Origin of the sequence: Enterobacter sp. R-25, assembly GCF_049913205.1 — a bacterium.
Classification (GTDB): Bacteria; Pseudomonadota; Gammaproteobacteria; order Enterobacterales; family Enterobacteriaceae; genus Enterobacter; species Enterobacter ludwigii.
The window spans coordinates 1,437,495-1,552,837 of sequence record NZ_CP183982.1 but is presented as its reverse complement, the minus strand read 5'-3'; the positions used below and the strand labels follow the sequence as shown (position 1 = coordinate 1,552,837).

At 56.0% G+C, this 115,343-nt stretch carries 105 protein-coding genes and 1 pseudogene (1 of these 106 only partly in view); 46 read left to right on the top strand and 60 right to left on the bottom strand.

Features of this window, described 5'->3' with window-relative positions; all coding sequences use genetic code 11:
* From cydC to infA, 3 genes are all read left to right on the top strand, one after another.
* On the top strand, positions 1 to 1,645 hold the 3' portion of the coding sequence (gene cydC / locus ACN9MQ_RS07355; RefSeq protein ID WP_426021281.1) for a heme ABC transporter ATP-binding protein/permease CydC. The gene continues 77 nt to the left of window position 1, outside the view; only the last 1,645 of its 1,722 coding nucleotides appear in the window; its start codon lies off the left edge, out of view; its stop codon occupies positions 1,643 to 1,645.
* Between the two features lie 46 nt (positions 1,646 to 1,691).
* Positions 1,692 to 2,396, top strand: a complete 705-nt coding sequence (aat, locus tag ACN9MQ_RS07350; RefSeq protein WP_426021282.1) for a leucyl/phenylalanyl-tRNA--protein transferase — start codon at positions 1,692 to 1,694, stop codon at positions 2,394 to 2,396.
* 284 nt (positions 2,397 to 2,680) lie between these two features.
* Positions 2,681 to 2,899, top strand: a complete 219-nt coding sequence (gene infA, locus ACN9MQ_RS07345; RefSeq protein ID WP_002211347.1) for a translation initiation factor IF-1 — start codon at positions 2,681 to 2,683, stop codon at positions 2,897 to 2,899.
* A 70-nt stretch (positions 2,900 to 2,969) separates the two neighbouring features.
* On the opposite strand, the gene ACN9MQ_RS07340 is transcribed toward infA, so the two are convergent.
* The 3 genes from ACN9MQ_RS07340 to clpS all read right to left on the bottom strand — a co-directional run bounded on the left by ACN9MQ_RS07340 (position 2,970) and on the right by clpS (position 6,417).
* Positions 2,970 to 3,416, bottom strand: a complete 447-nt coding sequence (locus ACN9MQ_RS07340) for a hypothetical protein (protein WP_426021283.1) — start codon at positions 3,414 to 3,416, stop codon at positions 2,970 to 2,972.
* 372 nt (positions 3,417 to 3,788) lie between these two features.
* Positions 3,789 to 6,068, bottom strand: a complete 2,280-nt coding sequence (gene clpA / locus ACN9MQ_RS07335) for an ATP-dependent Clp protease ATP-binding subunit ClpA (RefSeq protein ID WP_020884836.1) — start codon at positions 6,066 to 6,068, stop codon at positions 3,789 to 3,791.
* Between the two features lie 28 nt (positions 6,069 to 6,096).
* A complete protein-coding gene (gene clpS / locus ACN9MQ_RS07330; RefSeq protein WP_006174393.1) occupies positions 6,097 to 6,417 on the bottom strand; it encodes an ATP-dependent Clp protease adapter ClpS in 321 nt (106 codons plus the stop codon).
* A gap of 267 nt (positions 6,418 to 6,684) precedes the next feature.
* Here clpS and cspD point away from each other — a divergent pair, with 267 nt between their 5' ends.
* Positions 6,685 to 6,906 carry a cold shock-like protein CspD gene (cspD, locus tag ACN9MQ_RS07325; RefSeq protein WP_008499993.1) on the top strand — a complete coding sequence of 74 codons (222 nt, stop codon included), beginning with the start codon at positions 6,685 to 6,687 and terminating at the stop codon, positions 6,904 to 6,906.
* Positions 6,907 to 6,976: 70 nt separating this feature from the next.
* Here cspD and macB read toward each other — a convergent pair whose 3' ends face one another.
* Together macB and macA are read right to left on the bottom strand one after the other, a co-directional pair.
* A complete protein-coding gene (gene macB, locus ACN9MQ_RS07320; protein ID WP_020884837.1) occupies positions 6,977 to 8,917 on the bottom strand; it encodes a macrolide ABC transporter ATP-binding protein/permease MacB in 1,941 nt (646 codons plus the stop codon).
* Positions 8,914 to 10,029, bottom strand: coding sequence for a macrolide transporter subunit MacA (gene macA, locus ACN9MQ_RS07315; protein WP_333192245.1), 1,116 nt, complete (start codon positions 10,027 to 10,029; stop codon positions 8,914 to 8,916). Before macA ends, macB begins: the two co-directional genes overlap by 4 nt.
* A 159-nt stretch (positions 10,030 to 10,188) precedes the next feature.
* Here macA and ACN9MQ_RS07310 point away from each other — a divergent pair, with 159 nt between their 5' ends.
* Positions 10,189 to 11,145 (top strand): VirK/YbjX family protein, encoded by a 957-nt coding sequence (locus ACN9MQ_RS07310; protein WP_426021284.1) that lies wholly within the window; start codon positions 10,189 to 10,191, stop codon positions 11,143 to 11,145.
* On the opposite strand, the gene ACN9MQ_RS07305 is transcribed toward ACN9MQ_RS07310, so the two are convergent.
* Positions 11,142 to 12,800, bottom strand: a complete 1,659-nt coding sequence (locus tag ACN9MQ_RS07305) for an ATP-dependent endonuclease (protein WP_014169354.1) — start codon at positions 12,798 to 12,800, stop codon at positions 11,142 to 11,144. The two genes, ACN9MQ_RS07310 and ACN9MQ_RS07305, sit on opposite strands and share 4 nt — an antisense overlap.
* Positions 12,801 to 13,089: 289 nt before the next feature.
* Between ACN9MQ_RS07305 and aqpZ the strand changes: the two genes are divergently transcribed.
* From aqpZ to hcr, 4 genes are all read left to right on the top strand, one after another.
* Complete coding sequence (gene aqpZ, locus ACN9MQ_RS07300) at positions 13,090 to 13,785, top strand: aquaporin Z (RefSeq protein ID WP_025204573.1); 696 nt, start codon at positions 13,090 to 13,092, stop codon at positions 13,783 to 13,785.
* 166 nt (positions 13,786 to 13,951) lie between these two features.
* Positions 13,952 to 14,851, top strand: a complete 900-nt coding sequence (locus tag ACN9MQ_RS07295) for a lysine exporter LysO family protein (RefSeq protein ID WP_020884841.1) — start codon at positions 13,952 to 13,954, stop codon at positions 14,849 to 14,851.
* Between the two features lie 144 nt (positions 14,852 to 14,995).
* Positions 14,996 to 16,648, top strand: a complete 1,653-nt coding sequence (gene hcp / locus ACN9MQ_RS07290) for a hydroxylamine reductase (protein ID WP_426021285.1) — start codon at positions 14,996 to 14,998, stop codon at positions 16,646 to 16,648.
* 10 nt (positions 16,649 to 16,658) lie between these two features.
* Positions 16,659 to 17,627: an NADH oxidoreductase gene (hcr, locus tag ACN9MQ_RS07285; protein WP_426021286.1), complete on the top strand. Its 969-nt coding sequence runs from the start codon at positions 16,659 to 16,661 to the stop codon at positions 17,625 to 17,627.
* A gap of 57 nt (positions 17,628 to 17,684) precedes the next feature.
* Here the strand turns inward: hcr and ACN9MQ_RS07280 are convergent, their stop codons facing one another.
* Positions 17,685 to 18,119, bottom strand: coding sequence for a DoxX family protein (locus tag ACN9MQ_RS07280; protein ID WP_032677784.1), 435 nt, complete (start codon positions 18,117 to 18,119; stop codon positions 17,685 to 17,687).
* 151 nt (positions 18,120 to 18,270) lie between these two features.
* On the opposite strand from ACN9MQ_RS07280, the gene poxB reads away from it, so the two are divergent.
* The 4 genes from poxB to ACN9MQ_RS07260 all read left to right on the top strand — a co-directional run bounded on the left by poxB (position 18,271) and on the right by ACN9MQ_RS07260 (position 23,582).
* Complete coding sequence (poxB, locus tag ACN9MQ_RS07275; protein WP_014169348.1) at positions 18,271 to 19,989, top strand: ubiquinone-dependent pyruvate dehydrogenase; 1,719 nt, start codon at positions 18,271 to 18,273, stop codon at positions 19,987 to 19,989.
* 38 nt (positions 19,990 to 20,027) lie between these two features.
* Positions 20,028 to 21,029, top strand: a complete 1,002-nt coding sequence (ltaE, locus tag ACN9MQ_RS07270) for a low-specificity L-threonine aldolase (RefSeq protein ID WP_020884843.1) — start codon at positions 20,028 to 20,030, stop codon at positions 21,027 to 21,029.
* 10 nt (positions 21,030 to 21,039) lie between these two features.
* Positions 21,040 to 22,479: an SDR family oxidoreductase gene (locus ACN9MQ_RS07265; protein WP_032677782.1), complete on the top strand. Its 1,440-nt coding sequence runs from the start codon at positions 21,040 to 21,042 to the stop codon at positions 22,477 to 22,479.
* Positions 22,480 to 22,568: 89 nt separating this feature from the next.
* Entirely contained in the window at positions 22,569 to 23,582 is a 1,014-nt protein-coding gene (locus ACN9MQ_RS07260; protein ID WP_020884845.1) for an NAD-dependent epimerase/dehydratase family protein, read from the top strand.
* A gap of 62 nt (positions 23,583 to 23,644) precedes the next feature.
* Here ACN9MQ_RS07260 and ACN9MQ_RS07255 read toward each other — a convergent pair whose 3' ends face one another.
* From ACN9MQ_RS07255 to gspC, 15 genes and pseudogenes are all read right to left on the bottom strand, one after another.
* Positions 23,645 to 25,468 carry a chitinase gene (locus ACN9MQ_RS07255; RefSeq protein ID WP_040017039.1) on the bottom strand — a complete coding sequence of 608 codons (1,824 nt, stop codon included), beginning with the start codon at positions 25,466 to 25,468 and terminating at the stop codon, positions 23,645 to 23,647.
* Between the two features lie 144 nt (positions 25,469 to 25,612).
* On the bottom strand, positions 25,613 to 26,053 hold the full coding sequence (gene iagB, locus ACN9MQ_RS07250) for a type III secretion system invasion protein IagB (RefSeq protein WP_014169343.1): 441 nt from the start codon (positions 26,051 to 26,053) through the stop codon (positions 25,613 to 25,615).
* A gap of 137 nt (positions 26,054 to 26,190) precedes the next feature.
* Positions 26,191 to 28,968 (bottom strand): glycosyl hydrolase family 18 protein, encoded by a 2,778-nt coding sequence (locus tag ACN9MQ_RS07245; protein ID WP_426021287.1) that lies wholly within the window; start codon positions 28,966 to 28,968, stop codon positions 26,191 to 26,193.
* A gap of 260 nt (positions 28,969 to 29,228) precedes the next feature.
* Complete coding sequence (locus ACN9MQ_RS07240) at positions 29,229 to 30,026, bottom strand: prepilin peptidase (protein ID WP_426021288.1); 798 nt, start codon at positions 30,024 to 30,026, stop codon at positions 29,229 to 29,231.
* Positions 30,023 to 30,508, bottom strand: coding sequence for a type II secretion system protein GspM (gene gspM, locus ACN9MQ_RS07235; RefSeq protein ID WP_020884851.1), 486 nt, complete (start codon positions 30,506 to 30,508; stop codon positions 30,023 to 30,025). The genes ACN9MQ_RS07240 and gspM overlap by 4 nt, the downstream gene beginning before the upstream one ends.
* A pseudogene (gene gspL, locus ACN9MQ_RS07230) lies at positions 30,505 to 31,638 on the bottom strand (type II secretion system protein GspL). The gene gspM and the pseudogene gspL overlap by 4 nt, the downstream one beginning before the upstream one ends.
* A 15-nt stretch (positions 31,639 to 31,653) precedes the next feature.
* Entirely contained in the window at positions 31,654 to 32,664 is a 1,011-nt protein-coding gene (gene gspK, locus ACN9MQ_RS07225; RefSeq protein ID WP_426021290.1) for a type II secretion system minor pseudopilin GspK, read from the bottom strand.
* Complete coding sequence (gspJ, locus tag ACN9MQ_RS07220; RefSeq protein WP_426021291.1) at positions 32,661 to 33,284, bottom strand: type II secretion system minor pseudopilin GspJ; 624 nt, start codon at positions 33,282 to 33,284, stop codon at positions 32,661 to 32,663. Before gspJ ends, gspK begins: the two co-directional genes overlap by 4 nt.
* Positions 33,281 to 33,661: a type II secretion system minor pseudopilin GspI gene (gene gspI / locus ACN9MQ_RS07215; protein ID WP_014169336.1), complete on the bottom strand. Its 381-nt coding sequence runs from the start codon at positions 33,659 to 33,661 to the stop codon at positions 33,281 to 33,283. Before gspI ends, gspJ begins: the two co-directional genes overlap by 4 nt.
* Positions 33,654 to 34,139 carry a type II secretion system minor pseudopilin GspH gene (gene gspH, locus ACN9MQ_RS07210; protein WP_426021292.1) on the bottom strand — a complete coding sequence of 162 codons (486 nt, stop codon included), beginning with the start codon at positions 34,137 to 34,139 and terminating at the stop codon, positions 33,654 to 33,656. The genes gspI and gspH overlap by 8 nt, the downstream gene beginning before the upstream one ends.
* Positions 34,139 to 34,588: a type II secretion system major pseudopilin GspG gene (gene gspG / locus ACN9MQ_RS07205; protein WP_014169334.1), complete on the bottom strand. Its 450-nt coding sequence runs from the start codon at positions 34,586 to 34,588 to the stop codon at positions 34,139 to 34,141. The genes gspH and gspG overlap by 1 nt, the downstream gene beginning before the upstream one ends.
* Before the next feature lie 3 nt (positions 34,589 to 34,591).
* The gene (gene gspF, locus ACN9MQ_RS07200; protein ID WP_014169333.1) at positions 34,592 to 35,800 is read right to left on the bottom strand and encodes a type II secretion system inner membrane protein GspF; all 1,209 of its coding nucleotides are present in this window, start codon (positions 35,798 to 35,800) and stop codon (positions 34,592 to 34,594) included.
* The gene (gspE, locus tag ACN9MQ_RS07195) at positions 35,800 to 37,278 is read right to left on the bottom strand and encodes a type II secretion system ATPase GspE (RefSeq protein ID WP_059306520.1); all 1,479 of its coding nucleotides are present in this window, start codon (positions 37,276 to 37,278) and stop codon (positions 35,800 to 35,802) included. Before gspE ends, gspF begins: the two co-directional genes overlap by 1 nt.
* Positions 37,279 to 37,292: 14 nt before the next feature.
* Positions 37,293 to 39,209, bottom strand: coding sequence for a type II secretion system secretin GspD (gene gspD / locus ACN9MQ_RS07190; RefSeq protein ID WP_032677771.1), 1,917 nt, complete (start codon positions 39,207 to 39,209; stop codon positions 37,293 to 37,295).
* A gap of 13 nt (positions 39,210 to 39,222) precedes the next feature.
* On the bottom strand, positions 39,223 to 39,954 hold the full coding sequence (gspC, locus tag ACN9MQ_RS07185) for a type II secretion system protein GspC (protein ID WP_410384173.1): 732 nt from the start codon (positions 39,952 to 39,954) through the stop codon (positions 39,223 to 39,225).
* 300 nt (positions 39,955 to 40,254) lie between these two features.
* On the opposite strand from gspC, the gene ACN9MQ_RS07180 reads away from it, so the two are divergent.
* Positions 40,255 to 41,817 carry a peptidoglycan-binding protein gene (locus tag ACN9MQ_RS07180; RefSeq protein WP_426021293.1) on the top strand — a complete coding sequence of 521 codons (1,563 nt, stop codon included), beginning with the start codon at positions 40,255 to 40,257 and terminating at the stop codon, positions 41,815 to 41,817.
* Positions 41,817 to 42,413 (top strand): hypothetical protein, encoded by a 597-nt coding sequence (locus ACN9MQ_RS07175; RefSeq protein ID WP_025204590.1) that lies wholly within the window; start codon positions 41,817 to 41,819, stop codon positions 42,411 to 42,413. The genes ACN9MQ_RS07180 and ACN9MQ_RS07175 overlap by 1 nt, the downstream gene beginning before the upstream one ends.
* On the opposite strand, the gene ACN9MQ_RS07170 is transcribed toward ACN9MQ_RS07175, so the two are convergent.
* The 3 genes from ACN9MQ_RS07170 to ACN9MQ_RS07160 form a co-directional block, all read right to left on the bottom strand.
* Entirely contained in the window at positions 42,414 to 43,037 is a 624-nt protein-coding gene (locus ACN9MQ_RS07170; protein ID WP_032677768.1) for a helix-turn-helix domain-containing protein, read from the bottom strand.
* 268 nt (positions 43,038 to 43,305) lie between these two features.
* Positions 43,306 to 44,136 carry an N-acetylmuramoyl-L-alanine amidase gene (locus tag ACN9MQ_RS07165; protein ID WP_032677767.1) on the bottom strand — a complete coding sequence of 277 codons (831 nt, stop codon included), beginning with the start codon at positions 44,134 to 44,136 and terminating at the stop codon, positions 43,306 to 43,308.
* Positions 44,133 to 44,456 (bottom strand): heavy metal-binding domain-containing protein, encoded by a 324-nt coding sequence (locus tag ACN9MQ_RS07160; protein ID WP_006174327.1) that lies wholly within the window; start codon positions 44,454 to 44,456, stop codon positions 44,133 to 44,135. The genes ACN9MQ_RS07165 and ACN9MQ_RS07160 overlap by 4 nt, the downstream gene beginning before the upstream one ends.
* A gap of 97 nt (positions 44,457 to 44,553) precedes the next feature.
* Here ACN9MQ_RS07160 and ACN9MQ_RS07155 point away from each other — a divergent pair, with 97 nt between their 5' ends.
* The 6 genes from ACN9MQ_RS07155 to artJ all read left to right on the top strand — a co-directional run bounded on the left by ACN9MQ_RS07155 (position 44,554) and on the right by artJ (position 49,079).
* Positions 44,554 to 45,072, top strand: a complete 519-nt coding sequence (locus ACN9MQ_RS07155) for a lipoprotein (protein ID WP_014169325.1) — start codon at positions 44,554 to 44,556, stop codon at positions 45,070 to 45,072.
* A gap of 226 nt (positions 45,073 to 45,298) precedes the next feature.
* Positions 45,299 to 46,027 (top strand): arginine ABC transporter ATP-binding protein ArtP, encoded by a 729-nt coding sequence (gene artP / locus ACN9MQ_RS07150; protein ID WP_014169324.1) that lies wholly within the window; start codon positions 45,299 to 45,301, stop codon positions 46,025 to 46,027.
* 20 nt (positions 46,028 to 46,047) lie between these two features.
* Positions 46,048 to 46,779, top strand: coding sequence for an arginine ABC transporter substrate-binding protein ArtI (gene artI / locus ACN9MQ_RS07145; protein WP_020884864.1), 732 nt, complete (start codon positions 46,048 to 46,050; stop codon positions 46,777 to 46,779).
* Positions 46,780 to 46,785: 6 nt separating this feature from the next.
* A complete protein-coding gene (artQ, locus tag ACN9MQ_RS07140; protein WP_014169322.1) occupies positions 46,786 to 47,502 on the top strand; it encodes an arginine ABC transporter permease ArtQ in 717 nt (238 codons plus the stop codon).
* Positions 47,502 to 48,170, top strand: a complete 669-nt coding sequence (artM, locus tag ACN9MQ_RS07135; protein WP_025204592.1) for an arginine ABC transporter permease ArtM — start codon at positions 47,502 to 47,504, stop codon at positions 48,168 to 48,170. The genes artQ and artM overlap by 1 nt, the downstream gene beginning before the upstream one ends.
* A 177-nt stretch (positions 48,171 to 48,347) precedes the next feature.
* Entirely contained in the window at positions 48,348 to 49,079 is a 732-nt protein-coding gene (artJ, locus tag ACN9MQ_RS07130) for an arginine ABC transporter substrate-binding protein ArtJ (protein WP_020884865.1), read from the top strand.
* 62 nt (positions 49,080 to 49,141) lie between these two features.
* Here the strand turns inward: artJ and ACN9MQ_RS07125 are convergent, their stop codons facing one another.
* The 11 genes from ACN9MQ_RS07125 to nfsA form a co-directional block, all read right to left on the bottom strand.
* On the bottom strand, positions 49,142 to 50,608 hold the full coding sequence (locus tag ACN9MQ_RS07125; RefSeq protein WP_251884218.1) for a sensor histidine kinase: 1,467 nt from the start codon (positions 50,606 to 50,608) through the stop codon (positions 49,142 to 49,144).
* The gene (locus ACN9MQ_RS07120) at positions 50,595 to 51,299 is read right to left on the bottom strand and encodes a response regulator transcription factor (protein WP_014169317.1); all 705 of its coding nucleotides are present in this window, start codon (positions 51,297 to 51,299) and stop codon (positions 50,595 to 50,597) included. The genes ACN9MQ_RS07125 and ACN9MQ_RS07120 overlap by 14 nt, the downstream gene beginning before the upstream one ends.
* A 71-nt stretch (positions 51,300 to 51,370) precedes the next feature.
* Entirely contained in the window at positions 51,371 to 52,498 is a 1,128-nt protein-coding gene (gene rlmC, locus ACN9MQ_RS07115; protein ID WP_044858516.1) for a 23S rRNA (uracil(747)-C(5))-methyltransferase RlmC, read from the bottom strand.
* 40 nt (positions 52,499 to 52,538) lie between these two features.
* The gene (locus ACN9MQ_RS07110) at positions 52,539 to 53,012 is read right to left on the bottom strand and encodes a YbjO family protein (protein ID WP_014169315.1); all 474 of its coding nucleotides are present in this window, start codon (positions 53,010 to 53,012) and stop codon (positions 52,539 to 52,541) included.
* Between the two features lie 65 nt (positions 53,013 to 53,077).
* Positions 53,078 to 53,923 carry a putrescine ABC transporter permease PotI gene (gene potI, locus ACN9MQ_RS07105; RefSeq protein ID WP_020884869.1) on the bottom strand — a complete coding sequence of 282 codons (846 nt, stop codon included), beginning with the start codon at positions 53,921 to 53,923 and terminating at the stop codon, positions 53,078 to 53,080.
* Positions 53,920 to 54,873 (bottom strand): putrescine ABC transporter permease PotH, encoded by a 954-nt coding sequence (gene potH / locus ACN9MQ_RS07100; protein WP_025204595.1) that lies wholly within the window; start codon positions 54,871 to 54,873, stop codon positions 53,920 to 53,922. Before potH ends, potI begins: the two co-directional genes overlap by 4 nt.
* Before the next feature lie 10 nt (positions 54,874 to 54,883).
* A complete protein-coding gene (potG, locus tag ACN9MQ_RS07095) occupies positions 54,884 to 56,017 on the bottom strand; it encodes a putrescine ABC transporter ATP-binding subunit PotG (protein ID WP_020884870.1) in 1,134 nt (377 codons plus the stop codon).
* 143 nt (positions 56,018 to 56,160) lie between these two features.
* Positions 56,161 to 57,273 carry a spermidine/putrescine ABC transporter substrate-binding protein PotF gene (potF, locus tag ACN9MQ_RS07090; RefSeq protein ID WP_014169310.1) on the bottom strand — a complete coding sequence of 371 codons (1,113 nt, stop codon included), beginning with the start codon at positions 57,271 to 57,273 and terminating at the stop codon, positions 56,161 to 56,163.
* 351 nt (positions 57,274 to 57,624) lie between these two features.
* A complete protein-coding gene (locus ACN9MQ_RS07085) occupies positions 57,625 to 58,101 on the bottom strand; it encodes a YbjN domain-containing protein (RefSeq protein ID WP_014169308.1) in 477 nt (158 codons plus the stop codon).
* 63 nt (positions 58,102 to 58,164) lie between these two features.
* Positions 58,165 to 59,067, bottom strand: coding sequence for a 30S ribosomal protein S6--L-glutamate ligase (gene rimK, locus ACN9MQ_RS07080; protein WP_020884872.1), 903 nt, complete (start codon positions 59,065 to 59,067; stop codon positions 58,165 to 58,167).
* Positions 59,068 to 59,136: 69 nt separating this feature from the next.
* Complete coding sequence (gene nfsA / locus ACN9MQ_RS07075) at positions 59,137 to 59,859, bottom strand: nitroreductase NfsA (RefSeq protein WP_251884219.1); 723 nt, start codon at positions 59,857 to 59,859, stop codon at positions 59,137 to 59,139.
* 182 nt (positions 59,860 to 60,041) lie between these two features.
* On the opposite strand from nfsA, the gene ACN9MQ_RS07070 reads away from it, so the two are divergent.
* Positions 60,042 to 60,311, top strand: coding sequence for a GrxA family glutaredoxin (locus ACN9MQ_RS07070; RefSeq protein WP_014169305.1), 270 nt, complete (start codon positions 60,042 to 60,044; stop codon positions 60,309 to 60,311).
* A gap of 30 nt (positions 60,312 to 60,341) precedes the next feature.
* On the opposite strand, the gene ACN9MQ_RS07065 is transcribed toward ACN9MQ_RS07070, so the two are convergent.
* The gene (locus ACN9MQ_RS07065; protein WP_020884874.1) at positions 60,342 to 60,716 is read right to left on the bottom strand and encodes an inner membrane protein YbjM; all 375 of its coding nucleotides are present in this window, start codon (positions 60,714 to 60,716) and stop codon (positions 60,342 to 60,344) included.
* A gap of 273 nt (positions 60,717 to 60,989) precedes the next feature.
* Between ACN9MQ_RS07065 and ACN9MQ_RS07060 the strand changes: the two genes are divergently transcribed.
* The 5 genes from ACN9MQ_RS07060 (at position 60,990) to ACN9MQ_RS07040 (ending at position 65,910) form a co-directional block, all read left to right on the top strand.
* Positions 60,990 to 62,675, top strand: coding sequence for an aspartate:alanine antiporter (locus ACN9MQ_RS07060; protein WP_014169303.1), 1,686 nt, complete (start codon positions 60,990 to 60,992; stop codon positions 62,673 to 62,675).
* A gap of 250 nt (positions 62,676 to 62,925) precedes the next feature.
* A complete protein-coding gene (locus tag ACN9MQ_RS07055; RefSeq protein WP_032681361.1) occupies positions 62,926 to 63,246 on the top strand; it encodes a metalloregulator ArsR/SmtB family transcription factor in 321 nt (106 codons plus the stop codon).
* A gap of 36 nt (positions 63,247 to 63,282) precedes the next feature.
* On the top strand, positions 63,283 to 64,572 hold the full coding sequence (locus tag ACN9MQ_RS07050; protein ID WP_251884220.1) for an arsenic transporter: 1,290 nt from the start codon (positions 63,283 to 63,285) through the stop codon (positions 64,570 to 64,572).
* Between the two features lie 12 nt (positions 64,573 to 64,584).
* Positions 64,585 to 65,016: a glutaredoxin-dependent arsenate reductase gene (gene arsC, locus ACN9MQ_RS07045; RefSeq protein ID WP_025204600.1), complete on the top strand. Its 432-nt coding sequence runs from the start codon at positions 64,585 to 64,587 to the stop codon at positions 65,014 to 65,016.
* Between the two features lie 117 nt (positions 65,017 to 65,133).
* Positions 65,134 to 65,910: an SDR family NAD(P)-dependent oxidoreductase gene (locus tag ACN9MQ_RS07040; protein WP_251884221.1), complete on the top strand. Its 777-nt coding sequence runs from the start codon at positions 65,134 to 65,136 to the stop codon at positions 65,908 to 65,910.
* On the opposite strand, the gene ACN9MQ_RS07035 is transcribed toward ACN9MQ_RS07040, so the two are convergent.
* Entirely contained in the window at positions 65,907 to 66,458 is a 552-nt protein-coding gene (locus ACN9MQ_RS07035) for a TetR/AcrR family transcriptional regulator (RefSeq protein WP_020884879.1), read from the bottom strand. The two genes, ACN9MQ_RS07040 and ACN9MQ_RS07035, sit on opposite strands and share 4 nt — an antisense overlap.
* Before the next feature lie 82 nt (positions 66,459 to 66,540).
* Here ACN9MQ_RS07035 and ACN9MQ_RS07030 point away from each other — a divergent pair, with 82 nt between their 5' ends.
* Positions 66,541 to 67,755, top strand: a complete 1,215-nt coding sequence (locus ACN9MQ_RS07030) for an MFS transporter (protein WP_083599644.1) — start codon at positions 66,541 to 66,543, stop codon at positions 67,753 to 67,755.
* Positions 67,745 to 68,557, top strand: coding sequence for a Cof-type HAD-IIB family hydrolase (locus ACN9MQ_RS07025; RefSeq protein ID WP_047355698.1), 813 nt, complete (start codon positions 67,745 to 67,747; stop codon positions 68,555 to 68,557). The genes ACN9MQ_RS07030 and ACN9MQ_RS07025 overlap by 11 nt, the downstream gene beginning before the upstream one ends.
* Positions 68,558 to 68,597: 40 nt before the next feature.
* Here the strand turns inward: ACN9MQ_RS07025 and ACN9MQ_RS07020 are convergent, their stop codons facing one another.
* Positions 68,598 to 69,830: an MFS transporter gene (locus tag ACN9MQ_RS07020; RefSeq protein WP_040017011.1), complete on the bottom strand. Its 1,233-nt coding sequence runs from the start codon at positions 69,828 to 69,830 to the stop codon at positions 68,598 to 68,600.
* A gap of 168 nt (positions 69,831 to 69,998) precedes the next feature.
* On the opposite strand from ACN9MQ_RS07020, the gene ACN9MQ_RS07015 reads away from it, so the two are divergent.
* The 3 genes from ACN9MQ_RS07015 to deoR all read left to right on the top strand — a co-directional run bounded on the left by ACN9MQ_RS07015 (position 69,999) and on the right by deoR (position 72,169).
* Positions 69,999 to 70,727, top strand: a complete 729-nt coding sequence (locus ACN9MQ_RS07015) for a phosphatase PAP2 family protein (RefSeq protein ID WP_063858337.1) — start codon at positions 69,999 to 70,001, stop codon at positions 70,725 to 70,727.
* A 7-nt stretch (positions 70,728 to 70,734) separates the two neighbouring features.
* Entirely contained in the window at positions 70,735 to 71,343 is a 609-nt protein-coding gene (gene ybjG, locus ACN9MQ_RS07010; RefSeq protein ID WP_020884883.1) for an undecaprenyl-diphosphate phosphatase, read from the top strand.
* 67 nt (positions 71,344 to 71,410) lie between these two features.
* Entirely contained in the window at positions 71,411 to 72,169 is a 759-nt protein-coding gene (gene deoR, locus ACN9MQ_RS07005) for a DNA-binding transcriptional repressor DeoR (RefSeq protein ID WP_014169292.1), read from the top strand.
* A gap of 52 nt (positions 72,170 to 72,221) precedes the next feature.
* On the opposite strand, the gene dacC is transcribed toward deoR, so the two are convergent.
* Positions 72,222 to 73,427, bottom strand: coding sequence for a serine-type D-Ala-D-Ala carboxypeptidase (gene dacC, locus ACN9MQ_RS07000; protein WP_020884884.1), 1,206 nt, complete (start codon positions 73,425 to 73,427; stop codon positions 72,222 to 72,224).
* A 256-nt stretch (positions 73,428 to 73,683) separates the two neighbouring features.
* On the opposite strand from dacC, the gene ACN9MQ_RS06995 reads away from it, so the two are divergent.
* Entirely contained in the window at positions 73,684 to 74,310 is a 627-nt protein-coding gene (locus ACN9MQ_RS06995; protein ID WP_032681369.1) for a glutathione S-transferase family protein, read from the top strand.
* Here the strand turns inward: ACN9MQ_RS06995 and ACN9MQ_RS06990 are convergent, their stop codons facing one another.
* Positions 74,311 to 75,429 (bottom strand): PQQ-dependent sugar dehydrogenase, encoded by a 1,119-nt coding sequence (locus ACN9MQ_RS06990; RefSeq protein ID WP_025204606.1) that lies wholly within the window; start codon positions 75,427 to 75,429, stop codon positions 74,311 to 74,313. It lies immediately after the preceding gene.
* A 106-nt stretch (positions 75,430 to 75,535) separates the two neighbouring features.
* On the bottom strand, positions 75,536 to 75,919 hold the full coding sequence (gene bssR / locus ACN9MQ_RS06985; protein WP_020884887.1) for a biofilm formation regulator BssR: 384 nt from the start codon (positions 75,917 to 75,919) through the stop codon (positions 75,536 to 75,538).
* A 216-nt stretch (positions 75,920 to 76,135) separates the two neighbouring features.
* On the opposite strand from bssR, the gene rimO reads away from it, so the two are divergent.
* Positions 76,136 to 77,461 (top strand): 30S ribosomal protein S12 methylthiotransferase RimO, encoded by a 1,326-nt coding sequence (rimO, locus tag ACN9MQ_RS06980; protein ID WP_014169287.1) that lies wholly within the window; start codon positions 76,136 to 76,138, stop codon positions 77,459 to 77,461.
* Positions 77,462 to 77,512: 51 nt separating this feature from the next.
* Here the strand turns inward: rimO and gsiD are convergent, their stop codons facing one another.
* From gsiD to iaaA, 5 genes are read right to left on the bottom strand one after another with little or no spacing between them, the layout of a single operon-like run.
* Positions 77,513 to 78,424: a glutathione ABC transporter permease GsiD gene (gene gsiD, locus ACN9MQ_RS06975; protein WP_020884888.1), complete on the bottom strand. Its 912-nt coding sequence runs from the start codon at positions 78,422 to 78,424 to the stop codon at positions 77,513 to 77,515.
* Position 78,425: 1 nt separating this feature from the next.
* On the bottom strand, positions 78,426 to 79,346 hold the full coding sequence (gsiC, locus tag ACN9MQ_RS06970; protein WP_020884889.1) for a glutathione ABC transporter permease GsiC: 921 nt from the start codon (positions 79,344 to 79,346) through the stop codon (positions 78,426 to 78,428).
* 45 nt (positions 79,347 to 79,391) lie between these two features.
* A complete protein-coding gene (gene gsiB / locus ACN9MQ_RS06965) occupies positions 79,392 to 80,930 on the bottom strand; it encodes a glutathione ABC transporter substrate-binding protein GsiB (protein WP_014169284.1) in 1,539 nt (512 codons plus the stop codon).
* A 23-nt stretch (positions 80,931 to 80,953) separates the two neighbouring features.
* Positions 80,954 to 82,825, bottom strand: coding sequence for a glutathione ABC transporter ATP-binding protein GsiA (gene gsiA, locus ACN9MQ_RS06960; RefSeq protein WP_050736552.1), 1,872 nt, complete (start codon positions 82,823 to 82,825; stop codon positions 80,954 to 80,956).
* Between the two features lie 11 nt (positions 82,826 to 82,836).
* The gene (gene iaaA, locus ACN9MQ_RS06955) at positions 82,837 to 83,775 is read right to left on the bottom strand and encodes a beta-aspartyl-peptidase (RefSeq protein WP_279259059.1); all 939 of its coding nucleotides are present in this window, start codon (positions 83,773 to 83,775) and stop codon (positions 82,837 to 82,839) included.
* A 188-nt stretch (positions 83,776 to 83,963) separates the two neighbouring features.
* On the opposite strand from iaaA, the gene moeA reads away from it, so the two are divergent.
* Positions 83,964 to 85,196, top strand: coding sequence for a molybdopterin molybdotransferase MoeA (moeA, locus tag ACN9MQ_RS06950; protein WP_219372829.1), 1,233 nt, complete (start codon positions 83,964 to 83,966; stop codon positions 85,194 to 85,196).
* A gap of 1 nt (position 85,197) precedes the next feature.
* Positions 85,198 to 85,950, top strand: coding sequence for a molybdopterin-synthase adenylyltransferase MoeB (moeB, locus tag ACN9MQ_RS06945; protein ID WP_040017000.1), 753 nt, complete (start codon positions 85,198 to 85,200; stop codon positions 85,948 to 85,950).
* 40 nt (positions 85,951 to 85,990) lie between these two features.
* On the opposite strand, the gene fsa is transcribed toward moeB, so the two are convergent.
* Complete coding sequence (gene fsa, locus ACN9MQ_RS06940) at positions 85,991 to 86,653, bottom strand: fructose-6-phosphate aldolase (protein WP_068795183.1); 663 nt, start codon at positions 86,651 to 86,653, stop codon at positions 85,991 to 85,993.
* Between the two features lie 128 nt (positions 86,654 to 86,781).
* Between fsa and ACN9MQ_RS06935 the strand changes: the two genes are divergently transcribed.
* The 4 genes from ACN9MQ_RS06935 (at position 86,782) to ACN9MQ_RS06920 (ending at position 92,501) form a co-directional block, all read left to right on the top strand.
* Positions 86,782 to 87,681, top strand: a complete 900-nt coding sequence (locus ACN9MQ_RS06935; protein WP_044867952.1) for a glycyl-radical enzyme activating protein — start codon at positions 86,782 to 86,784, stop codon at positions 87,679 to 87,681.
* Between the two features lie 4 nt (positions 87,682 to 87,685).
* Positions 87,686 to 90,118, top strand: a complete 2,433-nt coding sequence (locus ACN9MQ_RS06930; RefSeq protein ID WP_025204613.1) for a formate C-acetyltransferase/glycerol dehydratase family glycyl radical enzyme — start codon at positions 87,686 to 87,688, stop codon at positions 90,116 to 90,118.
* A 161-nt stretch (positions 90,119 to 90,279) separates the two neighbouring features.
* The gene (locus tag ACN9MQ_RS06925) at positions 90,280 to 91,095 is read left to right on the top strand and encodes a Cof-type HAD-IIB family hydrolase (RefSeq protein ID WP_426021298.1); all 816 of its coding nucleotides are present in this window, start codon (positions 90,280 to 90,282) and stop codon (positions 91,093 to 91,095) included.
* Positions 91,096 to 91,244: 149 nt separating this feature from the next.
* Positions 91,245 to 92,501: a DUF1479 domain-containing protein gene (locus ACN9MQ_RS06920; RefSeq protein WP_134178961.1), complete on the top strand. Its 1,257-nt coding sequence runs from the start codon at positions 91,245 to 91,247 to the stop codon at positions 92,499 to 92,501.
* Here the strand turns inward: ACN9MQ_RS06920 and ACN9MQ_RS06915 are convergent.
* A complete protein-coding gene (locus ACN9MQ_RS06915; RefSeq protein ID WP_025204616.1) occupies positions 92,498 to 93,571 on the bottom strand; it encodes a LacI family DNA-binding transcriptional regulator in 1,074 nt (357 codons plus the stop codon). The two genes, ACN9MQ_RS06920 and ACN9MQ_RS06915, sit on opposite strands and share 4 nt — an antisense overlap.
* A 287-nt stretch (positions 93,572 to 93,858) precedes the next feature.
* Here ACN9MQ_RS06915 and ACN9MQ_RS06910 point away from each other — a divergent pair, with 287 nt between their 5' ends.
* Complete coding sequence (locus ACN9MQ_RS06910; RefSeq protein ID WP_020884899.1) at positions 93,859 to 95,160, top strand: MFS transporter; 1,302 nt, start codon at positions 93,859 to 93,861, stop codon at positions 95,158 to 95,160.
* A gap of 17 nt (positions 95,161 to 95,177) precedes the next feature.
* Positions 95,178 to 97,541, top strand: a complete 2,364-nt coding sequence (locus ACN9MQ_RS06905; protein ID WP_426021299.1) for a TIM-barrel domain-containing protein — start codon at positions 95,178 to 95,180, stop codon at positions 97,539 to 97,541.
* A 76-nt stretch (positions 97,542 to 97,617) separates the two neighbouring features.
* Here the strand turns inward: ACN9MQ_RS06905 and ACN9MQ_RS06900 are convergent, their stop codons facing one another.
* Entirely contained in the window at positions 97,618 to 99,213 is a 1,596-nt protein-coding gene (locus ACN9MQ_RS06900) for an ABC-F family ATPase (protein ID WP_014169271.1), read from the bottom strand.
* Positions 99,214 to 99,434: 221 nt separating this feature from the next.
* On the opposite strand from ACN9MQ_RS06900, the gene ldtB reads away from it, so the two are divergent.
* Positions 99,435 to 100,355, top strand: coding sequence for a L,D-transpeptidase (gene ldtB, locus ACN9MQ_RS06895; protein ID WP_025204618.1), 921 nt, complete (start codon positions 99,435 to 99,437; stop codon positions 100,353 to 100,355).
* Positions 100,356 to 100,425: 70 nt separating this feature from the next.
* Here the strand turns inward: ldtB and ACN9MQ_RS06890 are convergent, their stop codons facing one another.
* From ACN9MQ_RS06890 to mntR, 9 genes are all read right to left on the bottom strand, one after another.
* Entirely contained in the window at positions 100,426 to 101,142 is a 717-nt protein-coding gene (locus ACN9MQ_RS06890; RefSeq protein ID WP_032677739.1) for a GntR family transcriptional regulator, read from the bottom strand.
* 15 nt (positions 101,143 to 101,157) lie between these two features.
* Entirely contained in the window at positions 101,158 to 102,480 is a 1,323-nt protein-coding gene (locus ACN9MQ_RS06885) for a PTS sugar transporter subunit IIC (protein WP_047955258.1), read from the bottom strand.
* 51 nt (positions 102,481 to 102,531) lie between these two features.
* Positions 102,532 to 103,908, bottom strand: coding sequence for a glycoside hydrolase family 1 protein (locus ACN9MQ_RS06880; protein ID WP_032681380.1), 1,377 nt, complete (start codon positions 103,906 to 103,908; stop codon positions 102,532 to 102,534).
* Between the two features lie 147 nt (positions 103,909 to 104,055).
* On the bottom strand, positions 104,056 to 105,096 hold the full coding sequence (locus tag ACN9MQ_RS06875) for an aldo/keto reductase (RefSeq protein WP_014169266.1): 1,041 nt from the start codon (positions 105,094 to 105,096) through the stop codon (positions 104,056 to 104,058).
* Between the two features lie 106 nt (positions 105,097 to 105,202).
* Positions 105,203 to 106,723 carry an efflux transporter outer membrane subunit gene (locus tag ACN9MQ_RS06870; protein WP_193163046.1) on the bottom strand — a complete coding sequence of 507 codons (1,521 nt, stop codon included), beginning with the start codon at positions 106,721 to 106,723 and terminating at the stop codon, positions 105,203 to 105,205.
* A complete protein-coding gene (locus ACN9MQ_RS06865; RefSeq protein ID WP_014169264.1) occupies positions 106,723 to 108,294 on the bottom strand; it encodes a DHA2 family efflux MFS transporter permease subunit in 1,572 nt (523 codons plus the stop codon). The genes ACN9MQ_RS06870 and ACN9MQ_RS06865 overlap by 1 nt, the downstream gene beginning before the upstream one ends.
* Positions 108,291 to 109,385 carry an HlyD family secretion protein gene (locus ACN9MQ_RS06860; protein ID WP_020884906.1) on the bottom strand — a complete coding sequence of 365 codons (1,095 nt, stop codon included), beginning with the start codon at positions 109,383 to 109,385 and terminating at the stop codon, positions 108,291 to 108,293. The genes ACN9MQ_RS06865 and ACN9MQ_RS06860 overlap by 4 nt, the downstream gene beginning before the upstream one ends.
* A gap of 101 nt (positions 109,386 to 109,486) precedes the next feature.
* A complete protein-coding gene (locus ACN9MQ_RS06855) occupies positions 109,487 to 110,596 on the bottom strand; it encodes an anion transporter (RefSeq protein WP_020884907.1) in 1,110 nt (369 codons plus the stop codon).
* A complete protein-coding gene (gene mntR / locus ACN9MQ_RS06850; protein WP_014169260.1) occupies positions 110,593 to 111,066 on the bottom strand; it encodes a manganese-binding transcriptional regulator MntR in 474 nt (157 codons plus the stop codon). The genes ACN9MQ_RS06855 and mntR overlap by 4 nt, the downstream gene beginning before the upstream one ends.
* A gap of 183 nt (positions 111,067 to 111,249) precedes the next feature.
* On the opposite strand from mntR, the gene mntS reads away from it, so the two are divergent.
* Positions 111,250 to 111,381 (top strand): manganase accumulation protein MntS, encoded by a 132-nt coding sequence (gene mntS / locus ACN9MQ_RS06845; RefSeq protein ID WP_020884908.1) that lies wholly within the window; start codon positions 111,250 to 111,252, stop codon positions 111,379 to 111,381.
* 283 nt (positions 111,382 to 111,664) lie between these two features.
* Entirely contained in the window at positions 111,665 to 113,248 is a 1,584-nt protein-coding gene (locus ACN9MQ_RS06840) for a phosphoethanolamine transferase (protein WP_025204621.1), read from the top strand.
* A gap of 97 nt (positions 113,249 to 113,345) precedes the next feature.
* On the opposite strand, the gene ompX is transcribed toward ACN9MQ_RS06840, so the two are convergent.
* Complete coding sequence (gene ompX / locus ACN9MQ_RS06835; RefSeq protein ID WP_020884910.1) at positions 113,346 to 113,864, bottom strand: outer membrane protein OmpX; 519 nt, start codon at positions 113,862 to 113,864, stop codon at positions 113,346 to 113,348.
* A gap of 354 nt (positions 113,865 to 114,218) precedes the next feature.
* Between ompX and rhtA the strand changes: the two genes are divergently transcribed.
* Entirely contained in the window at positions 114,219 to 115,106 is an 888-nt protein-coding gene (rhtA, locus tag ACN9MQ_RS06830) for a threonine/homoserine exporter RhtA (protein ID WP_185791886.1), read from the top strand.
* Positions 115,107 to 115,343 lie beyond the last annotated feature (237 nt).

The following is a 115,343-nucleotide window of genomic DNA, read 5'->3' as shown; positions in this document are numbered from 1 at the left end:
TGTTACCCTGCTTGCCAGCATCGGTCTGCTTACGCTCTCCGGCTGGTTCTTGTCCGCTTCGGCCGTCGCGGGGTTCGCGGGTTTATACAGCTTTAACTATATGCTTCCGGCGGCAGGCGTTCGCGGCACCGCAATCACGCGTACTGCCGGACGTTATTTTGAGCGTCTGGTCAGCCACGACGCCACTTTCCGCGTGCTACAGCACCTGCGCATTTACACCTTCAGCAAACTGCTACCCCTCTCCCCTGCCGGGCTGGCACGTTTTCGTCAGGGTGAGTTACTCAACCGTGTCGTAGCCGATGTCGACACGCTGGATCACCTTTACCTGCGCGTCATCTCACCCATCGTGGGGGCGTTTGTGGTGATTGTGGTGGTCACGCTGGGGTTGTCGGTTCTGGACGTTCCCGTTGCGCTCACGCTGGGTGGGATCATGCTGCTGACGCTGATTATCCTGCCACCGCTGTTTTATCGTGCAGGTAAATCCACTGGCGAGAACCTGACGCGACTGCGCGGCGACTACCGACAACAGCTGACATCCTGGCTGCAGGGACAGGCGGAACTGACCATTTTTGGTGCCAGCACGCGTTATCGCAGTCAAATGGAAAGCACTGAGCTGAACTGGCATGAAGCTCAGCGCCGCCAGTCGGAGCTGACGGCATTCTCCCAGGCGCTGATGATGTTAATCGGCGGCGTGGCGGTCATCGCCATGCTGTGGATGGCTTCAGGTGGCGTAGGCGGGAATACCCAGCCCGGCCCTCTGATTGCCCTCTTCGTTTTCTGCGCCCTGGCCGCATTTGAAGCGCTGGCCCCGGTGACGGGCGCCTTCCAGCATCTTGGACAGGTCATCGCTTCTGCCCTGCGCATCACCCAGATTGCCGAGCAGGAGCCGGAGGTTACATTCAGCGGCGCTCAGACCGCCGTGCCGGCGCAGGTTGCGCTGACCCTGGATAACGTCACCTTTGCCTATGAAAAACAGGCGCAGAACGCGCTGGAAGGGATCACGCTGTCTGTTAAAGCAGGCCAGCGGATTGCGCTCCTCGGTCGTACCGGTTGCGGTAAATCCACCCTTCTTCAGCTGCTGACCCGCGCCTGGGATCCGCAGCACGGTCAGATTCGGTTTAACGATACGCCGCTGACCGACTTCAGCGAACAGACGCTGCGCAAGACCGTGAGCGTGGTTCCGCAGCGCGTGCACCTCTTCAGCGCGACGCTGCGTGATAACCTGCTGCTCGCGGCACCTCAGGCCTCCGACGATGATCTGCGCGCCATGCTGGAGCAGGTTGGGCTGCAAAAACTGCTTGAGAACGACGGGCTGAACGGCTGGCTCGGGGAAGGCGGTCGTCAGCTCTCCGGCGGCGAGTTGCGCCGTCTGGCGATTGCACGCGCGTTGCTGCACGATGCGCCGCTGATGCTGCTTGATGAACCCACCGAAGGGCTGGACGCAACAACCGAGAGCCAAATCCTTGATTTACTGGCCCATGTTATGATCGGAAAAACCGTGCTGATGGTCACCCACCGCCTGCGCGGGCTGGCGAGTTTTGATCAGATAATTGTGATGGACAACGGACATATTATTGAGCAAGGTAGTCACACAGAACTGTTGGCGAAACAGGGTCGCTACTACCAGTTTAAACAGCGTCTGTAGACTATATTTGTACCGATCCTAACTCGCGTATTGGAGTTCTGCTGTCATGCGCCTGGTCCAGCTTTCTCGTCATAACATCGCGTTCCCTTCGCCGGAGGGAGCGCTGCGTGAACCTAATGGGCTGCTGGCCCTTGGCGGCGACCTTAGTCCTGCGCGGCTTTTGATGGCTTACCAGCGCGGCATTTTTCCGTGGTTTTCACCCGGCGACCCGATTTTATGGTGGTCGCCCGATCCCCGTGCCGTGCTGTGGCCGGCGCAGTTTCACCTGAGCCGCAGCATGAAGCGTTTCCATGCGAAATCACCCTACCGCGTCACCCTGAATCATGCCTTCGGTCAGGTCATTGAAGGCTGTGCCGAAGACCGTCATGAAGGAACCTGGATCACCCGCGATATCATTACCGCCTATCACCAGCTGCATGAGCTGGGTTTCGCGCACTCCATTGAAGTCTGGCAAGAAGGTGAACTCGTCGGCGGGATGTATGGCGTTGCGCAGGGGACGCTGTTTTGCGGCGAATCGATGTTCTCCCGTGCCGTGAATGCCTCGAAAACCGCGCTGCTGATCTTCTGCCAGGAGTTTGCCCAGCGCGGTGGAAAACTGATGGATTGCCAGGTCCTCAATGAGCATACTGCCTCGCTCGGCGCGGTTGACATCCCCCGCCGTCACTACATAGAACATCTGGACGTTTGCCGTCAGGAGAAGCTGCCGCGAGACTTCTGGGTACCAAGAACGCTCTTTATGCCCAATGCCTAAATGTTTTCCGCATATTTTTTGTGAGGGTGTTATAATTATGCCGCAGAGTAGGTTCTGCCTGTTGCCTCGCCGCCGTTTGGGTCCTCCGCTTCAGATAACGTCCTGACGTTTATCCTGTTGTATCCCCTTTACGAATGCGCTTTCCGTTCGGTTGTACCGTGACGCTTGGGCAATGCGCCGAAACTATTTTGCTGCGTTTTAAACGCGCAATTCTTTACTTAATTGATGAATTTCGGCATTATCTTGCCGGTTCAAAACTTGGTAGTGATACCCCAGAGGATTAGATGGCCAAAGAAGACAATATTGAAATGCAGGGTACCGTACTTGATACGTTGCCTAACACCATGTTTCGCGTAGAGCTGGAAAACGGTCACGTGGTAACTGCGCACATCTCCGGTAAAATGCGCAAAAACTATATCCGCATTTTAACGGGCGACAAAGTGACTGTTGAACTGACCCCGTACGACCTGAGCAAAGGCCGCATTGTCTTCCGTAGTCGCTAATTGTTTTCGCCTGTAATGGCAGATGAATATATAAAGGTCGGGTTAACCCCGGCCTTTTTTATTTAACGGCTTAATGCCGGGCAGGAAGATGTATTGTCATGCGGGGCTGCGCCGGCGTGATTAAATCCCCGGCCATGGAATGCGCCATCTCATGCAGCAATCCCGTCAGGTACGGCAGCATATCCCGATCAAAATGGGACACCAGCAGCACGTGGTTTACTGCCCGGCAGTAGTCGCACTTTGTTTCGGTATCTTCCAGTAGCCACGCTTTTTGTCGCGGTGGTTCAGCGTCCTCCTCAAATTCCACTATCTGAAAATCACGCATTGATTCTGTGAGCCCGGTTTTGACTTCTTCCAGATACGCGCCTAAACAGCGGCACACGGGCTGCGTTTGCGGGAGTGATTTGCAATCGAGGAGGATTTCGGTGAGCAGTTTGCAGCGCTCGGCAAGGGTTGGGAGATCGGGGTTGAGGGAGAGTTCGGTGTAGAGCTGGGAGAAAGAGTTTTCTGTATTCATTGGGTAATACCTTCACACACGTTGAGTTACCACCGCAGGAAACGCCAGATTCGCTGGCGGCGGACGAAAAGGAATTGGCGTACCAGTGTGTGTGCTACTGGCGCTTCAAAAGAAGCTTCCGATTCGCCCGCCAGATGCAGAATTATACCCTTTTCCTTAGGGCGAACGAAGCCTGCAGCAATGGTGCTGCTCACACACTTTCAGGACGCCAATCCTGGCACCTGATTTTGCAGATGCGTCGCCATTCTAGGACTGTGAATTTATACAGCAATGAGTGAGATGAAAATATGGAAAGCGCCTCGCAAAGTTTCGGTGCGGGCAGGCATAAAAAAAACCGGGCAGTTGCCCGGTTTTTAAGACTAATGCTGGAAATTAGTGAGCCGCTTCCGGCTTGTGCTTCTGCGCACTCTGGAAATCGTACGTCAGCTCATTCTTCTCCTGGTCCAGCGCGACCGTCACCTGACCGCCGTCTACCAGCAAGCCAAACAGCAGCTCGTTCGCCAGCGGTTTCTTCAGGTTGTCCTGAATCACACGCGCCATTGGACGGGCACCCATCGCACGGTCGTAGCCTTTCTCAGCCAGCCAGTTGCGGGCCTCCTGGCTCACTTCCAGCGACACGCCTTTCTGATCCAGCTGAACCTGCAGTTCGACGATGAACTTATCCACTACCTGATGGATAACCTCGGTAGAGAGGTGATCGAACCAGATAATGTTGTCCAGACGGTTACGGAACTCCGGCGTAAAGATCTTCTTGATCTCTTCCATCGCATCGGTGCTGTTATCCTGATGGATAAGGCCGATAGATTTGCGCTCCGTTTCACGTACACCGGCGTTGGTGGTCATTACCAGCACGACATTGCGGAAGTCCGCCTTGCGCCCGTTGTTATCGGTCAGCGTCCCGTTGTCCATCACCTGCAGCAGGATGTTGAACACGTCCGGGTGCGCTTTCTCGATTTCATCGAGCAGCAGTACCGCGTGCGGATGCTTGATCACCGCGTCGGTTAACAGACCGCCCTGGTCAAAGCCCACATAGCCCGGAGGCGCACCAATCAAACGGCTGACGGTGTGACGCTCCATGTACTCGGACATATCAAAACGCAGCAGCTCAATGCCCAGCGCTTTGGAAAGCTGAACCGTGACCTCGGTTTTCCCCACACCGGTCGGACCGGCGAACAGGAAGGAACCGACAGGCTTATGTTCATGCCCCAGTCCGGCACGGGCCATCTTGATGGCTTCGGTTAACGCCTCAATGGCTTTATCCTGCCCAAAGACCAGCATTTTCAGGCGATTGCCAAGGGTGCGCAGCGTGTCGCGGTCGCTCTGAGAAACGCTCTTCTCAGGGATACGCGCGATACGGGCCACCACGGTCTCGATATCCGCCACGTTAACGGTTTTCTTACGCTTGCTGGCTGGCATCAGACGCGCACGCGCCCCTGCCTCATCAATCACGTCAATGGCCTTATCCGGTAGATGACGATCGTTGATGTATTTCACCGCCAGCTCCACCGCCGCACGCACCGCTTTAGCGGTATAACGCACATCGTGGTGCGCTTCGTACTTCGGTTTCAGACCGTTGATGATCTGCACGGTTTCTTCAACAGAGGGTTCAGTCACATCGATTTTCTGGAAACGACGCGCCAGGGCACGATCTTTCTCAAAGATGTTGCTGAACTCCTGATACGTTGTGGAACCAATCACGCGGATCTTACCGCTGGAGAGCAGCGGTTTGATCAGGTTAGCGGCATCCACCTGGCCACCCGAGGCCGCACCGGCACCGATGATGGTGTGGATCTCATCGATAAACAGAATGCTGTTGGTGTCCTGCTCGAGCTGTTTCAAAAGCGCCTTAAAGCGTTTTTCAAAATCGCCGCGGTATTTAGTGCCCGCCAGCAGAGAGCCAATATCCAGCGAGTAGATGGTGCAATCGGCAATCACTTCCGGTACGTCGCCCTGCACAATACGCCAGGCGAGCCCCTCGGCAATCGCGGTTTTACCGACGCCGGATTCACCCACCAGCAGCGGGTTGTTCTTGCGGCGACGGCACAATACCTGGATCGCGCGCTCCAGCTCTTTATCGCGACCAATCAGCGGATCGATACCGCCAACGCGAGCAAGCTGATTGAGATTGGTGGTGAAGTTTTCCATACGATCCTCCCCGCCTGCTTGCTCTTCATTGTTATTGACCTGATTGCTGGAATCCGATGCCTGGTTCGGCTCGTCTTTACGCGTTCCGTGAGAGATAAAGTTAACCACGTCGAGTCGGCTGACTTCGTGTTTGCGCAGCAGGTAGGCAGCCTGTGACTCCTGCTCGCTGAAGATGGCGACCAGCACATTTGCGCCCGTCACTTCGCTACGTCCGGAAGACTGGACGTGGAATACCGCACGCTGCAACACGCGCTGGAAGCTGAGCGTCGGCTGCGTGTCGCGCTCTTCTTCACTGGCTGGCAGCACCGGTGTGGTTTGTTCGATGAAGGCTTCGAGTTCCTGACGTAGCGCCACCAGATCCACGGAGCAGGCTTCCAGCGCTTCGCGGGCAGATGGGTTGCTAAGCAGTGCGAGCAGTAAATGCTCGACGGTCATAAACTCATGTCGGTGCTCACGCGCTCTGGCGAAAGCCATATTTAAACTGAGTTCCAGTTCTTGATTGAGCATAGGCACCTCCCCCAAATTTTATGCCTTATCAGGCCTTTTCCAGCGTACACAGCAACGGATGCTCGTTCTCCCTCGCATAATCGTTCACCATCGCGACTTTGGTCTCCGCCACTTCGGCGGTAAAGATGCCGCAGATAGCTTTGCCACGATAATGAACGGTAAGCATCAGTTGCGTTGCACGTTCTACATCATAAGAAAAGAACTTTTGTAGCACGTCAATAACAAATTCCATCGGCGTGTAATCATCGTTCATTAACATAACTTTATACATAGATGGCGGTTTTAGCGCGTCACGCACTTTATCTTCCGCCAGCTGGTCAAAATCCAGCCAGTCGTTGGTCTTACCCATTTTGCATAACCACTTTGAATCTACCTCAGATGTTAGATAACAATCATCTATTACTGTCATCCGCGATGTCTGTCACAAACTGTTGCAATAGCGTTAACTGCTTCAAACTTTGGTTGATTATTGTCCCATCTCAAGCGCCAAACGCTTGACGACTTCTTTCGTTTCTCTAAATTGTACAAGCGTGAGATGGCGAGGTTTTGAACAGCCCCCACTCCACCACCGGTTCATTCCATCTTAACTTATAAGATTTACGAAGGATGTCGAAGCATGGAAATGGGTACTGTTAAGTGGTTCAACAACGCCAAAGGGTTTGGCTTCATCTGCCCCGAAGGCGGCGGCGAGGATATCTTCGCTCACTATTCCACCATTCAGATGGATGGTTACAGAACGCTCAAAGCCGGGCAGTCCGTCCGGTTCGATGTACACCAGGGACCAAAAGGCAATCATGCAAGCCTGATCGTACCCATTGAAGCAGAAACGGTCGCATAGCTCTCTGTTTTATTGTGTACATCCCGCCGTCAAAATGCCAGCCCGATCGGCTGGCATTTTTATTTTCAGCCTATTCGCGAGCCAACGCATCCACAGGATCCAGACGCGCCGCATTGCGGGCAGGCAGCCAGCCAAACAAAATGCCGGTAAAAGTCGAACACAAAAATGCGGTAAGAATGGCCACTGGCGAGAAACCAATCTCCCAGCCGGGTAAAAAAAGCTGCAGAGCAAACGCGATCATCATCGACAGCGCAATGCCCATCGCGCCGCCCACCAGACACACCAGCACCGCTTCAATCAAAAATTGCTGCAGCACATCGCTGGCTCTGGCACCGACTGCCATGCGGATGCCAATCTCCCGGGTACGTTCCGTGACCGATACCAGCATGATATTCATCACCCCGATACCGCCAACCACCAGCGAGATCACCGCCACCAGCGTCAGGAACAGCTGAAGAGTACGTGTGGTCTTTTCCGCCGTTTTCAAGAGACCGTCCATATTCCAGGTGAAGAAATCTTTCTTCCCGTGACGCAACGTCAGCAGCCGTTCCAGCTGTTGCTCGGCCTGCGCGCTGTCGTAGCCCTCCTTCACGCGAACGGTGATGGAGTTCAGCCAGGACTGCCCCATAATCCGCCCGGAGATGGTGGTATAGGGTAGCCAGACGCGCAGGATCTTGCTGCTGCCAAACATCGACTGTTTCTCTTCCGCCACGCCAATCACCGTCGCAGGCATGTTTCCGACCAGGATAACCTCGCCCACCACGTTGGTTTTATTGGGAAAGAGCTGCCGGCGCGAGTTGGCATCAAGCACCACCACCTGCGCCCGGCCCGCTAACTGCTCGGCATTGAAGGTGGCACCTTCGCTGAAGGTCATGCCATAGACGTTAAAGTAATCGCCGCTGACACCGTTGGCGCTGGCAGCAACGTCAACATTGCCTACCCGCAGACGGAGGTTTTGTGAGACCGCCGGCGTGGCCGAATTCACCCACGGCTGCTTCTGGATAGCCGCCAGATCGTCATACTTCAGCGCCTGCTGATACTGCGGCTCGTCATCGCCAAAATCTTTGCCGGGATAGACATCAATGGTGTTGGTCCCGATGGCCCGAATATCCGCCAGCACCAGCTGTTTGGCCGCGTCGCCCACGACCACAATCGACACCACCGAGGCGATACCAATGATGATGCCCAGCATGGTCAACAGGGTGCGCATTTTATTGGCAGCCATCGCCAGCCAAGCCATGGTCAGCGCCTCACGAAACCCGCTGGAAAATTGTCCCCAGCCGGTTGACGCCGGCAGGACTTCTTTCGGTGCCGCCGCCCGGGCGTGTCGCGCCGGCGGGTTGCTGACCAGCTCTCCGTCGCGGATCTCAATGATGCGCTCGGCCTGTGCAGCCACCTGCGGATCGTGGGTAACGATGATGACCGTATGCCCCTGATCGCGAAGCTGGTGAAGGATCGCCATCACCTCTTCACCCGAATGGCTGTCGAGCGCCCCGGTCGGTTCATCTGCGAGGATCACCTGACCGCCGTTCATCAGCGCGCGTGCGATACTGACGCGCTGCTGCTGGCCGCCGGAGAGCTGCGAGGGCTGGTACTCCACCCGTTCCGCCAGCCCCAGACGCGTCAGCAGCATCTGGGCGCGCTCAAGGCGTTTTTTCCGCTCGACGCCGGCATAGACCGCCGGCACTTCGACGTTCTGCGCCGCCGTCAGGTGAGAGAGCAGATGGTAACGCTGGAAGATAAAACCGAAATGTTCCCGCCGCAGTTTTGCCAGCGCGTCACCGTCCAGCGTGGAAACATCCATACCGGCCACCCGATAGGTGCCGCTGGTGGGTCTGTCCAGACAGCCGAGAATATTCATCAGCGTCGATTTACCGGAGCCGGACGCACCGACAATCGCCACCATCTCGCCCGCTTCGACGCGGAGGGTGATCCCCTTCAGCACCTCAACCGGGCCATCGCCCGACGGATAGCTGCGACGAATGTCATTCAGCTCAAGCAACGCCGTCATTTAGCGGCTCCGGGCAGGCTTTCGCTGGTGACAACTTCCTCACCCTCTTCCAGCCCTTTGACCACCACCACGTCGGTGTCATTACGCGCACCAATGACCACTTCTCGCTCACGCGTTTCGCCGTTGCGCAGCACTTTCACTTTATAGCGGCTCTCGCCGGTGGATTCACCCAGCGCAGAGAGAGGAATGGTGAGCACATTTTTCACGCCGGTAAGCTGAATGTGTACCTGTGCGGTCATATCCAGACGCAACACGCCCTGCGGGTTAGGTACCTCGAAGCGCGCATAGTAGAAGATGGCATCGTTCACTTTTTCCGGCGTCGGCAGAATGTCTTTTAGCGCGCCTTCATAGCGCGTCTGAGGATCGCCGAGGACGGTAAACCAGGCTTTCTGCCCCGGTTTCAGATGAATAACATCCGCCTCTGAGACCTGGGCTTTCACCAGCATGGTGCTCATGTCCGCCAGGGTCAGAATGTTGGGCGCCTGCTGCGCCGCAATCACCGTTTGCCCCTGCAGCGTGGTAATTTGAGTCACTTCCCCGGCCATGGGCGCCACAATCTGCGTATAGTCGAGGTTGGTTTTGGCCGTATCCAGCGAGGCCTGGTTGCGCTTGATCTGCGCATCGATAGTCCCGATCTGCGCCTGCTTAACCGCCAGCTCGGTGGCAGCCGTGTCTAAATCTTGTTTCGAGATGGCCTGCGTTTTGGCCAGCGCCTGCTGACGCGTTAACGTCACCTGGGCCAGGTTACGCTCAGCCTGCGCCTGTGCACGCTGGGCACGCAGTTCCATGAGCGTGGCTTCCACCTCACGGATCTGGTTTTGCGCCTGCTCAGGATCGATAACGCCCAGCAGCTGGCCTTTTTTCACCTTGTCGCCAATCTCAACCGACAGCGTTTTCAACTGACCGCTTACCTGTGCACCCACGTCAACCTTGCGCAGGGCATCCAGTTTTCCCGTCGCCAGCACGTTTTGCTGCAGCTCGCCCGGACGGACAATCAGTGTTTGATACTGTGGTACAGGGGCATTCAGGATCTGCCATAGCCAGAACCCTCCCCCGATAACCATTACCGCCAGCAGCAGAAACCACGTTCTGCGTTTTCCCTTGAGGTTCATAAATATTCCAAATAAATGTTCTGGCAATTATAAACGTTGATTCTATCTAAACGACTCCTCAACGAAACCCCCGCGCACCGAAATCGCCTCAATTTGTTGATGAGTTATTGAAATTTCGCCTGCTGAAATAGAGCCCTTCCTTCAGAAGCAGGATCTAACATGTCTTCCATCGTCGATACACTTATTTCTCATCAGCACCAGCCTAAATCCGGCTGGCAGCTCTTCAATAATCTGGCCTTCGGGAAGATCACGCCGGGGCTGGCATGGCAAAACCCCGCTTATCGACGTAAGTTCATGCTCCGTTCGCTGATGACACCGTTCAGCACCACGCGTCTGCTGTCAGCGCTGGCAAAGCAGCCGCGCCTGATGCAAATGTTGCAGGTGCAACCGGGGCTGCCGTGCCGCCTGCACCGCCCGTGGTTAACGGTGGACATGGATCGCCGACAGGCGCTGGAATCGCTGACCTGGCACTACCAGACCATGACGCGCCAGCTTCCGGCAACGCTGGTCAAGGGTTACCTTTCGCCGCAGGGGGCAACCCTGCTGACCCTGACCGGAAAAGACGAACAGCAGTTTACTGTGCGCCTGTGCGCCGACGCCTTCATGGATAAAGAGGGTGAAGCCACCCTCGTCTTTTGTAACCATCAGAATACCGTGCTGGCGGAAATGACCTTCACGCTGTGCCCGTTTGAAGGAAAAACAACGCTGTTCATCGGCGGCCTGCAGGGGGCAAAGGCACACGTTCCACATGAACTGATCCAGGGGGCGACCAAAGCGTGTCACGGCCTGTTCCCGAAACGCCTGCTGGTTGAAACGGCAATGACGCTTGGCGCAGCTTTCCCGGTTGAGCATATTGTCGCGGTGAGTAACGCCACGCATATCTACCGCAGCTGGCGTTACCGCAAGAAAAAAGAGGGAAAACTGCTGGCCGATTATGACAGCTTCTGGCTCTCCCTCGGCGGGCAAAAACAGGATAACGGCCACTTCATGCTGCCGCTCGCCATGCCCCGTAAGCCAATGGAAGAGATTGCGAGCAAAAAGCGCGCTGAGTACCGCCGCCGCTATGCGTTACTGGACAGCCTGACGCAACACGTCACGCAGGCGACCCGCGCTTAATCCGCTTTCCCGCGTGCCAGCCACAGCACGCGGGAGAACATCTTGCGCAGCAGCGTCGGCACGGACTCCACGCCCCGTCTCCCCGCTTCCGTCGCCACCTCAATCGCTAAATCAGGTTTTGAAGAGCGGTGGATGGCTTTGGCAATCACGCGCCGCATGTTCATTGGCACATCCACCGGCACCATCGCAATCCGGTGGAACACGTCGTCGAACCCCTGACGGTACATAAAGTGCTCCATGTCCATGGCTGGCAGCATGGTTAAGTGGTCGCGCTCTTCTTCGCGTTCATTATTTAGCAGGCCACGCACGGTCGCGGCATATTTTTTCCCCGCCTCGTCACCATCCACCAGCACATGCCATTCAATGCCCATCCGCCGGGCGAATTTGATCAGCGGCTTGATCCCCGACTGGGCAAATTCGATGACCTTGATACCTTCGGCATCAAAATGGTGGCCGCACTGACGCGCCAGTTCGTTGATAACCCAGGTTTCCGTTTCTCCCTCAACCAGCAGCCAGCAGCGGGCGAACAGCGACGACGCACGATTAAAGCGGATGTGGAACGAGATACGGCGCCCCTCTTCCGCGTTCATCCCGCCGGGCCCGAGGCGATAGGCGGTGACGCGGGAAGACTCACGTACCAGACGGCAGACGTGCTCAACCGGGGTCAGGGACAATAACTCGCCGGAATTGGTGGTGGTCACGCGCTGCAGCGGCAGCAGATTCAACAGGTGCCACGCCACCGAGAGCATGATCGGGTGCAGGCGCGTTTCCGGGTCTTCCACCAGCAGCAGCGGGCGGGCGTCACGGTCGAGACGAACGGTGCCCTTGGCCTGCAGTAGCGTAGAAAACAGCCCCAGCAAAATCACCCGATGGGTACGGCCACCGGGCCTGTCGATCATCCGGTTAATGATATCGAGGTAACGCCAGCTGCGTTGTTCATCGTGAGAGCGGCGGCGCATCAGACGATGGCGCGACTCCGACGTCCCCTGCTCGGAAAAATAGTGTTCCAGCAGTTGTACCATTGCCGACAACCCCTGGCGGATTTGACCATCGGTCAGATTTTGCGGACGCGCCACCAGCTCTCGCGCCAGGAAATCCAGTTCGCGGGCGGTCACTTCCACTTCCGGCATATTCGGTACGGTGCCGTTGCGGATCCGCCGCATAAAACGCGCATCACGCAGGCGCAACACCGGCATCAGGCGAATCAGGTGGCGAGCCAGGTCGTCGATGTCATCCAGCGGAATAGGGTTGGCTTTCTCATCGAGGAAATCACGCAGGGTTAATACGCCCTCGTTTTCTGCCATCTCACCTTCCAGCCGGTAGAAAATCCGGTGGAAACCGTCGTCGCACGGGACCCAGCAGGGTGATAACGGACGGAAGCGTCGCACACGATGACGCCCCGGCTCGGATTCGCGGAACGTCAAAATAATGTGCAGGTGTTTTTCGCGGCCATTCACATCGCCGGGAGGAAACCAGAAATCATCATGGGCAAAGTGATACAGATCGTCTTCGGGCGAAAGCAGCAGCGTCAGCGCATCCAGCAGGCTGGACTTACCCCACGCGTTCTCACCGATCAGGACGTTGTTCTGCTCAAGCTGCAGCGACAGGCGGTTAATACCGCGGAACCCAACAATTTCCACACGTTCGAGAAGCATAAATCCCCCGCGAGATGATCACTTTTTCCTTTAAGTTATCAGCAGTATAGCGGCAGGAACTTTGACACGACAGCACAACCTTCGTGCTGCAGAGAATTGGTCTATGCTCTATTTACCGTCGATTTGAACAAGGAATGACATCACGTTGCCATAAATCAAATTAACCGAATTAATTTTAGTGGCGAAGGGATGTTTTTGTTTTTAAAATAATGGCTCTTTGAGTCGTCATCCCTTTTTTGACGATATCCCGCACGCAGGAACGCGTGTGAAGTTTATTATTGAGGTGGTTATGTTTAGAAAATTAGCAGCAGAATGCTTTGGTACATTCTGGCTGGTGTTTGGTGGCTGCGGTAGCGCCGTTCTGGCAGCAGCATTTCCGGAATTAGGTATTGGTTTTGTCGGCGTTGCGCTGGCATTCGGTTTAACCGTATTAACCATGGCGTTTGCCGTGGGTCATATTTCCGGTGGTCATTTTAACCCGGCGGTGACATTAGGTTTATGGGCGGGCGGTCGTTTCCCTGCTAAAGAAGTCATTGGTTATATTGTGGCCCAGGTTGTTGGCGGGATTATTGCTGCAGCGGTTCTGTACGTTATTGCCAGCGGTAAAGCCGGCTTTGACGCCGCCGCAAGCGGCTTCGCCTCAAACGGTTTCGGCGAACACTCCCCTGGCGGTTACTCCATGCTCTCTGCCATCGTGATTGAAATTGTGCTGACCGCAGGCTTCCTGCTGGTGATCCACGGCGCAACCGACAAACACGCCCCGGCGGGCTTTGCACCTATTGCCATTGGTCTGGCGCTGACGCTTATCCACCTGATCTCTATTCCGGTCACCAACACCTCCGTAAACCCGGCGCGCAGTACTGCCGTCGCTATTTTCCAGGGCGGTTGGGCGCTTGAGCAGCTGTGGCTGTTCTGGGTAATGCCAATCATCGGCGGTATTCTGGGCGGCGTGCTGTATCGCACCCTGCTGGAAAAACGCGATTAATTGCGTGTGCAGTCGGGTAGCACTTACGCTTACCCGAGCTGCATGACAACACTCAGGCCGGGTCAGGCGTTGCTGCCACCCGGCTTTTTTGTTGCTCCTTTACCTGACAACGTTTATTGGGTAGTGTCTCTGGCGCTTAACAGATACTCACAAGGACCCGTTGTTCATGTTTTCAGGACTCCTCATCATTCTGCTGCCTCTGATTGTGGGCTACCTTATCCCGCTGCATCGCGAATCCGCGTTACGGCTTATCAACCGTTTTCTGAGCTGGATTGTCTACGTCATTCTTTTCTTTATGGGGATAAGCCTGGCGTTTCTGGATAATCTGGCCACCAATCTGCTGGCGATCCTGCATTATTCTGTCGTCACCTGCGCCGTTATTTTGCTGTGCAATATTGCCGCACTTTTCTGGCTTGAACGCACTATTCCGTGGAAAAATCACCACCATCAGGAAAAACTGCCGTCACGAATTGCAATGGCGCTAGAATCTTTAAAATTATGCGGCGTCGTGGTGCTGGGTTTTGTTCTTGGGCTTAGCGGATGGAATTTTTTACAGCACGCGACGGAAGCCAGTGAATATACCCTCATTTTCCTGCTGTTCCTTATCGGTATTCAGCTGCGAAATAATGGCATGACGTTGAAACAGATTGTCCTTAATCGCCGTGGAATGATCGTCGCGGTTATCGTCGTCATTAGCTCACTGGTGGCGGGCGTGATTAACGCTTTTATTCTCGGCCTGCCGTTAAAAACCGGTCTGGCAATGGCCTCCGGATTTGGCTGGTATTCCCTTTCCGGTATTCTGCTGACCGAATCGTTCGGTCCGGTCATCGGGAGCGCCGCCTTCTTTAACGACCTGGCGCGAGAATTAATTGCCATTATGCTGATCCCGGGCCTGGTGCGCCGCAGTCGCTCGACCGCACTGGGTCTGTGTGGCGCCACGTCGATGGACTTTACCCTGCCGGTTCTGCAGCGTTCAGGTGGGCTGGAGATGGTGCCTGCCGCCATCGTACACGGCTTTATTTTGAGCCTGCTGGTTCCCGTTCTGATGGCGTTTTTCTCCGCCTGATACTCCTCTGGCGGTAGACTTTCTGCCGCCAAAATTGCGCTAAATCAATCTCCCTCTATTTTGTAGAAGAAAGCCCTTTTCACCGTTCAGTCACAGGCATAACCTAAAACATGTATATCAAATATAACTTTAACAGGTGTGATTATGTTTTGTGTGCAATGTGAACAAACCATCCGTACCCCGGCAGGCAATGGCTGCTCTTATGCGCAAGGTATGTGCGGCAAAACCGCAGAAACATCAGACCTGCAGGATCTGCTGATTGCCGCCCTGCAAGGCCTTTCCGCATGGGCATTCAAGGCCCGCGAATATGGCATTATTGACCACTATGTAGACAGTTTCGCCCCCCGCGCCTTTTTCTCCACGCTGACTAACGTTAACTTTGATTCCCCGCGCATCGTCGGCTATGCCCGCGAAGCGATTGCGTTGCGTGAAGCGCTCAAAGCGCAGTGCCTGAGCGCCGATGCCAACGCACGGGTAGAAAACCCAATGGCAGACCTGCAGCTGGTGAGCGACGACCTGGGCGAGCTGCAGCGTCAGGCAGCAGAATTCACCCCCAACAAAGATAAAGCGGCGATTGGCGAGAACATTCTCGGCCTGCGTCTGCTCTGCCTGTACGGCCTGAAAGGGGCCGCAGCCTATATGGAACACGCGCACGTTCTGGGCCAGTACGATAACGCTATCTATGCTCAGTACCACAAAATCATGGCGTGGCTGGGTACCTGGCCTGCTGAGATGAATCCGCTGCTCGAATGTTCAATGGAAATCGGCCAGATGAACTTCAACGTGATGCGTATTCTGGATGCCGGTGAAACCCGCACCTACGGCCACCCGACGTCGACGCAGGTTAACGTTAAAGCGACCGAAGGCAAGTGCATCCTGATCTCCGGCCATGACCTGAAAGACCTCCATAACCTGCTGAAGCAGACCGAAGGCACGGGCGTTAACGTCTATACCCACGGCGAAATGCTGCCCGCACACGGCTACCCGGAACTGCATAAATTTAAACACCTGGTCGGGAACTACGGCAGCGGCTGGCAGAACCAGCAGGTTGAGTTCGCCCGTTTCCCGGGCCCCATCGTGATGACCTCTAACTGCATCATCGACCCCACCGTTGGCGCGTATGACGACCGCATCTGGACCCGCAGCATCGTTGGCTGGCCGGGTGTGAGCCACCTGGAAGGGGATGATTTCGGCCCGGTCATCGCCCAGGCGCAGCAGATGGGTGGCTTCCCGTACAGCGAAATCGAACATCTGATCACCGTCGGCTTTGGTCGTGAAACCCTGCTCGGTGCCGCGGATTCACTGATTGACCTCGTGAGCCGTGAAAAACTGCGCCATATCTTCCTGATTGGCGGCTGTGACGGCGCGCGCGGTGAGCGTAACTACTTCACCGATTTCGCCACCAGCGTACCGGAAGATTGCCTGATCCTGACGCTGGCGTGCGGTAAATACCGTTTCAACAAGCTGGACTTCGGCAACATTGAAGGTTTGCCACGTCTGGTCGATGCGGGTCAGTGTAACGATGCCTACTCTGCCATCATTCTGGCCGTCACGCTGGCGGAAAAACTGGGCTGCGGCGTCAACGATCTGCCGCTGTCGCTGGTGCTCTCCTGGTTTGAACAGAAAGCGATTGTCATCCTGCTGACCCTGCTCTCTCTCGGTGTGACCAACATTGTGACCGGCCCCACCGCACCCGGCTTCCTGACACCGGATCTGCTGGCCGTGCTGAACGAGAAGTTTGGTCTGCGTTCCGTGACCACCGTAGAAGAAGATATGCAGCAGCTGCTGAGCGCGTAAGGAGTTATTCATGACCATGCCAACCTCACAATGTCCGTGGCGGATGCAGGTTCATCACATCCATCAGGAGACGCCGGATGTGTGGACGCTGTCCCTGCTGTGCCATGACTACTATCCGTACCGTGCAGGTCAGTATGCGCTGGTCAGTGTCCGCAACTCAGCGGACACGCTGCGCGCCTACACGATCTCCTCAACGCCGGGCGTGAGCGAGTACATCACGCTCACTATCCGCCGTATCGATGATGGCGCAGGCTCGCAGTGGCTGACCCGGGACGTGAAGCGCGGGGATTACCTCTGGCTGTCGGACGCACACGGGAATTTCACCTGTGACGATAAAGCGGAAGATAAATTCCTGCTGCTGGCCGCCGGGTGTGGCGTCACGCCGATCATGTCAATGCGTCGCTGGCTGGCGAAAAACCGTCCGCAGGCTGATGTTCAGGTGATCTTCAGCGTGCGCTCGCCGGAAGATGTGATCTTCGCCGAAGAGTGGCGAAACTATCCGGTGACGCTGGTGGCGGAACATAACGCAACCCACGGTTTTGTCGCCGGTCGTCTGAGCCGCGAACTACTGCAAAGCGTCCCGGATCTCGCGGATCGTACCGTGATGACCTGTGGGCCGGCGCCATATATGGATATCGTTGAGCAGGACGTGAAAGCGCTGGGCGTGACCCGCTTCTTCAAAGAGCAGTTCTTCACCCCGGTCGCGGAAGCGACAACCAGCGGAATTACGTTCACCAGACTGCAGCCTGCTCAGACCTTCTTTGGCCGGGTCGGCACCACGCTACTGGATGCGCTGGAAAGCAACAACGTGCCGGTGGTGGCAGCATGCCGTGCTGGCGTGTGTGGCTGCTGCAAGACCAAAGTGGTCTCCGGTGAGTACACCGTGACGAGCACCATGACGCTGACCGAGGCAGAAATCGCCGACGGATACGTGCTGGCGTGCTCGTGTCATCCACAGGGCGATCTTGTGCTGGCATAATCAGCCAACGCGCGAATGACGGGGGTAAGCGCTCGCGTTTACCCCCGGTTAGTACGCCTACCGCCAGACCGGCGCTTTCCCCAACGCAAAACGCCCAGCGCCTAAGCATGCTACCGCCAGCGCACCGATAAAGAAGTACACCAGGCTCTCAATCGCCCAGGCACCTACCGCGTCCAGCGCAAAGGTTTCCCCCGTCCCGACCATCAGCCACGCCACAATCATGGTAAACGCCAGCACCAGCGCCGCCGGGCGCGTAAAAAGCCCCACGATAATCAGGACAGGCGCCACCACTTCGCCAATGAGCACGCCGTAGGCGATAAACCCCGGTAATCCTTTTTCCACCAGCATGCCGCTGATGAACCCCACACCACCCAATAACTTGTGTAAACCGTGAAAAAGCATCAGCCCACCGACGGCAAGTCGTAACAAGAGTTTGCCGGCATCGTCGCACGATAGCTTTTCATTAACAGCAATTAACAATGATTTAACCATTTGAAATGATTCCTGTTTTCATCTGTGTGATGACCAGATTATGCCGAATCATTGCGGGTGAAAAGCACCTTTTAATAAGGGGGAAAGCGCGGCAATACAGTGACTTTCTTCTAAGCTTGTAAGCGATATCACTTAAAGGAGATGGACACCCATGAAACAAACCGTGGCTGCATACATAGCAAAAACCCTCGAGCAGGCAGGCGTAAAGCGCATCTGGGGCGTAACCGGCGACTCCCTGAACGGGCTGAGCGATAGCCTCAATAAGATGAAGACCATTGAATGGATGCCAACCCGTCATGAAGAGGTTGCCGCCTTCGCGGCTGGTGCGGAAGCGCAGGTGACGGGTGAACTGGCCGTCTGCGCCGGATCGTGCGGTCCGGGCAACCTTCACTTGATCAACGGTCTGTTTGACTGCCACCGCAATCACGTACCGGTCCTGGCGATTGCCGCCCACATCCCTTCTTCCGAAATCGGCAGCGGCTATTTTCAGGAGACGCATCCTCAGGAGCTGTTCCGTGAATGCAGCCACTATTGCGAATTAGTTTCCTCACCAGAACAAATCCCTCAGGTTCTGGCCATTGCAATGCGCAAAGCCGTACTTAACCGCGGTGTTTCGGTGGTCGTTATTCCCGGTGACGTGGCGCTGAAGGCCGCGCCTGAGGGTGCCAGTTCGCACTGGTATCACGCCCCACAGCCTGTCATCACGCCGGCTGAAGAAGAGCTCAAAAAGCTCGCGCAGCTGCTGCGTTACTCCAGCAATATCGCCCTGATGTGCGGCAGTGGCTGTGCAGGCGCGCACAAAGAGCTGGTGGAATTTGCCGGCAAGTTAAAATCCCCGATTGTTCACGCCCTGCGCGGCAAAGAGCACGTCGAATATGACAATCCGTATGACGTGGGCATGACCGGACTGATCGGTTTTTCCAGCGGTTTCCACACCATGATGAATGCCGACACGCTGATCCTGCTCGGCACCCAGTTCCCGTACCGCGCGTTTTACCCGACGGATGCCAAAATCATTCAGATTGATATTAACCCAGGCAGTATTGGTGCCCACAGCAAAGTCGATATGGCGCTGGTAGGGGACATCAAATCCACCCTCGCCGCCCTGCTGCCGCTGGTGGAAGAAAAAACCGACCGGAAGTTCCTCGACAAAGCCCTCAGTGATTACCGCGATGCACGCAAAGGACTGGACGATCTTGCCAAACCGAGCGACAAAGCCATTCATCCCCAGTATCTGGCGCAGCAAATTAGCCATTTCGCGGACGACGACGCCATCTTTACCTGCGACGTAGGCACCCCGACCGTCTGGGCGGCACGCTATCTGAAGATGAACGGCAAACGCCGTCTGCTGGGGTCGTTCAACCACGGTTCGATGGCCAACGCCATGCCGCAGGCGCTGGGGGCCAAGGCCACCGCACCAGAGCGTCAGGTGGTGGCGATGTGCGGCGACGGCGGGTTCAGCATGCTAATGGGCGATTTCCTGTCGGTTGTGCAGATGAAGCTCCCGCTGAAAATCGTGGTCTTTAACAACAGCGTGCTGGGCTTTGTGGCGATGGAGATGAAGGCAGGTGGCTATCTGACGGACGGCACCGAGCTGCACGACACCAACTTCGCGCGCATCGCTGAAGCCTGCGGCATCACGGGTATTCGCGTAGAGAAAGCCTCAGAAGTCGATGAAGCCCTGCAGCGCGCCTTCTCCATCGACGGTCCGGTACTGGTAGATGTGGTGGTGGCGAAAGAAGAGCTGGCGATCCCACCGCAGATTAAACTCGAGCAGGCCAAAGGATTCAGCCTCTATATGCTGCGCGCCATCATCAGCGGACGCGGTGATGAGGTAATCGAACTGGCAAAAACCAACTGGCTCAGGTAAAACATTTCACATAACCTCTTAAATTAAAGGGATGTGAAATGATTGATTTACGCAGTGATACCGTTACCCGTCCGGGTCGCGCCATGCTCGAAGAGATGATGGCCGCCCCGGTCGGGGACGACGTCTACGGTGACGATCCAACGGTGAATGCGCTGCAGCGTTATGCCGCCGAGCTAAGCGGTAAAGAGGCCGCCCTGTTTCTGCCATCCGGCACCCAGGCCAACCTGGTGGCGTTGCTCAGCCACTGCGAACGCGGTGAAGAGTATATTGCCGGTCAGGGCGCGCACAATTACCTGTACGAAGCAGGCGGTGCGGCGGTACTGGGCAGCATTCAGCCTCAGCCGATAGATGCCGCCCCGGACGGCACCCTGCCCCTCGACAAGGTCGCGGCGAAAATCAAAGTCGATGATGTGCATTTCGCCCGCACCAGGCTGCTCAGTCTGGAAAACACCCACAACGGCAAAGTGCTGCCGCGCGAGTACCTGAAAGCAGCGTGGGAATTCACCCGCGAGCGCAAACTCGGGCTGCACGTGGACGGCGCGCGCATCTTTAACGCCGTGGTGGAGTATGGCTGCGAGCTGAAAGACATCGCGCAGTATTGCGATTCGTTCACTATTTGCCTGTCTAAAGGGCTGGGGACGCCCGTTGGCTCGCTGCTGGTGGGCAATGCGGACTACATTAAACGCGCGGTCCGCTGGCGTAAGATGACCGGCGGCGGGATGCGCCAGGCCGGTATTCTGGCAGCAGCCGGACTGTACGCCCTGAAAAACAACGTGGCCCGCCTGAAAGACGATCATGAAAACGCCGCGTGGATGGCCGCACAGCTACGCGAGATTGGTGCAGACGTCATGCGCCACGATACCAACATGCTGTTCATTCGCGTGGGCGAAGAGCACGCTGCCGCGCTGGGTGAGTTTATGAAAGCCCGTGGCGTGTTGATCAACGCCTCGCCGGTGGTACGCCTGGTTATGCACTTAGACGTTAATCGTCAGCAGCTGGCAGACGTGGTGAAACACTGGCAGGCGTTTTTACAGCGCTAAGGAGCAGAGCGTGCCGCAACGTATTCTGGTACTCGGTGCCAGTGGGTATATCGGTCAGCATCTCACCACTGCGTTAAGTCAGCAGGGGCACCAGGTGCTGGCCGTGGCACGCAACACGGAGCGTCTGCAAAAACTGCACCTGCCCGGGGTGACCTGTCACAACGTCGATCTCAACTGGCCCACGACGCTGCCGGCGTTACTGGAAGGGGTCGACACGCTTTACTACCTTGTTCACAGCATGGGCGAAGGGGGCGATTTTATCGCCCACGAGCGTCAGGTGGCGATGAACGTTCGCGACGCGCTGTTGCGCACACCGGTGAAGCAGGTGATTTTTTTAAGCTCGCTGCAGGCGCCTGCTAACGAGCAGTCCGATCATCTTCGCGCCCGTCAGCTCACGGCTGAAACCCTGCGCGGCGCAAATATTCCCGTCACCGAACTGCGGGCGGGGATCATCGTCGGGGCCGGCTCCGCCGCGTTCGAAGTGATGCGCGACATGGTGTACAACCTGCCGGTGCTTACCCCGCCGCGCTGGGTGCGATCGCGCACCACGCCGATTGCGCTGGAAAATTTACGCCATTATCTGGTGGCCCTGCTGGACCATCCGGCTGAGCAACACCGTGTGCTTGAGGCTGCCGGCCCGGAAGTGCTGAGCTACCAGCAACAGTTCGAACATTTTATGCGTGTCAGCGGCCGCCGACGCTGGCTGATCCCCATTCCCTTCCCTACCCGCTGGATCTCGGTGTGGTTTTTAAACGTCATTACGTCCGTGCCGCCGACGACCGCAAAAGCGCTGATCCAGGGGCTCAAACACGATCTGCTGGCCGACGATCGCGCGTTGCGTGCGCTGATCCCCCAGACGCTGATCCGTTTCGATGATGCGGTACGCAATACGCTCAAGGAAGAGGAACAGCTGATGAACTCCAGCGACTGGGGCTACGACGCCCAGGCGTTTGCCCGCTGGCGGCCTGAGTACGGTTACTTTCCTAAACAGGCTGGCTGCACGGTGAACACCCCGGCAACTCTGGCGGACCTGTGGGAGGTGGTGAATCAGATTGGCGGCAAAGAACGCTATTTCTTCGGCAATATCCTCTGGCAAACCCGTGGCGCACTGGATCTGCTGGTAGGACACAGGCTGGCGAAAGGCCGTCCTGCGCACCCGTATCTTGCGGTAGGCGATACGGTTGACAGCTGGAAGGTGATCATCGTCGAGCCCGAAAAACAGCTGGCACTGCTGTTTGGCATGAAAGCGCCCGGTCTGGGACGGTTGTGCTTTACGCTAAAAGACAAAGGCGACCATCGAGAACTGGACGTTCGTGCCTGGTGGCACCCGCACGGGATGCCGGGGCTTTTCTACTGGTTGTTAATGATCCCCGCTCACCTGTTTATCTTTCGCGGAATGGCGAAACGTATCGCGCAGCTGGCAGAACAAAAGACGAAAATAACTCAATAAAACTCTTATTCTTTCACCTTTCCCATTGCAACCCGCCGTAATTCACGAAAGAATGCGCACGAAATTCTTTTTCAACACAGTGGATTGATATGAAGGTACTGGTTACCGGGGCGACCAGCGGCTTAGGCCGAAATGCGGTCGAGTTTCTGCGCAACAAAGGCATCAGCGTCAGGGCCACCGGTCGCAACGAAGCGATGGGTAAACTGCTGCAAAAAATGGGCGCAGAGTTTGTCCATGCCGACCTGACGGAGCTGGTCTCCTCTCAGGCCAAGGTGATGCTGGCCGGTATCGATACGCTGTGGCACTGCTCCAGTTTTACCTCCCCGTGGGGTACCCAGGAAGCTTTTGACCTCGCCAACGTGCGTGCCACCCGTCGTCTGGGTGAATGGGCCGTGGCCTGGGGCGTGCGTAACTTTATTCATATCTCCTCCCCGTCTCTCTATTTCGACTATCACCATCACCGCGACGTGCAGGAAGATTTTCGCCCGGCGCGCTTTGCCTGTGAGTTTGCCCGCAGTAAAGCGGCCAGCGAAGAGGTGATCGATCTGCTGGCGCAGTCGAACCCGCACACCCGTTTTACCGTATTGCGTCCTCAGAGCCTGTTCGGCCCGCATGACAAAGTGTTTATCCCGCGTCTGGCGCAGATGATGCACCACTACGGCAGCGTGCTGCTGCCCCGCGGTGGCGATGCGATGGTGGATATGACGTACTACGAAAATGCGGTCCACGCCATGTGGCTGGCAAGCCAGCCTGACTGCGATACCCTGATTTCCGGTCGCGCGTACAATATCACCAACGGTGAGCCCTGCACGCTGCGCAGCATCGTGCAAAGGTTGATTGACGAGTTGCAAATCGACTGCCGTATTCGTTCCGTGCCCTACCCGATGCTGGATATGATTGCCCGCAGTATGGAGCGTCTTGGGAGTAAATCGGCGAAAGAGCCTGCGTTGACGCACTACGGTGTGTCAAAGCTCAACTTTGATTTTACGCTGGATATCACCCGCGCAGAAAACGAACTGGGGTATAAGCCGATTGTCTCCCTCGATGAGGGGATTGTGCGTACTGCCGCCTGGCTGCGTGACCACGGCAAATTGCATCGCTAGTTGAGCGCGCTCATCTCAGAGAACAGAGACGAAAACGGCAACCCGAAGGTTGCCGTTTTGTTTTACAGCGCCGTCCAGGCGTCTGACCACGCCAGACCCGCGCCTGGCTCGTAGTACGCCGGGGCATTGTTACACCAGCCGCTGTACGGGAACGGTTTGCACTGGAACAGTTTACCGTGGTTATTCACGATATCGCCTGCCTTGTACTTGCTGTTCGCGCTCCACGCGGCATAAGCACCAGAGGTACCGTCGTTTTCAGACGGCGTCGTGGCTTTCGCTTTAACGTTCAGCAGATAGGAAGTGGTGCTGCTCAGCTCGCCATCGCTCACGGTCAGGCTGACTTCATACTGTTGAGCCGTCGCAGACTCTGGCGCGGTAAAGGTCACCACCGCCTTGTCTTCACCGGTGACCGTCTGGCCATCCTGTGAACGCCAGGTGTAGGTCAGCGTGTTGCCGTCCTGGTCAGTGGATCCTTCTGCGCTCAAGGATACCTGCGCGCCCGCTTCCACCGCACCGATTGGGCCCGCAATCTGCGCGACCGGGGCGTGGTTCACCACGGTCGGTTCTGCCGGCGTTTCGTCCGGAACCGGTGCCGGGGTTTCATCTTCCGATGGCGTCGGTGCCGGAGTGACCGGATGCTCGTCCGGCGTCACGGCGGAACCGTCATCGTTGATGATGTTGACGTTATAGAATTTCTTCACGCAGTTCGTGTAGTCACCCTCTTTAAAGGCGCTGAACGGCGTCTGATAACCGACCAGCTGGCAGGAATACGTTTTACCGTCTGGCGTATCGGCACTCCATCCCCAGTCCTGCTCCCAGTAAATCTTCAGCGCACCGGAGCCGCCTTCATCGAACTGCTTCATGTTGGCACAGCCGAGCACTTCATTTGCCGGGACAGGCACTTTCAGGTACTTCGCAAACTCTTTGTAGTACTTGATACGGTTTTCAGACTGGGCAATCTCAGTCGGGCCGCCACACTCTACGCCACCGTTAATGATCTGGGTGGTCACGCCGAAGCCCGGAACCAGGCCGTTGGCTTTGTCATGATCGTTTGGCTGCCAGGTGCCGTCGATAACCTGCAGCATGCTCGGTTTCGGCGGCTGCGGGTAGGCGAAGAAGAAGATGGCGCTTGCCAGGTTCAGCCAGGTGTCAGCCACCAGCTCCGGCTTGTCGAGCAGCGTGCGGACAGTGCCGAACATCGCTTCAGAGAACGGACCGTAGTTGTAGTTATAAGACAGCTGTTTAGCCCCACGGCCAAAGTAACTCACGAAATCGCCGTCTTTGTCTTTGCCGCACGGCCAGGTTTGTCCCTGCCAGATATCAGGATTACATTCGCCGTTGTAACCGCCTTTCTGCCCTTCGGTCCAGCCCATTTCGCGAACGTGAACCAGCGCCTGACGCCATTCGGCTTCCGGACGCCAGCTTTCGTGGCCGCCGGTTTCCTGTGCGAAGTGGGCAAACATGGTGGCCAGCTCTTTACGGCAGATGGCGTCGCTGTCACGGCCGTCGTTGTAGGTCTTACACAGCGCCGGGAATTTGCCCACCGCTTTCAGGAAGTTACTGTAGGTGTAGGACTGCGCTCGCATCGGGAAAAGGTATTCCCAGTCGCTGGCCTTCACAATGCCTTCAACGCGTTTGACGTTATCCGGGTTCGCTGCACGGCCTGGCTCAATCAGCTCAACCTGGGCATTATCCAGCGTACGAATGGTGTCTTTAACCGACGCCATCAGTGGAAAGTTAGTCAGTTCCTGTTCTTTCTTCGCCAGATCGCTGGCTTTCAGGGTGAACGGCTCGCTGGTGGTTGCCTGCAGCGTCGCAGCCTGTGCCATGAAAGGCGCAATGCATGCACCCGCAACGAGCACGCTCAGTAAGGTCCTTTTGGTCATTTCAACTCATCCTATATATAGCAACAAGGGTTAATGCAATCACGGTTTATGTATTATTCCCTTAATAAATAAACCAAAGAGTGCGGTAATTTTTCATTTTCTGAAGCGCACCTCTTGGTACGCTTCAAAAAACAAAAAGCAGAATTAATAAGAGGAACGAGGTTTTATCTCCTGATATTTCGCCCAGACCTTGCGGGCATAATTCATACGCTTTGAATAATTCTCTTTTTTCACTCCCGCGTTATAAGCCCCGACGGCTTCCCAGTTATAGCCATATACGTTGATCATCGTCGACAGTATTGACGCGCCCACCATAATGGAGGTGCAGGGCTCGGTCACAAGCCGGTTCTCGTCAATGCCCTGGCGCTGCAGTTCGCTGAAATGCGTGCTGTTAATCTGCATTAATCCCACATCCCGCGAGCCATCCTGATTCCACCCCACGGCATTCGGATTCATACCGGATTCCACCTGCGCAATGGCATATAATAAATACGGATCGACATGATAATAATGCGCCGCTTTATCCCAGCAATTTGCTGTCGCACTCTGACTTAAAATAAGCAATAACAATAAAAAGCGTTTCATCTCATTACCTGTTTATTTACTGACGATCCTTCTCCTTGCGCACGCTGTCTTATTCCGGAAGGGGTTGACCACACCCGAAACGGGGTGTGGTCAACGATTGCAGGCGATATCAAACCCGCAACCTCAGGCTAAGAAGGTTATTTGCAGTCTGCTGACGCGCCTTCTTTTACCCATACATCGCTGTTACCTGGTTTATCACCACGGGTCCACCATTTCGCACGGTAGACATACCCCTGGTAGGTGGTCGTATCGCCACCGTTGTAAACCACATCTGAACGCCAGTTCATTTTCACCTGGCTGACCAGCTCCCACGCATCCGCGTCAAAGCCAGGTTTATTGCCCTGTGTCCAGTACTTCGCTTTCCACACCAGGTTGTCGGCGCTCACGGTGTCACCACTGTTGTAGATTTTGCTCGCACTCCAGGCCGGGTACTGGCTGGCACTGGCATCAACAGGTGCATCACAGCTGCCGGTGGCAGAGCCTTCATCAGAAGGTGGCGTGACCTCATCGGCAGGTGGTGTCACCTCGTCAGATGGCGGCGTGACCTCATCGGCTGGTGGTGTCACCTCGTCAGATGGCGGCGTGACCTCATCGGCTGGTGGTGTCACCTCGTCAGATGGCGGCGTGACCTCATCGGCTGCTTTTGGCGTGACAATAACCTGCACGTTCGATTGAACGCTGGTTTTACCGTCGCTGACCACCACGCTCAGGGTGTAGGTGGAATCGGAAGCAACAGCCGGTGCGGTGATATTCACGTTCGCGGTGTCAGTTCCGGTTGCGTTCATGTCCGCTGGCACGCTCCAGGCATAGGTCAGCGCGTCACCATCCGGATCGGCTGCCTGCGCATGCAGGGCATAGGTTTCACCCGCCTGCAGCGTGATGCTTTCCATCGGGTTGACCACCGGTGCCTGGTTCGCTTTAGGTGCTTTGTTCACGACCTGAACATCAATGGCGTTCGTCAGGCCTTTCGCATCTTTCACCGTCAGGCGGAAGGAGAGCGTCTGGTTCTGAGTCACTGCCGCCGCGCCGAAGGAGGCTTTGGCTTTCGTGCTGTTGGTAAGGGTCACGGCTGGACCGGAAATCTGGGTCCACTTATAGGTAATGGCGTCGCCGTCCGGATCGCCAGACGCAGAGCCATCGAGGGTGACGGTAACAGGCCCGGTCACGGTCTGATCGGCAGCCGCAGCGATCGGCGCATGGTTGGTGACAACGGGATCAACCGGCGTTGAACCGCCGCCCAACAGGCTTTCGTTCATCGCATTAAGGATGTCGCCATTGTCCGAGTCGATGGACCAGGAGAACAGACCGCCCAGGTTTTTCGCCAGCACATACTTACCTTTTGCCGTGGTAGAACGCGCGTCTTCATAGGTAATCAGATCGCCGGTGGCTTTATTGAACAGATACGGCGCTTCTGCCGCGGCATCGTATTTGTATTCCCAGCCTGGCTTGCCTTTGTACTCGTTCGCAATCTGACGGTAGTCAACCACGCCCGGTTCCCAGGTGCCTTTGACCGCGCCCGTTGCCGTACCGGTGAACGGATTGTCGCCGGTGTAGCCGTGAACGCCGGTCCAGCCGCGACCGTACATGCCCGCCCCTACAACAATCTTGCCCGGCTGCACGCCCTGTTCCAGCAGCGCGTTCACGCCGTTTTCAGTGGTGTAGTTGGTGTCCGGTTTCCACTCCGCGCCGTGCAGCGCCGCCTGGTGGCCGAGATCAGTGTTACTCCAGCCGCCGTAGAAGTCGTAGCTCATCAGGAAGATGTGGTCGAGGTACTGCTGCGCCGTGGTGTAATCCACGTCTTCAATTTTGTCTTTACCGGAACCAATGGCGGTGGTCAGTTCGTACGTACGGCCCGTTTCTGCTGACAGCTCGTTCAGCATCGCGCGCAGATCGTGCATCACCGCAGTATAGGTGGCTTTGTCCTGAGCAGGGTTGCCAAGATTTTCCGACACACCACCACCACCCGGGAATTCCCAGTCAATATCGACCCCGTCGAAGAATTTCCAGGTTTTCAGGAACTCTTTCACGGAAGAGACGAAGCGCGCGCGGATCGCTGAATCATGCATCTGGAAGAACGGATCGGACATCGTCCAGCCGCCAATGGAAGGCAGCACTTTCAGATCCGGATGGGCTTTTTTCAGCGCCATCAACTGACCAAAGTTACCTTTGTAGGGGTCGTCCCAGTTGGTCACGCCGGCCTGCGGTTTTTGCAATGCCGCCCACGGATCGTGAATGGCCACGGTGTAATCCTGACGGCCCGCACAGGCGCGCTGCAGCGCGGCGAAGCTGTTGCCGTTCTCAACCGTTTTTAACCCGTCGTTGATGCCATCACCGCCACAGATCGGAATGAAACCGTACAAAATGTGGTTCAGGTTCGCCGCAGGGATTTTATCCACCGGGAACTCACGCCCATAGACGCCCCACTCAGGGAAATAGGCACCCACCACTTTGTCCGTATGTTGAGAGAAGGTTTTGTTATTTTCCTTCAGGGTGGTGTTCAGCGGCAGCAGATGGCTCCCGTCCGTGTCCGCCACGATGATCAGTTTGCTGGCACTTTTAGAACACCCGCTGGCGTTACAGAGTTCAACCTGCTCCTGATAGCGTCCGCCCTTTTTCACTTTGAAGGTGGCTGACCCGGAGGCGCTTGCGGCGCCACTCCACACGGCCTGACCATCCAGAAGCACTTTCGCCGAGGTTGGCGCATCACCGCTCCAGACGTTCCACTCAACTTTCACATCCGCGCCATCATGGACTTTCACAAGGCTGTTATAGTCTTGCGCTGCCTGGTCAACTTCAACAATCGCAAACTTATCATTGCCACTGCTGAGGGTTGGCGTACCTGGCGCTGCCGCGAAGGCAGAGCTGGACGCCGCTGCAACGAAAAGCGCCAGATATTTAGGCTTCATAAATTTCATTTTTATTTCCTGATAAATTTATTTGTAAACGTTAATGACCCATGTCTTCCTTTAAAACATGGAATAGTTTTTTACAGACTTTGAATTTCAACTTAAGCAATAATCGTTAACCGCTATTTCTGTGGCGCGCTGTATTCCTCCATTAAAAGATACAAGCTCGAATTCTGTGAAGCTTATGTCTTTAACGATACGCTGAATAAATATTGTATTCCTTTCATTCCCCAATCGAAAAAATCACTAAAAAAACTTGACCGGTGTATTCAGAATGTGGAACAGGCAACCTGATAAACAAAAACCGTCATGCCGGCAAAAGCTAAATAAGGCCCGAAAGAAATAATGCGGTTATTTTTATTCGCATGTGTTGTCGCGAAATATCCGACAATACCGCTTAACGCGGCAATCAATTCCAGGATGGGCAGTGCCTGCCAGCCGCACCAGGCGCCTAACGCCGCCAGAAGTTTAAAATCGCCATAGCCTAATCCTTCTCGTCCGGTAAGCAGACGAAATACCCAGTAAAGAGACCAGAGCGAAAGGTAGCCAGCCACCGCCCCCACCAGCGCATCCTTAAGCGGCAGCGTGTGGTCAACGAGGTGTAACAACAGTCCTGCCCACAGCAACGGCTGGGTCAGACAGTCAGGGAGCAACTGATGCTGCCAGTCAATCATCGTCAGCGGCAGCAGAAACGCGGCCAGCAACCACAGTGAGAACAACGCCGGTTCGCCCGGAATGCACAAGGCGGTGAGGCCAAAAAAGAGCGCGGTGACGAGTTCGATCATCAATAAGCGCAGCGGGATGGCCGTGCCACACTGCCTGCAGCGCCCGCGCAATACTAGCCAACTGACCAGCGGGATATTCTCCCAGGCCGCAAGATCATGCTGGCACACCGGGCAGTGAGAGGCCGGAAACAGCAAGTTGCCTGTTCCTTCCTCCTCCATCACCATGCCCGGCACGCGCTCGGCGACAACGCCCAGAAAACTGCCCACCATGCTGCCCAGGATCGCACTCATCACCGGGAACCCCACCGGGTAGATTTCCCGCATCAGCGCAACGGTGTTCATGCGGTTTTGCGCCAGGTGAGCTGCACTTCGGCTTTCACATCACTGAGGTGATCGACCGGCGTAAGGTTCATTTTTTGCAGCCTGACGCCGGAGGTCTGGTTGATTTCCCGCAGCCAGTTTTTTAATTCATACACATTTACGCGGTTCACCACGAACGATAAGGTTTGCCCGTCCTGACGCACCTCCGTCAGGGAAAGGTTAATTTCATGAGCGCTGTTCTCCACCACCGTGCGCGGGTTATCCGTTTTAATGATCATCACCGGAAGGTGGTGTTTATCTATTTCTCTGCGCATCCAGTTCAGCGTCTCTTTTTGTCGGGTCAGCGTTGATTTGCTATTTTGAATCATATTATCCAGTGGCATCATGCCCGCGTAATAAACAGCCGCGGCCAGGAGGGCAACGGCACCGGTTTTTAAAATATATTTCTCCCGGATGCTGTATTGTTGATAACGCGACGTTAGCTTCGTGATTCGCTCTTTCATTTATATTTCCCTGCGATCATGGCGGTATAAGGTGCAGTGGTAGAAACAGGCTGTAGGGTGAAATCAAAATGCTCCCCTGTTTTCTCCACAAACGACTGCAGCGCGGCCTGGCTTTGCGCACTGACGCTCAGGGTCAGCGCATTTTGTTGCGCATCGTACTCAAGCAGGGAGATCTCAAGTGCGGGTACGGCCTGCCTGGCTTGCTCAAGATCATCCAGCTGCAGGAATACCCATTTGTGCTGCTTTTTCATGTTTTGACCAAAGTGGTATTTGATATTGGTCTGCTGGCGCATGCTGGGAAAATGGTGCTGATAAACCTGAACGATCTCCTGCTGAACCCGATTTTCCTGCTGTACCAGCATCCAGGCCATCGCGATCCGCGGGCCCAGCTACAGCCCGAGAGACAGCAGGCCCGCCGCCGCCATCGCGATTTTTATTCCTTTAGACGCGCTGCCTTTCCCTGCCTTCGGGCTGAATTCACCGTGCAGGAGGGTGACCCGACAGGATTGCCACTGGGGCTGGATCAACACCAGCGGATGCTGCCACGGGTGCAGAAGATCCACCCCGACACCGGCTGGCGGTTCGCCGTAACAGCACACGTCACCGTCTGGGGTTTTTTGCATCAGCAGCGGCAGCAGGCTGGCCTCCATTTCGCTGGCGACATGGGGCGACAGGCGCAGCCAGTAGCGGTCATCCAGGGCAACCAGCGTGCTTCCTCCTGCCGTCACCGGCAGCAGCCAGGCATCCGGCAGCACCTGAATCACCTTCAAACCGGCCTCCTGGCAACGGGCTAACCACCCGCGCAGAACATCGGTATCAATCGCCACCGCGTCAACGTCGGCCCCCTTTTTGTGAAGCACCGTCCAGTGAAGGTTGTCCACCTCGCCAATGAGCGTCTCTTCCGCCAGCCACGAGAACGCCGCCGTCTGAGAGGCAACTTTTTTCGGCAACGTAAAATGGCGGAAGATCATGTTGCCCGCGGGCAACAGTAAACAGACCCGGGCCGCGAGAGGATGGTCTGCCAGCGCGTCAAGGCGCTCCACAACGTCAACCTGCTGGCTGCCGGAAGCACACCACATTATTTTCCCGCCCTCACGGCTGTCGGGACGAACAAAAAGTACCTGTTTCATAGCCATCTGCTTTTCTTATTCAATCATTCGGTAACGACGTTGCCACGTCACGATCTCACCGGCTTCGTTATTGACCTGAAGCTGGCTTACCACGCGAAGCGTTAGCGCATCGGTGTTGCCGGTATAGTTAACGCGGAAGTACCGGCTTTGGGTGGAGAGTTGTCCGGCCACCTGCGGAAGGTCGTCTTTCACCTGCGGGAAGGCCTGCTCCAGCGCGTTGCTGAAGGTTTCCATATTTTCCCAGCCGGTTTCAGGTCGCGATTCAATCAGGCGAACGGCATCGTCTTGCGTTATTTTTCCGGGGAACATGGCGGCCAGTAAGGCGGCCTGTTCCGGTTTCAGGGTGTTCACATCCACCTTGCTGGCGGTATCCGGTAAGGCACACAGCAGCGTACTCACCTTCCGGTATGCCGTTGCCGGAAATGCCGGCAGCAGCGTGATCTCAGCGATCGTGCGCATCATCTGGTTTGCGGGCTGCCGGGGGGGCACCACGCCCGCCCAGGCATCGCTCTCCGCCCCCTCGCTGGCCGTGGTGGTATCGCCATCCAGATAGTCCACCAGCTGCGAGTAAACCTCGTGCGCCGTGGACTGGCTGAGGCCACTCCCGGTCAGGAGTTGCTCAACAATCTGCTCTTTCCGCGGTTTTTCCGGCACCGCGGGCGCATTTTGCCCCTGCGCGATGTCATCGGCCGCCAGCAGGTCATTCACGTTGAAGCAGTCCTGGGCGTCTTCTACCTGGCTGACCACCGTGTAATCGTCACCCCGGGTCTCCAGCGGCTGGTGCCAGTCACCCTGCAGGGTAAGGGCTTTACTCTCACCGCTGGCGTCGCTCTGCAGACGATCTTTGACCACCTTCTCCTGAGCCTGCATGGCCCAGCGCAGCTGCTGCTGACTCACCTGGTAATGGGTTTTCTGCAGATTGCGGCAGAACTGCTGGCTGATTCTGGCAGCCAGCGCCGACATCATGACCAGCAGGATCAGTACCACCAGCAGCGCGACGCCTTTCTGTTTACGTAAAGCCTTCATGATGTCGCTTCCGCTGCAGGTGGCGCGGCAGGTGCGTCTGCAGGCGCTGGCGCGGCGGCCTCGGGAATATCGCCCGGCGTTGTAAACACCCAGCGCCAGGTTTCCCCGTTTTCCATCGTCAGCGTCAGCTCGACGCCGTCCGGCAGATGTGCCGGGTCGTTCCAGCTTTTTTGCCAGCCCTGACGGTAAAAACGCCACTGCAGGGATTTCACCTCGTCGACAATCGGCACCGCATCGGGTCTGGCATCCGCCGGGCTGTCAATCACCGGCCAGACATCCCGGTACAGTCGCCCCTCTTCCAGCCGCCAGCGCACACGCTCCAGCTGTACGGTTCCGCTCACGCCGTTCAGCGTGGTCAGCTCAAGGCCGTCATCCCCCTGACGAAATGTATCCGGCTCATTGCGCGGCGCACGCGCCTGAAGCTGATAGAAATCGCGTTCCATCAGGCTCCAGGCACGCTGAAGCTGATTGAGCTTTGCCGCGCTGGCCTCCGTCGCCGAACTGGTGCGCATCGCTCCGTCGAGGATTTGCCAGGCCAGGGTGCTGATCACCGCAAAAATGGTCAGCGCAATCATGATCTCCAGCAGGGTAAATCCCCGCTGGCGTCGGATTTTCTTCACGGTTCCTCTCCCGGCGCGATGACCTGCAGTGAAATAACCGGTTGGCTTTCATCGCCTTCTGCATAGACGCGGATGGCATTCGCCCAGCCGTTAGCCGCGGTTTTTACGCGCTGCTTTCGCCAGGCCCAGCTGCGCCCGCCCATGACCTCTGCCCCCTGCGCTTCAGCGTCAGGAAAATCACGTCTGTTGAGCTGCGCCTCCGCCAGTTGATTTTCGGCGACCCAGCTGGCCTGCAATGTATCGGCCAGCCCGTGGGTGAAACGCACGTTCAGGGAGACCGAGTTCATCAGCGCCAGTGCGGCGGTGGAGAAGATGACCAGCGCGACCATCACCTCCAGCAGCGTCATCCCCTTTTGCTTTCTCTTGCCGTTAGCCATCGTTTTCTACCGTTACAGGGGCCGCGCCTTGCGACACCACGCGGAAATGGTGCGCGTTGTCGCGGCTTTGCAGCGCCAGCGTAAAGCGGCTGATTTCACCGTCTGGCAGAAATAACACCTGCGGTTCGGACGCCACCGTGGCGGCGAGACGCTGCGGCGAGAGCGAGACGTGCATCTCCGGCGGGAAATCACCCCGGGTCGTTATCCGCCCCGCGGATAACGACACCCAGTGACGTTCACCGTTTTTATCCTCGAGCGTCACCAGCCGGTATTTATCCGCGGTCATAACCAACCCCACGATATTTCCGTCCATCACTGCCCGGTCTGAGCCATAATCAACGAGGGCTTTTAATTGCTGACAAAATATATCCGCACCGCTGCGTGAGGGTATTGTTGAAACCACCATCATGGCGCAACTGGCAAATATCACCAGCGCCAGAATAATTTCCAGCAACGTAAAGCCGCGTTGACGTTTCATTATTTCTCTTTCTTATCCAGAGACCAGTTTGTAATATCATCAGCGGTATTGGCTTCGCCATCCGGACCGGCGGAGAAAACGTCTACGGCACCGTGTTCACCCGGGCTGACCAGAATATAATCCCCGCCCCACGGGTCCTGCGGCAGGCGGCGGATATAACCGTCCGCACGGTAGCCGTTGGGAATGGGCGCAATCTCTGGCTTCGTGACCAGCGCCTGCAAGCCCTGTTCGGTGGTGGGATAGCGGTGATTATCCAGCTTATACATATCCAGCGAGCCTTCGAGCGCGACGATATCGCTGGTCGCTTTTTGGGTATCCGCTTTTTCTTTATTGCCCATTAAATTGGGTACCACCATACTCGCGAGTACGCCGAGAATAACAATAACCACCATTAATTCGAGCAAGGTGAAGCCCGCCTGGCGAGCCAGGTGTTTGCGTTTTATAGCCATGATTTAACCTACCATATTATTAAGTTGCAGAAGCGGTTGTAATATTGACAGGACGATGAATAAAACAATCGTCGCCATAGATACCACCAGTGCCGGTTCAAATACCGACAGCGTTAACGTAATACGATGCTGTAATGCCGATTCCTGGTTTTCCGCCGCGCGGTCCATTAAATGGCCTAATTCCCCACTCTCTTCCCCGGAGGCAATCATATACAGCATGGTCGGCGGGAATAATTTCGCCTGCTCCAGAGCCGCATAAAGCGATGCCCCCTGGCGCACGGTATCCGCCGCCTGCTCCAGCACCTGCCGGGCATACCGGTTTTCGATCCCGTCCATCGCGATATACATCCCCTCCAGCAACGGCACGCTACTGGCCTGCAGAATGCTCAGGGTACGGATATAGCGGGCGCTGTTGATGGCGCAGACCAGCTTTTTGACGGGTGAACCGTTCACCAGCCAGCCGTGCCAGCGAAAACGATTTTTAGCGTTTCGAAGCCAGGCCTTAAAACCCATCATCCCGCCTGCCAGGCTGCCGACGATATAGAGGCCGTAAACCTGCAGGAAATCACTCACCGCGATCAGCGTGCGGGTGGTGATCGGCAGTTGCTGTTTCATATGGGTGAACTGCTCAATCACCTGGGGCACAACCGCCACCAGCAGAATGCCGATCACCGCGATGGCCACCACGGTCAGGGTGATCGGGTAGACCATCGCCTGCGTCAGTTTGCTTTTCATCTTCTGACGCTGCTCGTTGTACTCGGCCAGCTTTTCCAGCACGTCGCCCAGATGGCCGGTCTTTTCACCGGCCATTACCAGCGTGCAGTAGAGCTTGTCGAAGCTGCGCGGAAACTGGCTGAAGGCGTCAAACAGCGTATGCCCTTCCACCACCTTCTCGCGGATGTCCACCACCATCGCCGCGAGCTTTTTGTCCTCCGTCTGTTTCGCGATTGCCTTCAGCGCGCTCTCCAGCGGCAGCGCAGCGTTGACGAGCGTCGACAGCTGACGGGTAAACATCGACAGCACCGGCGTGGAGAGTTTTGCCCCGGCGTTCGCATTACCGGCAGCCGCAACCTCACGGGTTTCGTTGATGCTGACGGGCATCAGCTTTTGCTCGCGCAACATCTGGCGAACCTGCTTTTGCCCCTCAGCCTGCAACGTGCCACGCCGGGTTTTGCCCGCGGTATCCCTCGCCGTCCAGGCGTAGAAGGCCATTACGCATCTCCTCCGCGCTCGGCGGTGACGCGCATCACCTCTTCCAGCGAAGTGACGCCACCGATCACCTTCAGCAGCCCGTTCTCACGCAGGCTATAGGCCTGCTTAAAGAGTTCGGTTTCGATGGCCATTTCGTCTTTATCTTCATGAATGGCGCGGCGCAGGGTGCTGTCGACCACCAGAAACTCATGAATACCGGCGCGCCCCTGATAGCCGCTCTGGCGACAGTGTTCGCACCCCACCGCGCGATAAATCGCGTGTGGCGGCTGGTCCATAAAGCTGAACAGCGCCTTTTCATTGTCATCCAGCGGACTGGTGGTACGGCAGTGCGGACACAGCCGACGCACCAGACGCTGGGCAATGACCCCCAGTAACGATGAACCGATTAAAAACGACTCCAGCCCCATATCCCGCAGGCGGGTTATCGCCCCGGCGGCGCTGTTGGTGTGCAGCGTAGACATGACCAGGTGACCGGTGAGCGACGCCTGCACCGCAATTTGTGCCGTCTCGGCGTCACGGATTTCGCCGATCATCACCACGTCCGGGTCCTGGCGCAGAATCGCGCGCAGCCCGCGGGCAAAGGTCATGTCCACGCGCGGGTTAACCTGCGTCTGCCCCACCCCTTCCAGCTCGTATTCAATAGGATCTTCTACGGTCAGGATGTTGCGCTCATGGCCGTTCAGCGCCGAGAGAATCGCGTACAGGGTGGTACTTTTACCGGAACCCGTTGGCCCGGTGACCAGGATAATGCCGTGCGGGCGGTCAATCAGCCCTTGTAACTTCTCCCGTTCTTCATCAATCAGCCCAAGCTTGTTGATATCAGGCTTGAGATTGCTTTTATCGAGCAGACGCATGACCACGCGTTCACCATACTGGGACGGAATGGTCGATACGCGCACGTCGACCGCCTTACGGCCAATGCGCAGGGAAATACGGCCATCCTGCGGCAGACGTTTCTCCGCGATATCCAGCCGGGACATCACCTTGATACGCGAAACCAGCAGCGGCGCGAGCTTACGCGCGGGCTGCAACACCGGACGCAGCACGCCGTCGACGCGAAAGCGAATGCTCAGCGTACGCTCGAAGGTTTCAATATGAATATCCGACGCGCCCTCTTTTACCGCCTCGCCGAGAATGGCGTTGATCAGGCGGATCACCGGCGAGTTTTCATCGTTATCGAGCAGATCTTCGTTGTCCGGGATCTCCTCGGTTAACGCCATCAGATCGATATCGGCGTCCATATCGTCCACCAGTTGCTGGGACACCCCGCTGCTCTGCTGCCAGATCCTGGCCAGCATTTCATCGAAGGCTTCCGGCGTCAGGGTGACCGGGACAAACGCGCGTCCCAGCACCCGACGCACTTCCAGCAGCGCGAGTGCCGGGGTGTCATCACGGATATAGACCGCATCGTGATAAAATAAAACGCCGTTATCTTTTGCGTAGCCGCTGCTACACAGGGTTTTGCTCAGTTCGTCCACGTGATACCTCCGCCTTACTCTTTAAACGGATTGCGGGACGCGCTGGTTTTCACCGTTGCAGCACTCGCAGCAGGGAACGCGGGTAACACGGCGTTATCCGCCGGTTCAATGATCCCGAGCTTTTTCTCCTCAACGCGCTGCTGCTGGCGGGCGCGGATCTGGTCATATTTCTCTTTCGACGCCGCGCTGTAGTTGTCGTCGTCACGCAGCACGGTGGTATGAATAAAGACCATCAGGTTGCGTTTGGACGCGTCCTGCGAGGTGTAGCGGAAAAGCTGCCCGACCAGCGGAATATCCCCCAGCAGCGGCACTTTGGAGACCGACTGCTTAGTGACATTCTCCATCAGGCCGCCGAGCACCACCGTTTGCCCGCTGTGCACCATCACTTCGTTATTGATGGTTCGGGTATTAAAGGTTGGGCCAAGGCTGGCGTCTTCCGTTGCGCTGTTGTCGACGCTTGAGACTTCCTGCTCAATCTTCAGGTGGATCATGTCGCCGTCGTTGATTTGCGGCACAATTTTCAGTTTGGTCCCCACCGTCTTGCGCTCTACGGAGTTAAAGACATTATCACCACTGGTGGTCTGCGAACCGGAAAGCACCGGCACGTCCTGACCGACATTAAATGACGCCTCTTTGTTATCCAGCGTGACCACGCTTGGCGTGGAAAGAATGTCGTTTTTGCCGTCAGTTGAGAGCGCGGTCATCAGCGCACCGAAATCACCGTTAAAGAAGCCGGTCGCCAGGCCAGTAAAGCTGGCGCCCTTGATGGTGCCATTTTTTATCTGACTAATGGGCAGGCCGGTGGAGCCGAACTGGACGCCACCGTGCTTGCCGGTCCACTGCACGCCGAGATCCAGACCGTTGCCGTCCTGCACTTCAGCAATGATGGCTTCCACCAGCACCTGCGGACGGCGGATGTCGAGCTTGTCGATCACCTTCTCAAGGGAGTTCATCACGTTAGGCTGCGCGGTGATCACCAGCGAGTTGGTTGACTCGTCGGCGGTAATATTCAGATCGGTTGCCGCGGTGGCCGTTTTCGCCTTCGCGGTGCCGGCTTTGTCTTTCAGCTGTTCGCCAATACCGGTGAGCACCGGAACCACTTTGGTGGCGCTGGCGTACTTGAGATAGAAGACGCGGGTATTCCCCTCGTTGTTCTGCTCGCGATCTAACTCATGGATCAGGCTGCGGGTACGCGTGCGCGCATCTTCCGAACCGCTGATCACCAGGCTGTTGGTTTCGTCATCCGCCACCACTTTGGTGGCCAACTGCGGTGCGTTCTGCCCTTTCTGCTCTTCGTTGTTGAGATTATTCAACATGTCGGAGAGCGCTTTGGCGGAAGCAAAGCGCAGGGGGACGATTTCGCGACGCTGTACACCGTCTTTATCCACGCGCTGGACCAGATCCACCAGCCGGTTCACCACGGACGCTTTACCGGTTAACAGCAGCACGTTGGAAGGCTCGAAGTGCACCACGTTGCCGATGCCGGTAGCATCGTTCAGTTGACGCAACAGCGGCGCGAGTTCACGCACCGGCACGTTTTCCATGCGCACGACACGGGTAATAATCTCATCGCCTTTGCCCGGGTTTGTGCTGTCTGCCAGCGGCGCACCGGCGGTGCGGGCCACGCTTGAGCGCACCACTTTAACCATGCCGTTATCCATCGGGATCACCGAGAGACCGTAGAGATCCAGCACGCTCAGGAAGAACTGGTAATACTCATCCTCCGTCAGCACGTTGTAGGTTCTGACAGATACGGAGCCCTGAACCGACGGGTCGACGAGAATGGTTTTGTTAAGGTTGCGGCCTACCGTATCGATAAACTCGCGGATATCGGTATTTTTAAAACTCGCGCTAAAGTTGGCTGCGAGCAGCGAACCCGAATATAACGACAATGCGGTCAGCGCCACGCACGCCCATGGAAATTTCTTCATGTCTGTACACTTATTAATTGTTAAGAACATTGACCCGAATATTTTCAAGGTGAGCGTGACGTCTGACGACAACCTCCGCTTCTTTCATTTTTGACCATTCAGCAATAATATTTTTTGCCTTTACTTCATCGGTCATATCGACAGCATTCACTTCGACTGCCACGTCCCCTTTTTTCAGTCCTGAATGGCTATAAAAGGAAGAGGCATTCCGGGGATTAATGGCATAGCCTTCCAGTTGGCCTTTTCCGACAACCGGTTTTAATACCAGATAATCATTCAGATGCAGCGTGTCTGCGCCTGCATCTTTTGTCGATTTGGTTACCGGGCCGCTATCAACGCCGCCCTTGAAATAATCCGGTTTCTTTAAGGCCAGCGTCTGCGTGATGCCTTCATAATTCACGACGACACTGTCTTTGTTAATTTCCTGAATAAAGGCATCGTTAAAACCGGTCAGCGGCTCCCCTTCGCGGTAGCTCTTCTGGCCCGCGGGCGTTTTAATAACGGCGAAGGAAAGCCAGGGGTCATCACTGCGCACAATGCCTTCTATTTCCGCCGCCAGCGGGGCTTTTAGCGCAGCCGGCCCAGTGTCCTGACGTGTTGCCGCCGTGAAAAGCGTGAATATTTTCTCTTCGCGGCGGTTTTTCAGCGGCTGCGCATCAGAGTTAGCCAACCTATTCGTAACCTTTTTATAATCTTTAAACGTGAAATACCCTTGCTGGCCGCTAAAAATTAACAGCACCAACATCATGCAAGGGGTTATCCACCGTGACAGAAATGAGAACCTCATTTTTCATCTGGCCTTTAACAAAGCGAAAATAAGCAGCATCACGCTGCGACAAAACGTGTGAAGAGAGTAATGAGACGCGGTGAATACGACCATCGACTTCGCCATCAACTTTAATAAAGAAAATTATTGACCGTCTAAAACCGAGGTGTTAGGACATTTCTGCCGGATATTTTTACCCAGTTGAAAAATTGATCGCCCCGTCTCCTTACCGTAATTTCACGACCTGTTGCTATTCCTAATCAGAGACGGTAAGTCGTTATGTATCAGAGCCACTTTACTTTTAAAACCCCGCCCTTCAGGAAGGTCACCCGCTTATCCGGGGATTTTCTGGTGCCTTATCATCAGGACGTCTTTAACCTGCTGAAAGAGAAAACCCAACAGGCGGGAATATGCGGGCTCTTTAGCGACGATACCTCGCTGTTGGGCCAGTTCAGCGATGCGCTGAAAAACAGCGACAACCGCGTTCTTGCCATCAACGCGTTTCCAAAACTGAGCGCCAGTAGCCTGCTGTACAAGCTCAACCCGGACACGAAAGCAATCACCAGCCGTATTCAGGCAGTCGATACCGTGCTGCAGCAGTGGCAGGCCGGGAAAACGCAGGCCACCGTGCTGGTCATTTCCCATACTGAAGCCATGAAAGAGACCTGCCGGACGGTGCTGGGGATGTTGCTCACCCGTGCGCAGGAGCTGGGGTTTCATTTATCGGTGGTGCTGACGGGCGCGGAAAATCAGGCGGCGCTGCTACAGCAATCTGATCTGCGTGAATATGTGCATACCCACCACACCTTGCGCCCCCTGACCTGCCGTGAATATCTCAGCTACGTGCAGGCGCAGTGCGAAGAGCACGGAGGCGAAAGCTCGCCGTTATCCCCGGCGCGCGTGCGTAAGATGCACGCAATGACAAAAGGGAAAATCAGTGAACTGAATGCGCTGGCGCACCTGTCGATGCTCGCGGCCTGGACCGAACGCGCAAGCCAGGTCAGTCCGCGACATTTACGCCTGGCGGCCGCAGAGGTGCTGCCCGCGAAAAAACAGGGTAAGCGTCTGGCAACGGTTTCACTGTTTGCCTCTGTGCTGTTCGCGGCTTGCGGCTGGTATTTCACCGCCTCAATGACTGCTCGCCTCCCGGTTTCTCTGCCGGTCCCGATAAGCTGGAAACACACGGCCGCCCCCGTTCAGGCCCCCGTCGTGCCGGTTATCGACAAGGAAATAGTCAATCAGCCGGACGCGATGCATCAGCTTTATCTGATGTGGGGGTATGACGCCTCGGCGGACGATGCGCTGTGTCAAAACGCGGTGAAGGTAAACCTGATGTGTAAGCAGGGAAATGCCTCTCCGGATGCGCTGGCAGGCGAAGGTTATCCGTGGGTGAGCGAGCTCAAAACCGGCAATCATCTTAACTATGCGGTGGTCGCCCGCGTCGGAGAAACCTCGATGGACCTGCTGATGAATAACCGGACCTGGCAGGTCAGTCGCAGCTGGTTTAACCGGCATGCAACCGGAAACTATACGCAACTGCACCGCCTGACGCCGGAAGGTAAAGACGCCATCAGCGCAACCAGTGACGGCAAAGAGATGACCTGGCTTGATCAGCAGCTGAGCCAGGCCCTTTCTCAGCCTGAAACCCACGCTCAGCGCTGGACTGCGGAGATGATGAAACGCACCCGCGCGTTCCAGCAAAAAATGCATCTGCATGTGGACGGTATTCCCGGCGAAGAGACATTGATGCAGTTAATGCGGGAAACCAACACCACGCCGAGCGTATTGATCCAGGCTTCGCATGCAATACCGGATGCGAAAATGCAGGAGAAGCATTCCTGATGTCTACTATCAGCCTTGCGGCTCAGCGCAGTTACACCACTGGGGAAGCGGTCTGGTTTTCATATCGCCTTCCCGGACTGAGACACGTTTTTGCCCACACCGTTTTAGGACTCCTGGGTCTGTGCGCCATGCTGATGGCCGGGTTGTACGCGCATGTGTATTGGGATCTGCGCCACCCTGCACCCGCCCCCATCAACGCGAGCAGCGCCAGACCGGAAACACAGCTTTCAGATATGCATTATGTGTATGTGAGCAAACCCTTCCCGCATCCGCACCCTAAACCTGCGCCGGTGCATGAGGATATGCCTGCCCTGCAGGATCTGCCGATTAACGGCGATGATACCGACTGGCAGCAGGCGCCTGAAGGAGCGGCTCAGCACGATATCGCGCGGGATACGTTACCCGGTACCGGGGCTCACACCGACGCTTCTGCACGGGCTGGCAGCGACAGTTCCTCATTAACAGAATTGTTTAAGCAGGCGTTAAAAGAACAAGAGCAGGATTATTCGCAAGGCAAAATTCCCGCGCCGCCGGTTGACGAAACGCAGGATATTTCCCGGTCCCCTTTACGTCATAAAGGAGACCGGCTGGAGTAATTAATATTTTTCAGGCAAGGATGTCAGGTTAAGGAGTCGCCCCTTTTCCACCACAATATACTGACCCTTTTTCAGGTCAGAGAGAATTTTAATAATGGTACTGCGTGCCAGGTTGGTGTATTCCTGAATATAGTCATATATGTTGATATCACGCTGATGCTGAACAATCAGTTCATTAATCTCGTATAAAAATTCGCGCACTACCGAATAGGCACTGCGGGCAACCAGCACATCGTCACGCTTGCTCAGCATACAAATATACCAGGAGAGCACTTTCGTCAGTTCCGGCCACAGATTGTTTTCAGTCATTAGCTGGGCGAAGGCCTCTTTTTTTATCGAGCGCACGACGGTATTTGACCGAATGAGGCCATACATGTGCGTGGCGCTGTAAAACATAGAACAAAGCCCAAATATACACGGCCCCTGAACGGTGAACATGCACAGTTCATCAGATTCGCGGCGGAACTCAACGTCGCCACTGACGATAATATGAATATACTGTGAATCACTGGTAGATATTTTCTGCCACTTTTTTAACGTCTTCTCTTCAAATCCTGACGTTGCAGAAATAATTGCGTTGACTTCGTTTTGCGGACGTAATTTTTTACCGTAGATGCTTAACATTATTATACCCAATTTAAGATGTGAAATATAAAACTCAGGATTAAGACGTAAGGCCTCAACCCAGGAATATTTTCCTGATGAAACACTCAAGGAGAAAATAAAAGTAGAAATTGTTTACGTTAATTTGCTGCTTTACTTAGCAAGCTATGTGTCCATCTTAAATCCGGATAATTTTAAGTCAATTAACTAAAAATGAATTGAGTTTGTACTTAAGATTAATCTTACTTAAATTACGCGGAAAATACTCACGAGGGGGTATCCCGCAGGATCACCCCTGTCCGTACTTTTCCAGAAGCGCTTCAGCGATGGCCAGCGTTTCGCGGTCAGCCACACCATTCCACAGCTGTGGACGGAAGTGCATTTGAAACGCGGTAATCACTCTTTTCTGCTGCTGGGCTGTGGCAGCCTCAGGCACTTCATAGCCATACCGCGCTAACAGATCGAGCAGCAGTGCGCTGTCCACTTCCTGATAGCGTGGCTGCCCATTGAGATAAAAGTTGACGCGGTCCGGATCGGGCCAGGCACCAATTCCCTGCTGCGCCAGTTCGCGCCAGGGGAACAGCGGGCCGGGATCGTCTTTACGCTGGGGGGCAATATCAGAGTGCGCGACGACGTTCTGCGGCTTAATGTCGTAGCGGGCGATAATGTCTTTGGCGAGCGGGATCAGAGCCGCAATTTGCGCCGGCTCGAACGGGGTGAAGTGTTTTACTCCCGCCGTTTTTTGCCAGCCCCGGTTTTCCAGCTCAATCCCCACGGAGGTGTCATTAATACGGTTGGTGCCGCGCCAGAAGCTGATGCCGGCATGCCATGCCAGTTCGCTCTCCGGTACCAGCTGCCAGATACGCGGTTTGCCCTCAGGGGCAGGCGGTTTGGCGGGGATCAGGTAGTGAGAGCTGACATTCTTGTCGGTTAACGTCGCCAGCGAGCTGTCAAAGTCATCGGCGGTGTAGTGGATCACCAGCACCTTTATACGCGGGTAAGCCGCCTGGGCCTGATGGCGGGTATCCAGCTCATAGGCACCTTTATCAATAATGCCTTTTTCCGTGGCGCACCCTGCCAGCAACAGCGCCAGCAGGAGTGTGGCAAGCGAGCGCTTCATCGACGGGTTTTCACCGCCGTACCGCTTACGCTCACCATCAGCATGCTGGCATCTTTACCGACCGTTTCGTAGTCAATATCGATACCTACCACGGCATCTGCACCCAGCGCCTTGGCCTGTTCGCCAAGCTCTTTAAACGCAATTTCGCGGGCTTTGCGCAGCTCTTTCTCATACGCGCCAGAACGTCCCCCCACGATATCGCGAATGCCGGCAAAGAAGTCCCGGAAAATGTTCGCGCCCAGTATGGCTTCGCCGGTGACCACGCCGCAGTACTCGGTAATAGGTTGCCCTTCCAGGGTAGGCGTTGTTGAAAACTGCATACTTTCTCTCCTTCTTTAGCGTTCAATGCCTTAGGTACAGCATTATCGGTTCGTTACGCTATGATTGAAAGGATAGTTAATAAATAAGGAAATCAACATGCGCTATTCAGCTTTAACACTTTTCGTGCCCTGCGCGCTGGTGCTCAGCGCCTGCACCACCACGGTCACGCCAGCCTTTAAGGATATTGGTACCCGCAGCGGCCCATGCATTGAGGGCGGCCCGGATACCGTGGCGCAACAGTTCTATGATTACCGCATACAGCACCGCAGCAATGATATTACCGCCCTGCGACCGTATCTGAGTGACGGCCTGGCGAAACTGCTGAGCGACGCCACCCGCGATCCGCAGCATAACGCGCTGCTTAAATCCGATCCGTTCTCCAGCCGCGCCACGCTGCCTGACAGCGCCGAGGTCACCAGTGCTTCAACGATCCCAAACACCGATGCGCGAAACATTCCCCTGCGCGTCAAACTGACCCAGGGAACCCAAACCTGGCAGGATGAAGTGCTGATGATCCGTGAAGGTCAGTGCTGGGCGGTGGACGACGTAAGGTACGTCGGTGGCAGCGTTCACGCCCCGGCAGGCACGCTCCGCCAGTCGATTGAAAACCGCTAAGCCACCCGTTTAAAAAGCGTTAACCCCGTAAAATGTGCGGCATTTCATGCGGAATGCCGACATTTATACTCGCCGACATTGCCGTTCGCTATTTTGTGCTATGTTTAGAGGGTATTGCGGGTTATATTTAACTTTTAACGCAGAAATATTGCATAACTATTCTGTCAACGGTACTATCTGCGGCCTCAATTGCTATAGATTGCCTGGATGAGTAAAGACTGCCCCGATGAGTATTAAACTAAACGGCATTAACTGCTTCTACGGCGCACACCAGGCGCTGTTTGACATCACGCTGGACTGCCCGGAAGGCGAAACGCTGGTTTTGCTTGGCCCAAGCGGTGCAGGTAAAAGCTCCCTTCTGCGTGTCCTTAATCTGCTTGAAATGCCCCGTTCGGGTACGCTGGCTATCGCCGGTAACCATTTTGATTTCGCGAAAACACCGTCTGATAAAGCGATTCGTGAACTGCGTCAAAACGTTGGCATGGTCTTCCAGCAATACAATCTCTGGCCGCATCTGACCGTACTGCAAAACCTGATCGAAGCCCCGTGCCGCGTGCTGGGCTTAAGTAAAGATCAGGCGATCGCGCGTGCGGATAAGCTGCTGGAGCGTCTGCGCCTTAAGCCTTACAGCGACCGCTATCCGCTGCACCTCTCCGGTGGTCAGCAGCAACGTGTGGCGATTGCCCGTGCGCTGATGATGGAGCCTGCGGTACTGCTGTTTGATGAACCGACCGCGGCGCTGGATCCCGAAATTACCGCCCAGATCGTGAGCATCATTCGCGAGCTGGCGGAAACCCATATTACTCAGGTCATCGTAACCCATGAAGTGGAAGTGGCGCGCAAAACGGCCAGCCGCGTGGTCTACATGGAAAACGGGTATATCGTTGAGCAAGGTGATGCGAGCTGCTTCTCAAACCCGCAAACCGATGCGTTCAAAAACTATTTATCTCATTGATTGTGTCAGGGGAAATGATAATGAAAAAAGTATTACTTGCCGCGCTGCTCGCCAGCGTCACCCTTTCCGCTACCGCAGCCCAGACGATTCGTTTCGCGACTGAAGCGTCTTATCCTCCGTTTGAATCCATTGATGCGAACAATAAAATTGTCGGCTTTGACGTGGATCTGGCAAACGCCCTGTGTAAAGAGATCGACGCAACCTGTACCTTCAGCAACCAGGCGTTCGACAGCCTGATCCCAAGCCTGAAGTTCCGCCGTATCGACGCCGTTATGGCCGGAATGGATATCACCCCTGAGCGCGAAAAACAGGTTCTGTTCACCACCCCTTACTACGACAACTCTGCCCTGTTTATTGGTCAGAAAGGCAAATTCACGTCGGTTGATCAGCTGAAAGGCAAGAAAGTGGGCGTGCAGAACGGCACCACGCACCAGAAATTCATCATGGATAAACACCCGGAAATCACCACCGTTCCGTATGACAGCTACCAGAATGCGAAGCTGGATCTGCAGAACGGCCGTATTGATGGCGTGTTCGGCGACACCGCCGTGGTGACCGAGTGGCTGAAAGCCAACGATAAACTGGCGCCAGTGGGCGATAAAGTGACCGACAAGGATTACTTCGGCACGGGTCTGGGTATTGCCGTTCGTCAGGGCAACACTGAGCTGCAGCAGAAATTCAACGCTGCGCTGGAAAAAGTGAAGAAAGACGGCACCTACGAAACCATCTACAAAAAATGGTTCCAGAAGTAATTCCTGATGAATGAAATTTTTCCTTTAGCAAGCGCCGCCGGGATGACCGTCGGCCTTGCCGTTTGCGCACTGATTATCGGCCTTGTGCTGGCGATGATCTTTGCGGTATGGGAATCAGCAAAATGGTTCCCTGTCGCATGGGCCGGCTCAGCGCTGGTAACCGTGCTGCGTGGGCTGCCTGAAATTCTGGTGGTCCTGTTTATCTATTTTGGCTCCTCGCAGCTGCTGTTAACGCTGTCGGATGGCTTCACCCTCAATCTGGGTGTGGTGCAGATCCCGGTGCAGATGCAGATTGAGAACTTTGACGTCAGCCCGTTCCTGTGCGGCGTGATTGCCCTCTCTCTGCTCTATTCCGCGTATGCTTCGCAAACCCTGCGCGGTGCGCTGAAAGCGGTTCCGCAGGGACAGTGGGAGTCTGGCCAGGCGTTAGGCTTGTCGAAATCGGCGATCTTCTTCCGTCTGGTGATGCCACAGATGTGGCGTCATGCGCTGCCCGGGCTGGGTAACCAGTGGCTGGTGCTGCTGAAAGATACCGCGCTGGTAAGCCTGATCAGCGTGAACGATTTAATGCTGCAAACCAAAAGTATCGCGACCCGTACCCAGGAGCCGTTTACCTGGTACATCGTGGCGGCGGCTATCTATCTGGTGATCACGCTGGTGAGTCAGTACATCCTCAAGCGCATTGATCTGCGTGCGACGCGCTTTGAACGGAGACCAGGCTGATGCTTGACTATTTTCCGGAGCTGATGAAAGGGCTGCACACCAGCCTGACGCTGACCGTCGCATCGATCATCGTGGCGCTCATCCTGGCGTTGATCTTTACCATCGTCCTGACGCTAAAAACGCCGGTGCTGGTATGGATTGTGCGAGCCTACATTACCTTGTTCACCGGTACACCGCTGCTGGTGCAGATCTTCCTGATTTACTACGGCCCGGGTCAGTTCCCGTCGCTGCAGGAGTATCCGGTTATCTGGCACCTGCTTTCTGAGCCATGGCTGTGCGCCCTGATTGCCCTTTCGCTGAACAGTGCGGCCTATACCACGCAGCTGTTCTACGGGGCTATTCGTGCCATCCCGGAAGGGCAATGGCAGTCCTGTGGTGCGCTGGGCATGAGCAAGAAAGACACGCTGGCTATCTTGCTGCCGTACGCGTTTAAACGTGCGCTCTCCTCCTACTCCAACGAAGTGGTGCTGGTTTTCAAGAGTACGTCTCTGGCCTACACCATCACGCTGATGGAAGTCATGGGCCACGGGCAGCTGCTCTACGGACGCACCTATGACGTCATGGTGTTTGGTGCCGCGGGCGTGGTCTATCTGGTGGTGAACGGTTTGCTGACGCTGATGATGCGCCTTATCGAGCGTAAAGCGCTGGCGTTTGAGCGCCGTAATTAATCACAGATTTGCATAAATTTTATTGACGAAGACGGGCAAGTCTAACGACTGCCCGTCTTTTTTTATGGGTTAAATAATATTTAATCATTTTTATTGAATATAAATTCATTAAATGGCATTGTATTTCCATGCCGCAGACACGGCGCATAAGACAGACTGACAGACGGGAGCATTACAATGAAAAAGTTAGTTCTGGCCGCTTTACTGGCCACTTTCGCCGCTGGCGCATCAGCTGCAGATAAAATCAACTTCGGCGTTTCGGCCACCTATCCGCCGTTTGAGTCGCTGGATGCCAGCAACCAGATTGTCGGTTTTGATATCGACCTCGCCAAAGCCCTGTGCAAACAGATGCAGGCCGACTGCACGTTCACTAACCATGCGTTTGACAGCCTGATCCCGTCGCTGAAATTCAAAAAATACGACGCGGTGATCTCCGGGATGGACATCACCCCAGAGCGTAGCAAGCAGGTTACCTTCACCGACCCGTATTACGCCAACTCGGCGGTGGTCATTGCGAAGAAAGGGGCTTACACATCCTTTGACCAGCTGAAAGGCAAACGCATTGGGATGGAAAACGGCACCACGCACCAGAAATACCTGCAGGACAAACATCCTGAAGTGAAAACCGTGGCCTATGACAGCTACCAGAATGCCATTATCGACCTGAAAAATGGCCGTATTGATGGGGTCTTCGGTGACACTGCGGTGGTGAACGAGTGGCTGAAAACCAACCCACAGCTCGGCACCGCGACCGAAAAAGTGACCGATCCACAGTACTTCGGTACGGGCCTGGGCATTGCGGTGCGTCCGGATAACAAAGCCCTGCTGGAAAAACTGAATGGCGCGCTGAAAGCAATTAAAGCTGACGGCACGTACAAGAAAATCAGCGATCAGTGGTTCCCGCAATAACAGCTTTTGTCGGGTAGCCTGGCCTACGGGGGTGGTCTGTAGGCCGGGCAAACCCGGCAATTTCACAGCGGAACAAAGAAGCGAAAACGAGCCCCGTTCGTGGACTCCATCAGCCTGATCCCCCCGCCGTGCAGTTCCAGCATGCGTTTCACAATCAACAGCCCCAACCCGCCACGGTTTTCCCGTGATGCCTGCGGATTTAACGCCGAAGGACGCTCAAACAGATCGTTGCGAAGAGAAGCATCAACGCCGGTTCCATTATCAGCCACCTCAACCTGTAGATGCGCGTTCTCCTGCCAGACCGCCAGACGAACCTCTCCGCCGGTCGGCGTATGCCGCATCGCGTTATCCAGCAGGTTAGTCACCACCCGCTCAATCATCGAGACATCGGCATTCACCAGCGGCAACGGGCCCGGTACATCAATGCGCAGGTTCACCTCCCGCGTGCGGGCCGTGAGTTCAAATTTCTGCGCCACGTCTGAAATCAGCTCACCCATGGCAAAACGCTCGCGCTGCGGTTTGATGCCGCCGTGCTCAAGGCGCGCCAGTTCAAACAGCTGCTGCGAAAGATGACGCACTTTCTGCCCCTGGCGCAGCGCCGTGGCGAGATACTGCTGGTGTTCCTGCGGCGTCAGCGTCGCGGATTTCAGCGACAGCGTTTCGAGATAGCCCAGCAAGGAGGTGAGCGGCGTGCGTAAATCGTGCGAGATATTGGCGATAAACTCCCGGCGCTGGCGATCGCTGTCGGCCAGTTGATCCCACTGCAGGGTGATTTTACGGGCCAGCTCGATAAACGTATTGCGCAGCGTGGCCACTTCATCCTTTACCGTGATTTCTGTAGGCTGCGCCGCCAGCTGTTTAATGGCGCTAATGCTGTCCTGCTCCAGCCCGGCCACTTCCTGAGTAAGACGTTTGACCGGACGCGTTACCCAGTACCAGACCAGTAACCCCGCCAGCAAACCAAACAGCGCGACCCACATCAATGACCACAGGACGGTGCTCCAGAGCGCCTGATGCCAGGCCATCTCCGCCAGCGCGTTTGACTCTTCGCCCTGCAGAATAATGTACAGATAGCCTTTCAGTTCTCCGTCCTGACGCAACGGCGTTGCGCTGAAAACCTTTTTGTTCTGGCTTCGCGGGTCATCGCCCAGTACCGGCCGCGCGGCATCACTGAGGAAAGTCTGCACCGGCCCGAGGTCGATTTTTTGCCGCTGGATATGCCCCGGCGGCGCGGCGTCAGCCAGCAATTCGCCATCAGGCGAGACAACGTACAGTTCGACGCTTGGGTTGAAGGTCATCAGCCGGTCAAAGAGCGGTTTCAGCGCGTGGCGGTCAACCCTGCCCTGCGCATCCAGAATCGGTTCCCGCTGGACAATCTGCTGCGCCAGGCCACCGGACAGCCGCTGCACCATCGCATTACCGTACTGCGTGGTGCTGTAAAGTTGCACCGCGCAGGCGATGGTCGCACAAAGCGTCAGCAGCAGAATAAACAGCAGCGTCAGGCGCTGGCTCAGGCTAAAGCGGCGCATCGTTTGGCTCCGCAAATTTGTAGCCTTTGCCCCAGACGGTGCGAATGATCTCCGGCTCGGCGGCGTCCTTCTCAATCTTGATGCGCAGGCGGTTAATGTGGGTGTTGACGGTGTGTTCGTAACCTTCGTGCTGATAGCCCCAGACCTGTTCCAGCAGCGCCAGACGCGAGAAAACTTCACCGGGATGACGGGCAAAGAAGTACAGCAGTTCAAACTCGCGCGGGGTGAGATCCACCACCTGGCCGTGCAAAAGCACGCTGCGCGCCAGCGGGTCGAGCGTCAGGCCGTGAGCCTGAATATTCCCGGCACTTTGCGCCTGCCCCATCGCCTGCTGGCGTCGGAACAGCGCCTTGATACGCGCGATCAGCTCCTGTACCGAAAACGGCTTGGCCAGATAATCGTCCGCCCCGGTTTCCAGCCCGGTAATGCGGTCGGTTTCGCTGCTGCGGGCGCTGATGATGATCACCGGCAGGTAGCGGGTCATCTGGCGGATGCGACGGCAAATCTCCAGACCGTCGACATTGGGGAGCATTAAATCGAGGATCACCGCATCCCACGGCTGCTTCTCGAGGCGCTGTAAGGCATTGCCCCCGTCGGGCTCGTGGGTGATGGCGTAGCCTTCATCTTCTAAGTTGAGGCGCAGAAGCGCCGCGATATCGTGGTCATCTTCCACCAGCAGGATCTGCTTCATGGGTAAGCCTTCTTCAATTCTGATGAGATAAGCTTACCTGATTTCACAGGCGGACAGAGTTCACATTTTGTTTAAGATTTAACGAGTAGCGTCAGGACTTCATAATGCGCGGTATGCGGGAACATATCGAACAGCTGGACGCGTTCAATGCGGTAGCCCGGCAGCGTCGCGATATCTTTAGCCATCGTCTGCGCGTTGCAGCTGGAGTAGACGATGTAGTCCGGTGCCATCTGGCTCAGATAGTCGCACAGCGCTTTCCCGATGCCCCGGCGCGGCGGGTTCACCAGCACCAGTTCAGGCACATTATCCTGCCCTGTCGCGAACTGCGTGGAGTCCAGCGCCTGGAAGTGCAGCCGGGTCAACCCAAGCTCTGCGGCAGACTGTCTGGCACAGGCAATCGCTTCGGCGGAGATCTCAATCCCGGTAAGCTGCATGTCTGGCGTGGCGCAGTGCAGACCGAAGCCACCCACCCCGCAGAACAGATCCCACATATGATGGATATTTAACGCCCGCACCCAGTCACGGGCGGTGGCATAAAGCGCACTCGCGACGGTCGGGTTGGTCTGGAAGAAGCTTTGCGGACGGATCCACAGCGGTACATCGTTGAACGTTTCTGCCAGCGCATGCTGTTCGGTGAAGAAGATCTCCCGCTCCCCTTCCATGATAGCCATATGCACCGGCTGAATATTCGCGGTGATAACGGTTAACTGCGGAAGCTGTTGCTGAAGCCATGGCAACGCCGCGCGAAGCTGCTCCACCTTGGCTTCTGAGCGCAGAACAAAGCGCAGCATCATGCTGCCGTCTACCTGGCTTTCGGTAAGAAGAAGGTATTTGAGCTCGCCGCGCTTGCGGGCAACGTTATAGGGCGTTAACCCGGCACGGGCAATAAACGGTTTGAGCGCAGCAAAGACCGGCGCAAACGAGGCGGGATAAAGCGGACAGTCGGTTAAATCTTCAGGCGTACCCTCGCGATGCAACATGCCCAGCAGCGGTTTTTCAACACTGCCGCTCACCACCATTTTGGCTTTATTACGAAAGCCCTGCTCCGGCCCGCTGACGGGTGCGCACCATTCGCCCACGGCATGGTCTGCCAGCAGGTGTTGCAGGTCGGCCATTTTGGCGGTGAGTTGCTGAGAAACCGGCTGTTCTATCCACTGACAGGAGCGGCAGCGACCGGCGTCATAGAGTGCGCACTGCATATCAAAACCTTAAGAATCACGAGGGCTGCGATTATACACATTATTGCAGCTGGAAGAACCGCCGACTGGAAGCAGGCACGAACAGGAAGAACAGCACCAGCATATCCGGGAGTTTTTGCAAAAACAGCGCGTGCAAAATCTCGCGTTTTGATCCACCCGCAATGCTGAACAGTTCCGGATAGCCATACCCCAGCGAGGCGGCCCACAGATAGCTCGCCGCCGTAATTTGCGTCAGCAAATAGACCCAGCGTGCCCAGTTGCGTCCTCTGACCAGCGAAAATGCGCAGTAAATCTCGATAAACACCAGTACCAGGCTGCTCAAAAAGACCAGCGTCAGGTTCCACGTCTGTACGCTGCGGTGAATGAATTCAGCCATACCGCGCACACCCAGGGTGTTAAGGATCATCAGCACATCAAGACAGCGGATCATAATAATAGCGAGCGCCGCCACCTGCACCAGTGCAGGAACGTTTGGACGAGCGTGCGTAAGACGTGATTTTTTTAATAATCCCAATGTTTTACTTCCCTGAAAAACAGTGCCGCGTCATGCGCGGCACATCACTGGAAATTTTAAATCCTTCAGCCGCGTCTTGCACGCTGGATATCACGCACACGTTGTTTTTCCGCGCGCGCCATCAAATACCAGGCGATAAATCCGACAATTCCGACCACCCCGAGGATGATCGAGGCCAGGGCGTTAATCTCCGGATTGACCCCCATGCGTACGCTGGAGAAGACCAGCATAGGCAGCGTCGTCGCGCCCGGTCCTGAGACAAAGCTGGCGATAACCAGGTCGTCGAGCGACAGCGTAAACGCCAGCAGCCAGCCGGAGATCACCGCCGGCATAATCATCGGCAACGTGATGATGAAGAAGACCTTCAGCGGCGTCGCACCGAGATCCATCGCCGCCTCTTCAATGGAGCGGTCCAGCTCGCGCAAACGCGAAGAGATAACCACCGCCACGTACGCGGTACAGAAGGTGACGTGCGCCAGCCAGATGGTGAGCATCCCGCGATCTGCCGGCCAGCCAATGGCATGCGCCAGGGCCACGAACAGCAGCAACAGCGCCAGACCGGTGATAACGTCTGGCATAACCAGTGGCGCGGTAATCATAAAGGCAAAGCCGTTCGACCCCCGAAAACGCCCGAAGCGCACCATCACCAGCGCGGCAATGGTCCCCAACACGGAGGCCATCGTGGCTGCCAGCGCGGCGATGGTCAGGCTCAGCCCCACCGCGCTCATCATCGCGTCATCATGGAACAATTCGCCGTACCAGCGCGTCGACCAGCCGGCCCATACCGTTACCAGTTTGGAGCTGTTGAACGAGTAGATCACCAACATCAACATGGGTGCATACAGGAAAGTAAAGCCAATCACCAGGATGGCAATTCGCCACGGGGAGCGCACTACCGGTAAGTTGTTCATCCGTGGTCTCCCATCTGTTTCTGCTGATGTTTGTGGAACCACATGATCGGTACGATCAGCAGGAGCAACATCACGATCGCCACCGCAGACGCCACAGGCCAGTCGCGGTTATTAAAGAACTCCTGCCACAGCACACGCCCAATCATGATGCTGTCCGGGCCACCGAGCAGTTCCGGGATAACAAACTCCCCTACCGCCGGGATAAAGACCAGCATCGACCCGGCAATAATGCCGCCCCGGGTCAACGGAACGATAACGCTGAAGAAGGTTTTAAGCGGACGGGCACCAAGGTCAAGCGATGCTTCCACCAGCGAATAATCGATACGCGTCAGCGCCGTATAAATTGGCAGCACCATAAACGGCAGATAGGCGTAAACAATCCCGATATAGACCGCGAGATTGGTATGCAGGATTGTCAGGGGCTGATCGATAACCCCAAGCCACATCAGGACGTTATTCAGCACGCCGTTGTTTTTCAGGATCCCCATCCACGCGTAGACGCGGATCAGGAACGAGGTCCATGACGGCAGGATCACCAGCAACAGCAGAATGTTGCGCGTCGACGATTTACTGTGCGCCACGGCCCATGCCAGCGGGTAACCCAGCAGCAAACAGCAGATCGTCGAGATCGCCGCCACCTGCAACGACTGCAGATATGCTTCGAAATAGAGCGGATCTTCCGTCAACTGCAGGAAATTGCCGAGGTTAAGGGTCAGCGTCAGCTGTCCGTCAGCCCAGTCCAGCAGGTTGGTATAGGGCGGGATCGCCCGCGCCATTTCCGCCAGGCTTATCTTAAAAACAATCAGGAACGGCAGCAGGAACAGCAGGATCAGCCACACGTAAGGCATGGCAATCACCAGCTTGCGTCCGTGATTCATCTGCATGCGCGCCAGCCAGTGCGCGAAGCCACCCGGTTTTTCAACGCGGGCTGGAGGTTCTAAGGTACTCATTGTCCGCTCCTTATACCGTCAGCACTACACAACTGTCCGCATCCCAGCACAGGCGAACTTCATCGCCCCAGGTCGGCTGTCCCTTGCGATAACGATGTTCGTTCTGCAGCTGGGCGCTGAGCATCTGCCCGCTTTTCAGACGCACATGGTAGATGGAGAGGTCGCCCAGGTAAGCAATGTGCACCACTTCCCCGACGGCGAAGTTAAAGCCATCGGCAGGCGGATCTTCGCACAGCATGATCTTCTCCGGGCGGAGCGCGACATACACCGGCACGTTATCCACCACCGAGCTATCCGGATCGACCTTAAGCGGATGCTGCAGCCCCGGCGACTCGATCACCAGACCGTCATCCTCGCGCGATTTCAGCAGCCCTTCGAAGACGTTGACCGACCCGATGAACTCCGCGCTGTAGCGGGTGGTCGGATGCTCATAAATCTCTTCCGGCTCGCCAATCTGTACGAACTTACCGCGGTTCATGATCGCAATACGCCCGGCCATGGTCATCGCCTCTTCCTGGTCGTGGGTAACCATCACGCAGGTCACCCCCACGCGCTCAAGGATATCCACCACTTCCAGCTGCATACGGTCACGCAATTTTTTATCCAGGGCGCCCATCGGTTCATCGAGCAGCAGCAGCTTTGGCCGTTTCGCCAGGCTTCTGGCCAGCGCCACGCGCTGACGCTGGCCACCCGAGAGCTGATGCGGTTTACGCTTCGCGAACTCCTGCATATGCACCAGGCTGAGCATCTCTGCCACGCGGGCGGTGATTTCGGCTTTCGGCAGTTTGTCCTGCTTAAGACCAAAGGCGATATTCTGCTCCACCGTCATATGCGGGAAGAGCGCGTAAGACTGGAACATCATGTTTATCGGGCGCTGATACGGCGGCACGCGGGAAAGATCGACACCATCCAGCATGATTTGCCCGGCGGTAGGCTGTTCAAAACCGGCCAGCATACGCAGCAGGGTCGATTTACCGCAGCCAGATGCGCCCAGAAGGGCAAAAATTTCACCTTTGTAGATAGTCAGGCTGACATCGTCCACGGCATGCTGACCATCGAAAGATTTGGTGAGGTTACGAATTTCAAGAAGCGGGGTCAGCGCTTTACGGACTTTCGCCTGCGGGCGGGGGATCGCGTCATTCACGGGGTGCTCTCCGGCAGAAATCAAAACTGGTGCAAACGCACCATCAGGGTGCGCATCGTCGGGCGGCGCTCACGCCAGCCCGACCGACGGGTTTAGCAGGCCCGGTGAGCGTTTTCGCCACCGGGCAACCGTACCGGACGCCGTTATTTACCGCTTTTCACTTTGGTCCACGCACGGGTACGTACGCGGTCAATTTTTGGATCCTGAACTTTCAGGGTGAACAGCTTGGCAAACACATCCGCCGGCGGATAGATAGCCGGATTATTGCGGATCTCTTCGCTGACCAGCGGTACAGAGGCCTTATTGCCGTTAGCGTAATAGACGTGATCGCTGATATGCGCGATGACTTCCGGACGCATCAGGTAGTTAAGGAACTGGTAAGCTTCGTCTTTGTTTTTCGCGTCAGCCGGCATGGCGAAGACGTCGAAGAACGCCAGCGCGCCCTCTTTTGGAATGAAGTAGGAAACATTCACGCCGTTTTTGGCTTCTTTGGCGCGGTTAGCCGCCTGCCATACGTCCCCTGCCCAGCCAATCGCCACGCAGATGTCGCCGTTTGCCAGGTCGTTGATGTACTGCGAGGAGTGGAAGTAACGAATGTTCGGACGCAGCTTCAGCAGCAGATCGGTTGCCGGGCCGGTGTAATCATCGGCCTTGCTGCTGTTAGGATCTTTGCCCAGGTAGTTCAGCACGGTGGCGAAAATCTCTTCTGGCGCATCCAGGAAAGAGACGCCGCAGCTTTTCAGCTTCTCAAGGTTTTCCGGCTTCAGCACCACGTCCCAGCTGTCGAGTTTGACATCTTTACCCAGCACCGCTTTGACTTTATCGACGTTATAGCCAATACCGGTGGTCGCCCACAGATACGGCATCGCGTATTTGTTGTCCGGGTCATGCTTGGCGACCAGTTTAAGCACTTCCGGATCGAGGTTTTTCCAGTTCGGTAATTTGCTCTTATCGAGCGGCTGGAAGACACCTGCCGTCAGCTGACGCTCAAGGAAACTTGCGGAGGGTACCACCAGGTCAAAACCGGTACTGCCCGCCATCAGTTTCCCTTCCAGCACTTCGTTGGAATCGAAAACGTCATAGACCACTTTAATGCCGGTCTCTTTTTCGAAATTAGCGACGGTATCCGGCGCGATATAGTCAGACCAGTTATAAACGTGCAGCGTTTTTTGTTCCGCAGCGAGCGTGCCGGCAGAGACGGCCATCAGAGCACCCGCAACCAGACCCGATAACCATTTTTTATTCAAGGCGATCATATCGTTATTCCTTCTGAAAGCTCGTTAACAAACGAACTAAAACTGTGCAATCTGAAGATATGCAATAATCATGCATAGTTTGTCGCTCTGCACGAAATAAAAAGAAACCTCTTTACCCGGCAGGATCCGCTCGCTTTTTTAAGCATCGCAAGAATAACTGTAGCCCGTGTCTCCGGCTATAGCCCAGACGAAAAAACGCCTTTTATCAATTTTTTATGCAGGTTATGTCTACGTGATAAGCCGAAATGGCGTTTGGGGAGGTGAAAAATTCTTTAAAGAAAGGTTAAAAGCAGCAGAAAAAATGGCGTTATGCAGCCGCTATGGCAGCGACTGCGCAAAAGTCAGACAGGCTTAGTGAAGAAAATTGGGAGATGCATCATTATTCTCTGCATCATCTTCCGCGCTATACAGCAAATGGTGCGCATTGGCTTCCATCATTACCATCGAAATTTGCTCTTCACTCAAGCGCATAAACCAGGAGAACTGCTTGAAAGAGAGGCCGGCACCGGAGAATAAAGACTGGCAAACGACCAGTTTTGGCAGATTATCATCCTGTATATCGAGAAATGCTTTCACCGTCAAAGAACTGGCGTTGATGGCCGACAGGTCAGAGGCCAGGGCCAGCAGCGCAGACGGTTTCACTTCGGCCAGCGCAGAGAAGAGGATCACGTCGTTAATGAGATCGATTTTGGCATCGAAAATACCATCGAAATTTTGCATATGAGGCAAATGCAGCGCCTGGCAGGAATCACATTCAAAGAAAGTGATTCCGGCATCATCGAGCCATTGACGTAACGTATCCAGTGTTGGAACGACCTGTAAATCCATCGCTGTGCAGCCTCTTTAATAAAAACTTCGCATAGAGTACGCAAAAAGTGCGCTGTAATCCATTTAACCGCCCGTTTTCAGACAGTAGCCCGGCGTTGCGTGGCGCTCGACCCATGAGATCATTTTACCCGCAATATCGACCCCGGTGGTTTTTTCCACCCCTTCCAGTCCCGGTGAGGCATTCACCTCCATCACCAACGGCCCGCGCGTCGCCCGCAGTAAATCAACACCCGCCACATCCAGCCCCAGCGTTTGCGCCGCCTTCACGGCAATCTCACGCTCGCGATCGCTGATATCCGCGACTCTCGCCACGCCGCCACGGTGCAGATTAGAGCGGAAGTCGCCCTCTTTTGCCTGGCGTTCGATGGCCGCAACCACCTCGTTACCGACAACAAAACAGCGAATGTCGCGTCCTTTGGCTTCTTCAATGTACTCCTGCACCAGAATATGGGCATTCAGCCCACGAAAGGCGTCAATCACGCTTTCCGCCGCCTGCCGCGTTTCGGCCAGCACCACACCAATGCCCTGAGTGCCTTCCACCAGCTTGATCACTAGCGGCGCGCCACCCACCATATCGATTAAATCGCTGGTGTCGTCCGGTGAATGCGCAATGCCGGTAACCGGAAGATCGATTCCCTGCCGGGCAAGCAGTTGCAGCGAACGGAGCTTATCGCGGGCGCGAGATATCGCAACGGATTCATTGAGCGGATAGCTGCCCAGCATCTCAAACTGGCGCAACGCGGCCGTGCCGTAATAGGTTATCTGGGAGCCGATGCGGGGGATAACCGCATCAAAATGCGGGAGCTTGCGGCCTTTGTAATGAATCGATGAGGCAGCAGGATCAATGTTCATATAGCAGGACATCGGATCGAGGATCTCAACCTGATGCCCCCGTTTTGCCGCCGCTTCTCGCAGGCGTTTACATGAATAGAGCGTTCCATCCCGGGACAAAATGGCAATTTTCACCCTGCACCTCTCTAAAGACATGGAAAAAGCCTGCGTATCATACACGCAGGCAGGCGCAGGATGAATGGGCTATCGTGTCGCCCAGCCCTGTTTGTGCAGATAGTCGAGAATAAACGGGCGATTCTCTTTAATGATGGTGCGACGAATGTGGTCACTCCAGGTATCGCGACGGTTATTGCTGTCGCGCGTCATGTAGTAGTGCGCCAGCTCTTCATCGTATTGCGCCAGCACATCATGATCGACAGGCTGGTAGTGGTTTTCATGCACCAGCATCGCCGCAGGCAGGCGCGGCTTGAGGTCCGGGTTATCCGCAGGCCAGCCAAGGCACAGACCAAACAGGGGAAGAACATGTTTTGGCAGCTTCAGCAGTTCGGTAACGCTTTCGATATTGTTACGCAGCCCGCCGATGTACACGCCGCCCAGCCCCAGCGATTCCGCCGCCGTGAACGCGTTTTGCGCCATCAGCGCGGTGTCCACGACGCCCAGCAGCAGCTGTTCGGCAAGGCCAAGCTCGGCTTGCGGGCAGATCTGCAGATGGCGGTTAAAATCGGCGCAGAACACCCAGAACTCGGCTGCCTGTGCCACATGCTTTTGTCCACCAGTGAGGGTCACCAGTTGTTCACGCATTGCCGGGTCGGTAATGCGAATAATGGAGCTGCACTGCAGGAAGCTGGAGCTGGATGTCGCCCTTGCACTGTCAATAATGGCTTCACGCTGCGCCGGCGTTATCGGCTCGTCGGTGAAGTGGCGAATTGAACGATGGGAACGTAGCAGGTCTATGGTTGGCGTCATCTTGTCTCTCTTTGTCTTGCGTGAATCATATCGCAGCCAGTATAGGCAATGATGCGCGCGATGTAATTGGCGAAACATAGCTGAGAGGTATTATAACGACAGGCGAAACCTTCTTTAATGACGGCAGGTTATCGGGCACTATAGACCCATTCGCCGTCAGGCTTGTTTTCGAGGAGAGAGAAATGTTTGCAGTAATTTTTGGTCGTCCAGGGTGCCCTTACTGTGTGCGCGCGAAAGAGCTGGCTGAGAAACTGACCGAAGAGCGTGATGATTTTAACTTCCGTTATGTTGATATCCACGCGGAAGGGATCAGCAAAGCCGATCTGGAAAAAACCGTGGGTAAACCGGTTGAAACCGTACCGCAGATTTTCCTCGATCAGAAACACATCGGCGGTTGCACAGACTTTGAAGCATACGCTAAAGAGCATCTGGGCCTGTTTGCCGCTCAGTAATGCTAAGACGCCCTCACCCTGAGGGCGTTTTTATTTGTGCTGTCTGCGCCGGGCCAACATGCTGTGGACAAACAAAAAACATAGCGCCCCCAGTGCGCACCAGAAGACGCCACTCAGCAACCACGCCAGCTCCTGCCAGAAACTTCGCGTAGAAATATACAGTGACCGCATCAGCAGCAGACACAGCGGCGCTGCAAGTATTGCGCCCAGTAACGGTTTCACCACTTCCCCCCGGCGGGAGAGAAAACTGGCAGCAGCCCCTGGCAGGGTGAAAAAGAGCAGCCCCAGCTCCGGATGACCCGACGCCCTGAATGCTCCCTTCACATTAAAAGCGAGGGACATGCAAACGACAATGAACAGCAAAAAGCAGCTGATCACCCCCGCCCAGTTTCGTTTAATGTTCAAACTATCCTCCTGACTTATCTCTATCAAATACACTTTCGTCGGGTAGACGCCCAGTCAGATAAAGCAATGCGGCAATCCTTGCCAAAGTACACACAGGGTGAAGCGATAATAGGTGGCTGTCAGTAGCTAATACGATTAAACTAACCGCCAGCTAATGTTTTAGGGAATAAAGCTGGAAACAGGGAGCGTTAAAGCCTTTCCCTGACCCAGAAAACAGTAGCCCAAAAAGTCCTTTCATTCAACAACTTACTGGTAAACAAGAAGTTAGCCTCCGTGAATATAAACGTCGCAGACTTGTTAAATGGGAATTACATCCTGTTATTATTTGTGGTACTGGCGCTGGGCCTTTGCCTGGGTAAATTGCGCCTTGGTTCGGTTCAACTTGGTAATTCCATTGGCGTTTTAGTCGTCTCACTATTATTAGGCCAGCAGCATTTCAGCATTAACACGGACGCGCTCAACTTAGGTTTTATGCTGTTTATTTTTTGTGTTGGTGTGGAAGCCGGGCCCAACTTTTTTTCAATTTTCTTCCGCGACGGCAAAAATTATCTGATGCTGGCGCTGGTCATGGTCGGCAGCGCGCTGCTGATCGCCTTAGGGCTGGGTAAACTGTTTGGCTGGGATATCGGGCTGACGGCCGGTATGCTCGCCGGCTCGATGACCTCCACGCCGGTGCTGGTGGGTGCAGGCGATACCCTGCGCCACTCCGGCATGGCCGGTGCGCAACTCTCTACCGCGCTCGACCACCTGAGCCTGGGCTATGCCCTGACCTATCTGATTGGTCTGGTGAGCCTGATTGTGGGCGCCCGCTACCTGCCAAAACTGCAGCACCAGGATTTGCAGACCAGCGCTCAGCAAATTGCCCGCGAACGCGGTCTGGACACCGACAGCAAGCGTAAAGTCTATCTGCCCGTGATTCGCGCCTACCGCGTTGGGCCCGAGCTGGTTGCATGGGCGGACGGGAAAAACCTCCGCGAGCTGGGGATTTACCGCCAGACAGGCTGCTATATCGAACGTATTCGCCGTAACGGCATTCTGGCAAACCCGGACGGCGACGCCGTGCTGCAGATGGGCGATGACATTGCCCTGGTCGGTTACCCGGATGCCCACGCCCGCCTCGACCCGAGCTTCCGCAACGGTAAAGAGGTGTTTGACCGCGATCTGCTCGACATGCGTATCGTCACCGAAGAGATTGTGGTGAAAAACCATAACGCCGTCGGCCGTCGTCTGGCGCAGCTGAAGCTGACCGATCATGGTTGCTTCCTCAACCGCGTGATCCGCAGCCAGATTGAGATGCCAATTGACGACAACGTCGTGCTGAACAAAGGCGACGTTCTGCAGGTCAGCGGCGATGCGCGACGCGTGAAAACCGTTGCGGACCGCATCGGCTTTATCTCTATTCACAGCCAGGTCACCGACCTGCTGGCCTTCTGCGCCTTCTTTATCGTTGGCCTGATGATCGGGATGATCACCTTCCAGTTCAGCAACTTTAGCTTTGGCATCGGTAACGCTGCCGGACTGCTGTTCGCCGGCATCATGCTGGGCTTCCTGCGAGCGAACCACCCGACCTTCGGCTACATTCCGCAGGGTGCGCTCAATATGGTGAAAGAGTTTGGTCTGATGGTCTTTATGGCGGGTGTCGGCTTAAGCGCCGGTAGCGGCATTGGCCACAGCCTGGGTGCTGTTGGCTGGCAGATGTTGGTTTCCGGACTTATCGTCAGCCTGGTACCGGTAGTGATTTGCTTCCTGTTCGGTGCCTATGTGCTGCGCATGAACCGCGCCCTGCTCTTCGGGGCAATGATGGGGGCCCGTACCTGCGCCCCGGCAATGGAAATTATCAGTGATACCGCACGCAGCAATATTCCTGCGCTGGGCTATGCGGGCACCTACGCTATCGCTAACGTACTGCTTACGCTGGCAGGTACGCTGATCATCATCATCTGGCCTGGACTCGGATAACTCTTAAGTTCTGCGCACGACGAAAAAATTTTCGTTACGCGCAGAACTTTTTTATCAGGGGGCAGTCATAACTATTGCCACTGCTTTTCTTTGATGTCCCCAATTTGTGGAGCCCATCAACCCCGCCGTTTTGGTTCAAGGTTGATGGGTTTTTTGTTGCCTGAAATTCCCCTCTTCAACATTCCGCCTTCCCTCTTTCCACCCAAACATATATGCTTAACCATATATATCACCAACCGCAGGAAAGCCGATGCTACATCCGGTCCAACTTTTCAAAGCCCTCTCCGACGAGACCCGCCTGTCCATCGTCATGCTTCTGCGCGAAGCCGGGGAACTGTGCGTCTGCGATCTCTGTTCCGCCACGGCTGAATCACAGCCCAAGGTATCGCGCCATATGGCGCTGCTGCGTGAATCCGGGCTGGTGAGCGATCGCCGGGAGGGGAAATGGGTTTATTACCGTTTGTCCCCCACTATGCCGGCATGGGCTGCCACCGTGATTGAGAACAGCTGGAACTGTTTGCGGGAAGAGACCCGCACAAAGCTGAAAAACCGTCTTCCGGGCGCGTGTTAAAACATATTCATAAAAACAGATATAACGGAGTTCACGATGTTTCTGGCTGGGGCAATTTTTCTGTTTACACTGGTGCTGGTCATCTGGCAGCCCAGAGGGTTAAGTATCGGCTGGAGCGCCACGATAGGTGCTGTACTGGCGCTGGTCAGCGGCGTGATCCACATTAACGATATTCCGGTGGTGTGGAATATTGTCTGGAACGCGACGGCCACGTTTATCGCCGTTATCATCATCAGCCTGCTGCTTGATGAGTCCGGATTTTTCGAGTGGGCGGCGCTGCACGTGGCCCGCTGGGGTAATGGCAAGGGCCGGTTGCTGTTTACGTATATCGTTCTGCTGGGTGCGGCCGTTGCGGCGCTTTTTGCCAACGACGGCGCGGCGCTTATCCTCACGCCCATCGTTATCGCCATGCTGCTCGCCCTCGGGTTCAGCAAGCAGGCCACGCTGGCGTTTGTCATGGCGGCTGGATTTATCGCCGACACTGCCAGCCTGCCGTTGATCGTGTCGAACCTGGTGAATATCGTATCGGCAGACTTCTTCTCGCTGGGGTTCAGCGAATACGCCTCGGTGATGATCCCCGTGGATCTGGCCGCGATTGCGGCCACGCTGGTGATGCTGCACCTGTTCTTTCGAAAGGACATTCCGCCGGTATACGACCTGTCAAAACTCCGCGAGCCTTCCCGCGCGATTAACGATCTTCCAACCTTCAGAACGGGCTGGATTGTTCTGTTACTGCTCCTTGTCGGGTTCTTTGTACTTGAACCGCTCGGCATTCCGGTCAGTGCGATCGCGACAGCAGGCGCGTTGATTTTATTTGCCGTTGCAAAGCGCGGGCATGCCATTAATACGGGAAAAGTGCTTCGTGGCGCGCCGTGGCAGATCGTTATCTTCTCGCTGGGGATGTATCTGGTGGTGTATGGCCTGCGCAATGCCGGGCTGACGGAGTATCTGTCAGGGGTACTCAATCTCCTTGCCGGGCATGGCCTGTGGGCCACCACGCTCGGTACCGGGTTCATCACGGCGTTCCTGTCATCCATAATGAACAATATGCCGACCGTCCTGATTGGGGCACTCTCTGTCGATGGCAGCACGGCATCGGGTGTGATTAAGGACGCGATGATTTATGCCAACGTGATTGGCTGCGACCTGGGTCCGAAGATCACGCCTATCGGCAGCCTGGCCACCCTGCTCTGGCTCCATGTCCTGGCGCAGAAAAACATGACGATCACCTGGGGCTATTATTTCCGGACAGGCATCATCATGACGTTGCCGGTTCTGTTTGTAACGCTCGCCGCGCTGGCGTTACGTCTCTCCTTCACACTGTAATGAGTAACGGATATGAGCCATATCACCATTTACCACAATCCAGCCTGCGGCACCTCGCGCAACACGCTGGAGATGATCCGCAACAGCGGCACTGAACCCGAAATTATTCTGTACCTTGAGAACCCACCGTCACGTGATGAACTGACCAGACTGATTGCTGAGATGGGGATTTCCGTGCGGGATTTGCTGCGCAAAAATGTCGAACCTTATGAACAGCTGGGCCTCGCCGGGGACCGGTTTACCGACGACCAGCTTATCGATTCTATGCTGCAGCATCCGATCCTGATTAACCGTCCGATCGTGGTGACGCCGCTGGGCACTCGCCTGTGCCGCCCTTCCGAAGTCGTACTCGATATCCTGCCTGATGCACAGAAAGGGGCGTTTACGAAAGAAGATGGCGAAGCGGTGGTGGACGCCAGCGGAAAAAAAATCTCCGGCAGCTAATCTGCTGATAGTGATGCCGTAAGTCTTGTCAGCCACATACCCTGCCCCGTGGCGGAGTTGCATCCGCCGTCACCCGACCCATAATTTGATGGACCGGTCTGGTGGGGGGATGCAGGTATGAGTCTCAAAAATAAAACCGCCGTTATCTTTGGTGGCAGCGGCGCTATTGGCAGCGCCGCCGCGTATGCGCTCGCCCGTGAAGGGGCTACGGTCTACCTCGCGGCACGCGATCAGGCCAGGCTGGAGCACGTCGCTAACCGCATTCACGCCGCTGGCGGGTCAGCCCGGCTGTTTGTTTTCAATGCCCTCAATGCCGACGCGACGCTCCCGGACGTTACCGGCATTGATATCGTCGTGAATGCCACGGGCTTTATGCACGACCAGGGTAAACGCCTCGACGCATTAACGCTCAGTGAATTCAGACAGGGGTTCGACCCTTTTCTGACCGCCTATTTCAACATCGCCAAAGCTGTCGCACCCCGTATGGGCGGTGAGCGTGCCGGAACGCTTATCACCGTCGTTGCGCCGGCTGCAAATATGGCGATGCCGGGACATCTCGGGCATATCGTCGGCTGTGCGGGGACGGAAGCGTTAACCCGTGCGCTCGCGGCGGAGCTGGGGGCAAAGAATATTCGCGTCCTGTGCGTGCGTTCGCATGCGATAGCCGACGCGGTTCAGGCCGGTTCCTGTGTGGGTGACCTGTTCGCCATCAAGGCGCTGGCGATGGGCATAACCGTGGAGCAGTTTCTGGAGGGCGCGGCACAGAGCACGATGCTGAATCGCCTGCCGACGCTGGAGCAGGTGGCAGACACCATCGCGTTTCTGGCGTCAGATGCAGCCGGTGCCATCACGGGCACAACGGTAAACATGACGGCCGGCGCGACCACAATCTAACGTCCGCTCTCGCCCGCTATCCTGCCGACCATCGCCCGGATCTCCTCCCGGGTGAGCGGGGCTCTGTCGGTCACAAAGTGCAGCGTCATCCCTTCGATAAAGGCATCCAGCGCGCGGGTGGTCACCGGGTCGAACCACTGCTCAAGCGTGGTCTGGCTCATCTTCATCCAGTCCTGCATTACCGTTTTGAGCGCCGCACTGCGGTGCATAAAGGCATAGAGCTGGTACATCAGCGCCATATTCTGCGGCGTCGTGACCTGCGAACTGTGGATCAGCGTGGTGATGGATTCGCACGCCATTTCTGGCCCGGTCACGCCGGCGAAGAAATCCCGATACTGCTGCGACATCTGCCGGGTAAACCACGTAAAGGCCTCTTCCAGCAGCGACTCCATACCGTCAAAATAGTAGGTCATCGACCCCAGCGGCACGCCCGCGCAGGTGGCGATTTTCCGGTGCGTCACGGCATGGATACCGTGCTCTGCAATGGTGTCCAGGGTCGCCTGCAGGATCTTCTCCCGGCGTTGAGGATCGTTCGGTGCTCTGCTCATAAATTCCCCACGTGGTTTGTGTACAAATGTACACAAACTTGCTAGTGTTGTCGCTATTGTTGTACTTCCGGTGCTGACTTCAATGACTCTGACCTCCCCCCGTAGAACCCTGCAGCTGCGCATGTGGGCGCTGTTTATGTTCTTCTTTATTCCCGGTCTGCTGATGGCCTCATGGGCCACGCGTACCCCGGCCATTCGCGATATTTTATCCGTCTCAACGGCCGAGATGGGCATCGTGCTGTTTGGCCTGTCGATAGGCTCCATGAGCGGTATTCTGTGCTCCGCGTGGCTTGTCAAACGCTTCGGTACACGGGCGGTCATCCGCACCACCATGTGCTGTGCCGTGTTCGGGATGCTGGTGCTGAGCATGGCGCTGTGGCTTGCCTCGCCGGTGCTGTTTGCCCTTGGGCTGACGGTGTTTGGCGGCAGCTTCGGTGCCGCTGAAGTGGCCATTAACGTTGAAGGGGCATCGGTTGAACGTGAGATGAATAAAACCGTACTGCCGATGATGCATGGCTTTTACAGCCTTGGCACGCTGGCCGGTGCGGGTGTAGGGATGGCGCTGACGGCCTCGGGCGTCGCCGCGAACCTGCATATTCTGCTGGCCGCACTGGTATGTATTATCCCCATTCTGACCGGTATCCGGGCGATCCCTGACGGCACCGGCAAGAACACCTCTGACGAACACGCCACCGCGGAAAAAGGGCTGCCGTTTTACCGCGACATTCAGCTGATGCTGATCGGCGTGGTGGTGCTGGCGATGGCCTTTGCGGAAGGGTCCGCTAACGACTGGCTGCCGCTGCTGATGGTCGACGGCCACGGTTTTAGTCCAACCTCCGGTTCCCTGATCTACGCCGGTTTCACCCTCGGGATGACCGTCGGGCGCTTTACCGGCGGCTGGTTTATTGACCGCTACAGCCGCGTGGCGGTGGTGCGTGCCAGCGCCCTGCTGGGCGGGCTGGGGATTGCGATGATCATCTTTGTGGACGTGGACTGGATTGCCGGCGTGTCGGTGATCCTCTGGGGTCTGGGGGCTTCGCTTGGCTTCCCGCTCACCATTTCAGCCGCCAGCGACACTGGTCCGGATGCACCGACCCGCGTCAGCGTGGTGGCCACCACGGGCTACCTCGCCTTCCTGGTGGGGCCACCGCTGCTCGGCTTCCTCGGTGAGCACTACGGGCTGCGCAGCGCCATGCTGGTGGTGTTAGGGTTAGTGATCATCGCAGCGCTGGTAGCGCGTGCGGTCGCGAAGCCGGAAACGGAACAAACGACACTGGAGAAGGGATATGAGCGTTAAACTGATCGCCGTCGACATGGATGGCACGTTTCTGAGCGATGCCAAGACCTATAACCGCCCGCGTTTTCTGGCGCAATATGCACGAATGAAAGCGCAAGGCATTCGCTTTGCGGTTGCCAGCGGCAACCAGTACTACCAGCTGATTTCCTTTTTCCCGGAGATTGCCCATGAAATTGCGTTTGTCGCGGAAAATGGCGGCTGGGTGGTCAGCGCCGGGGAAGATGTCTTCAACGGTGAACTGTCGAAGACGCACTTCGACACCGTTGCCGCCGTGTTAAACGATGTGCCGGGCATTGAGATTATCGCCTGCGGAAAAAGCAGCGCCTATACGCTGAAGCATTATGACGACGGCTTTAAGGATATCGCGGCAAAGTACTACCACCGTCTCGAAATGGTGAGTGATTTCGGCAACCTGAACGATATTTTCTTCAAATTCGGGCTTAACGTCTCTGACGACGACATCCCGCGTATTCAGGCGATGTTGCACGAAAAGCTGAACGACATTATGGTGCCCGTCACGACCGGCCACGGCAGTATCGACCTCATCATCCCCGGGGTGCATAAAGCCAACGGTCTGCGAATACTGCAAAAGCGCTGGGGCATCGACGACAGCGAAGTGGTGGCTTTTGGCGATAGCGGGAACGACGTAGAAATGTTGCGCCAGTCAGGGTTCAGCTTTGCGATGGCAAACGCCAGGCCGCATATTAAGGCGGTGGCGCGCTTTGAAGCCCCGCACAATAACGACGAAGGCGTGCTGGATGTAATTGATAAGGTGTTGAATGGCGAAGCGCCGTTTTATTGACGCCACCATGGCCCTCTCCCGCCGGGAGAGGGAAAACAGCTTACGGCTGTAAAGCATTCCCGACGCGTTTATCCTTCAGGAACACCACGATAAGCCCAACCCACAGCACGCCGTTAGCCAGATTAAACAGGCTGAACAGACCGTTGCCGCCAAATGCGTAGGCGTGTTTGCTCACCTCGATACCGACGGTGAAAATCAGCATTTGCAACATGCCCATCGCCGCTGACACCGTGCCTTTGCTCATCTCGCTGGCAAACAGGGTCAGGCGCACCAGTCCGGCATTCGCCACACCGATACCGAACGCGTAAACGCTTAATCCTGCGGTCATCCACAGATACGCATGGGACGACACCACTGTCGCGACCGCCGCCAGAACCAACCCGGCAGCAATGGGCCAGCCGCCCATAATGATCAAGGCACGCACCGTACGACGGGATGTGAGACGCGCCAGCACCAGGTTACCGATAATCAGCGCGCCAAAAATCGGCACCTGCAGCAGACCATACTCATAGCTGCTGAGCTGCTCGCCGCTGATGATAATGACCGGCGACTGGGCAATCCACGCCAGCAGAGGCAGGCTAACAAACCCCGTCGCCAGCGCGCCCGCCACAAAGCGGCCGTTCTTCAGCACTTCTTTGTAATCCCGGCCCAGCTCTTTTAGCGACAGTTTCTCACCCAGACGGGTAGCGGTTTCCGGCATCGCGCGCTGCAGGCCAAAGAAAGCGACGGCGGCCAGCACGGCAAACAGCACGAACATCCCTTCCCACGGCGCAACGTGTACCCAGGCAGCGCCCACCAGCGGCCCCAGCAGGGGCGCGATCAGCGCCACGTTCGCCATTAGCGCGGTAATCTTGATACACACCGCTTCCTCAAACGATTCCTGGATGGCGGCATACCCGACAGCACCGATAAAGCAGAGGCTCACCCCCTGCAGGAAGCGCAGCAGGGTAAATTGCTCAATATTTTGCGCCAGCAGCGTGGCGAGGCAGGTCACGATAAACCACACCACGCCCGTCAGCATCACCGGACGACGGCCAATACGATCCGACAGCGGCCCTAACAGCCACTGCAAAAACATGCCGCCAGCCAGATAGGCAGTCATGGAGGTCGGTACCCATTCGATCCCTGCGTTGTACTGTTCGACAACGGCCAGCATGCCGGGCTGGATCATATCGTTGCCGATGTAAGTAGAGAATTCGTAGAGCACCAGACATAAGGGGAAAAGCAACGCCTGACGACCCAGACGTGAACCAGAAGAAGAACGGTTTAACATGCAATCTCTTTATCGTGACAAAATCGCGACGAGTGTAATGAAATGCCCTGGCCCGAGATAGTGATTTATCCAGAAGAAACAGAAATAAAGCACATATCGTCTTTGTTTAAGGTTTCCTTAAGTTGACAGATTTATGATAGCCCCATTTCTCGTCAACGACTCCGGATTATGGCACCCACTTCCAGCCGTTCAGAATTGTCTAACTTACAGACAAATAAGACAAAACGACTTTACCGTCTACCACCCCGCTTTTATGGTTATCAGCTTTTAATACTGATAGCCCTTGCCGTGCTGTTTACCTGGCTATCCCGCGATGAAACGCTCGACAGAGGGATCACCGGTTTATGGTATGACGCGGCTGCTCACCGTTTTCCACTGCAGCAAGACCACCTGCTGGACCTGCTGAACCATCGACTGGCGAAGTACATCGCCATCGCCGCAGGTGCTGTTGCGCTCATTTATGGCGCGTTCAGGCGCAATGCGAGACTGGTCACGGCCGCGCTGCTGATGGGGCTTGGCGCGCTGGTGGTTGGCGTACTGAAAAGCATAAGCCATCACAGCTGCCCGTGGGATCTGGTGGAGTATGGCGGTAAGGCCGTTTCTTATCCGCTGTTCAGTGCCGCTCCCGCTGACAGCGGTCCGGGGCGCTGTTTCCCTGGCGGTCATGCCTCCAGCGGCTTTATGGTGATGGGACTTTTCTTTGCCTTCTGGCGCGAGCGTCCGCGTCTTGCCTGGTGCTTCGTCGTGCTGGGCGTCGTTTTAGGTCTGGCGATGGGTTACGGCCAGGTCATGCGCGGGGCGCATTTTTTCTCTCACAACCTGTGGGCTGGGTGGTGGGTCTGGTTTTCCCAGTTGGTGGTCTACGGTCTGGTCTCCACCTGGTTTGCTAAAGAGTGACAACGCTATGTTAGAGAATTTGAATTACCAGCTGTTTTATCTCATCAACGCCACTCCGGCCTCGCCAGAGTGGATGATTGATTTCGCCACCTTCCTGGCAAAAGATCTGATCAGTATCGTGCCAGTACTGGCGGCGATCCTCTGGCTGTGGGGGCCGAGAAGCCAGGTGAAGGCGCAGCGCCAACTGGTAATTAAGATGGCGATGGCCCTCGGGATCAGCGTGCTGGTCAGCTACATTCTGGGCCTGACGTTCCCGCACGACCGCCCCTTCGTCGACCACGCGGGGTATACCTTCCTGCACCATGCTCCGGATGACTCCTTCCCAAGCGATCACGGGACGGTTATCTTTACTTTCGCGCTGGCCTTCCTGTTCTGGCATCGTCTGTGGTCGGGTGCGGTGCTGATGGTGGTGGCCGGGGCTATCGCCTGGTCTCGCGTTTATCTCGGCGTCCACTGGCCGCTGGATATGGTGGGGGGGTTGCTGGTCGGTCTCATCGGCTGCGTCAGCGCAGCGATCCTGTGGAATCTCTTCGGTGAAGCGCTCTACCGCGGCCTGTCTTATCTGTATCGCACCCTTTTTGCTATCCCGATCCGCAAAGGCTGGATACGTGACTAACCCCAGCCTGACAGGTTACACTTGAACCCCCGCCCTGCGGGGGTTCACTTTTTTATCCCGAGGAACTATGGAAACACGTCGCGATGACCGCATTGCTCAGCTGATACAGGCGCTGAAGCGCAGTGATAAGCTTCATCTTAAAGAAGCCGCCAGTCTCCTCGGGGTCTCTGAGATGACCATTCGCCGGGATCTGAACAGCGAGAGCGCGCCTGTCGTGCTGCTGGGCGGGTACATTGTGCTTGAGCCGCGTAGCGCCAGCCATTATCTGATCAGCGACCAAAAGACGCGCCTGGTGGAAGAGAAACGCAAAGCCGCCCGGCTTGCGGCCTCGCTGGTGCAACCGCATCAGACGCTGTTTTTTGACTGCGGCACCACCACGCCGTGGATAATCGAAGCGATCGACAGCAGCATCCCGTTTACGGCGGTGTGTTACTCGCTGAATACCTTTCTGGCACTGCAGGAGAAACCCGAGTGCCGGGTGATCCTCTGTGGCGGTGAGTTTCACGCCAGCAACGCCATCTTTAAGCCGCTGAATCTGCAGGATACGCTCAGCAACGTATGTCCGGATATCGCGTTTTATTCCGCAGCAGGAGTCACTGTCCGTCAGGGAGCAACCTGCTTTAACCTGGAAGAGTTGCCGGTCAAGCACTGGGCATTAAGCGCCGCGCAGTACCATGTGCTGGTGGTCGATCACAGCAAGTTTGGCAAGGTTCGTCCGGCAAGAATGGGTGAGCTGTCGCGCTTTGACGCCATCGTCAGCGATTGCCGTCCGGATGAAGAGACCGTGGCCTACGCGAAAGCGCAGCAGGTGAAGTTGATGTACTGAGTCAGGTGCAGAGGTCATGCCGGGTGGCGCGATGCCACCCGGCAATGGAGGCTTAACTGAACCAGCTGCCAAACCATCCGTGGAATTTCATCATGACGAAGTCCCACATCCGGCTAAAGAAACCGCCCTCTTCTACCGCTTCCATCACAATCAGCGGACGCTGTTCAATCGATTTGCCATTAAGCTGGAAATCAATCGTCCCGACCACCTGGCCTTTTTTCAGCGGCGCGGTGAGCTGGCTGTCGGTGAGGGTGTAGCTGGCTTTCAGGTTTTTCAGCTGACCACGGGGAATGGTCACCGACCCGCCTTCACCCGCCCCCAGGTTCACTTCACTCTTGTCACCAAACCAGACGCGCTGGCTGATGAACGTGGCATCCGGTTTAATGGGCGTGACGGTTTCATAGAAGCGGAAACCCCAGGTCAGCAATTTTTCTGATTCATTAAAACGAATGCGGTCGGTTTTGGTGCCCAGCACGACCGAGATCAGGCGCATATCACCCTGAGTTGCGGAAGCGACCAGGTTATAACCCGCGCCGGCCGTGGTGCCGGTCTTCATACCGTCGACGTTGACGTTGCTGCTCCACAGCAGACGGTTACGGTTCGGCTGGCGGATTTTGTTGAAGGTAAACTCTTTCTCTTTGTGGATGGCATATTCATCCGGCACGTCGTGGATCAACGCTTTGCCTAACAGCGCCATGTCGCGCGCGGTACTGAACTGACCCGGCGCATCAAGGCCGTGCACGGTTTTAAAGGTGGTATTGGTCAGGCCCAGTTTTTGCGCGTAGCCGTTCATCAGGCCAATAAAGGAGTCCTGGCTGCCCGCAACGTAATCGGCCAGCGCAATACAGGCATCGTTACCGGACTGGATAATGACCCCTTTATTCAAATCAGACACTGACACCTGATCGCCGGGTTTGAGGAACATCACCGATGACCCACGCAGCGCCGGGTTGCCGGTCGCCCAGGCGTCCTTCCCGATGGTGACCATATCGTCAAGCTTGATTTTACCCGCTTTCAGCGCCTGACCCACCACATAGCTGGTCATGATTTTCGTCAGGCTTGCCGGGTCAAGTTTCTCATCCGCATTGCCTTCCGCCAACACTTTACCACTGGAATAATCCATCAGGATCCAGGCGCGCGCATCCACAGGCGGCGCTTCGGGCGCAGCCTGTTCCGCTGCGTAGAGAGTTGGTACAAACAGGAAAAGGAGCGCAGAGCCTGCCGCCAGGCTGCGCAGAGAAGTCATTTTTCGCGTCATAAATGCCACCCGAGTGTCCATTCAAAAATTACGTCACATCACCGTGTCGCAAGAAGCGATGAGTAATAGCGCACTAAAACGGTTAAAGAAACCTAACCAAGGTAAAGTTATTAAAGTTTATGCAATAACATTCAGATACGCTTTGATTCAGGCGATTTTTTTGTCTTCTGTTGCGTAATTGTTAGGTTTATCTCACCATGGCAAATCGCTGGCGTTGATTCACATCTCAGGTTGTTTGACTATTTCGGGAGTTTCTATGATTACGCTGTGGGGCAGGAACAATTCAACCAACGTTAAGAAAGTCCTCTGGACGCTGGAGGAGCTGGATTTACCGTTTAAGCAGGTGATGGCAGGGTTGCAGTTTGGGGTAAATAAAGATGCCGACTATCTGGCCATGAACCCAAACGGTCTGGTGCCCTTGCTGCGCGACGAAGAGACCGACGTGACGCTGTGGGAGTCCAACACCATCGTGCGTTACCTCGCGGCACAGTATGGTCAGAGCCGCCTGTGGGTGGACAGTCCGGCCCAACGCGCTCAGGGTGAAAAGTGGATGGACTGGGCAAACCAGACGCTCTCCCCCGCACACCGTGTGATCCTGATGGGGCTTGTCAGAACCCCCGAAGCTGACCGCGACTATCCTGCCATTCATGCAGCCCAGGACACCTGTGAAAACCTGTTTGCGATGATGGACGACGAACTGGCGAAGCATCCGTGGTTCTCAGGCGAACGCTTCGGCGTAGGCGATATTGCCGTTGCGCCCTTCATCTGGAACCTGACCAACATTGACGTTACCTGGACGCCGCGCCCGCACCTTGAGCGCTGGCTGAAGCAACTGAGCGAGCGCCCGGCATACCGTCACGTGGTGATGATCCCGGTGACCTGATTACGATCCGGACGGGCTGACTTTCAACAGTTGCCCGTCCGTCTCATCGGTCAGGACATACAGATACCCATCCGGCCCCACCCGCACATCGCGAATGCGCTGGTCTCTGTCACCTAAAATTCGCCCCTTCTCGGTAACCGTGTTGCCCTCCACGCTCAGCACGATAACGTCTTTCTCCTTAAGCGCCCCGACAAACAGCGTGTTTTTCCACTGCGGGAATACGTCACTGTTGTAAAACGCCATCCCGCTCACGGCGGGGGACACTTTCCAGACAAACAGCGGCTTTTCCGTTCCCTCGACGTGCTCGCCCTGGGCTTCCGGGATCTTCAGGCCGCTGTAGTTGATACCGTGCGTCGCCAGCGGCCAGCCGTAGTTTTTGCCTTTCTCCGGGATATTGATTTCATCCCCTCCGCGCGGACCGTGCTCGTTAAGCCATAGCGTGTCGCTCCAGGGGTTCATCGCCATCCCCTGCGGATTACGAATGCCGTAAGACCAGATTTCGGGCCGTGCGCCGGGAGTGTTCACAAACGGATTATCGGCAGGCACTTTGCCGTCCTCCGTCAGGCGCACAACTTTGCCCTGCAGTTTATCCAGATCCTGCGCCGTCGGACGCTGGTTGTTCTCACCCAGACCAATAAACAGATGGCCTTTACCATCGAAGACCAGTCGGCCACCGAAATGGTTACCGGTGGACAGTTTCGGCATCTGACGGAAGACCACCTGGAAACCTTCAATTCGGGAGAGATCATCGCTTAAGCGGCCATAGCCAACCGCCGTTCCCGCTTTGCCGTCATTCCCCGCCTCGGCATAGCTCAGCCAGACGCGGCGCGATTTTTCAAAATCCGGGGCGAGTGCCACGTCCAGCAACCCGCCCTGGCCGTTTGCCCAGACCTTGGGTACGCCGACGATCGGGTCGGAAAGCCCTTTTCCGGCCTGCCAGTGCTTTAACTGGCCTCCCTTAAGGGTCACCAGCAGCCCTTTATTGTCCGGCAGGAACGCCATCGACCAGGGATGATCGAGCCGGTTTTGCACAACGTCGACTTTTACCGCGTCGGGGGCGGCGAGGAGAGAAAACGGGAATAACAACGCAGGCAGGAAAATCAGCGAGGATCGATGCATAACGCGCTCCTTTATCGGTTTATGGCATAAAGGTTAGCCACTGGGTCCGGGCACGTTATCACTTTTACAAAAGCTTAATCAGAAGGGGGAGTTGCCTCCCCCGGTGTCAGTGTTGTTCAAGCGTCTCGTGCTTGTTCAGACACATGATGCATAGAGAGAGCGTGGTCAGGCAGTTTTCAAGCTTCTCCGCGTTAACAGCGATAAAATTCGGGCAGTCGTGGCGTCCGTTCATCAAACATACCCCTGCAATGGAGAGCACCTCGGCGGCGCGGCGCAGCGCAACGAGTTCGCTTTCGGCGTATTCCGCTTTCAGGACGGGTGCTTTTTCACGCATGAAGTTGCAAAGTTCAAAGAGATTATCACGCAGATGTTCGCTTTCGCTGACTGACATATACCCTTTTGCCTTCCTCAACTGCAGGTACGCGGCAAGGTCGATTCGGGCATTGATCAGCTTGTTAAGCAGATCGCGTTTCAGTCTGTCAACGGACATGCTCTTTCCTCCTCTGTCAGCCATTGTGCACATTCAGAATAAGGTTATTTTTTGTACAGTTTAATGCCTGAGATCAATAATTCTTAACTGATTAACATTATTTACAATGTTACAACCTTCTCGCCGGTCATCCGCCTCGCAAAGAGTGTATAAATCCCCCGCGGAACGCTGTAAAATCCCGCCCTGATAACTCCATAATTGATGAATTTTTAACCTATGAGCAATGTTACGCACCAGCCTAAAATCGGCTTCGTCTCCCTGGGCTGCCCAAAAAACCTGGTGGATTCTGAACGCATCCTGACCGAACTGCGCACCGAGGGCTATGACGTGGTGCCAAGCTACGACAACGCCGACATGGTGATCGTTAACACCTGCGGGTTTATCGACAGCGCGGTTCAGGAGTCACTGGAAGCCATCGGTGAAGCCCTGACGGAAAACGGCAAAGTGATTGTGACCGGCTGTCTGGGCGCGAAAGTGGACCAGATCCGCGAAGTGCACCCGAAAGTGCTGGAGATCACCGGTCCGCACAGCTACGAGCAGGTACTGGAGCATGTTCATCACTATGTCCCTAAACCTAAGCACAATCCGTTCCTGAGCCTGGTGCCAGAACAGGGCGTGAAGCTGACCCCGCGTCACTATGCGTACCTGAAAATTTCCGAAGGCTGCAACCATCGCTGCACCTTCTGCATTATCCCGTCCATGCGTGGCGATTTGGTCAGCCGTCCGATTGGTGAAGTGCTGGCAGAAGCCAAACGTCTGGCAGACGCAGGCGTTAAAGAGCTGCTGGTCATTTCTCAGGATACCTCGGCCTATGGCGTCGACGTGAAGCATCGCTCTGGTTTCCACAACGGCGAGCCGGTGAAAACCAGCATGGTCGGCCTGTGTGAACAGCTTGCCAAACTGGGTATCTGGACACGTCTGCATTACGTCTATCCGTATCCGCACGTTGACGATGTCATCCCGCTGATGGCAGAAGGGAAAATTCTTCCGTATCTGGATATCCCGCTGCAGCATGCCAGCCCGCGTATTCTGAAGCTGATGAAGCGTCCTGGCTCCGTCGATCGCCAGCTGGCACGCATCAAACAGTGGCGTGAAATCTGTCCGGACCTGACCCTGCGTTCCACCTTCATTGTGGGCTTCCCGGGCGAAACCGAAGAAGATTTCCAGATGCTGCTCGACTTCCTGAAAGAAGCACGTCTGGACCGCGTAGGCTGCTTCAAATACAGCCCGGTAGAAGGCGCGACCGCCAACGAACTGGCGGATCAGGTTCCGGAAGAGGTGAAAGAAGAGCGCTGGAACCGCTTCATGCAGCTGCAACAGCAGATCTCTGCTGAACGTCTGCAGGAAAAAGTGGGCCGCGAAATTCTGGTCATCATCGATGAAGTGGACGAAGAAGGCGCAATTGGCCGCAGCATGGCGGACGCCCCTGAAATCGACGGCGCGGTCTACCTGAACGGCGAAACCAGCGTCAAGCCGGGCGATATTGTCCGCGTGAAAGTTGAAAACGCCGACGAGTATGATTTGTGGGGAAGCCGGGTTTAACGGCGTTTTACCCTTCCCTTCACCCTCTCCCGCCGGGAGAGGGTTTCCATCCTACCCCTTAATCCTCGGATCCAGCGCGTCGCGTAACCCATCGCCCAACAGGTTAAACGCCAGCACGGTCAGGAAAATGGCCAGGCTCGGGAAGATGGCCACGTGCGGAGCAATGACCATGTCCGCTCTTGCTTCATTCAGCATCGCGCCCCACTCCGGTGTAGGCGGTTGCGCACCCAGCCCCAGAAACGACAGGCTGGCCGCCGAGATAATCGACACGCCGATACGCATGGTAAAATAGACCACGATAGACGATACCGTTCCCGGCAGAATATGGCTGAACAGGATAGTGGCATCGCTGGCCCCCATGCTGCGCGCAGACTCAATAAAGGTTTGCTGTTTGAGCACCAGCGTGTTGCCTCGTACCAGACGCGCAAACGCCGGTATTGAGAAGACCGCAACCGCAATAATGACGTTAGCCATACCGCTGCCCATTATCGCCACCACCGCAATCGCCAGCAGAATGCCCGGGAAGGCAAACAACACGTCGCAGATACGCATGATGATGCGGTCCCACCAGCCTTCGTAATATCCGGCGACCAGACCCAGCACGGTGCCGATTGCCGCGCCAATCAGTACCGCAAAAACCCCGGCGGCGAGAGAGATCTGCGCCCCCACCAGCACGCGGCTGAAGATGTCGCGCCCAAGCGAGTCCACGCCGAACCAGTGCAGCATCGACGGTCCATCATTGAGACGGTCGTAATCAAAATAGTTTTCCGCATCAAACGGTGCTACCCACGGCGCAATGACCGCCACCACAATCAGCAGCAGGACAAACAGCCCCGCCGTCATGGCGACCGGCTGACGGCGAAAACGCCGCCAGAATTCAGACCACGGCGTGCGGATATGGTCCGGCTTTAGCCCCGGCATAGCGTTTAACATGGCCTGACGACGCCAGTTCAACAATCGCATTTTACTTATACCTGATGGCCGGGTTAATGGCGGCGTAGAGCACATCCACCACTAAGTTGATAAGAATAAATTCCAGTGAGAAAAGCAGGACTTCGGCCTGAATAACCGGGTAATCACGCATTTCGACTGAATCCACCAAAAGACGTCCCAGCCCCGGCCAGTTAAAGACCTTCTCCACCACAATCGAGCCGCCCAGCAGGAAACCAAACTGGAGCCCCATCATCGTCACCACCGGGATCATCGCGTTACGAAAGCCGTGTTTGAGGATGACCCATTTCTCGCTGACCCCTTTCGCCCGGGCGGTGCGAATATAATCTTCGCTCAGCACGTCAACGAACGAGGCGCGGGTAAAGCGGGCCATCACGGCAGCAACAGCCGCGCCCAGCGTCATTGAGGGCAGAATGTAGTGTTTCCAGGTATCGGCCCCGACCGTCGGCAGCCAGCCCAGCTCCACGGAGAATATCTGCATCAGCAGCATCCCCAGTGCAAATGCCGGGAAGGAAATGCCCGTGACGGCCAGAGCCATACCCAGCTTATCCGGCCAGCGGTTGCGCCAGACGGCAGCGACAATTCCTGCGCCAAGACCAAACAGCACCGCCCAGCTCATGCTGGCAATGGTTAACCAGAACGTGGGCATAAAGCGGCTGGCAATCTCTTCCGACACCGGACGACGTGACACCATAGAAGTGCCAAAGTCACCCTGCAGAACGTTGCCAATATAATGGAGAAACTGCATATACAAAGGCTGGTCGAGGCCCAGTTGTTTTCGCACCAGCGCGATAACCGTTGCATCCGCATCTGACCCTGCAACCAGACGTGCCGGATCGCCCGGCAGCATATGAACAAACAAAAACACCAGCACCGCCACAATCAGCAGCGTCGGGATAAGCCCCAACAGGCGTTTACAAACATAATTCAGCATGCCTTTCCCTCTCATCCCACAGGCGGTGGCCTGCGGGCATGAGTATTATTTTAAATCTGCTTCATCAAAGCTAAAGCCCGTATCCGGCATGATGTAGAACCCGGTCAGCGCTTTGTTATGCGCGGAAACCAGTTTTTCCACCACCAGCGGTACCCACGGTGACTCTTTCCAGATGATATCCTGCGCCTCTTTATACAGGCGCGCTTTCTCTTCCGGTTTGGTCGTTTTCAGGGCATCCGCCAGGTCTTTATCCACCTTCGGGTTGCTGTAGAAGGCCGTATTGAACAGGGTCGGCGGCCAGTTCTGTGAGGCGAACAGCGGCGACAGCGCCCAGTCCGCTTCACCGGTAGAGGCCGACCAGCCGGTGTAGAACATCCGTACGCCGCTCTCTTTCTGCCCTTTCCCTTCCACTTCAGCCGCACGCTGACCGGCATCCATCGCGGTGACCTGCGCCTTGATACCTACCTGCGCCAGCTGCTGCTGGGTAAATTGCAGCACCTTCTGAGCGGTACTGTGATTATGCGACGACCAGAGCGTGGTGCTAAAGCCGTTCGGGAAGCCCGCCTCTTTTAACAGCTCACGCGCTTTGGCCGGATCGTAAGGCCACGGTTGATAGTTTTGCGAATAGGCGATCGCCGGAGGCAGCACGCCGGTAGCCGGCGTGGCATAGCCAGCAAAGGCGACTTTTACCAGCGCCTGGCGGTTAATGGCGTAGTTGATGGCCTCTCGCACCTTTGGATTATCAAACGGCTTTTGCGTCACGTTCATGCTGATATAGCGCTGCATAATGGACGGGCTGGCGACCAGCTCCAGCTTGCTGTTTTTCTGCAGAATGGCGGCTTGCTCATAGGGGATCGGGAACGCGAACTGCGCCTCGCCGGTCTGCAGCATCGCCGCGCGGGTGTTGTTGTCCACCACCGGACGCCAGGTAATGGTGTCCAGCTTCGGCAGACCCGGCTGCCAGTAACCCGCAAACTTCTTAACCTTCACAAAGTCGGTCTGGTTCCAGGTGAGCAGCTCGTAGGGGCCGGTCCCCACCGGATGGAACCCGATCTCTTTGCCGTATTTTTTCAGCGCGGCAGGCGAAATCATCGCCGTGGCAGGGTGCGCCAGAATATTGATAAACGCCGAGAACGGCTCTTTCAGGGTGATCTTCACCGTCGTCGGGTCGACCACCTCGGTGCTGGCGATGTTTTTATACAGGTTGTAGCGCTTGAGGCTATTTTCCGGGTTGCTGGCGCGATCGAGGTTTATCTTCACCGCCTCCGCGTTGAAATCTGTACCGTCCTGGAACTTCACGCCGGTTCTGAGCTTAAGGGTATACACCAGCCCGTCGCTGGAGACGGTATACCCTTCCGCCAGCACATTTTTAAGTTTCATCTCGCTATCCAGGCCAAACAGCCCCTGATAGAACGATTTCGCCACCGCCTGGGAGAGCGTGTCGTTGGCATCATACGGATCCAGCGTGGTGAAATTGGAACCGACGGCGACCACCACATCTTTGGCAGCGAACGCCGGCGCGGCGGCCAGGGCTGCCGTCACGCTCGCGGCGAGTAACCATCTGCGCGCTACAAATTTAACCATTGTGTTCTCCTGCCTGTTTTAAGTTATAACCGCGAGAATGCATTGTCCTGACGCGGGGGGGCCACAAAATGCCCCGGGCCAACCTCGCGCAGCGCCACGCGCTCCACCGCCTCGCCCCGTTTACGAATATTGCTCGGCATTTCGTCCTGCAGCAGCACACGCTGGCCGTGGCGATGCTCAGGGTCGGCAACCGGCACTGCGGCGATAAGCTTGCGTGTGTAAGGGTGCTGTGGATTTTCAAATACCGCCCTGCGCGGTCCTATCTCCACAATTTGTCCCATAAACATCACCGCGACACGGTGGCTGATACGCTCAACCACCGCCATGTCGTGTGAGATAAAGAGGAAGGCAATCCCCATATCCCGCTGCAGGTCGAGCAGTAAATTAATGATTTGCGCCCGGATAGAGACATCCAGCGCCGAGACGGATTCATCTGCAATCACCACTTTCGGGTTAAGCGCCAGCGCGCGGGCAATGCAAATACGCTGCCGCTGACCGCCCGAAAACTCGTGCGGATAACGCCAGGCATGTTCCGGCTTCAGCCCCACGCGCTCGAGCAGCCAGGCCACCCGACGCTGCGCGGCTTCACCGTCGAGCAGGTTATGCACCCGCAGCGGCTCCATAAGTGAATACCCCACCGTGTGGCGCGGGTCGAGGGAGGCATACGGATCCTGGAAAATAAACTGGATATCTCGTCTCACCGCCTGCAGTTTGGTGTCCGGAAGGGTATCAATGCGTTCCCCGTTAAAGGTTATGCTGCCCTCCTGGGACTCCACCAGCCTGAGCAGCGCCCGCCCGGTGGTGGATTTCCCGCAGCCCGACTCTCCCACCAGCGCCAGCGTTTCGCCTGGCCATAAATCAAAACTGACGTTTTCAACCGCATGCACCTCGCGCTTCACGCGGTTAAACATTCCGCTGCGCAGGGGAAAACGGGTCACCAGATCGCGCACTTCCAGAATCGGCTTTCCGGGTACCACGGTATCCTGCTCGATTTCATCTTCCTGCTGGCCTGCCGCTTCGAGAGAAATCAACGGGAACCGGCGCGGTAAATCGCTGCCGTTCATCGCCCCCAACCGCGGAACCGCCGCCAGCAGCGCTTTGGTGTAAGGATGAACCGGCGCATGGAAAATTTGCTCAACCGTGCCGGTTTCCACGGCGTTGCCCTTATGCATGACCAGCACGCGATCGGCAATATCGGCGACCACGCCCATATCGTGGGTGATGAAAATCACCCCCATCTCCATCTCCTGCTGCAGCACTTTGATAAGCTGCAGAATTTGCGCCTGAATAGTCACATCCAGTGCCGTCGTGGGTTCGTCGGCAATCAGCACCGCGGGACGGCAGGAGAGCGCCATCGCAATCATGACGCGCTGACGCATACCGCCGGAAAGCTGATGCGGGTAGCGTCCCAGAATGGCCTGCGCTTCCGGTATGCGTACCAGGTCGAGCATGCGTTTCGCTTCACGAAGCGCCTCATCACCGCTCAACCCCTGATGCAGGCGGATGGACTCGGCAATCTGTTCCCCGACCGGAAAGACCGGGTTCAGCGAGGTCATCGGCTCCTGGAAGATCATCGCAATATCGGCCCCGCGCACGCTCTGCATCTGCGAGGCGCTCAGCTCATTTAAATCAATGACCTGGTGGTTACGCCGGCGCAGCAGCATTTTTTCGCAGCTGACCTGTCCGCCGGTCTGTTCCAGCAGACGCATCAGCGCCAGTGCGGTGACCGATTTCCCTGAACCGGACTCGCCCACAATCGCCAGCGTTTCGCCGCGGTTGAGCGAGAACGATAAATTCTGTACTGCGGGGATGAACTGCCGCTCTTCCTGAAACGCAATATTCAGTTGATGGACAGCCAGCACTTCACGGTTGTCCAGCTCTTCACTGTGCGGCACGCTTTGCCCCCTTATTCACGATAGATCCCCGTACTGGGTTCATCACCGGCATAACCCCACGCGCGGTACATACCTTCGCTGTTAAACGGCAATGCCACGTTGCCCTCACGATCCACCGCAATTAACCCACCGATACCCCCCAGCGCGGGCAGTTTCTCCATCACCACGCGTTCACAGGCTTCGGCCAGGCTTAACCCGCCGTAATCCATCAGCGCGGTGATGTCGTACGCCGCGAGGGCGCGAATAAACACTTCACCGGTTCCGGTGCACGACACTGCCGCCGTGGCGTTATTGGCATAGCACCCTGCCCCCGGTAATGGACTGTCACCTACCCGGCCCGGCAGTTTGTTGGTCATACCGCCGGTCGACGTGGCCGCAGCCAGATTCCCGTCTTTATCAAGAGCCACCGCCCCTACCGTGCCCATTTTGCTGCGCTCATCGAGCGGCGCGGTATGGTCAAGCTGCGTCACGTTTGCCGAGCGCGCCTCAAGCAGCTGTTGATAACGCTCCGGCGTTGAAAACAGATCGGGAGAAACTGGCGTCATGCCATGTTCCGCGGCAAACGTCTCCGCCCCGGCCCCGGTCAGAAGAACATGCGGGCTCGCCTCCATCACCAGACGCGCGGCCAGCACCGGATTACGCAGATGACTCACCCCCGCGACGGCGCCCGCTTTAAGGGTGACACCGTCCATGACGCAGGCATCCAGCTCGTGCGTTTCATCGCGGGTAAAGACCGAACCAATGCCCGCGTTAAACAACGGGCACTCTTCCAGCAGACGTACCGCCTCGGTAACCACATCCAGCGCGCTCTCGCCCGCCTCCAGCATCCGCTGGCCCGTTTCCACAATGGCATACAGCGCATCAATATAACGTTTTTCCTGCTCGGGACTGAGCAGGGCACGGGTGATTGCCCCGGCGCCACCATGAATTGCGATTACCGCATTAACCATTCCCATCACCCGTTAGCCTGATTTGCGGCTTTTTCTATAAATATCATTATCGTCGCTGAAACTTCAGATGATTTTTGAATATAGAAAGACGCAACTGTGATGTAAAGCGTACACCCATCGGGTCATACAGTTAGTGGCACTTTTCTGCCATAATGGACGCTTTCGTCGTTACTCCGCAGGAGCCCACCATGGATTTTACCGCCGGACTGATGCCGCTTGAGGCGGCACTCACGCAGATGCTTGACCGAATTTCCCCCCTGCACGACCACGAGACGCTGCCATTAGTGCGCTGTTTTGGTCGTATTGCCGCGCGCGATATCGTCTCTCCGCTTAACGTGCCTGGGTTCGATAACTCCGCAATGGACGGCTACGCGGTGCGCCTGGCGGATATCCGGACGGATACGGCGCTGCCCGTGGCGGGTAAAGCATTTGCCGGTCAGCCGTTTAACGGTGAGTGGCCTGCGGGTAGCTGCATACGCATCATGACCGGTGCCCCCGTACCGCCAGGCTGCGAAGCGGTGGTGATGCAGGAAGAGACCGAACAAACGGAAGCGGGCGTCCGCTTCACCGCGAGTGTTAAAGCGGGACAGAATATCCGTCGTACCGGTGAAGACATCACGCGTGGCGCAACGGTATTTGCCGCCGGGCAGAAACTGACGGTGGGCGAACTGCCGGTGCTGGCCTCGCTCGGCATCGCAGAAATTGACGTTATCCGTAAGGTACGCGTGGCGGTCTTTTCCACCGGCGATGAACTCCAGCTTCCGGGCCAGCCACTGCAGGACGGCCAGATTTACGACACTAACCGCCTCGCGGTACACCTGATGCTTGAACAGCTGGGGTGTGAGGTCATTAACCTTGGCATCATTGCGGATGATCCGGAGAAACTGCGCGCCGCGTTTATTGAAGCGGACCAGTCTGCGGACGTGGTAATTAGCTCCGGCGGCGTTTCCGTAGGTGAAGCGGATTACACCAAAACCATTCTTGAAGAGCTGGGGGAGATCGGCTTCTGGAAACTGGCCATCAAGCCGGGCAAACCGTTCGCGTTTGGTCAGCTGAAACACAGCTGGTTCTGCGGCCTGCCGGGTAACCCGGTTTCCGCCGCCCTGACCTTCTACCAGCTGGTCATTCCGCTGCTGGCAAAACTGTCTGGTAACCAGGCCCACCCGCTGCCGGTTCGCCAGCGCGTACGTGCGGCGACGCGCCTGAAGAAATCACCGGGCCGTCTTGATTTCCAGCGCGGTATTCTGACGCGCAACGCTGAAGGCGAGCTGGAAGTGAGCACCACCGGACACCAGGGCTCGCACATCTTCAGCTCGTTCAGCCAGGGCAACTGTTTTATCGTTCTCGAGCGTGAACGCGGCAGCGTGGAGCCGGGTGAATGGGTTGAGGTGGAAAGCTTTAACCACCTCTTCGGAGGCTAACATGACGGCTGAACTCAGCGACCAGGAGATGATGCGCTATAACCGCCAGATTGTTCTGCGCGGTTTTGATTTCGACGGCCAGGAAGCGCTTAAGGCAGCACGGGTGCTGGTCGTGGGGCTGGGGGGGCTGGGCTGCGCTGCGGCCCAGTATCTGGCCGCGGCGGGGGTGGGCAATATGACGCTGCTGGATTTTGATACCGTGTCGGTGTCGAACCTTCAGCGCCAGACGCTGCACAGCGACGCGACCCTCGGCCAGCCCAAAGTGGAATCGGCCCGCGCGGCGCTGGCGCGCATCAATCCTCACGTGAAGTTCACCCTGATTGACGCCCTGCTGGATGATGAGGCGCTGTCGGCACAGATAGCACGACACGATCTGGTGCTGGACTGCACCGATAACGTCACCATTCGCAATCAGCTGAATGCAGGATGTTTTGCCCACAAAACGCCGCTGGTCTCCGGTGCCGCCATTCGCATGGAAGGCCAAATCAGCGTCTTTACCTACGCCGGAGGCGAACCCTGCTATCGCTGCCTGAGCCGTCTGTTTGGCGAGAACGCCCTCACCTGCGTGGAGGCGGGCGTCATGGCTCCGTTAGTCGGCGTTATAGGTTCGTTGCAGGCCATGGAAGCGATCAAAGTGCTGGCGCATTACGGGACGCCTGCCGCGGGGAAAATCGTGATGTATGACGCGATGACCTGCCAGTTCCGCGAGATGAAACTGATGCGCAACCCCGGCTGTGAGGTCTGCGGACGCTAAACGGTTGCCGGGCAAGCGTTAGCATAACCCGGCAACCGTATCAGAGCGTCGTTCTGCCAAACGCCCCTTGCCAGTCCTGCTCAAACTTCACTATTGCCGCATCCACCGCAGGCGAAGTAATAAACTGCTGAGCAACATCCAGCGGCAGGGTGATGGATTCACAACCTGCCAGCAGGCAGTCCAGTGCCTGACGCGGCGTTTTGAAGCTCGCGGCCAGCACTTTTGACTGCGGGGCATGCAGCGTCAGAAGCTGCTGCAGTTCAACCACCGTCTGGATCCCGTCCCCGCCCTGCGCGTCCACGCGGTTAACGTAAGGGGCAACATACTCAGCGCCCGCCAGCGCGGACAGCATCCCTTGTGCTGCACCGTACACCGCCGTACCCAGCGTCGGGATCTCTTCCGCTTTCAGCATTTTGATCGCCGCCAGACCTTCCGCCGTTACCGGCACTTTAACCACCAGGTCGTTGATAATGGTGCGCAGTTTACGCGCCTCTTCCACCATCCCTTCAGCGGTGGTCGCCATGACCTGCGCGAACAGGCGACCTTTCCCACCGAGCGCATCCTGCAGCGCCGGTAGCAGCGCCTCGAGCGGCGTTTTCCCTGCCGCCACGATACTGGGGTTCGTGGTCACGCCCGCCAGCGGGAAGATACGCGCCAGCCGTTTCACTGCCGCGACGTCGGAAGTATCGAGATAAAGTTCCATGATGTAACCCTCAAATTTAGCCTGCACTTACCCTATCACGACAAAACCTGCTCAGGAGTTGACCTGTATCAAGATAACTTTCATTCGAAAGTAATTTAATCTTCATATGCAATATGAGAGGCGAAAACATGATCTTCAATATTCAGCGTTACTCTACCCACGATGGCCCCGGTATTCGTACCGTGGTGTTCCTGAAAGGCTGCTCGCTGGGCTGTCGCTGGTGCCAGAATCCGGAAAGCCGCTCCCGCCACCGGGATGTGCTCTTTGACGCGCGGCTGTGCCTGGAAGGCTGCGACCTGTGCCAGAAAGCGGCGCCGGGCATTATCGATCGTGCGCTGAATGGGCTGGTTATCCACCGTGAAAAGCTTAACGAAAAGACTCTCGACGCCCTCACCGACTGCTGTCCGACGCAGGCGCTCACCGTCTGTGGTGAAGAAAAGCAGGTTGAAGAGATTATGTCCACCGTACTGCGCGACAAGCCCTTCTATGACCGCAGCGGCGGCGGGATAACCCTGTCCGGCGGTGAACCGTTTATGAATCCCGATCTGGCTCATGCCCTGTTTAAAGCCAGCCATGAGCAAGGCATACATACCGCCGTGGAAACCTGTCTCCACGTGCCATGGCATTATATTGCACCGTCATTACCGTATGTCGATCTGTTCCTGGCGGACCTGAAACACGTTGATGGCAGGACGTTCAAACAGTGGACCGACGGTTCCGCCAAACGGATCCTTGATAACCTGAAACGCCTGGCCGCCGCCGGTAAACAGGTCACCATCCGCGTACCGCTGATTCAGGGCTTCAACGCCGATGAAGCGTCGATTACCGCCATCACTAACTTTGCCGCAGACGAACTCAACGTCCGCGAGATCCATTTTCTGCCGTACCACACGCTGGGCATGAACAAATATACCCTGCTCGGCCAACCCTACTCTGCCCCTGATAAACCGCTGGATGATCCTGCGCTTCTGGACTTCGCACAGCAGTACGCCTGCCAGAAAGGGTTAACCGCGACCTTACGAGGATAAACTTATGACGACCCTGAATCTCAGCACCCTTAGCGAGCGCATAAAAGCACACAAAACGGCCCTCGTGCATATCGTGAAGCCGCCGGTCTGTACCGAGCGCGCCCTGCATTACACCGAGATGTACCAGCAGCATATGGACAAGCCGATCCCGGTGCGTCGCGCGCTGGCGCTGGCGCATCACCTCGCGCAGCGCACCATCTGGATAAAACACGATGAGCTCATCATCGGTAACCAGGCCAGTGAAGTCCGCGCCGCGCCAATTTTCCCGGAATACACCGTCTCGTGGATTGAAAAAGAGATTGACGATCTGGCGGACCGTCCGGGCGCAGGCTTTGCGGTGAGCGAAGAAAACAAGCGCGTATTGCATGAGATCTGCCCATGGTGGCGCGGCCAGACGGTGCAGGATCGCTGCTACGGCATGTTCACCGACGAGCAAAAAGGGTTGCTGGAAACCGGCATTATCAAAGCGGAAGGCAACATGACCTCCGGCGACGCACACCTGGCGGTTAACTTCCCGCTGCTGCTGGAGAAAGGCCTCGATGGTCTGCGCGACAAAGTGGCCGAGCGTCGTTCGCGTATCAACCTGACGGTGCTCGACGACCTTCACGGGGAACAGTTCCTGAAAGCGATCGATATTGTGCTGGAAGCGGTCAGCCTGCACATCGAACGTTTCGCCGCGCTGGCGCGTGAAATGGCGGCAACCGAATCCCGTGAAAGCCGTCGCGACGAGCTGCTGGCGATGGCAGAAAACTGTGATGTAATCGCCCATCAGCCGCCAACAACCTTCTGGCAGGCGCTGCAGCTGTGCTACTTCATCCAGCTTATTCTGCAGATTGAGTCCAATGGCCACTCCGTCTCGTTTGCCCGCATGGACCAGTACCTCTATCCGTACTACCGCCGCGACGTGGAGCTGAACCAGAGCCTCGACCGCGAACATGCCATCGAGCTGCTGCACAGCTGCTGGCTGAAGCTGCTGGAAGTGAACAAAATCCGCTCCGGTTCGCACTCCAAAGCTTCAGCGGGTAGCCCGCTGTATCAGAACGTCACCATCGGTGGACAGACGCTGATCAACGGTGAGCCTATGGACGCAGTCAATCCGCTCAGCTACGCGATTCTGGAATCCTGCGGTCGCCTGCGCTCCACGCAGCCAAACCTGAGCGTGCGTTATCATGCGGGCATGAGCAATGACTTCCTCGACGCCTGCGTGCAGGTGATCCGCTGCGGCTTTGGTATGCCCGCGTTCAACAACGATGAGATTGTTATTCCGGAATTCATCAAGCTCGGCGTCGAAAAAGAGGATGCCTATGACTATGCCGCGATTGGCTGCATCGAAACCGCAGTGGGTGGCAAATGGGGTTATCGCTGCACCGGCATGAGCTTTATCAACTTCGCCCGCGTGATGCTGGCAGCGCTGGAAGGCGGCCGCGATGCCACCAGCGGTAAGGTATTCCTGCCACAGGAGAAAGCACTCTCTGCCGGTAACTTCGATAACTTCGAAGAGGTGATGGCGGCGTGGGATACCCAGATCCGCTACTACACCCGCAAATCTATCGAGATTGAGTATGTGGTAGACACGATGCTGGAAGAGAACGTCCCCGATATTCTCTGCTCAGCGCTGGTGGATGACTGTATAGAACGCGCGAAAAGCATCAAACAAGGCGGCGCGAAGTATGACTGGGTGTCAGGCCTGCAGGTGGGTATTGCTAACCTGGGCAACAGCCTGGCCGCAGTGAAAAAACTGGTCTTCGAACAGGGTACGATAGGTCAGCAACAGCTGGCCGCCGCTCTGGCCGATGATTTCGACGGGCTGACCCACGAGCAGCTGCGTCAGCGGCTGATCAACGGCGCGCCAAAATACGGTAACGATGACGACAGCGTGGATATGCTGCTGACCCGTGCCTACGAAACCTATATCGCCGAGCTGAAGCAGTACCATAACCCGCGCTATGGCCGTGGTCCGATTGGCGGTAACTACTATGCCGGCACGTCATCTATCTCCGCGAACGTGCCGTTTGGCGCGGCAACGATGGCAACCCCGGATGGACGTAAGGCGCATACTCCGCTGGCAGAAGGAGCCAGCCCGGCCTCCGGTACTGACCACCTCGGCCCTACGGCGGTGATTGGCTCTGTCGGCAAACTGCCAACCGAAGCGATCCTCGGCGGGGTACTGTTAAACCAGAAGCTCAATCCGTCGACGCTGGAAAATGACAGTGACCGTCAGAAACTGATGGTGCTTCTGCGTACCTTCTTTGAAGTGCACAAGGGCTGGCATATTCAGTACAACATCGTTTCGCGTGAAACGCTGCTGGAAGCGAAGAAACACCCGGACCAGTATCGTGACCTGGTGGTGCGCGTCGCAGGGTACTCCGCGTTCTTTACCGCCCTGTCGCCGGATGCGCAGGACGATATTATTGCGCGTACCGAGCACACGCTTTAACTCTCTTCAGACTTATGCCCTCTCCCATCAAGGAGAGGGAACCTGTCTTTAAGCGGCAATTTCGGTTGCCGCTTTGCTTTGACTTTCGAATGAAATTAAATTTGTGCTCTCCGTCACCTTGTTATTAGAATGTTTCAAACGCAGTGACTCAGGAGCACAGTATGACCGTAAAAGTTATCGTCACCGATATGGACGGAACTTTCCTTGATGATGCCAAGCAGTACGACCGCGACCGCTTTCAGGCACAGTTTGAGCAGCTTAAAGCCCGTGATATTGAATTTGTTGTCGCCAGCGGCAACCAGTATTACCAGCTCATCTCCTTCTTCCCGGAACTGAAAGATCAGATCTCCTTCGTGGCGGAAAATGGCGCGCTGGTGTTCGATCACGGTGAGCAGATTTTTCACGGTGAACTGACCCGCCATGAGTCGCAAATTGTCATTGGCGAGTTGCTGAAAGACAACGCGCTCAACTTTGTGGCCTGTGGGCTGGAGAGCGCCTACGTCAGCGATCGGGCGCCGGACGCGTTTGTGGCGCTCATGTCAAAGCACTACCACCGCTTAAAACGCATCCGTGATTACCGCGAAATTGACGACGTGCTGTTCAAATTCTCCCTGAATTTGCCGGACAGCGATATCCCGAATCTTGTCGACAAACTGCACGTCTCCCTCGACGGGATTATGAAACCCGTCACCAGCGGTTTTGGGTTTGTCGATTTGATTATCCCGGGCCTGCACAAAGCCAACGGCATTAGCCGTCTGCTGAAGCGCTGGAAAATCTCGCCGCAGGCGTGCATGGCAATCGGGGATAGCGGCAACGATGCGGAAATGCTGAAGCTGGTGAAATACAATTTTGCCATGGGCAACGCGGCGCAGAGCATCAAAACGATCTGCCGCTACAGCACGGATGACAACAACCACCAGGGCGCACTGAATGTGATTCAGGCCGTGCTTGACGACCACTCCCCGTTCGACGCGTAATCTCTCTCTTGCCGGAGCACTGCTCCGGCACCTCACTCTTTTTCCATCCTGTGGCACACGTCAAATATTTAAACTTGCATTAACTAATTTTTAACTTAAAGTATCACTTGTAGATATTTTTACTTTCGAATGAAAGATGCGAGGCAGTTATGACGTTTACCAGTGAAAGTTTGCCTGCGGACCATAAAGCAGCGATTCGTCAGTTGAAGCGTGAATTACGTGCGCAGATCGGAGACGTTCAGGCAGTATTCGACACGCTCAGCGATAAAATCGCGACCCGCGTGGCGGAAATTAATGCCCTGAAGAACAAAGGTGAAACCGTCTGGCCGGTTATCCCGTTTGCGGATGTGAAAAACGGGACGATCACCCAGGCACAGCGTGACGCGGTCAAACGCCGTGGCTGCGCGGTGATTAAAGGTCACTTCCCCCGCGAGCAGGCGCTGGCGTGGGATCAATCGATGCTCGACTACCTCGATCTCAACCGGTTTGATGAGGTCTATAAAGGTCCGGGCGATAACTTCTTTGGTACCTTAACCGCCTCACGTCCGGAAATTTACCCTATCTACTGGTCGCAGGCGCAAATGCAGGCCCGCCAGAGTGAAGAGATGGCGCAGGTACAGTCGTTCCTGAACCGTTTATGGACATTCGAGAGTAATGGCAAACAGTGGTTCGATCCGGACGTCAGCGTCATTTATCCGGACCGTATTCGTCGTCGCCCACCGGGTACCACCTCTAAAGGGCTGGGCGCGCATACCGATTCCGGCGCGCTGGAGCGCTGGCTGCTGCCGGCCTATCAGCAGGTCTTTGCCCGCGTTTTTGACGGCAACGTGGATAAATACGATCCGTGGAACGCCGCACACCGTACCGAAGTGGAAGAGTACACCGTGGATAACACCACAAAATGTTCTGTATTCCGCACCTTCCAGGGCTGGACGGCGCTGTCAGATATGATCCCGGGTCAGGGGTTGCTGCATGTGGTGCCTATTCCGGAAGCGATGGCCTACATTCTGCTGCGTCCGCTGCTGGATGATGTCCCGGAAGATGAACTCTGCGGCGTCGCGCCGGGACGTGTCCTGCCGGTCTCCGAGAAATGGCATCCGCTGTTAATCGAGGCGCTAAGCAGCATTCCTGCACTGGAAGCAGGCGATTCCGTGTGGTGGCACTGTGACGTCATCCACTCCGTTGCACCGGTGGAAAATCAGCAAGGCTGGGGCAACGTGATGTATATCCCTGCCGCCCCGATGTGCGAGAAAAATCTCGCCTATGCGAAAAAAGTGAAAACAGCGCTGGAAACCGGTGCATCGCCGGGCGATTTCCCGCGCGAAGATTATGAAAAAAACTGGCAGGACCGCTTTACCGTGAACGATCTGAATATTCACGGCAAGCGTGCACTGGGCATGGCTTAACTGTCGTATAACCCTTCCCGCTCCACGGCGGTGCGTCGTTTCCCCTGACGTATCCGCCGGACAGATCCCCGCACGGCCAGCGTACCGTTAAGCAATAATGTTCCCACCGGCGCATCCGGGCGCATCAGCCGTTGCTGAAGCATATGCACCGCTTCGGTTCCCAGTTCATCGCGCGGTACGTGCACCGCCGTGAGCGGAACATCCTGAATGGCCGCCAGATTAAACCCGTCAATGCTCATCACCGAGATATCCTGCGGCACGCGCAAGCCCTGTTTTTGCAGCGCACTGATGGTGCCCGCCGCCATAAAATCGCCGCCGACCAAAAATGCGGTGGGCAGATCCTTACCCTGCATTTGACGGAGCCAGGAGGTGACCAGCTCTTCCGTTTCACGCGCGCTGAAGCTCGGAGCCACCAGCAGATCGCGTTTATCGTTGAATTTCAGGTTGTGAGATTGCCACGCATCGCGGATCCCGGCCAGACGCAGTTCCATGGTGTAACGCCGCAGGCAGAGGACATTCATCACCTCACGGTGTCCCATTTCAAACAGATAGTCCGCGGCCCGCTCACCTATCGAGCGGTGGTCCGGTGCCACTGCAGGCAGGCGCATATGCCGGTCACGGCAGTTAATCAGCATGCAGGGTTTACCCACATCCACCGCCAGATCGTGGATATGCGGATCGTCAATACCGAGAAGAATAGCGGCCTGTGTCTCCGGCTCGTTCATCCGTGCCAGAAAAAGCTGTGCGTCGCTGTCATTCTCTTCCAGCGCGCAATAACGCAGACGGACATCGTGGGAAGCAAGGCCTTTACTCACGCTCTGGATCACCCGGTAGTAAAAGATGTCGGACCGCTCGTCAAAGGCGCGCTGTGGCGCAAAAACCACCAGGCTGTTGAGCAGCAGACGCCCCGCCGCCAGACCGTCCATCACCCCCAGCTCCCGCGCGCAGGCCAGCACCCTGGCGCGCGCTTTTTCACTGGTGTTCGCTTTTCCTGCCAGCACCCGCGACACGGTGCTGATGGAGAGCTGCGTGCGGGCGGCAATTTCGGTGATTTTTAGCCTTTTGTCCATTTTGTGATCTGGCTCCATTTGCGAAATGAAAAAATTTTCATAGCGTACTCATCAGGCAGTAACGGGTATAAAAAGCATCATGCCAGATGATTTATGTCATTGATGAGAAATTTTGCACAAAATCCACTATTGCCCGCTCATTTTCTCCCTTAAGGTGAATTTGTCACACCACTTCCATACTAGTTGTATAGCAACTTCTAAATTAAAACGTATATAAATCAAAGCCATAAAAATCTGTGTGACACCTGAACCTCCGTCCCCTTACCGTCCGTCTTGTGGAGAGTAAAATGAGTCAGGACATCAATAACACCGTTGCGACAAGCAAAACCCGTCGCGTCATTAAGAACCTGCGCTGGTATGTGCTGGTGCTGTTCTTACTGGGCGTCACCGTTAACTACATCACCCGAAACTCGCTGGGTATTCTCGCCCCTGAGTTGAAAGAGAGCCTTGGGATCACCACCGAGCAATACTCCTGGATCGTCGGGGCATTTCAGATTGCCTACACCATTTTCCAGCCTCTGTGCGGCTGGTTGATCGACGTGATTGGTCTGAAGATTGGCTTTATGGTTTGCGCCGGGATCTGGGCGCTGATGTGTATTTTCCACGCCGGGGCGGGCAGCTGGCTGCACCTGGCTATCTTGCGCTTCTTTATGGGTGCTTCTGAAGCGGCCGCCACGCCGGCGAATGCGAAAACCATTGGCGAATGGTTTCCGAAATCGGAACGTCCTGTCGCGGCCGGTTGGGCGGGCGTAGGGTTCTCCATTGGCGCGATGCTGGCACCGCCCATCATCTATTTCGCGCACGCCTCGTTTGGCTGGCAGGGCGCGTTTATGTTTACCGGCGTGCTGGCGCTGCTGTGGGTGATCCTCTGGTGGGCTTTTTACCACAACCCGGAACAGCATCCGAACCTGAGCAAGGACGAACTGGCATTTATCAAGCAGGATAACGAACCGCCTGCGGTAAAACTGCCCTTCCTCACCGCGCTGAAAAATGTCTCCAAAAATAAGCGCTTCTACGGTATCGCCCTTCCGGCGTTTATGGCCGAACCGGCCTGGGCCGTGCTGAGCTTCTGGGTTCCGCTGTATCTCGCCAAAGAGCACGGCATGGATTTGAAGCAGATTGCGATGTTTGCCTGGCTGCCGTTCCTTGCCGCGGACCTCGGCAGCGTGGCAAGCGGCTACCTCACCCGTCTGTATGCCCGACTGTTCGGCTGCAGCCGTGTGAACTCGGTGGTGGCCAGCTCCGTCACCGGCGCATTCCTGATGATCTCCCTGGCCGTCGTGGCCATTACCCGCGACCCGTATATCACCATCGTGCTGATTTCCATCGGCGGTTTCGGGCATCAGATCATCTCCTGCATGCTCAGCGCCCTGGTCGTGGAGTCATTTGATAAAGGTCAGATGGCGACCGTTAACGGCATGCGCGGCTCGGCGGCCTGGATCGCCAGCTTCCTGTTCTCCCTGTTAATTGGGGTGACCGCCGACAAAATCGGCTTTAACCCGCTCTTTATTGCCATGGGGTTCTTTGACCTGATTGGCGCTGTTTTCCTGGTGGCATTTATTGCTGAACGTCGCGCCAAGCGCGCCTGATAGTGGATGTATTGCGTATGAAAACCCTGAAAAACTGGACCGTTGATAAGCAGTCGGCAAATCATCTGGAACTGCTGGTCGATAACCAGCATCGTCTGTGCCTGTATGTGCTGGAAGAAAATCTGTTCCGCGTGCTGATTAAACGCAAAGGTGAGCTGACGCTGGATCGCACCTGGAGCATCGCCCCGCAGCAAGATGTGCCGTGGGAAGGTCGCCGCCGCGACGACCTGAGTGGTTTCACCTGCCCCGCCTGGACGCTGACGCAGCAGGACAACGTGCTGACGGTTGCCACCGAACAGCTGCGTGTGACCGTGCATCAGCCGCTGTGGCTGGAGTGGCACTACCGCAATGAGGCGGGTGAGTGGCAGCCGCTGGTCAACGACCGTCCAACCAGTGCCTATCTGCTGAATGCCCATGGCGACGGTGCGGCGCACTACCTGAGCCGCCGCAAGGATGAACGCTTCTACGGTCTGGGTGAGAAAGCCGGCGATCTGCAGCGTAACGGTAAACGCTACGAGATGCGCAACCTTGATGCAATGGGCTACAACGCGGCCAGCACCGATCCTCTGTACAAACATATTCCGTTCACCCTCACCCGTCGCGATGACGTGAGTTACGGTCTCTTCTACGACAACCTGAGCAGCTGCTGGCTGGATCTGGGCAACGAGATTGACAACTATCACACCGCCTATCGTCGCTGGCAGGCGGAAGCGGGCGACATCGATTACTACCTGTTCACGGGCAAACGGGCGCTGGACGTGACCAAAGCTTTCGTGCGTCTGACCGGGAAAACGCTCTTCGGGCCGAAATGGAGCCTGGGTTACAGCGGTTCGACCATGCATTACACCGACGCGCCGGATGCGCAGAACCAGCTGATGAACTTTATTCGTCTGTGCGAAGAACATGCTATTCCCTGCGACTCGTTCCAGCTCTCTTCGGGCTATACCTCGATCAACGGCAAGCGCTACGTCTTTAACTGGAACCACGACAAGGTGCCGCAACCGAAGGTGATGACCCAGGCTTTCCACGACGCGGGGTTAAAGCTGGCGGCCAACATCAAGCCATGCCTGCTGCAGGATCACCCGCGCTATAACGAAGTTGCGGAAAACGGGTTGTTCATCCGCGATTCGGAAACCGACGCGCCAGAACGCTCCAGCTTCTGGGATGACGAAGGTTCTCACCTCGATTTTACCAACCCACAGACGGTGAAATGGTGGCAGGAAGGGGTAACCACGCAGCTGCTTGAGATGGGGATTGACTCCACCTGGAACGACAACAACGAATATGAAGTGTGGGATGGCGAAGCCCGCTGCCACGGCTTTGGCAAGGAAATCGCGATCAAGCACATTCGCCCGGTGATGCCGCTGCTGATGATGCGTGCCTCGCTGGAAGCGCAGCAGCGTTTTGCCCCGGAAAAACGTCCGTATCTCATTTCCCGCTCCGGCTGCGCGGGCATGCAACGTTACGTCCAGACCTGGAGCGGCGATAACCGTACCAGCTGGGACACCCTGCGCTATAACACCCGCATGGGTCTGGGAATGAGCCTGTCCGGGCTGTTTAATGTGGGGCATGATGTCGGTGGTTTTTCCGGCGACAAACCCGACGCTGAACTGTTCGTACGCTGGGTGCAAAACGGCGTGATGCATCCGCGCTTTACTATTCACTCATGGAATGATGACCACACCGTTAACGAGCCGTGGATGTATCCGGGCGTGACGCCGGCTATTCGTGGTGCCATTGAATTACGCTATCGTCTGCTGCCGTACCTTTATACCCTGCTCTGGCAGGCGCATGCCGACGACGAACCGATGCTACGCCCGACCTTCCTCGACCACGAACACGATGCGCAGACGTTTGAGGAGAACGATGATTTCCTGCTGGGTCGCGACCTGCTGGTGGCCAGCGTGGTGGAGGCCGGGCAGCGCGAGCGACGCGTCTGGCTGCCGGATAACGAAACGGGCTGGTACGATTTTTACACCCACGAGTGGTTCGCTGGCGGGCAGTGGATCGTACGTGATGCGCCGCTGGAGAAATTGCCGCTGCTGGTACGTGCCGGTGCGGGTCTGCCGCTCAGCGAACGCATAACGCATGTCAGCGCGGAAAAAGACACTACCCGTGAGCTGAAACTGTTCCCGGTGAAAGGCGTCGGTTCAACCGCGGGCCTGCTGTTTGAAGACGATGGTGAAAGCTGGGGCTATCAGAACGGCAATGCGCTGTGGGTGGAATGGGACATGGCATGCGACGGTGCCACCATCAACCTGAAGGTCAGTGCGCGGGGAGATTATCGTCCGGCGTGGAAAGCGCTGAAGATATCGTTACCGGCCGGGGAAAAACGCACGCTGCTGGTGAATGGTATTGAAGGGAGTGAATGGGTGGTCTAGTACGGCCTGATGCCCGCTCCCACAGGGAGAGGGCATCAAACACAGGCCCGGTAGGCGTAGCGCTACCGGGCTTTTTTTAACTCTCGATACCTTTACTGCGCAGGTAATCTTCGTAGTTACCGGTAAAGTCCACCACGCGCTCAGGCGTAATTTCGATCACGCGGGTCGCCAGCGAGCTGACGAATTCACGGTCGTGAGAGACGAAGATCAGGGTCCCCTGATACATCTCCAGCGCCATGTTCAGCGATTCGATAGATTCCATATCCAGGTGGTTAGTCGGTTCATCCATCACCAGGATATTGGGTTTTTCCATCATCAGCTTGCCGAACAGCATGCGCCCTTTTTCACCACCGGACAGCACTTTAGCAGGCTTCTTGATGTCGTCCTGACTGAACAGCAGACGACCCAGAATGCTGCGCACCGCCTGCTCGTCATCGCCTTCCTGCTTCCACTGGCTCATCCAGTCGAAGACGGTCAGGTCGTTTTCGAACTCGTATTCATGGTCCTGTGCGTAGTAACCAATCTGCGCGTTTTCAGACCACTTCACGGTACCGTTATCCGGCTGCAGTTCGCCGACCAGGGTTTTCAGCAGAGTGGATTTACCCACGCCGTTGGCACCCAGAATGGCAATCTTCTCGCCCACTTCCAACAGCAGGTTAAAGTTTTTAAACAGCGGACCGTTTTCAAAACCTTTAGCCAGGGCTTCCACTTCCAGCGCATTACGGAACAGTTTCTTGTCCTGCTCGAAGCGGATGAATGGGTTCTGACGGCTGGACGCTTTCACTTCATCAAGCTTGATCTTGTCAATCTGGCGCGCACGAGAGGTCGCCTGGCGAGATTTAGAGGCGTTCGCGCTGAAGCGGCTGACGAAAGACTGCAGATCAGCAATCTGGGCTTTCTTCTTGGCGTTATCCGCCAGCAGACGTTCACGCGCCTGCGTGGCTGCCGTCATGTACTCGTCGTAGTTGCCCGGATAAACGCGCAGCTCGCCGTAGTCCAGGTCCGCCATGTGTGTACACACCATGTTCAGGAAGTGACGGTCGTGCGAGATGATGATCATGGTGCTGTCGCGATCGTTCAGCGTCTGCTCCAGCCAGCGGATGGTGTCGATGTCCAGGTTGTTCGTTGGTTCGTCGAGCAGCAGGATATCCGGATTAGAGAACAGCGCCTGCGCCAGCAGAACACGCAGTTTCCAGCCTGGCGCGACTTCGCTCATCGGGCCGTAATGTTGTTCTACCGGAATACCCACACCCAGCAGCAGCTCGCCCGCACGCGCTTCCGCAGAGTAGCCATCCATTTCGCCGTACAGCACTTCGAGATCGGCCACTTTGTAGCCATCTTCTTCGCTCATCTCCGCCAGCGCGTAGATGCGATCGCGCTCCTGCTTCACTTCCCACAGCTCCGCGTGTCCCATGATAACGGTGTCAAGGACGGTGAACTCTTCAAAGGCGAACTGATCCTGACGCAGCTTACCGATGCGCTCGTTTGGATCGAGCGAAACGTTGCCCAGCGTCGGCTCTAAATCACCGCCGAGGATTTTCATAAAAGTAGATTTACCGCTACCGTTGGCGCCAATCAGGCCGTAACGGTTGCCGCCGCCAAATTTGACGGAAATGTTTTCGAACAGCGGCTTACTGCCAAACTGCATAGTGACGTTGCTGGTAACTAACACGGGGAGATTCCTGCGAAAAGTGTGATAAACACGGCATTATGCCACAATTCCGAATTGAGATCCCGCGTTGCGGCAATCCGCTAAACTTTAACAAAATCGAAAAAAATGTGATTTCGTACACATCTGAATTCCCTGTTAGCGGGAATGCACATATAATGCGCTCCCATCAAGATTCAGACTTATCAACTCATCGCCGGAATGGCTTAGATACCTCGCACAACATGAACATGAAATTAACAACGCTTTTTGCGGCGGCGTTAGCCGTAGTAGGTTTTTGCAAAACCGCTTCTGCGGTGACTTATCCGCTGCCGACAGACGGTAGCCGTCTGGTTGGTCAAAACCAGGTGGTCACGGTGCCTGAAGGTAACGCTCAGCCACTGGAATATTTCGCGGCGCAGTACCAGTTGGGCCTGTCTAACATGCTGGAAGCGAATCCGGGTGTTGACCCGTATCTGCCTAAAGCCGGTACCGTGCTGAACATTCCTCAGCAGCTCATCCTGCCGGATACCGTCCATGAAGGTATCGTCATCAACAGCGCGGAAATGCGTCTGTATTACTACCCGAAAGGCACCAACACGGTTATCGTGCTGCCAATCGGTATCGGCCAGCTGGGTAAAGACACCCCAATGAACTGGACGACCAAAGTTGAGCGTAAGAAAGCAGGCCCAACCTGGACGCCAACCGCCAAAATGCACGCGGAGTACATCGCTGCGGGTGAACCCCTGCCAGCTGTTGTACCGGCAGGCCCGGATAACCCAATGGGTCTGTACGCGCTGTACATTGGCCGTCTGTACGCGATTCACGGGACCAACGCCAACTTCGGTATCGGCCTGCGCGTAAGCCACGGCTGCGTACGTCTGCGTAACGAAGACATCAAATTCCTGTTCGAAAACGTGCCGGTCGGTACCCGCGTCCAGTTCATCAACGAACCGGTTAAAGCGACGTCTGAGCCGGATGGCAGCCGTTACATTGAAGTACACAACCCGCTGTCCACCAGCGAAGACCAGATTAACAACAACGAAATCGTTCCGGTTACGCTGAACAGCGCGGTGCAGTCCGTGACCTCTCAGCCGGATGTAGAGACAGCGATTGTTGACCAGGCCGTTCAGAACCGTTCTGGTATGCCAGTGCGTCTGAACTGACCCTCTGCCCGGTGGCGCTTTGCTGACCGGGTCTGAGAATAAGAAAGCGGGCTCTGATGCCCGCTTTTTTTTATCCGTTATTGACGATAACTATCCCGCCGTGGTCGTAACGGTAGTGACAGTGGGCATACTCAAGCGGTGTGCCATCCTCCAGATAGATAACCTGCTCCACCTCCAGCACCGGATCGGTCTGCTCGCAGATAAGGTGTTGCATATCCAGCGCGTTCGGTTTTAGCGCCCGCACCACCCGGTACGACCCCATGATTTTCAGCCCCAGCGTCTCCTGCACGTAGCGGAACACGGAGCCTTCAAGATGGCTTTTATTCAGACCGGGCACCAGATTAAGCGGCATTACGGTGGAGTCCAGCGACATCGGCTCACCGTTGAGCAGACGCAAACGAACAAAGTCATAGACAGGCGCATCGGCGTTAATCATCAGCGAGGCCTGCTCCTTCTCGTTCGGAAAGCGCAGCTCGAAATGGACCACGACGCTGGAAACGGTGCCCAGATGCTCCCAGGTTTTTGTTGCGCCGAAGTAGTCGCTGCCGGAAAGATCCCACTGCGAGAGTTGCAGGAAATTTTTGCGGATAAACGTCCCCTGCCCCTGACGGGTATAGATCAGCCCTTCCACAATTAACTGGCGTATGGCCTGCTGTATGGTCATCCGGCTGGTGCTGAACTCCGCCGCCAGGGCAAACTGGTCCGGGAGCGGTTCGTTGGCGGCGTATTGCGAGCTAATAATGCGTTTCTTAATTTCCCGCGCTATGGTGATGTACTTCGCCGCCATCGTCCTTCCTTTCTGTTAGTTTTCTGTCCCGCTGTTTTTTAATGCCACTCTCTCGGCAATTTTGAGGAAAGGCAGGTAGAAGAATACACCAAATACAATGATTGCCAACTGCACGACCACGGCGCGCCAGTCCCCTGCCGTTGCCAGCCAGGCGCTCAGAATGGGCGGAGTTGTCCACGGGATCATAACCACACAGCGCGACATTAACCCCAGGGTAGTACAGAACCACGCAAACCAGATACCTATGGCAGGTAGCAGCACAAAGGGGATCATCAGCGGCAGGTTGAACACAATCGGCAGGCCAAAAATGACCGGCTCGTTGATGTTAAACAGGCCCGGCGCCAGCGACAAACGGGCCACCTGTTTCGCCGATTTTTGCCGTGAGAAGATGAAAATGGCAATCAACAGGGAAATCGTGCTGCCGGTCCCCCCCACCATACCAAAGGTCGGTACAAAGATATTGTTGATGATATGTGGGACAGGCTGACCGTTGGCAAAGGCCAGCATATTCTCGTTGGTGTTGATCAGCAGAAACGGCTCCAGCACCACGCTGTTAACCACTGACTGATGGATCCCAAGCGTGAACAGGAAGTTACCAAAGCTATAGATAAAAATCGTGCCCGGCAGGCTGGTATTGATCAGGCGCAGCGGCTGCTGAATAAAAGTGGTGATCAGATGGATGAGATCCGTGTGCAACACGTTCGCCAGAAGCGCGGCCAGTATGGCAAACAGGGAAAGCGTCAGGATCGTCGGGATCAGCGCGGTAAACGATTTGCTGACCGCCGGCGGTACATTTTCACCTAAAGAAATGTGCAGCGCTTTCAGACGAGAAATGGCGATAAACAGTTCCGTTGAGAGCAGACCAATCAGCACCCCGGCAAAAATGCCGGTTGAGCCAATATTGGAGAACGTCAGCACCTGCGTGACGTTCACCGTGGCGTCGCTGCCGACGGGCGTAAGCTGTAAGCGCATCGGCATCATAATGATAAAACTGCTGATGGCGATAACCACTGCCGAGACCGGGTTGTCGAAGTCTTTGTTGCGTGCCAGCGACCAGGCAATCATCGGCGCCAGCAACAGCGCGGCGATATTCAGCGTACCGTTAATAATCGCCTCGCCCCACACCTTAAAATGCGCCAGCGTGTCGCCTTCAAAAATCCATGGGAATACCACGTTATTCACCAGCACCGCCAGACCGGCAAGGATGAAAATGGGCATGACCGTGGCGAAGGCATCGCGCAGGGAACGCAGGTGCACCTGGTTTGCCAGGCGCGCCGAGAACTCAACAAATCTGTCGACAAAAGACTGCATATGCGGTGTTATTTTTGTATCAGACATAGCGGATATTTCCCTTCAATCAGTCACAAAAACGGCCCGGCAGCGTACGGCTTACATCTCGCGTCCGTTGGTATGGATAACCTGTTTCAACCATGCGTAGCTCTTCTTCGGTACGCGCTTTAAGTCTTTCAGGTCGTGATTTTCACGGTTCACATAGACCACACCGTAACGCTTACGCATGTCTCCCTGTGAACTCAGAATGTCGATTAAGCCCCAGCCGAGGTAACCGATCACCTCTGCGCCATCCTCAAACATGGCTTGTTTCATCGCCTCGATATGCGCCCGGTGGTAGTCAATACGGTAGGTATCTTCAATCGGATTCACACCGTCCCAGGACTCGATCACCCCAATACCGTTTTCAATCGGGAATACCGGCATACGCCAGTCGTTGTAATAGCGGGTGATGATGGTGCGAAAGCCCAGCGGATCAATCTGCCAGTTCCATTCGGTCGCTTTCAGGTACGGGTTATTTTTATCACCGTGCAGAAGGTAATCGTTGACCGGCGTTCCTTCGGGGATCGCATCACTGTCGAGGGTTTTACTGGCGTAGTAGCTGAAAGCCATATAGTCGTTTTTGGTACGCGCCAGCAGCGCAAGATCCTCAGCGCGGTAGATATCCGCAAAACCTTGCTGTTCCACGACCGCCATCACCGCCGGGCTGTAACCCTGGCCGGCAAAGACGCGCAGCAGGTTCTGGTTGAGGAATTCGTCATACTGCTGGGCGCAGAAGATATCACGCGGTTTACAGGTCGCCGGATAGACCAGCTGGTGCGCCAGCATGCCGCCCATCAGCTGCCCCGGACGGGTCTGGTGCAGGTATTCGGTCAGGGTCATATGCGCGACCATGGTGTGGTGCTGCAGTTCATACAGCTCGCGCAGGGTTTTCTCGCCTTTCATATAGCCCGAGATCCGGAAGGCTTCCGGCATGTGGAAGATGTTCTGCTCGTTAAACGTCAGCCAGTACTTCACCCGGTCGCCGTAACAGTCGATCATCTTTTTGCCGTAGCGGATAAACGCGTCCATCACACGGCGATCGTTAAAGCCGTTGTACTCCTGCGCCAGCGCCAGCGGCATATCGAAGTGGTAGAGGCAGATCATCGGCTCAATGCCGCGGGCAATTAAATCGTTAATAAAGCGGTCATAAAAGGCGATGCCTTCGTCGTTGAAGTCACCGTCGCCCTGTGGACATACGCGGCTCCAGGCGATCTGAAAGCGGTAGCAGTTCATGCCCAGATCCTGCATCAGGTCGAAATCTTCCCGATAGCGGTGGTAGGAATCGGTCGCGACTTTCCAGTCAGAAACGTTCTCCCCGGCTTCGCGAATGTCATATACCGACATTCCCTTTCCTCCCTCATTCCAGGCCCCTTCCGTCTGCATACTGGATACGGAATTGCCCCATAAAAAATTGGCTGGCAGAAATTGATTCATGATCGCTCCCTATATGACTAGTCATTTAATATCTCATGACTAGTCATATAGGCGAAGACGAAAAATCAATCAAAGAGGAGGATCGTTTTTTGTGAGCAAGGCGGGAAAAAAACCCGGTCAGCGAAGCGAGACCGGGGGGAAGGACGGTTATTGTTGTGCGAGCTGATGACGGCGATATTCACCCTGCCGCTCCAGCATCCAGCCCGGGTATTCGCGCGGCAGCGCGCTGACGGCATCAAGCTGTTTAAGCTCGTCTTCGCTTAAACGGATCCCGGTGGCGGCAATGTTGTCGTCCAGCTGGTCGACACGTTTGGCACCAATAATGACGCTGGTTACGGCCTTCTGATGCAGCAACCACGCCAGCGCAATTTGCGCCACAGAGACACCCTTGCGCTCGGCCAGGGTGCGCATCACATCCACGCAATCGAAAGCACGCTCTTTATTCACCGGCGGGAAGTCAAATTCCAGGCGGCGACCGCCGGATTCACTCTGCCCGTCACGGCCATATTTTCCGCTAAGCAGACCGCCTGCCAGTGGGCTCCAGACCATCAACCCGACGCCTTCACTCTGCATCATCGGTATCAGTTCACGCTCAAGATCGCGCCCGGCGATGGTGTAATACGCCTGCAGTGAAGCAAAACGCGCCAGTCCAAGGCGTTCGGAAATGCCCAGCGCTTTGGCAATCTGCCACGCCGCCCAGTTAGAGACGCCGATATAACGCACGTGCCCATGCTGTACCAGGTTATCCAGCGCGTAGAGCATCTCTTCGACAGGGGTTGCCGGGTCAAAACCGTGGAGCTGATACAGATCGATATGATCGAGCTGCAGACGGCGCAGGCTCTCTTTGACGCTACTGATGATGTGATAGCGCGAACTGCCGCGGGAGTTCACCCCGGCCGTGCCCGTTTCGCCAAACACTTTGGTGGCAACCACCACATTTTCGCGCGGAATTTTCAGGTTCTTCAGCGCCTGGCCGGTGATCTCCTCCGAGCGCCCTTCCGAATACACATCCGCGGTATCGATGAAATTAATTCCGGCATCCAGTGCACGGCCCACCAGCTGCTCGGCTTCACTTTGCTGCAGCTGACCAATCTTGCCCCACATGCCGCCTTCTCCGCCGAAGGTCATGGTGCCAAGGCACAGTTCAGACACAAACAGACCGGTATTGCCCAGTTTTTGATAACGCATAAGATAATCCTCGCATGTCGTTCGATGGGTACCCGATAGTTATACCCGCCCCATAGCCATCGCGAATGTGGTGTTCCTGTCCGTTTCTTGCCCAATCCTCTGAATCTTATCCGCGCGGAGCCTCACCAAAGACCTTGTAATCCGGTAATTGCACCTGCTGATACGGCTCCCAGCCGCCGCCCAGCGCTTTGTAGAGCGCCACCAGATCGAGAGCGCTCTGCACCTGCGCCTGCGCGCGTTGCTGCTGCGCCTGCGCCAGCTGCCGCTGGGCATCCAGCACGTCAATAAAGCTGGCGATCCCCTGCCGGTAGCTGTCGCTTGCCAAATCAAACGCGTTTTGCAACGCATCGATGGTTTTGGCAAGGCCGGCTTCACGCTGCTGATCGGTGCGGTAACTCACCAGCGCATTCTCCACGTCCCCGAGCGCGGTGAGCACCGTCTGGCGGTAGTCGAGCACTGCCGCGCCCTGCTGCGCACGCGCCACCTTCACGCTCGAGACCAGTCTTCCGCCTTGGAAAATCGGTATCGAGACCTGCGGGCCGAAGCTGTAGAAGTGGCTGCTCCAGTCCGTCAGCCAGTTGGTTTCGCTGTTTCGCAGGCCGAACTGCCCGGAGAGGGTAAAGCTCGGGAACAGCTGCGCCACGGAAACGCCAATCTGCGCCGTGGCGGCGTGGAGGTTGGCTTCCGCCTCGCGTACGTCAGGACGACGACGGGCCAGCGTAGAGGGGATACCCGTTTGTACGATATCCGGCAGGGCGGGCATCGGCTGCGCCGACTGCAGCTCCGCATCCAGCGCCCCCGGCGGCTTGCCGAGTAAAATCGCGAGGCCATTCATTGCCTGCCGTGCTTGGGCCTGATACTGAGGACGCTGCGCTTCGAGGTTCCCCAACTGGGCACGCGCGTTTTCAACGTCCATCTGCGGTGACAGCCCGCCCCGCTGGCGGCTTTCGGTGAGTTCCAGGGTTTGTTGCGCGCTCTTAATCTGGGTGTTCAGCGTGGCAATGATGCTCTGCGCCCCCCGCAGCTGCAGCCATGCGCGCGCCACTTCCGCCTCCAGCGACACCAGCGCGTCGTTACGCTGCTCTATCGCCGCTTTCTGCTGCGCTTCGGCAGCCTCTACCTGTCGGCGCACCTTGCCCCACAGGTCGATTTCCCACTGCGCATCGAAGCTCCCCTGGTAAAGATTGATCGGCTGCGTCAGCGGTCCTAGCGCGCCCCTGAGTTCAGGATCCACGTTATCAAGCTGGTCGTACACGCCGTGGGATTTCAGCTCTCCCTCCAGCCCAAGCTGCTGGCGCGTGGCCTGCAGATTACCGTTTACGGAAGGGTAAAACGCCCCACCCGCCTGGTTAATCTGTTCGCGCGCCCCGGCAATACGCAACACCGTCTGCTGCAGGGATAAATTTCCCGCGATCGCGCGCTCTATCAGGCTGTCCAGCTGCGGTGAACCGAAGGTTTTCCACCAGCGTGGGTTGGTTGCCGTCGAGGCCGTTTTTGACTTCACGCCGCTGTCACCCGGGTCGTTCCAGTGTGTCGGGGTCTGCGACGCCGGCGGCTGGTAATCCGGCCCCACGGCACAGCCTGCCAGCAGCATGATCATCAGGGGGGTTAAACGTCTGTGTATCATCAATGTGCTCCTGCACTCCCCTCGCTCTTAACCGGCGAGAGCAACAAACAAAATGGAATCAGTAACATGGCTACCACGCTCAGAATGGTGAACACGTCGATATACGCCAGGAAGCGCGACTGCTCGATCATGGTCTGGTACATGCGCCCGGTGGCGATACCGGTAGGGTCCCCGACCTGAGTGGTGAAGTTCTGGATTGCCTGCGCACTTTCGCGTATCGCCAGCTGGAACTGTTCATTAAACGGTGACGCGTGATAGGCCAGATGCGCGCTGTGCGCCTGGGAACGTTCGGTAATGGCCGCCGTAGAAAGCGAGATGCCAATTGAGCCCGCCACGTTGCGGAACATGGTAAACAGCGCCGCCGCATCGGCGTTCAGCCGCCTCGGTATCGAAATAAAAGCAATGGTGGTGAGAGGCACAAACAGGAACCCAAGCCCTATCGACTGGGCGCTGCGGAACAGCACCAGCGTTTCGAAATCGATATCCGGGGTCAGCGTACGTGACCAGAAGAACGACACCGCCAGGCAGGTAAAACCAAAAGCGATAATCCAGCGCGTCTGCACCACCGGCATCAGCTTCAGCACCAGCGGGATAGTCAATACGATTAACACGGCGCCCGGCGAAAGGACCAGCCCGGACCAGGTGGCGGTGTAGCCCAGATCCTGCTGTGCAAGCTGCGGAATCACCACCGAACTGCCGTACAGAATCATCGCCATGCCCGCCATCAACAGGCTGGAGATGGCGAAGTTGCGATCTTTCATGCAGTGCAGATCTACCACCGGTTTTTTGGCATACACCAGCCAGTAAATCGCTCCAATAATGCCGATGAGCGTCAGCACGGCGAAGGTGCGAATAAAGTTCGAATAAAACCAGTCCTCATCTTCTCCCCGGTCGAGCATCACCTGCAGGCAGCCCAGCCCCAGCGCGATCAGGCCAATCCCCGTCCAGTCGATAGACAGCTTCTCTTTCGATTTGCTTTCCCATGGCGGGTCTTCCAGCAGCTGGTAGATCGCCAGCACCGTTACAATCCCCACCGGAATGTTGATGAAGAAAACCCAGCGCCAGGAGTAGTTATCGGTGATCCAGCCGCCCAGCGTCGGGCCAAGTACCGGCGCAACGATGATGGCGATTGACGACAGGCCAAACGCTTTACCCCGGTCCTCGGGTTTAAAGTAGTCGAGCAGCACCGACTGCTGCGTGGGCTGCAGCCCGCCGCCGAAAAAGCCCTGCATTACGCGAAAAAGAATGATTTGCCACAGCTCGGTGGCGATCCCGCACAGGAACGAACAGACGGTGAACATCACGATGCAGATGAGGAAGAACTGTTTGCGGCCAAAAACCCGGCTCAGGAAAGCCGATATCGGCAGCACTATGCCGTTTGCCACCAGGTAGCTGGTCAATACCCAGGTGGATTCGTCGTAGCTGGACGAGAGCGACCCGGCCACATGCGGGAGCGCCACGTTAACGATAGTGGTGTCGAGGATCTCCATAAACACCGCCAGCGTGACCACAATCGCCACCGCCCACGGATTACTGGCGGGTCGCCAGTTGTCGTGGCTGTGATCCGTCATTCCACTGTCACCTTCGGTGCCACCGACAGCCCAAGCGGCAGCGGTTTGTTGGGATCCAGCCCTTTATCAATCACGATCTTCACCGGCACGCGCTGAACGATTTTGACAAAGTTACCGGTAGCGTTTTCCGACGGGAAGGCGGAGAAACGCGAGCCGCTGCCCTGTTGAATACTGTCAACATGGCCTTCGAGCGCCATATCCGGCCAGGCATCTACGGACACCTCGACCTTATCGCCCGGCTTCATGCGTTCGAGCTGCGACTCTTTAAAGTTCGCCACCACCCACACATTCGGCGAGACCAGTGAAAACAGCGCGGTACCCGCCTGCACCAGGGTGCCGGGCTGGACGTTGCGTTTAGTGACAAAACCGTCAAACGGGGCGCGGACTTCGGTGTAAGAGAGGTTCAGCGTCGCGGTTTCCAGCTGCGCTTTGGCCTGATCGACCTGGCGCTGACGCGCTTCCACATTGGTTTCCTGCTGGCGGATCTGCAGCTGTACCTGCTCCGCCACTTCAAGCTGCGCCTGCGCACTTGCCAGGCCCGCCTGGGCACTGCGCAGCTGGGCATTGGCGGTATCAATACTTTGCTGGGTGGTCGCTCGCGGATCAACGCCTCGCTGGCGGCGATACTCCGCCTGCGCATTGGCCAGATCGGCCTGCGCTTTAATCACCTGCGCTTTGGCTTCATCACGCTGAGCGGGATACTGGACTTTTGACAGCGCCAGCTGCGCCTGAGCCTGATGCAGCTGGGCTATCGCCAGCCCAAGCTGGGCCTGCGCCTGATCGCGCTGGGCAGTGGTATCACGCGGATCGATAACCACCAGCAGGTCACCCTTTTTCACCCGCTGGTTATCGCGCACACGCAGCTCGGTGACATAGCCTGCCGTTTTCGGGGCAATCGTCACCACATCACCGTCGGTAAAGGCGTCGTCAGTGGTCTCTTCGTTACGGGTTAAAAACCACCAGACCAGCGCCACGATAACCATCACCACCACGACAATGCCAAGGATGATTAACGGTTTTTTGCCCGGGCGCTTACGCTGTTTAGTGTTGTTTTCCTGCTCGTCAGCAGGCAGGTTTTGATCTTCAGCCATAGGTCAGCAACAGTCCTGTCAGTGAGCGGCATCACACTATGCCGTTCACTAAAGCTAGGACGTTGCTATACGTTTGCCAGGAAAAACTGACAAATTGCGCACTATATGAGAAGGAAAATTCCGAAACCGATCGCCGCGGCCCAAATCAGCATCGGGATCGACCAGACATGGAAACGCCACCAGATACGACGATCGTTAGCCATACGCAGGGCAATCAGGTTAGCAAGCGAACCGGGCAGCAGCCCAAACCCGCCGATATTCACCGCCCACGCCAGCAGCGTGTCAGGGGGAACGTAGTTGAGGAGTAAAATGGTGGAAGGCACGTTGCTGATGAACTGTGACAGACCAATCGCCGTGAGCCACAATCCCGGCTGCGACAGGCCGCTGACGCTGTGCAGAACGTGTTGCAGTACCGGAAGCTGGATAAGCAGATGTACATCAATAAACATCACCATAAAGACCAGCAATAACGTCCAGTCCACGCTGATCAGCACGCGCCGCGCCAGGAATAAAAAACCGGCGGCGACGAGCAGTACGCCCGCCAGTTCATACTTCAGTTCCAGCGCGAACAGGAAAACGATGTACAGCGCCAGACAACTCCACACCAGACGCGGCTGCCACTGCGGACCCGTGGTACCGCTGTGGTACTGCAGTTTTTTAACCGGGAACGCGAACCAGCAGACCGCCAGCAGCGACACCATCATCACCAGCGCCAGCGGGGCCATCTGCCAGGTAAAAGCGGCAAACGACAGCCCGGAGCGTCCCCACAGGAGAATATTTTGTGGGTTGCCGATAGGGGTCAGAAGCGAACCGGCGTTAACGGCCAGCGCCTCGAAGATGATCAGCCGGCTAACCGGTATCTCGCAGAGCTTACGCAACGTGAGCGTGAGTGGCACGATGATAAACAGCGCCACGTCGTTGGTCAGAAACGTCGACAGCACCGCAGCAGAGAACACCATAAACAGCGCCAGACGGCGTTCAGTGGCAAAGCGGCGCACCATTTTACGTCCCAGGACGTCAAAATAGCCGCTCAACTCTACCCCTTTGGTAAGCATCATCAGGCCACTGAGGGTAATGATGGTGCGCCAGTCAATCACCGCAGGCCAGGTGTGTGGCGCAAACGGCACAAAGATGCTTAATACTGCGCCAATGATGAATAAGAGATGGAAGAAACGATCGCGTGCCAGGGCCTGCAGTCCGGGGATGTTCATTCAGCGGAGGGACCATATTTAAGGGTAAACTCGCGGAACTTAACCAGCGTCTCTTCGCTGACGTGGTGTTCCATTCCTTCCGCGTCCCGGCGGGCAATTTCCGGGCTTACGCCCAGCACCAGTAAGAAGTTTTCGACGAGCTGGTGGCGCTCGCGACTCTCCTGGGCGAGTTTCTCCCCTTCCGGCGTCAGAAAGACGCCGCGCCAGGGGATCATTTCAATCAGGCCCACGGAGGCCAGACGTTTTAACATTTTTGCCACTGTCGGTTGGGAAACGCCCAGCCGTGCAGCCATATCCACCTGGCGCGCCTCCCCGACCTCGCGAATCAAATCGGAAATCAGTTCAACATAGTCATCAATCAGCTCACGACGGTGCGCTTCACGTACCTGGCGAAAACCTTCGACATGTTCTTCAACATTCACCAGTTGCGTCGTTTTTCTGATTGTTGGCTTACCTGCGCGACGGTTCATTGTACTTCCTCAGTGGGGTGACGCTTCCAGCGCCCGGTATCGAGAGCGCACATTGTAAACCATCCCTCTACAAGCACAAAAAATTAACGAAATAGCCATAGCTATACAATATAGCCTGTGCTATATCTGTATGTAATGCAGTCACCCTTCACGGATCGAAGGGATCAAAAATCAGGAGGTCTCATGAACGAATTCAAGAGGTGTATGAACGTGTTTACCCACTCTCCCTTTAAAGTACGCCTGATGCTGTTGAACATGCTGTGCGATATGTTTAACAACAAACCCCCGCATCAGGACGACAAACCTTCCCACTAAGCGGCGTTGCGGTACGCCGCTTCATTTTTCCGTCACAAACCCACTGTACACTGGCTTTCAGCCGCCCTATTCCCGATCTTTTTTACGGATTTGCAATCCCCTTCGCAAAACATCTGCTTAGCAACTGTTGCTATTATTTAGCGCTCGCACTATCTTCTTGCAGCCCTGCACAATTTGCGGCTCGCTGAAGCGGACCCTCATTCCCTCTCCACGCACTGTCAGGCAGGTTATGACCCTTGACGCCAGGGTGAGCACATGGCGTTTTTATCCATGATAGTGACCTATGAATTTAACCCTGATAGACACCGTTGTTACCCGTAGCCGGGCCTTAAGCCCGTGGACGGGATTTTACTTTTTGCAGTCATTACTGATTAACTTTGCGCTTGGCTATCCCTTTAGCCTGCTCTATGCCGTGGCCTTTACCTGCATATTGCATGTGCTGTGGCGAACGGCTCCGCGCGCGCAAAAAACGTTAGTCGGAATCTGTTCTCTGGTCGCTGCACTCTATTTCCCGTTTGGTCAGGCTTACGGCTCGCCGAACTTTAATACCCTGCTGGCGCTGCACTCGACCAATATGGAAGAGTCGACAGAGATCCTGACGATCTTCCCCTGGTACAGCTATGTGGTCGGCCTCTTTATCTTTGCCCTTGGCGTGATAGCCGTTCGCCGTAAAGCGGAAGAGAAAAAAACGTGGGGAAAAATTGAGCACCTGTGCCTGGCGTTCAGCGTGGTGGCGTTCTTTGTCGCACCAGTACAAAACCTGGCCTGGGGTGGGGTTTTCAAGCTAAAGGATACCGGCTATCCGGTGTTCCGTTTTGTGAAAGACGTCGTCGTTAACAATAAAGAGGTGCTCGACGAACAGGCACGTATGGCTGAGCTTTCAAATATGAAAGACACCTGGAACGTGCTGGCCGTGAAGCCCAAATATCACACCTATGTGGTGGTGATTGGTGAAAGTGCACGTCGCGACGCCATGGGAGCCTTTGGCGGACACTGGGACAACACGCCGTTCGCCAGTTCGGTCAAAGGCACCCTGTTTACCGATTATGTTGCGGCCAGCGGCTCAACGCAGAAATCTCTCGGCCTGACGCTGAACCGGGTGGTCGATGACAAACCCCAGTTTCAGGATAACTTTGTTACCCTGGCGAACCGCGCAGGTTTCCAGACCTGGTGGTTCTCCAATCAGGGACAAATTGGCGAATACGATACGGCCATTGCCAGTATCGCCAGACGCGCCGACGAAGTGCAGTTCCTGAAGAACGGTGATTTTGAAGCGGACAAGAACACGAAAGATGAAGCGTTGCTGAAAATGACGGCGCAGGTCTTTGCCTCTCCGCGTACCCAGCCGCAGCTGATTGTTCTGCACCTGATGGGGTCTCACCCGCAGGCCTGCGATCGGACCGGCGGTAAATACGCAGAGTTTGTGCAGTCCAAAGAGACCTCATGCTATCTCTACACCATGACGCAAACCGACGACCTGCTGAGCAAACTGTACGATCAGTTACGCAATACGGGTGACAGTTTCTCGATGGTCTACTTCTCGGATCACGGGCTGGCGTTTAAAGAGCGCGGTAAAGAGGTGCAGTATCTGGCGCACGACGATAAGTTCCAGCAGAACTTCCAGGTACCGTTTATGGTTGTGTCGAGTGATGATAAAACGCATCGCATTATTAAAGCGCGGCGTTCGGCCAATGATTTCCTGACCTTCTTCTCGCAGTGGACGGGGATTTCGGCACAGCAGATAAAAAATGCGTACCCGTTTGTCTCTAACAAGAAGGCTCCCCCAGTTTACATTACCAACTTCAAGTTACAGAAAGTTGACTATAACCATCTGGGAACCGATATCTTCGATATTAAGAGTAAATAATCCGGGCAATCTGCTACTCTCTCCTGCAAGGCGAGGGATTAACGTAAAAAAAAAATCCGCCACATTGGGCGGATTTTTTACTGGCTCACCGAAGTGATTAGAAGCGGTAACCTACGCCCGCGATCCAGGTGCCAACGTCAACGTTGCGGATACGGCTCTGCTCATAAGAGAAGTCCAGAGCGACGTCCTGGATTGGGTTGAACTGCAGACCCGCGCCATAGGAGAAGCCGTAGTCGCTGTTGCTTGCAGTGCGGTTCAGACCCTGGTTTTCGGTCTGCTGGAATTTACCGTAGCCAACACCTACAACACCGTAGATGCTTGCCCAGTCGTTCAGACGGTAAGCTGGACCAGCGGTGATGCCGTAGTACTGGCCTTTGTTGTATGCGCCGTTTTCAGAACGATCTTTCTCGGTGTAGGTGAAAGAACCGATCACGCCCAGTGGGTTGTTATCCTGCTCGTAACGATACTTCAGGTTGAAACCGTTAGCTTTGTTCATCACGCCCTGCATATCGCTCTGAGCGTAACCACCAGTTACAGTAGAAGTAGCAGCTACAGCGGTACCTGCGGAAACAGCCAGTACAGCGGCCAGTGCTGAAAGACATGCAATTTTTTTCATAACCACCTCAAATGTGCTTCAAGTAAGTCCGTAAGTTTTAAATATATCAAAAAAATTTGCGAAACTCTTTGTGATTCGTGATGTCTAACTGAACCTTTCCTGTAACAGAACGTTTCCAGCGTCAGCTATCTCATTCAAATCACATACAATTTTCGCTATAAAACGCTCATACTGCGCGTCTGCGCCGTTACATTCATCCAGATTATTCCTAATCTGACAGGCGATAAATCCACCAGCGCTTAACCATTTTACGGAATTTACACGTTTTTTTTTCAACGGTCTCTCAACCGTTGCAGCTTATTTCCTTTACACTGCAACCTTTACTTCATTTGACATAAGTTGACAGGAGAAAGGATGCCTGGGTTATCCCGCTCGTCGTCGGTCTGGTTGCCGGTTGTCGTCATACTCATCGCCATGTTGTCCATTCAAAGCGGTGCCTCGCTGGCTAAATCCCTCTTTCCGCTGGTCGGTGCGCCTGGGGTCACGGCCCTGCGTATTGCCCTCGGAACCGCGATCCTGGTGGTGATTTTCAAACCCTGGCGTTTACGCTTTAAAAAAGAACAACGCTTACCGCTGCTTTTTTACGGGCTGTCCCTGGGAGCGATGAACTACATGTTCTATCTCTCCATCCAGACAATTCCGTTGGGGATTGCCGTGGCACTGGAGTTTACTGGCCCGCTGGCGGTAGCGCTTTTCTCGTCCCGTCGTCCCGTTGACTTTATCTGGGTAATTTTAGCCGTTCTTGGCCTGTGGTTCCTGCTGCCGCTGGGCCAGAGCGTCTCAGAGATTGATCTCACGGGCGCGGCGCTGGCTTTGGGGGCGGGTGCCTGCTGGGCTATCTATATAGTGACCGGACAGCGCGCCGGGGAAGAGCATGGCCCGGCGACGGTGGCAATCGGTTCATTAATTGCCGCTATCATCTTTGTGCCGATGGGTATGGCTCAGGCCACCGAGTCCATCTGGCAATGGTCAGTCATGCCCATCGGGCTGGCGGTCGCCATTCTTTCCACAGCACTCCCCTACTCTTTAGAGATGATAGCCCTGACGCGCCTGCCAACGCGCATTTTCGGCACGCTGATGAGCATGGAGCCCGCGCTCGCCGCCCTGTCAGGGATGGTCTTCCTCGGTGAAACCCTGACCTTCACCCAGACGCTGGCCCTGTGTTCGATTATCGCCGCCTCAATGGGCTCAACGCTAACGATGCGCCCGGAACCTAAAGTTGAGAAAATTGACCTCAATTAGCGCTCTATATTCTGCGTGGCTTTATAGCCATGCAGAATAAAGGCCAGTTTCCCGTTTAAAATATTTTTTTACAAACTTTGCACTCTTCGTGAAATATTTCCCCCGCTGTCGATAACGTTTTCCTGAATTAGGATTGATCTGCATCAATTTTAAACAATCCCTTTAATTTCATACCATTGTAAACACAACGTCCTTCTCACTATTAAACTGATAGGCAGAGCCTCCCCGCAGGGAAAA

Bases quoted from the DNA above. Each gene is read 5' to 3' on its own strand.
- gspF (WP_014169333.1), bottom strand. From the start codon at position 35,800: ATGGCCTTCTACGCCTGGACGGCGAGGGATACCGCGGGCAAAACCCGG.
- ACN9MQ_RS07255 (WP_040017039.1), bottom strand. From the start codon at position 25,468: ATGACCAAAAGGACCTTACTGAGCGTGCTCGTTGCGGGTGCATGCATT.
- ompX (WP_020884910.1), bottom strand. From the start codon at position 113,864: ATGAAAAAAATTGCATGTCTTTCAGCACTGGCCGCTGTACTGGCTGTT.
- aqpZ (WP_025204573.1), top strand. From the start codon at position 13,090: ATGTTTAGAAAATTAGCAGCAGAATGCTTTGGTACATTCTGGCTGGTG.
- gspK (WP_426021290.1), bottom strand. From the start codon at position 32,664: ATGAAGGCTTTACGTAAACAGAAAGGCGTCGCGCTGCTGGTGGTACTG.
- artJ (WP_020884865.1), top strand. From the start codon at position 48,348: ATGAAAAAGTTAGTTCTGGCCGCTTTACTGGCCACTTTCGCCGCTGGC.
- artM (WP_025204592.1), top strand. From the start codon at position 47,502: ATGCTTGACTATTTTCCGGAGCTGATGAAAGGGCTGCACACCAGCCTG.
- ACN9MQ_RS06840 (WP_025204621.1), top strand. From the start codon at position 111,665: ATGAATTTAACCCTGATAGACACCGTTGTTACCCGTAGCCGGGCCTTA.
- ACN9MQ_RS07340 (WP_426021283.1), bottom strand. From the start codon at position 3,416: ATGAATACAGAAAACTCTTTCTCCCAGCTCTACACCGAACTCTCCCTC.
- ACN9MQ_RS07305 (WP_014169354.1), bottom strand. From the start codon at position 12,800: ATGCTTCTCGAACGTGTGGAAATTGTTGGGTTCCGCGGTATTAACCGC.
- ACN9MQ_RS07280 (WP_032677784.1), bottom strand. From the start codon at position 18,119: ATGGTTAAATCATTGTTAATTGCTGTTAATGAAAAGCTATCGTGCGAC.
- gspM (WP_020884851.1), bottom strand. From the start codon at position 30,508: ATGAAAGAGCGAATCACGAAGCTAACGTCGCGTTATCAACAATACAGC.
- ltaE (WP_020884843.1), top strand. From the start codon at position 20,028: ATGATTGATTTACGCAGTGATACCGTTACCCGTCCGGGTCGCGCCATG.
- artI (WP_020884864.1), top strand. From the start codon at position 46,048: ATGAAAAAAGTATTACTTGCCGCGCTGCTCGCCAGCGTCACCCTTTCC.
- fsa (WP_068795183.1), bottom strand. From the start codon at position 86,653: ATGGAACTTTATCTCGATACTTCCGACGTCGCGGCAGTGAAACGGCTG.
- macB (WP_020884837.1), bottom strand. From the start codon at position 8,917: ATGACGGCGTTGCTTGAGCTGAATGACATTCGTCGCAGCTATCCGTCG.
- cspD (WP_008499993.1), top strand. From the start codon at position 6,685: ATGGAAATGGGTACTGTTAAGTGGTTCAACAACGCCAAAGGGTTTGGC.
- gspH (WP_426021292.1), bottom strand. From the start codon at position 34,139: ATGAAACGTCAACGCGGCTTTACGTTGCTGGAAATTATTCTGGCGCTG.
- gsiB (WP_014169284.1), bottom strand. From the start codon at position 80,930: ATGGTTAAATTTGTAGCGCGCAGATGGTTACTCGCCGCGAGCGTGACG.
- clpA (WP_020884836.1), bottom strand. From the start codon at position 6,068: ATGCTCAATCAAGAACTGGAACTCAGTTTAAATATGGCTTTCGCCAGA.
- nfsA (WP_251884219.1), bottom strand. From the start codon at position 59,859: ATGACGCCAACCATAGACCTGCTACGTTCCCATCGTTCAATTCGCCAC.
- ACN9MQ_RS06915 (WP_025204616.1), bottom strand. From the start codon at position 93,571: ATGGACAAAAGGCTAAAAATCACCGAAATTGCCGCCCGCACGCAGCTC.
- ACN9MQ_RS07030 (WP_083599644.1), top strand. From the start codon at position 66,541: ATGACTCTGACCTCCCCCCGTAGAACCCTGCAGCTGCGCATGTGGGCG.
- ACN9MQ_RS07240 (WP_426021288.1), bottom strand. From the start codon at position 30,026: ATGAACACCGTTGCGCTGATGCGGGAAATCTACCCGGTGGGGTTCCCG.
- ldtB (WP_025204618.1), top strand. From the start codon at position 99,435: ATGAACATGAAATTAACAACGCTTTTTGCGGCGGCGTTAGCCGTAGTA.
- potF (WP_014169310.1), bottom strand. From the start codon at position 57,273: ATGATCGCCTTGAATAAAAAATGGTTATCGGGTCTGGTTGCGGGTGCT.
- ACN9MQ_RS06870 (WP_193163046.1), bottom strand. From the start codon at position 106,723: ATGATACACAGACGTTTAACCCCCCTGATGATCATGCTGCTGGCAGGC.
- iaaA (WP_279259059.1), bottom strand. From the start codon at position 83,775: ATGGTTAATGCGGTAATCGCAATTCATGGTGGCGCCGGGGCAATCACC.
- rlmC (WP_044858516.1), bottom strand. From the start codon at position 52,498: ATGCAGTGCGCACTCTATGACGCCGGTCGCTGCCGCTCCTGTCAGTGG.
- ACN9MQ_RS07025 (WP_047355698.1), top strand. From the start codon at position 67,745: ATGAGCGTTAAACTGATCGCCGTCGACATGGATGGCACGTTTCTGAGC.
- ACN9MQ_RS07035 (WP_020884879.1), bottom strand. From the start codon at position 66,458: ATGAGCAGAGCACCGAACGATCCTCAACGCCGGGAGAAGATCCTGCAG.
- ACN9MQ_RS06925 (WP_426021298.1), top strand. From the start codon at position 90,280: ATGACCGTAAAAGTTATCGTCACCGATATGGACGGAACTTTCCTTGAT.
- ACN9MQ_RS07260 (WP_020884845.1), top strand. From the start codon at position 22,569: ATGAAGGTACTGGTTACCGGGGCGACCAGCGGCTTAGGCCGAAATGCG.
- ACN9MQ_RS07050 (WP_251884220.1), top strand. From the start codon at position 63,283: ATGTTTCTGGCTGGGGCAATTTTTCTGTTTACACTGGTGCTGGTCATC.
- ACN9MQ_RS06930 (WP_025204613.1), top strand. From the start codon at position 87,686: ATGACGACCCTGAATCTCAGCACCCTTAGCGAGCGCATAAAAGCACAC.
- ACN9MQ_RS06920 (WP_134178961.1), top strand. From the start codon at position 91,245: ATGACGTTTACCAGTGAAAGTTTGCCTGCGGACCATAAAGCAGCGATT.
- ACN9MQ_RS07175 (WP_025204590.1), top strand. From the start codon at position 41,817: ATGTCTACTATCAGCCTTGCGGCTCAGCGCAGTTACACCACTGGGGAA.
- ACN9MQ_RS07125 (WP_251884218.1), bottom strand. From the start codon at position 50,608: ATGCGCCGCTTTAGCCTGAGCCAGCGCCTGACGCTGCTGTTTATTCTG.
- moeB (WP_040017000.1), top strand. From the start codon at position 85,198: ATGACGGCTGAACTCAGCGACCAGGAGATGATGCGCTATAACCGCCAG.
- ACN9MQ_RS07155 (WP_014169325.1), top strand. From the start codon at position 44,554: ATGCGCTATTCAGCTTTAACACTTTTCGTGCCCTGCGCGCTGGTGCTC.
- ACN9MQ_RS07180 (WP_426021293.1), top strand. From the start codon at position 40,255: ATGTATCAGAGCCACTTTACTTTTAAAACCCCGCCCTTCAGGAAGGTC.
- aat (WP_426021282.1), top strand. From the start codon at position 1,692: ATGCGCCTGGTCCAGCTTTCTCGTCATAACATCGCGTTCCCTTCGCCG.
- ACN9MQ_RS07245 (WP_426021287.1), bottom strand. From the start codon at position 28,968: ATGAAATTTATGAAGCCTAAATATCTGGCGCTTTTCGTTGCAGCGGCG.
- poxB (WP_014169348.1), top strand. From the start codon at position 18,271: ATGAAACAAACCGTGGCTGCATACATAGCAAAAACCCTCGAGCAGGCA.
- ACN9MQ_RS07170 (WP_032677768.1), bottom strand. From the start codon at position 43,037: ATGTTAAGCATCTACGGTAAAAAATTACGTCCGCAAAACGAAGTCAAC.
- ACN9MQ_RS06885 (WP_047955258.1), bottom strand. From the start codon at position 102,480: ATGTCTGATACAAAAATAACACCGCATATGCAGTCTTTTGTCGACAGA.
- iagB (WP_014169343.1), bottom strand. From the start codon at position 26,053: ATGAAACGCTTTTTATTGTTATTGCTTATTTTAAGTCAGAGTGCGACA.
- rimO (WP_014169287.1), top strand. From the start codon at position 76,136: ATGAGCAATGTTACGCACCAGCCTAAAATCGGCTTCGTCTCCCTGGGC.
- ACN9MQ_RS06990 (WP_025204606.1), bottom strand. From the start codon at position 75,429: ATGCATCGATCCTCGCTGATTTTCCTGCCTGCGTTGTTATTCCCGTTT.
- rhtA (WP_185791886.1), top strand. From the start codon at position 114,219: ATGCCTGGGTTATCCCGCTCGTCGTCGGTCTGGTTGCCGGTTGTCGTC.
- ACN9MQ_RS07015 (WP_063858337.1), top strand. From the start codon at position 69,999: ATGGCACCCACTTCCAGCCGTTCAGAATTGTCTAACTTACAGACAAAT.
- ACN9MQ_RS06905 (WP_426021299.1), top strand. From the start codon at position 95,178: ATGAAAACCCTGAAAAACTGGACCGTTGATAAGCAGTCGGCAAATCAT.
- hcp (WP_426021285.1), top strand. From the start codon at position 14,996: ATGTTTTGTGTGCAATGTGAACAAACCATCCGTACCCCGGCAGGCAAT.
- ACN9MQ_RS06890 (WP_032677739.1), bottom strand. From the start codon at position 101,142: ATGGCGGCGAAGTACATCACCATAGCGCGGGAAATTAAGAAACGCATT.
- ACN9MQ_RS07040 (WP_251884221.1), top strand. From the start codon at position 65,134: ATGAGTCTCAAAAATAAAACCGCCGTTATCTTTGGTGGCAGCGGCGCT.
- infA (WP_002211347.1), top strand. From the start codon at position 2,681: ATGGCCAAAGAAGACAATATTGAAATGCAGGGTACCGTACTTGATACG.
- potI (WP_020884869.1), bottom strand. From the start codon at position 53,923: ATGAACAACTTACCGGTAGTGCGCTCCCCGTGGCGAATTGCCATCCTG.
- gsiD (WP_020884888.1), bottom strand. From the start codon at position 78,424: ATGCGATTGTTGAACTGGCGTCGTCAGGCCATGTTAAACGCTATGCCG.
- bssR (WP_020884887.1), bottom strand. From the start codon at position 75,919: ATGTCCGTTGACAGACTGAAACGCGATCTGCTTAACAAGCTGATCAAT.
- gspG (WP_014169334.1), bottom strand. From the start codon at position 34,588: ATGGCTATAAAACGCAAACACCTGGCTCGCCAGGCGGGCTTCACCTTG.
- mntS (WP_020884908.1), top strand. From the start codon at position 111,250: ATGAACGAATTCAAGAGGTGTATGAACGTGTTTACCCACTCTCCCTTT.
- ACN9MQ_RS07310 (WP_426021284.1), top strand. From the start codon at position 10,189: ATGTCTTCCATCGTCGATACACTTATTTCTCATCAGCACCAGCCTAAA.
- ACN9MQ_RS07160 (WP_006174327.1), bottom strand. From the start codon at position 44,456: ATGCAGTTTTCAACAACGCCTACCCTGGAAGGGCAACCTATTACCGAG.
- deoR (WP_014169292.1), top strand. From the start codon at position 71,411: ATGGAAACACGTCGCGATGACCGCATTGCTCAGCTGATACAGGCGCTG.
- ACN9MQ_RS07055 (WP_032681361.1), top strand. From the start codon at position 62,926: ATGCTACATCCGGTCCAACTTTTCAAAGCCCTCTCCGACGAGACCCGC.
- ACN9MQ_RS06875 (WP_014169266.1), bottom strand. From the start codon at position 105,096: ATGCGTTATCAAAAACTGGGCAATACCGGTCTGTTTGTGTCTGAACTG.
- gsiC (WP_020884889.1), bottom strand. From the start codon at position 79,346: ATGCTGAATTATGTTTGTAAACGCCTGTTGGGGCTTATCCCGACGCTG.
- ACN9MQ_RS07070 (WP_014169305.1), top strand. From the start codon at position 60,042: ATGTTTGCAGTAATTTTTGGTCGTCCAGGGTGCCCTTACTGTGTGCGC.
- gspI (WP_014169336.1), bottom strand. From the start codon at position 33,661: ATGGCTAACGGCAAGAGAAAGCAAAAGGGGATGACGCTGCTGGAGGTG.
- ACN9MQ_RS06865 (WP_014169264.1), bottom strand. From the start codon at position 108,294: ATGACGGATCACAGCCACGACAACTGGCGACCCGCCAGTAATCCGTGG.
- ACN9MQ_RS07165 (WP_032677767.1), bottom strand. From the start codon at position 44,136: ATGAAGCGCTCGCTTGCCACACTCCTGCTGGCGCTGTTGCTGGCAGGG.
- dacC (WP_020884884.1), bottom strand. From the start codon at position 73,427: ATGACGCGAAAAATGACTTCTCTGCGCAGCCTGGCGGCAGGCTCTGCG.
- mntR (WP_014169260.1), bottom strand. From the start codon at position 111,066: ATGAACCGTCGCGCAGGTAAGCCAACAATCAGAAAAACGACGCAACTG.
- clpS (WP_006174393.1), bottom strand. From the start codon at position 6,417: ATGGGTAAGACCAACGACTGGCTGGATTTTGACCAGCTGGCGGAAGAT.
- ybjG (WP_020884883.1), top strand. From the start codon at position 70,735: ATGTTAGAGAATTTGAATTACCAGCTGTTTTATCTCATCAACGCCACT.
- artP (WP_014169324.1), top strand. From the start codon at position 45,299: ATGAGTATTAAACTAAACGGCATTAACTGCTTCTACGGCGCACACCAG.
- arsC (WP_025204600.1), top strand. From the start codon at position 64,585: ATGAGCCATATCACCATTTACCACAATCCAGCCTGCGGCACCTCGCGC.
- hcr (WP_426021286.1), top strand. From the start codon at position 16,659: ATGACCATGCCAACCTCACAATGTCCGTGGCGGATGCAGGTTCATCAC.
- potH (WP_025204595.1), bottom strand. From the start codon at position 54,873: ATGAGTACCTTAGAACCTCCAGCCCGCGTTGAAAAACCGGGTGGCTTC.
- ACN9MQ_RS06860 (WP_020884906.1), bottom strand. From the start codon at position 109,385: ATGGCTGAAGATCAAAACCTGCCTGCTGACGAGCAGGAAAACAACACT.
- gspC (WP_410384173.1), bottom strand. From the start codon at position 39,954: ATGTTGGTGCTGTTAATTTTTAGCGGCCAGCAAGGGTATTTCACGTTT.
- artQ (WP_014169322.1), top strand. From the start codon at position 46,786: ATGAATGAAATTTTTCCTTTAGCAAGCGCCGCCGGGATGACCGTCGGC.
- ACN9MQ_RS07120 (WP_014169317.1), bottom strand. From the start codon at position 51,299: ATGAAGCAGATCCTGCTGGTGGAAGATGACCACGATATCGCGGCGCTT.
- ACN9MQ_RS07085 (WP_014169308.1), bottom strand. From the start codon at position 58,101: ATGGATTTACAGGTCGTTCCAACACTGGATACGTTACGTCAATGGCTC.
- gspD (WP_032677771.1), bottom strand. From the start codon at position 39,209: ATGAAGAAATTTCCATGGGCGTGCGTGGCGCTGACCGCATTGTCGTTA.
- ACN9MQ_RS06995 (WP_032681369.1), top strand. From the start codon at position 73,684: ATGATTACGCTGTGGGGCAGGAACAATTCAACCAACGTTAAGAAAGTC.
- macA (WP_333192245.1), bottom strand. From the start codon at position 10,029: ATGAACCTCAAGGGAAAACGCAGAACGTGGTTTCTGCTGCTGGCGGTA.
- ACN9MQ_RS07020 (WP_040017011.1), bottom strand. From the start codon at position 69,830: ATGTTAAACCGTTCTTCTTCTGGTTCACGTCTGGGTCGTCAGGCGTTG.
- moeA (WP_219372829.1), top strand. From the start codon at position 83,964: ATGGATTTTACCGCCGGACTGATGCCGCTTGAGGCGGCACTCACGCAG.
- ACN9MQ_RS07295 (WP_020884841.1), top strand. From the start codon at position 13,952: ATGTTTTCAGGACTCCTCATCATTCTGCTGCCTCTGATTGTGGGCTAC.
- ACN9MQ_RS06855 (WP_020884907.1), bottom strand. From the start codon at position 110,596: ATGAACATCCCCGGACTGCAGGCCCTGGCACGCGATCGTTTCTTCCAT.
- ACN9MQ_RS06935 (WP_044867952.1), top strand. From the start codon at position 86,782: ATGATCTTCAATATTCAGCGTTACTCTACCCACGATGGCCCCGGTATT.
- ACN9MQ_RS06880 (WP_032681380.1), bottom strand. From the start codon at position 103,908: ATGAATCAATTTCTGCCAGCCAATTTTTTATGGGGCAATTCCGTATCC.
- ACN9MQ_RS06910 (WP_020884899.1), top strand. From the start codon at position 93,859: ATGAGTCAGGACATCAATAACACCGTTGCGACAAGCAAAACCCGTCGC.